General features: G+C 61.1%; 64 protein-coding genes. 52 read left to right on the plus strand and 12 right to left on the minus strand.

Annotated features, from left to right (window positions below):
* Together JNK74_15295 and JNK74_15300 are read left to right on the plus strand one after the other, a co-directional pair.
* Nucleotides 1–125, plus strand: a 125-nt coding sequence (locus tag JNK74_15295) for a copper-binding protein (protein MBL7647550.1), incomplete at its 5' end; no start/stop codon positions are given.
* 176 nt (nucleotides 126–301) lie between these two features.
* Nucleotides 302–2,707: a hypothetical protein gene (locus JNK74_15300; GenBank protein MBL7647551.1), complete on the plus strand. Its 2,406-nt coding sequence runs from the start codon at nucleotides 302–304 to the stop codon at nucleotides 2,705–2,707.
* A gap of 43 nt (nucleotides 2,708–2,750) precedes the next feature.
* Here the strand turns inward: JNK74_15300 and JNK74_15305 are convergent, their stop codons facing one another.
* A complete protein-coding gene (locus tag JNK74_15305; protein ID MBL7647552.1) occupies nucleotides 2,751–4,286 on the minus strand; it encodes an undecaprenyl/decaprenyl-phosphate alpha-N-acetylglucosaminyl 1-phosphate transferase in 1,536 nt (511 codons plus the stop codon).
* A gap of 320 nt (nucleotides 4,287–4,606) precedes the next feature.
* On the opposite strand from JNK74_15305, the gene JNK74_15310 reads away from it, so the two are divergent.
* The 17 genes from JNK74_15310 (at nucleotide 4,607) to JNK74_15390 (ending at nucleotide 26,785) form a co-directional block, all read left to right on the plus strand.
* Complete coding sequence (locus JNK74_15310) at nucleotides 4,607–6,460, plus strand: hypothetical protein (GenBank protein MBL7647553.1); 1,854 nt, start codon at nucleotides 4,607–4,609, stop codon at nucleotides 6,458–6,460.
* 221 nt (nucleotides 6,461–6,681) lie between these two features.
* Complete coding sequence (locus JNK74_15315) at nucleotides 6,682–7,401, plus strand: hypothetical protein (GenBank protein MBL7647554.1); 720 nt, start codon at nucleotides 6,682–6,684, stop codon at nucleotides 7,399–7,401.
* A gap of 103 nt (nucleotides 7,402–7,504) precedes the next feature.
* The gene (locus JNK74_15320) at nucleotides 7,505–8,827 is read left to right on the plus strand and encodes a nucleotide sugar dehydrogenase (protein MBL7647555.1); all 1,323 of its coding nucleotides are present in this window, start codon (nucleotides 7,505–7,507) and stop codon (nucleotides 8,825–8,827) included.
* A 41-nt stretch (nucleotides 8,828–8,868) separates the two neighbouring features.
* The gene (locus JNK74_15325; GenBank protein ID MBL7647556.1) at nucleotides 8,869–10,101 is read left to right on the plus strand and encodes a glycosyltransferase family 4 protein; all 1,233 of its coding nucleotides are present in this window, start codon (nucleotides 8,869–8,871) and stop codon (nucleotides 10,099–10,101) included.
* Nucleotides 10,098–11,609 carry a lipopolysaccharide biosynthesis protein gene (locus JNK74_15330; GenBank protein MBL7647557.1) on the plus strand — a complete coding sequence of 504 codons (1,512 nt, stop codon included), beginning with the start codon at nucleotides 10,098–10,100 and terminating at the stop codon, nucleotides 11,607–11,609. The genes JNK74_15325 and JNK74_15330 overlap by 4 nt, the downstream gene beginning before the upstream one ends.
* Before the next feature lie 79 nt (nucleotides 11,610–11,688).
* Entirely contained in the window at nucleotides 11,689–12,252 is a 564-nt protein-coding gene (locus JNK74_15335; protein ID MBL7647558.1) for an acyltransferase, read from the plus strand.
* Nucleotides 12,245–13,498: a hypothetical protein gene (locus JNK74_15340; protein MBL7647559.1), complete on the plus strand. Its 1,254-nt coding sequence runs from the start codon at nucleotides 12,245–12,247 to the stop codon at nucleotides 13,496–13,498. Before JNK74_15335 ends, JNK74_15340 begins: the two co-directional genes overlap by 8 nt.
* A 105-nt stretch (nucleotides 13,499–13,603) precedes the next feature.
* A complete protein-coding gene (locus JNK74_15345; GenBank protein MBL7647560.1) occupies nucleotides 13,604–15,046 on the plus strand; it encodes a hypothetical protein in 1,443 nt (480 codons plus the stop codon).
* Nucleotides 15,047–15,068: 22 nt separating this feature from the next.
* Complete coding sequence (locus tag JNK74_15350; protein MBL7647561.1) at nucleotides 15,069–16,274, plus strand: glycosyltransferase family 4 protein; 1,206 nt, start codon at nucleotides 15,069–15,071, stop codon at nucleotides 16,272–16,274.
* A gap of 3 nt (nucleotides 16,275–16,277) precedes the next feature.
* Entirely contained in the window at nucleotides 16,278–17,354 is a 1,077-nt protein-coding gene (locus tag JNK74_15355; protein MBL7647562.1) for a glycosyltransferase family 4 protein, read from the plus strand.
* 62 nt (nucleotides 17,355–17,416) lie between these two features.
* A complete protein-coding gene (locus JNK74_15360) occupies nucleotides 17,417–18,655 on the plus strand; it encodes a glycosyltransferase family 4 protein (GenBank protein MBL7647563.1) in 1,239 nt (412 codons plus the stop codon).
* Nucleotides 18,652–19,245, plus strand: a complete 594-nt coding sequence (locus JNK74_15365; protein ID MBL7647564.1) for a GNAT family N-acetyltransferase — start codon at nucleotides 18,652–18,654, stop codon at nucleotides 19,243–19,245. Before JNK74_15360 ends, JNK74_15365 begins: the two co-directional genes overlap by 4 nt.
* Before the next feature lie 150 nt (nucleotides 19,246–19,395).
* Nucleotides 19,396–20,574: a DegT/DnrJ/EryC1/StrS family aminotransferase gene (locus JNK74_15370; protein MBL7647565.1), complete on the plus strand. Its 1,179-nt coding sequence runs from the start codon at nucleotides 19,396–19,398 to the stop codon at nucleotides 20,572–20,574.
* A gap of 3 nt (nucleotides 20,575–20,577) precedes the next feature.
* A complete protein-coding gene (locus JNK74_15375) occupies nucleotides 20,578–21,792 on the plus strand; it encodes a polysaccharide biosynthesis protein (protein MBL7647566.1) in 1,215 nt (404 codons plus the stop codon).
* A 12-nt stretch (nucleotides 21,793–21,804) separates the two neighbouring features.
* Complete coding sequence (locus JNK74_15380; protein ID MBL7647567.1) at nucleotides 21,805–22,464, plus strand: sugar transferase; 660 nt, start codon at nucleotides 21,805–21,807, stop codon at nucleotides 22,462–22,464.
* A gap of 38 nt (nucleotides 22,465–22,502) precedes the next feature.
* Nucleotides 22,503–25,601 (plus strand): O-antigen ligase family protein, encoded by a 3,099-nt coding sequence (locus JNK74_15385; protein MBL7647568.1) that lies wholly within the window; start codon nucleotides 22,503–22,505, stop codon nucleotides 25,599–25,601.
* An 11-nt stretch (nucleotides 25,602–25,612) separates the two neighbouring features.
* Nucleotides 25,613–26,785, plus strand: coding sequence for an NAD(P)/FAD-dependent oxidoreductase (locus tag JNK74_15390; GenBank protein ID MBL7647569.1), 1,173 nt, complete (start codon nucleotides 25,613–25,615; stop codon nucleotides 26,783–26,785).
* Nucleotides 26,786–26,787: 2 nt separating this feature from the next.
* Here JNK74_15390 and JNK74_15395 read toward each other — a convergent pair whose 3' ends face one another.
* On the minus strand, nucleotides 26,788–28,749 hold the full coding sequence (locus JNK74_15395; protein ID MBL7647570.1) for a hypothetical protein: 1,962 nt from the start codon (nucleotides 28,747–28,749) through the stop codon (nucleotides 26,788–26,790).
* A gap of 303 nt (nucleotides 28,750–29,052) precedes the next feature.
* Here JNK74_15395 and JNK74_15400 point away from each other — a divergent pair, with 303 nt between their 5' ends.
* Nucleotides 29,053–35,940, plus strand: a complete 6,888-nt coding sequence (locus JNK74_15400; GenBank protein ID MBL7647571.1) for a VCBS repeat-containing protein — start codon at nucleotides 29,053–29,055, stop codon at nucleotides 35,938–35,940.
* Between the two features lie 177 nt (nucleotides 35,941–36,117).
* Here JNK74_15400 and JNK74_15405 read toward each other — a convergent pair whose 3' ends face one another.
* Nucleotides 36,118–36,486, minus strand: coding sequence for a hypothetical protein (locus tag JNK74_15405; GenBank protein MBL7647572.1), 369 nt, complete (start codon nucleotides 36,484–36,486; stop codon nucleotides 36,118–36,120).
* A 372-nt stretch (nucleotides 36,487–36,858) separates the two neighbouring features.
* On the opposite strand from JNK74_15405, the gene JNK74_15410 reads away from it, so the two are divergent.
* On the plus strand, nucleotides 36,859–37,587 hold the full coding sequence (locus JNK74_15410; GenBank protein ID MBL7647573.1) for a hypothetical protein: 729 nt from the start codon (nucleotides 36,859–36,861) through the stop codon (nucleotides 37,585–37,587).
* 310 nt (nucleotides 37,588–37,897) lie between these two features.
* On the opposite strand, the gene JNK74_15415 is transcribed toward JNK74_15410, so the two are convergent.
* Both JNK74_15415 and JNK74_15420 read right to left on the minus strand, forming a co-directional pair.
* Entirely contained in the window at nucleotides 37,898–41,476 is a 3,579-nt protein-coding gene (locus JNK74_15415; protein ID MBL7647574.1) for a CHAT domain-containing protein, read from the minus strand.
* 492 nt (nucleotides 41,477–41,968) lie between these two features.
* Complete coding sequence (locus JNK74_15420) at nucleotides 41,969–42,709, minus strand: hypothetical protein (protein MBL7647575.1); 741 nt, start codon at nucleotides 42,707–42,709, stop codon at nucleotides 41,969–41,971.
* A 228-nt stretch (nucleotides 42,710–42,937) separates the two neighbouring features.
* Between JNK74_15420 and JNK74_15425 the strand changes: the two genes are divergently transcribed.
* The 14 genes from JNK74_15425 to JNK74_15490 all read left to right on the plus strand — a co-directional run bounded on the left by JNK74_15425 (nucleotide 42,938) and on the right by JNK74_15490 (nucleotide 58,112).
* Complete coding sequence (locus tag JNK74_15425) at nucleotides 42,938–44,515, plus strand: arylsulfatase (GenBank protein MBL7647576.1); 1,578 nt, start codon at nucleotides 42,938–42,940, stop codon at nucleotides 44,513–44,515.
* A 707-nt stretch (nucleotides 44,516–45,222) separates the two neighbouring features.
* Entirely contained in the window at nucleotides 45,223–46,314 is a 1,092-nt protein-coding gene (locus JNK74_15430) for a sulfatase-like hydrolase/transferase (protein MBL7647577.1), read from the plus strand.
* A 98-nt stretch (nucleotides 46,315–46,412) separates the two neighbouring features.
* Nucleotides 46,413–46,856, plus strand: a complete 444-nt coding sequence (locus JNK74_15435) for a hypothetical protein (protein ID MBL7647578.1) — start codon at nucleotides 46,413–46,415, stop codon at nucleotides 46,854–46,856.
* Nucleotides 46,857–47,030: 174 nt separating this feature from the next.
* The gene (locus tag JNK74_15440) at nucleotides 47,031–48,002 is read left to right on the plus strand and encodes a DUF1559 domain-containing protein (protein ID MBL7647579.1); all 972 of its coding nucleotides are present in this window, start codon (nucleotides 47,031–47,033) and stop codon (nucleotides 48,000–48,002) included.
* A 146-nt stretch (nucleotides 48,003–48,148) separates the two neighbouring features.
* The gene (locus tag JNK74_15445) at nucleotides 48,149–49,117 is read left to right on the plus strand and encodes a DUF1559 domain-containing protein (GenBank protein ID MBL7647580.1); all 969 of its coding nucleotides are present in this window, start codon (nucleotides 48,149–48,151) and stop codon (nucleotides 49,115–49,117) included.
* 760 nt (nucleotides 49,118–49,877) lie between these two features.
* Nucleotides 49,878–50,546 carry a DJ-1/PfpI family protein gene (locus tag JNK74_15450; protein ID MBL7647581.1) on the plus strand — a complete coding sequence of 223 codons (669 nt, stop codon included), beginning with the start codon at nucleotides 49,878–49,880 and terminating at the stop codon, nucleotides 50,544–50,546.
* A gap of 241 nt (nucleotides 50,547–50,787) precedes the next feature.
* The gene (locus JNK74_15455; protein MBL7647582.1) at nucleotides 50,788–50,964 is read left to right on the plus strand and encodes a YHS domain-containing protein; all 177 of its coding nucleotides are present in this window, start codon (nucleotides 50,788–50,790) and stop codon (nucleotides 50,962–50,964) included.
* Between the two features lie 147 nt (nucleotides 50,965–51,111).
* Nucleotides 51,112–52,026 (plus strand): polysaccharide deacetylase family protein, encoded by a 915-nt coding sequence (locus JNK74_15460; protein MBL7647583.1) that lies wholly within the window; start codon nucleotides 51,112–51,114, stop codon nucleotides 52,024–52,026.
* 49 nt (nucleotides 52,027–52,075) lie between these two features.
* Complete coding sequence (locus JNK74_15465; protein MBL7647584.1) at nucleotides 52,076–54,376, plus strand: PSD1 domain-containing protein; 2,301 nt, start codon at nucleotides 52,076–52,078, stop codon at nucleotides 54,374–54,376.
* Between the two features lie 45 nt (nucleotides 54,377–54,421).
* Nucleotides 54,422–55,858 carry a DUF1501 domain-containing protein gene (locus JNK74_15470; GenBank protein MBL7647585.1) on the plus strand — a complete coding sequence of 479 codons (1,437 nt, stop codon included), beginning with the start codon at nucleotides 54,422–54,424 and terminating at the stop codon, nucleotides 55,856–55,858.
* Between the two features lie 85 nt (nucleotides 55,859–55,943).
* A complete protein-coding gene (locus JNK74_15475; protein ID MBL7647586.1) occupies nucleotides 55,944–56,639 on the plus strand; it encodes an SGNH/GDSL hydrolase family protein in 696 nt (231 codons plus the stop codon).
* Nucleotides 56,636–57,142: a hypothetical protein gene (locus JNK74_15480; GenBank protein MBL7647587.1), complete on the plus strand. Its 507-nt coding sequence runs from the start codon at nucleotides 56,636–56,638 to the stop codon at nucleotides 57,140–57,142. Before JNK74_15475 ends, JNK74_15480 begins: the two co-directional genes overlap by 4 nt.
* Before the next feature lie 129 nt (nucleotides 57,143–57,271).
* The gene (locus tag JNK74_15485; GenBank protein ID MBL7647588.1) at nucleotides 57,272–57,718 is read left to right on the plus strand and encodes a hypothetical protein; all 447 of its coding nucleotides are present in this window, start codon (nucleotides 57,272–57,274) and stop codon (nucleotides 57,716–57,718) included.
* The gene (locus tag JNK74_15490; GenBank protein ID MBL7647589.1) at nucleotides 57,663–58,112 is read left to right on the plus strand and encodes a hypothetical protein; all 450 of its coding nucleotides are present in this window, start codon (nucleotides 57,663–57,665) and stop codon (nucleotides 58,110–58,112) included. Before JNK74_15485 ends, JNK74_15490 begins: the two co-directional genes overlap by 56 nt.
* 18 nt (nucleotides 58,113–58,130) lie before the next feature.
* Here JNK74_15490 and JNK74_15495 read toward each other — a convergent pair whose 3' ends face one another.
* Together JNK74_15495 and JNK74_15500 are read right to left on the minus strand one after the other, a co-directional pair.
* Nucleotides 58,131–59,519, minus strand: a complete 1,389-nt coding sequence (locus JNK74_15495) for a hypothetical protein (protein ID MBL7647590.1) — start codon at nucleotides 59,517–59,519, stop codon at nucleotides 58,131–58,133.
* A gap of 353 nt (nucleotides 59,520–59,872) precedes the next feature.
* Nucleotides 59,873–62,509 (minus strand): hypothetical protein, encoded by a 2,637-nt coding sequence (locus JNK74_15500; GenBank protein MBL7647591.1) that lies wholly within the window; start codon nucleotides 62,507–62,509, stop codon nucleotides 59,873–59,875.
* Between the two features lie 119 nt (nucleotides 62,510–62,628).
* Between JNK74_15500 and JNK74_15505 the strand changes: the two genes are divergently transcribed.
* From JNK74_15505 to JNK74_15570, 14 genes are all read left to right on the plus strand, one after another.
* Entirely contained in the window at nucleotides 62,629–65,403 is a 2,775-nt protein-coding gene (locus JNK74_15505; protein ID MBL7647592.1) for a PQQ-like beta-propeller repeat protein, read from the plus strand.
* A gap of 131 nt (nucleotides 65,404–65,534) precedes the next feature.
* Nucleotides 65,535–65,888: a hypothetical protein gene (locus tag JNK74_15510; protein ID MBL7647593.1), complete on the plus strand. Its 354-nt coding sequence runs from the start codon at nucleotides 65,535–65,537 to the stop codon at nucleotides 65,886–65,888.
* A 65-nt stretch (nucleotides 65,889–65,953) separates the two neighbouring features.
* Nucleotides 65,954–66,316, plus strand: coding sequence for a hypothetical protein (locus tag JNK74_15515; GenBank protein MBL7647594.1), 363 nt, complete (start codon nucleotides 65,954–65,956; stop codon nucleotides 66,314–66,316).
* 52 nt (nucleotides 66,317–66,368) lie between these two features.
* Nucleotides 66,369–67,121, plus strand: a complete 753-nt coding sequence (locus tag JNK74_15520) for a thioredoxin family protein (protein ID MBL7647595.1) — start codon at nucleotides 66,369–66,371, stop codon at nucleotides 67,119–67,121.
* Nucleotides 67,122–67,223: 102 nt separating this feature from the next.
* On the plus strand, nucleotides 67,224–67,697 hold the full coding sequence (locus JNK74_15525; protein MBL7647596.1) for an AraC family transcriptional regulator: 474 nt from the start codon (nucleotides 67,224–67,226) through the stop codon (nucleotides 67,695–67,697).
* A gap of 173 nt (nucleotides 67,698–67,870) precedes the next feature.
* Nucleotides 67,871–69,076 (plus strand): beta-lactamase family protein, encoded by a 1,206-nt coding sequence (locus JNK74_15530; protein MBL7647597.1) that lies wholly within the window; start codon nucleotides 67,871–67,873, stop codon nucleotides 69,074–69,076.
* A gap of 306 nt (nucleotides 69,077–69,382) precedes the next feature.
* Nucleotides 69,383–69,724: a metalloregulator ArsR/SmtB family transcription factor gene (locus JNK74_15535; protein ID MBL7647598.1), complete on the plus strand. Its 342-nt coding sequence runs from the start codon at nucleotides 69,383–69,385 to the stop codon at nucleotides 69,722–69,724.
* Between the two features lie 55 nt (nucleotides 69,725–69,779).
* The gene (locus JNK74_15540) at nucleotides 69,780–70,328 is read left to right on the plus strand and encodes an SRPBCC family protein (GenBank protein MBL7647599.1); all 549 of its coding nucleotides are present in this window, start codon (nucleotides 69,780–69,782) and stop codon (nucleotides 70,326–70,328) included.
* Nucleotides 70,329–70,340: 12 nt separating this feature from the next.
* Nucleotides 70,341–70,829 (plus strand): SRPBCC domain-containing protein, encoded by a 489-nt coding sequence (locus tag JNK74_15545; GenBank protein ID MBL7647600.1) that lies wholly within the window; start codon nucleotides 70,341–70,343, stop codon nucleotides 70,827–70,829.
* A gap of 50 nt (nucleotides 70,830–70,879) precedes the next feature.
* Nucleotides 70,880–71,281 carry a DoxX family protein gene (locus tag JNK74_15550; GenBank protein MBL7647601.1) on the plus strand — a complete coding sequence of 134 codons (402 nt, stop codon included), beginning with the start codon at nucleotides 70,880–70,882 and terminating at the stop codon, nucleotides 71,279–71,281.
* Between the two features lie 49 nt (nucleotides 71,282–71,330).
* Nucleotides 71,331–71,831: an SRPBCC domain-containing protein gene (locus JNK74_15555; protein MBL7647602.1), complete on the plus strand. Its 501-nt coding sequence runs from the start codon at nucleotides 71,331–71,333 to the stop codon at nucleotides 71,829–71,831.
* Nucleotides 71,832–71,908: 77 nt separating this feature from the next.
* Nucleotides 71,909–72,334: a VOC family protein gene (locus JNK74_15560; protein MBL7647603.1), complete on the plus strand. Its 426-nt coding sequence runs from the start codon at nucleotides 71,909–71,911 to the stop codon at nucleotides 72,332–72,334.
* A gap of 264 nt (nucleotides 72,335–72,598) precedes the next feature.
* Nucleotides 72,599–73,150 (plus strand): SRPBCC family protein, encoded by a 552-nt coding sequence (locus JNK74_15565; protein ID MBL7647604.1) that lies wholly within the window; start codon nucleotides 72,599–72,601, stop codon nucleotides 73,148–73,150.
* 229 nt (nucleotides 73,151–73,379) lie between these two features.
* A complete protein-coding gene (locus tag JNK74_15570) occupies nucleotides 73,380–73,907 on the plus strand; it encodes a YdcF family protein (protein MBL7647605.1) in 528 nt (175 codons plus the stop codon).
* A gap of 121 nt (nucleotides 73,908–74,028) precedes the next feature.
* Here JNK74_15570 and JNK74_15575 read toward each other — a convergent pair whose 3' ends face one another.
* Both JNK74_15575 and JNK74_15580 read right to left on the minus strand, forming a co-directional pair.
* Nucleotides 74,029–74,625, minus strand: coding sequence for a hypothetical protein (locus tag JNK74_15575; protein MBL7647606.1), 597 nt, complete (start codon nucleotides 74,623–74,625; stop codon nucleotides 74,029–74,031).
* A 330-nt stretch (nucleotides 74,626–74,955) separates the two neighbouring features.
* On the minus strand, nucleotides 74,956–77,259 hold the full coding sequence (locus JNK74_15580) for a phasin family protein (GenBank protein MBL7647607.1): 2,304 nt from the start codon (nucleotides 77,257–77,259) through the stop codon (nucleotides 74,956–74,958).
* Nucleotides 77,260–77,507: 248 nt separating this feature from the next.
* Here JNK74_15580 and JNK74_15585 point away from each other — a divergent pair, with 248 nt between their 5' ends.
* From JNK74_15585 to JNK74_15595, 3 genes are all read left to right on the plus strand, one after another.
* Nucleotides 77,508–80,945, plus strand: a complete 3,438-nt coding sequence (locus JNK74_15585; GenBank protein MBL7647608.1) for a PSD1 domain-containing protein — start codon at nucleotides 77,508–77,510, stop codon at nucleotides 80,943–80,945.
* Between the two features lie 53 nt (nucleotides 80,946–80,998).
* The gene (locus JNK74_15590) at nucleotides 80,999–81,814 is read left to right on the plus strand and encodes a DUF3800 domain-containing protein (GenBank protein MBL7647609.1); all 816 of its coding nucleotides are present in this window, start codon (nucleotides 80,999–81,001) and stop codon (nucleotides 81,812–81,814) included.
* 209 nt (nucleotides 81,815–82,023) lie between these two features.
* A complete protein-coding gene (locus JNK74_15595) occupies nucleotides 82,024–83,472 on the plus strand; it encodes a DUF1501 domain-containing protein (protein MBL7647610.1) in 1,449 nt (482 codons plus the stop codon).
* 156 nt (nucleotides 83,473–83,628) lie between these two features.
* Here JNK74_15595 and JNK74_15600 read toward each other — a convergent pair whose 3' ends face one another.
* The 3 genes from JNK74_15600 to JNK74_15610 all read right to left on the minus strand — a co-directional run bounded on the left by JNK74_15600 (nucleotide 83,629) and on the right by JNK74_15610 (nucleotide 92,665).
* Nucleotides 83,629–84,039: a DUF2237 domain-containing protein gene (locus JNK74_15600; protein ID MBL7647611.1), complete on the minus strand. Its 411-nt coding sequence runs from the start codon at nucleotides 84,037–84,039 to the stop codon at nucleotides 83,629–83,631.
* 130 nt (nucleotides 84,040–84,169) lie between these two features.
* The gene (locus JNK74_15605; protein MBL7647612.1) at nucleotides 84,170–89,881 is read right to left on the minus strand and encodes a c-type cytochrome; all 5,712 of its coding nucleotides are present in this window, start codon (nucleotides 89,879–89,881) and stop codon (nucleotides 84,170–84,172) included.
* A 105-nt stretch (nucleotides 89,882–89,986) separates the two neighbouring features.
* The gene (locus JNK74_15610; protein MBL7647613.1) at nucleotides 89,987–92,665 is read right to left on the minus strand and encodes a hypothetical protein; all 2,679 of its coding nucleotides are present in this window, start codon (nucleotides 92,663–92,665) and stop codon (nucleotides 89,987–89,989) included.
* Nucleotides 92,666–92,937: the final 272 nt, after the last annotated feature.

The raw sequence follows: 92,937 nt of genomic DNA on the forward strand, positions 1-92,937 counted from the left end.
ATGACAACGGTGGCGACACGAACGGCTCCGATGACACGGGCTCTGATGACAACGGTGGCGACACGAGCGGCTCCGATGACACGGGCTTTGATGACAACGGTGGCGACGACAACAGCAACAACTAAGAAGACAGCTAATCTTCGGTAAGCGCATCGCACTGCGTACCGTAGTCCCGGCGAGCCCTCTTGACCCCTGGAGGGCTCGCGCCTTTTTTGTTGCCCCTTTGTCCGCCATTTGCTTAAATAGAGCGTTGCTGTGTATTCCACGCGTAGTGAGCGCCCCGCGGGCAAAGGGAGTATCCATGTACATTCGATTTTCGTGCCTCCAAGCGATTCTGGTTGTTACCCTCCTCATCGGTGTACCGGCGGCTCGGGCCGCCGAACCCCTTGACCTTTATCATGCCGTTGTCGTCACGCCTCCGGGGCTCACGGTGCCGGAGCGCCATGCCGTCGAGATGCTCGTGGACGAAGTGGCGGCCCGATCGCTGGCCCGTTGGACAGTCCAGGAGGTCTGGCCGGCCGAAGACGTGCCCGTGGTCGCTGTTGGTCCCCAGTCCGTCGCCGCGGAATTCGGCGGTGATTGGGCCACCGGGCTCGGGGTCGCCACACCCGATAAGCCTGAAGGTTTCCGGCTGAAGAGCGTGGAGGGGCGGGGCGCTGCGACCGTATTTGTGCTCGGGAACGATGCCCGCGGCGTGCTGTTTGGTTGCGGTCGACTCCTCCGCGAACTGCGAATGACGCGCGAGGCGGTGGTGCTGGATGGCCCCATTGATTTGGAAACCGCCCCCGCCGTAGCGATGCGGGGTCACCAGATGGGATTTCGGCCCAAGGTGAATTCCTACGATGGCTGGACGGTGCCCATGTGGGAGCAATATTTTCGCGACCTGATTGTTTTCGGTACCAACGCCGTTGAAGTCATGCCGCCCCGCACAGACGATGCGGATGAGAGTCCCCATTTCCCCCTGACCAAGATCGATATGATGGCGGAAGTATCCCAATTGGCAAAGGACTACGGCATCGAGTTCTGGATTTGGTACCCGGCCATGGACGAGGACTACACAAAGCCGGAGACGGTGGATCTCGCCCTCAAGGAATGGGGCGAAGTCTTTGCCCGCCTGCCCTATATCACCACGATTTTTGTTCCGGGGGGCGACCCGGGGCACACACCGCCTTCCGTGCTATTCAGTCTGCTCGAAAAGCAGACGGTCAACCTGAAAAAGTTCCATCCCGACGCGACCATGTGGATGTCACCCCAGAGCTTCGACGCCGAGGGTACGGAAGCGTTTTACGGCCTGATGGAAGCCGGACCGCGGTGGCTCAGTGGTATCGTGTACGGACCCCAGAATTTTCATGATCTTGCCACGCTTCGCCAGCGGGTGCCTGCCGACTATCCCATCCGGCACTACCCGGACATCACCCATAGTATCGCGAGCCAGTATTCGGTGCCCCACTGGGACCCGGTCTACGGGCTTACGGAGAATCGCGAAGTTATCAACCCGCGCCCGACCCAGTTCGCCTCGGTGTTTCGTTTGACGAACGATCTCACCTCGGGATTTATCACCTATTCCGAAGGGTGCAATGATGACGCAAACAAGATCCTGTGGAGTGGGCTGGGGTGGAATCCGGACGAGGACGTGCTCGAAATTTTGCGGGACTATGCGCGTTACTTCATCGGGCCCGAACTGGAAGAGCCCTTTGCTCAGGGCCTGATGTCCCTCGAACGGAACTGGATAGGGCCACTCCTTACAAATTCGAGCGTGGAGACCACCTGGAAGCAGTTTGAGGAAATGCTCCGCGAGGCCAGTCCTCAGGTGAAGTTGAAGTGGCGATTCCAGCAGGCCATCTACCGGGCGAACTACGATGCTTATAACCGGCTGCGGCTGATTCACGAGACCGCACTCGAACGCCAGGCCATGGACGTCCTTCGCCAGGCGGATCGGCTGGGCGCCGAACTTGCCATGGACGAGGCGTCGGCGATCCTCGATCGGGCGCTGACCGAGCCCGTGGCCCAGGATGTGCGCGCGCGCGTGTTTGAGATGGCGGAGGCGCTGTATCAGAGCGTACGCATGCAGCTCAGTGTCCCCCGCTACCAGGCGATTGCCGTGCGGCGCGGCGCGAACCTCGATCTTATCGACTATCCGCTGAACAGCCGGGTATGGCTGAATGCCCGGTTTGATTCCATTCGAGCCATTGAGAGCGAGGGCGGGAAGCGCGATGCCCTTGCCGATATCGTGAATTGGGACAATCCCGGGCCCGGCGGCTACTACGACGACCTCGGCCAGCCGGGCGCCCAGCCCCACCTCGCGCCGGGCGTCGGCTGGGAAGGCGATCCGGAGCGGCGCGCCTCAGCCCACGATGCGATGCAGTCGGCCCCGGATTGGCGGATGAGCTGGGCGACCTATGCGGAAACCCTGCGGGATCACCCCCTGCGTATGGAGTACACGGGCCTGGATCCGTCGGCGGAGTACGTGGTGAAGGCGACCTACACGGGAGACAATCTTAAGGCGCAATTGCGCCTGACGGCCGACGGGACCCACACGATCCATGACTACATGGCCAAGCCCATGCCGATCGCGCCCGTACAGTTCGATGTGCCGGTGGCGGCCACGGCGGATGGCGCGCTCGTACTGGAGTGGAACCTTACCCCGGGTGCGGGTGGCGCGGGCCGGGGCTGTCAGGTGGCGGAGGTGTGGCTGATGCGGAAATAACTTCGACCGAAGAGATAAGCGCAACGAAGGTTCTTCGTTGCGCTTATTCCGACTCCGCCAGAATATGCTCGGTATCGGGCACCTTTCTGGGGGCCGGTCTGACCGCCCGATCAAGCATGAGCTGGTCGAAGATACCAGCCAGGCACGCATTCACATCCTGGCGGCGATTCTCGTCGGGCGTGTGCTCGTAGGAGAAGAAGATGAATATGTTCTGGTCGTCGGACGATTTGACGCGGAGGCGTTCAGGGGCCGGTTCACCGTCGGCATGGGCCGCGTCCGTCGAAGACATGATTACGGCGCCGCTGTCCAACTGAAGCTCGAGATGGGCAAGCCCGAGTTCGTGCCGGCACAAAGTTAACAACACCTCAATTTTGGCCGCTCGCCCGCTGCTGTTGAGGCAAAGGTTGGCATAGTGCGCGAGCGCGTGGTAGGCGCGATTGCGCTTGCGGCGCTCGATGATGCGGCGGAAGGTGGTGGGCCGGAGGTAGCCCGCGAGCCAGGCGATGGAGACGAGTGTGCTCCCGAAGAGGACGTAGGGCGTGAACGCCCAGGGGGAATTTTCGGGGACAACGGCGGCGAGGACGGCGGCGGTGGCGAGGAGCACGGCGACGCCATAGAGGGTAAGCACGACTCGCGGCTGGGAGTAGCCCTTGCTTAAGAGGCGGTGGTGGGTGTGGTGGTTATCGCCCATGAAGACGGGCACGCCCCGGAGGTAGCGGCGCACGATGGAGATGAGGGTTTCAAAGATCGGGAAGCTGAGGGCCAGCATGGGTGTGAAGAGGATAACGGCGGCTTCGTATTTCTGGGACCCGACGAGGGACATGGCCGCGAGCATGTAGCCGAGGAACATGCTGCCGGTGTCGCCCAGAAAGATGCGCGCCGGGGGGAAATTATAGAACAAGAAGCCGAGGAGACCGCCGGCCATGGCCGCTCCAGCGAAGGTTACGAAGGCGTTTTGCTGGATCAGGCCCAGAACAACGAGGGCGGAAACGCCGACGAACGCAATGCCGGAGGCGAGTCCGTCCACGCCATCGATGAGATTGAAGGCGTTAATCAGTCCCACGACCCAGAACACGGTGAAGACGGAGCCGACGAAAACGCCGAGATCGATGGTGCCGACGAAGGGAAGACCCAGGGTGGTGATGCTGAATCCGCCGAGACAGAGAAAGGTCGCCACGGCAATCTGGCCGAGGAGCTTGTAGCGCGCCTTCATCCCCTTGGTGTCGTCCACGATGCCCAGAACGATGATGCCCATGCCGCCCAGGGCCAACATGAGGAAATCGGAGCGGCTTTGGGAAAAGGACATGAACAGGCCCCAGTGATCGGGGAAACGATCCTGAACCACGGGCCAATAGCGGAGAATCAGGCTTCCGGACAGCGACGAGCCGAATCCGAGGCCGATGAGGGGTATGGCAATGCCGAGCCCGCCGAGGAGGGGCATCTGGCCCTGAAAAACCTTGCGGTAGCCCCCGCGATCAACGGCTCCGATCCACTGGGCGAAGCGCATGACGCCGGGTACCAGCATCACGGTACTGATCAAACACCCCGCAAAAAGCGCGCCGATGATCTGTGTCAACATTGTAGAACTCAAGAATATTGCCCTTCTTGCACAGATGAACGTCACCCGGCGGCACTTCGCCATGCCACGAAGAGTATAAACGGCGGGTGCTTAAGGGTTCAATCGGATGGTCGGCTTGGAAGTGGCGCGACGGAACGTGATAGAATTTCGCGGTTTCCACTATCCGTATTGGCCTCAAGGCTTTGCCCCGCCCACCAGGCGGATGCTGTGGCCGTCAACGGGGGCTACGAACCAGCATCCACCACCGGGATTCGACCGCATCATTGGCTCCGGCCCATGCGGGCCAATATTTTGTCCAGCGGGAGGAGCGGGAAAGAAGCATGAAAGATAAGCACCATACCGAGGTGAGCACCGACGAACTCGACTTGCTGGAACTGCTTCGCGAAGTCTATCGCCGCAAGTGGATTATTATCGCGGTGGCCGTGCTGGCCGGGAGCCTTTCGGCCCTGATCGGCTATACTCAGCCGGATGTATACGAGGCATCGGCCGCGCTGATGATCCGCGAGCCTGAATCGGCCATCGATCAAGACCTGTCGGAAGAGGGGGCGCGGGAAGACACCCCCATACTCTCCGTGGAAACCCTTCAATTGCTCACCGACTCCACGTCGACCATGCGCGAGTTGTTCGACGCCCTCTGGGACCAGAAGAAGCTGCAAAAGTGGCAGGGCGGCACCCCTGATCGGGACATCGTGTTTCGCGGGTTTCAAAATTCCCTGTTTACGGAGGTTAAGCGCCAGCAGACCCGCCGAAGCGGCACTTCCGTGGAACTGCTTCCCATTCTCGTGCTTCGCGCACGGGCCGAGAATCCCAACGACGCCCAGGTCATTGCCAACGAGTGGGCAAAGATTGTGGAAGCGAAGAGCAAGCAGTTGTACACCCAGGGTGTCACGGCCGTAGACGATTTCATCGGAGACATGTATAAGCAGAGCAACGAAACGCTGGCCCGCTTGGAAGATGAGCTGGCGAAGAAGACGCTCGAGGCGAACGTGGCCCTGAAAACTGCGCAGCGGGAAACGCTCGCCCTCAAGATTTCCGAAATGGAGGGGGTTGTGCTGGACCTCGATATCGAGATCGCCGTGAACGCGATTGAGATACGGGAAGGGCGCCGTCGCATCCTCGAACAGGAGCATGCCGGGGAGTGGATCGGCACGGTGGCGGAGTCTTCTTCCATCCAGAACCAGCCCTATCCCTTTCCAACGGACAATCTCTCCGATCGCGCCAAGCGGGTGCTGGCGCTCGTTAGCCAGAAGGTGGCGCAGACGACCGCGCTAAGGGACTACCGGCTGGAGCAGAATCTTCTCGGCAAGGAGGCGAAACTGGCCCATTACCAGCTTGATATCGTGCGAATACTTGCCGATAAGGCCAAGGCGGAAGACGATTTGCCTTCGGTGCAGGATTCCCTGGCGGCGCTGCAGAAGGAACTTGAAGGGTTGCCGGAGACTATGGTGCTCGATAAGGCGATCACCGACGATGCCCTCTGGGATGCGGCGGTCAACAATCCCGACTCTGAGATTAGCTCCCTGGGATCGCTGAAGTCTGAAATGGTCAATCCGGTCTACATGTCCACCCGTGAACTGGCGATTTCCACCGCGTCCAAAATCGAAACGATTCGGAGCAGCGTGTCGCAGTTGACAAGAACGGCCGAAAATGTCACCGCTCAGATCGAGGCGCTGGACGCCGAAATTGGGGCGATAAAGCAGGAAGTCACCCGCCGGGAAAATGCCCTGAAGGATACGGATACCAATCTGACATTGCTTCGCGAGGACTATCTCGCGGAAATAAAGCGAGTGGAAGAATTTGAGGCCGACAATCTGCGCAAAGTGGAAGAAAAGAAAACTCGCGAGGAACGGTTGGCGGCCTTTGAGGCGGATGCCACCACTTTGGAGTCCGAGTTGGCGCTGGCAAAGCTCGACTTGGATGCGCTGTCCCGCGAAGTTGAGAAGACCAAAAATGTTCGCACCGCTATCGCCGCGAAAGCCGAAACCGCCGCGCTGCTTCAGGTCACGGCCGAGAACGCCTCCCGCACTGGAACGACTATCCTTTACGAAGCAGAGGCCGACCTAAACAGTCTGGCCATGGGCGGAAGCAAAATCGTGCTCGGGACCACGTTGATGGCCGTGGTGTTGGCTTGTGTGGCCGTGGCGGGAATTGCGGTATTGCGCCCCAAGTCTTGAACAGGCTAGTTGCCTCCTGATTATTTCTCGGGCGCTGCGGTCCCCGAATTGTCCGCGTGGGCGCGGATCATGTATGCTTGCGGGCAGACTTCACGCGGCGCAGGCGTCCCTTTTGACCCAGCGAGCTTTTTGATACAGTTCGCAGCAATCACAGGATCTACATCATGATATCGAAGCATTTTTTTCCCTTCCGCAGCCTGATTTTATGCCCCGGTGCCCTCATGTGCGCTGCCATCGTTCTTGCGGGATGTGGTGCCAAGACGGGCGAGCCCACCCCGGCTACCCCGGAGGTCAAAACATCGGCCTCCGTCGCCGAAAAGCCCGCTGCGGATTTCTCCGCGACGCTGGCAAAAGTTGCCGCCTCAGAGGACATGTTTTCGTGGTATGCCGTACGCCAGGAGTATCTTGCCGGCACCGAGCGAAGCCCCGAAGTGGATGGCGCGCTTTCCGCGAAAGAGACCGAGCTGTTGGCCAAGGTTCCGGTCCGCCCGATCAACGACGCTCTTGATCTGGTGGCCTTCAACTGGAAACTCGACGGTACCGCATCGGCGGAGGGCCAAAAGGAGAACTTTTCCTTCAAATGGCTCTTCAAGAAGAAGCAGGCTATTCAGTTTCCTGCGGGAGAAGACGTGCAGTTGATACTGCGCGGCTGGCCGGACAAGGCGCACCAACACTACTTGGAGGGGGTGGGCCAGGCCGACAACAAGTACTTCGAGCTCAGCTATGGACTGAAACCCAAGCTTGCCGAGTGGAACGTTGGGGATTACCAGTTAGTGGAGCAGAAAACTTACACCAAGCTGCCGAATGTTCCCTACCGAGTGCACACCTTTTTTTCCCAGCTGAAGAAGAATGACGAAGGGAAGTGGGGCTACGTGGGCCCCTTCGGGCAGCGCCCCGACTTGGGTTGGTTTGCCGATCTGGGCGCCACTCCGGCGCCATAAGCAGATATAACGTTCGATAAGACAGATAATCGCTAATTCCCCGGTGGTTGAGCACAACGTCCACCATGGTATGCGTCCCGAACCCGCAAGGAATGATTGACTGATGTACCAGGAACTCCTGAGCAAGATAAACGACCAGACCGCGCGCATAGGGGTGATTGGTCTTGGCTATGTGGGGCTTCCCCTGATCCGCGCCTTTATCCGGGCGGAGTTCAACGTCATTGGCTACGACGTGGACCAGAGCAAAGTGGACGCCCTGCAGGCTGGGAAAAGTTATATCAATCATATCCCTTCCGAGTGGCTTCAGGAATGGTCGAAGTCAGGCAAGTTCACGGCGACATCCGATATGTCTCGACTGGGCGAGGCGGATGTGCTCGTCATTTGCGTGCCCACGCCACTGGGGAAGAGCCGGGAGCCCGACCTGTCGTACGTGGAGTCGACAACGACCTCCATTGCCCGGACCTTACGCGCGGGCCAACTCGTGATCCTCGAAAGCACGACCTATCCCGGCACCACCCGGGACGTCATGCTGCCGATTCTGGCAGCATGCGGGTTGAAGGTGGGCCAGGATTTCTTCCTTGCGTACAGTCCAGAGCGCGAGGATCCAGGCAATCCCGATTTCCGCGCAGATGGCATTCCCAAGCTAGTGGGCGGTCTGGACGATGCTTCGGCCGATTTGGCGGTGGCGTTGTACAGTCAGGCGATTGTGAAGATCATCCGCGTGTCTTCCTGTGAGGTCGCGGAGGCGGCAAAGATTGTGGAGAATACCTACCGCGCCGTAAACATCGCCATGGTAAATGAGCTCAAGGTCGTGTTTAACCGCCTCGGCATCGATGTGTGGGAAGTTATTGATGCGGCGAAGACGAAGCCCTTCGGATTTCAGGCCTTCTATCCCGGGCCGGGCCTGGGCGGTCACTGTATTCCAATCGATCCGTTCTATCTCACTTGGATAGCCCGGCGGGCGGGTCTCACCACGCGCTTCATCGAACTGGCTGGTGAAATCAACACGAGTATGCCGAACTACGTGGTGAACCGCCTTGCCGATGCGCTTAACGATTGCGGCAAGCCGATCCGCGGCAGCAAGATTTGCGTACTCGGTGCGGCCTACAAAAAAGACGTGGATGATGCGCGAGAAAGCCCATCTTTCGATTTGATGAATCGTCTGATCCGAAAGGGTGCGTCGGTCACGTACAACGACCCACACATCCCGGTACTTCAAGCGACCCGTCACTGGCCTAATTTACCTGGAATGGTAAGCCAGGAGTTGACGCCGGAGTTTCTGGCCTCACAGGACTGCATGCTGATCGTCACCGATCACAGCTTCTACGACTTCCGGTTCATTCTGGAACATTCCCAGCTTGTCGTCGATACGCGCAACGCGCTAAGAACAATACCCGATCCCCAGGGTAAAGTGCGCAAGGCCTGATGGTCCCCTGTGCCCCGCGCCGGTACCTTGAACGGAGACTCATGAGAATCTTGCTTGCAAACACTGCGGCGTATCCGGTGATCGGTGGCGTGGAAAACTCGCTCCGATTTATCGGTCGTGAGTTGTTGCAGGCGGGACACGAGGTCCGGATCTTTTGCCTCCAGATGGCCCCGTCGGAGCCATTGCGGATGGAGTACGAGGGAATCGTTATTGTACGTCAGCCCTACCAGCCTTCACGCTGGCCCCATGCCCGGCTTCGTGGCACAGTCGCCGCCGCACGTGAAGGAAGCCGCCCTATAATAGACGACTTCAAACCGGACGCCGTCTGGTCGCGATCGGCACCGATGGGCCAAGGAATACGCGATGGTGGATACCGAGGTCCTCTCCTCCAGATTTTCCCAACCAATTCTAGAATGAATTGCCGGGGGCAGTACCTGCAGACGCGCGGTCTGCCGTGGAAACGGCGCCTTCTGTTGATGGCGTTGTGGCCTTTGGCCTATTTTCCGTCCGCGCGCCTTGAGCGCTCCCTTGCACGGCAGAGCACGGCCGTGGCATTCAGCGAGAACATGCGAAAGCAACTGGTTGGCGGATTTCCCCGCGGGGCACGGAAATGCCATGTTGTCGCACCGGGAGTCGACTCGGAACTGTACTCGCCCGAGCATGGCGCCCGTTACTACCCGAGGCTGGCACGAGATTTTCAACTCTTCCCAGGCGACCCGACTGTACTCTACGTGGGGCGACTTTCGATCTCGAAGCATATACCCATGTTGGTAGATGCGATGACTCTGTTGAAGGTTCCCGCCCGACTTGTGTTGGTGGGCGCGGGACCTGACGAGGCAAACTTGCGTGCCTATGCGGAGCGCAAGGGTCTTTCGAGCCGCGTGTTGTTTGCAGGTTCGCAGGGGGAGATGCTTCCCGGCTTCTATGCGATCAGCCGTGTTTCAGTATTGCCCACAACAACGGAATCTTTTGGCCAGGTCTATCTGGAGTCTCTTGCATGCGGTACGCCCGCTGTGGGATTCGCGGGCGATGGCGACCGGGTGCTCACCGCGACCAGCGAGATACTTCGGGACGGGGAAACCGGTGGCGTGGCCACCCGAGTATCGGCGGCTGCGCTCGCAGAAAAAATCGACGCGATCCTGGCGCTGGACGATGTCACCTACGAAACCATGTCCGTGCGCGCACGCGCGGTTGCACGGGCCGACTATTCCTGGCGGAGTTTCGTAGATCGTGCACTTGCGATCTCCGTATCACCCGATGGAATCTTAATGTGAGCACACCCATGCATGCCCGCGAGACATCCCGGCCGGACATCAAGCGCATTGCCACGCGGGGGGCCCTCTGGGTCACTTTAACCTCGGCAGCGGCTCTTCCCTTGGGATACTATCGGAGTTGGATTTTAGGTCGATTTGGCGATGACGGTACGGTCGTGGGTAACTACGCCATCATACTGCTCTTCATCCAAATTGTGGTCACTTTTGTGTTGTTTGGCGGACCAAGCGTCGTCACAAACTTTCTTCCCAAGATCGAGCGCAAGCAAGACAAATTCGCGTTTATACTCGCCTATGGGCTGATTTCAATTACGCTTTCAGGCGTCTTCATCGCGACAATCAACACGTTTCCAACCCTCGTTACGGCACTAATCCAGAAACCGGTCGATGAGGCGACGCTGCGCCTGCTTTCTCTCATAGCCCCCGTGGTTGTTCTGGCTCAGATGGCCATATACTCTCTGGCGGGCTTGATGGAATTCCGTATGTCCTCTTTGCTCGGTCAAGTTCAACTTTTTGCTATCTGCCTCTTTTCCACCCTGGCCTCGCTATTCTTTTCACAGGGTATGGTAGCCCACTCAATTCCTATGCTGGCGGCTGTGGCGGGCGCGGCAAACTTATTCGTTTTCGCTGCTGGCGGCTGGTACCTGCTCCGGCAATTGCCACGATCTGGCCTGCGCTGTTTTCTGCCACCCAACTTCTGGCGCTTCTCATCCTTTGTCCATTGTAATTCCATTGCCACCTTCGCTTACCAAAGTATCGATCAACTGCTGATACTCGGGGCGCTTGGCACCTCCGAACTTGGGACCTATTTTATCCTGCTCCAGTGCGCGCAACTCATCACGTTTGTTCCGCAGCGTATCGGACAGGTTATGCTGGCATCGTTTTCTCACATGGTGGGAGGCGGAGATAGTGACGAGCTCTGTCGCGCCTACAGTAAGCTGTGCCGTGCAATCCTGGTCATGAGCACGCCGATTACCCTTTTTCTCATACTTTTCAGCTACCCCATAGCGTCGATGTTCGGGGGCTGGTGCGGAGAGCGTCACCTCTACCTACTTGCCCTCGCCACCGCGATCCATGCGGGCGCGCTGGGCAGTGTCAACAGTATGTTAATCATGGCCAAAGAGCGGACAGGCCTGTTTTTGGCCAATAGTCTTTTGCTTATCGGTGTTCAGCTTGCCGTGACGTTGTGGCTCTTGAGCCGCTGGGGGGCTTATGCCGTGATCGCGGGGAAAGCTGCGGCTATTGTATCGGGGCAGACAGGCCTCTTCTCTATTGTCCGTTGGCGACTTGATACCGTACGGCTATCGCCGCCCGCGGAATTCTGGGTCGGAATGGCGGTGGTGTTCGCCTGCGCGCTTTTGGCGACGATGAGGGCTCCCCTCCCGTTGCCGTTGGCCGCTCTGGTCTTTCTGCTTTCCAGTTTTACATTTCTGGCCACCATCGGGTTTCGGCCATCCGAAATCAGGGCGATTCTGCGGAAGCGCAAAAGCCCCGCTGGACGGGCGGTATGAGATTATGTGGCGCTGACGGGGAAAGACGGTTCACGTAACTGGAAAAAGGCACGGCGCGCGTGCCGTGGATTGTTGATTTATGACACTTCTTCGGACTCCAAAATCAATTTACGGCGCCCTTCGGGCAATTGTATCCGCAATGCCGATGCGACTGCTCGAACTATTGGGACAGCTTTTTCCCGAGAACGCCTGGGGCTGCCGCATCCGGGGTACTTTTTATAGACCATTCTTGAAGTCATGTGGCCGGAACTTTCAAGTGGGACTTATGGCCAAATTGGAGCATCCCTCAGGCATTGAGGTGGGCCACGACGTATATATCGGACATGGATCGTGGATCAGCGGCCTTCGTGGCGGCGTACACCTCCATGATGAAGTGATGCTCGGGCCCTTTGTACGCATGGTTTCATCGAACCACACCTTCTCTGATGGTAGCGCGCGATTTGCCCCTGGCGAGGGTGGAGCGATATCAATCGGCAGGGGTACATGGATTGCCGGCGGAGCGACCGTGGTTGCCGGGGTTACCGTGGGCCCGTCTTGTCTGCTGGCGGCGGGATGCGTAGTGACCCGGGATGTGGCGGAGGGAAATTGTGTGGGCGGCATTCCTGCCAAGATCATTGGCATGACTGGCGAGGAGCATGCTTGAAATGATCGGTAGTGTCAAGAGAATGGCGCGGCTTCTGGTGCTGAACACTGCGTTGCGTCCACCGCGTGTGCGCCACTGTAGCCAGACCATCTACGAGGTGCTGCTCGGTTGCTGTCGCATGTGGGAATCTACCGGAGATCAGCGCTGGAAAGAGCGCGCGGATCGGGTGCTCCAACTGCTTCTGGCGATCCAGCAGCCCGATGGCGGCTTTGATATCGGATACGACTTCAATTTCGGGCGTTTACATAAGCGCGGTGACTCTACTTCGCCCGAGCTGGTGGGCCTGGTGGCTCTGTGCGAATACGGACGGCTTTTTGGGACAGCTCTGGTGGCCGGTGCTGCGAAACGGGCGGCGGAATGGATCCGTACGCATGCGCAGTTGCAGGGTGCCGACGAGGTCGCGATACCGTATAGCCCGTATACCATTAACGAGACCATGGTTTACAACGGAACATCTTTTGCCTGCGGCGCACTTGGTGTATATCTGGGCGTGTTCGATGGGGACGACGAACTCATCGGCATCTATCGCGGCATGCTACGGTATCTCGATCGCGTCATGAGCCGTGCCGAGGATATGCCCGGGCGCTTCTGGTACTACTGCGATCAATCGCGAAACGACTGGGACGAGCACCGGAGAGTCAAGATCGACTACTATCACCAGATGCAACAGGTTGAGATGCATTCACTGGCGCAGCAGTTGACCCCGGACTTGGTTCAGGAGCGAATCATCCGTGACGCTGCGGATCATGTGGCGGCGCTGCATGAACGCCATCCAATTATTCCGTATACAAACGATCCGCGCTACTTCAAGGATCAGGTCCACTTGTGGGGGCTTTCCTCGGTTATACCAGGAATGTTGGAGGCCGGCGTTGTGTTGCGCGAGTTTCGTCCGGGATACGAGAGGGTGGCGAAGGAAGTGTTCGAGTGGATTCGTGCGAATGCCTGGAACGGATTTTCGTTTGAAGCCGTTCTAAACAAAGACGGTTCGCGAGTGGAGCCCCGATATTACATGGTGCGCTCGGACGCTTGGGTATTTAACGCCTGCGCATCCGCCGCAAAGCATCTGGGGGCCGGGGCGTGGAATGATATGGCGGAGAAGTGTTTTGCCACAATGGAGGCGGCGAACTTTTCCGGCATGGAGAGTCACGCTTCATGTTTCCGCCGCCGGGTCTTTGCTGGAATCTTGGTGGGGCTGAAGCGTGCCGTCGACCGAAAGCCAGCACCAGATTCCAATCTGAAGCAATGAAGTTAGCGTGAATCGCCAAGGGAACCAATGGCAGCAGAAGTGATGGAGAAAAGCGTGCAGACCTCTGAAGGGGGCTCTGCCGAACCTTTGGAACCGGGATCTGGCGTGCCGATTCGGCGACAGTCCAGCTCGGCGGTGATTCCGATTTCCGCCATGCTCGCGCTGACTGGCGGCGTCCTGCAGGGCTACGCCAATGGAACAACCCACGCGGTTATCGCGTCCATGATCTTCCTGGTGCTGGGCTACCTCGCCGTCCGGCTGATCTTTCCCCACGGAAAGGCCGAGCATCGGGCGTATCTGCTGACCTACGGCATCGGCGTCTTTGTGGGGGGACTGGCGCAATGCTATTCCACGGCGGCATTTGGAGAGGTCCAGAGCTTCGTCGACGCGAATACGTTCTTCAGCGTCCTGTTTGATAGACCGCCCTACTACACGTGGGACGATCTTGAGAATCTCTGGCTAGACGGAAAACCCGCGGGCGGAGGGGCACCCCTGGCGGTGTTGCTATGGCAGTGGGGTTACCACATACGCTTGCTTATGGGACTGGATTTTGGCATCTATTTCGGCGTCATGATGAATGCCGTAGTAATGGGGGGGGCGGCGGCCATCACGGTACGGACAGCTCGGGAGCTTTTCGGCGACGACGCCTGGCGGCTGCGGCGCGTGGGGACGCTTTTTGCCCTTTGCGGCTTGTTTATACTGTTTGGCGCGATCCTTATTCGGGATTGTTTCACAACGTTCGTCAATTCGTTGGTGCTGTGGGGCATCGTACGCTGGCTGGTGAATCCGACCTCTTCCAGTGCGATGCGGGCGGGCCTGCTTACGGCGGTGTCTGCGGCGGCGATGATGTATCTTCGCTCCCGGACCGTTGTCATGTTCGGGGTTTTCTGGATGCTGGGTGCCGCGTGCTGGTTTCTAAAGCAACGTTTCGATTTCAGGCGCGGTCTGGCACTGGTGTCCGCGGTCCTTGTGTTGCTGTACGGGTCCACGTATATCCTGAGCTATTTCCAGGTGTCTATCGAGTTGCAGAGCAAGCATATGGATCAATACGTGGGCGTCATGGAAAGAGACGCTCAGGAGGATTCGCTGGGCATGCGCCTGGTCGTGAATCAGCCCCTTCCCGTCCGGCTGATCGCGGGCACGGGCTATCTCATGATTTTTCCGGTTCCGCTATGGGCGGGCATCAAGAGCGGGAGCGGCGAGTACCACCTGATCAAGGCCTACCACGCCTTCTACCAACTTTTTACGCTCCCGCTGGTCCTGGCGGGCTTTATCGCGGTCTATAGAAAGTGGGCCCGGGGCGGGGCACATTCCATGGCGATGGTTTTTCTGACGCTGTATCTGGCTGTCAACGTGCTGGCCGTGGTGGCCACATCGTTGGAGCAGCGCCATGTTGCGCAGTTCATGCCTGCATTTATGATTCTGGCGGCCGTTCCGGACACCCGGATACGCGCGGAGTGGAACAGAGTGTGCGGAATAGCCTTTGGGTGGTACGTACTTCTGGTGGTGATCCACCTGGCCTGGGCAATCGCGGTTTTTGGCCGTTAACTATATTGGGAGTCCTCATTGGATGAAGGTGCTTGTATTGACGACGCAGTTCCACCAGCTCAACGGCGCGGAGCGGCTGGGCGTAGAACTCGCGGAGGCGTTGAACGCCGAAGCGGGATGGAAGGCGGAACTGGGAACCCTATACCGCAACGACCAACCGGGAGCGCCAGAGGCCGAAGCCGGGCTCAGCGTCCGGGGCATTCAGGATTTTTACTATCTGGGCCTCAATGTTCGTCCCGGTCCCTGGGCGCTTATCCTGGCGGTGATCCGGCTCCGGTCTCACTTGCGCCGCAGAGCATTTGATATCGTGGAGACGTCTCAAATCACGCCGACAATCCTGGCGAGCTGGGCGTCCTGGGGCCTCAAGACCGCGCATGTCGCGGGCATCCATGACGTATTCAGCCGCGAGCGCTATGATACCCGGAAGCACAAGTTCTGGCGCTTTTCGATTCGCGGAAAACGTTGCGCGCGTTTCTACGCCATTTCAAGCTATGTGGCCCGGCATTGGATCGCCTATTCGAATACGCCCCCGGAAAAGACGACCTTGGTGCCAAACGCCATACCGGACGACTGCTTTGAGGCCCTGCCTGATCGGGAGGGCGTCCGGCGGGAATTGGGGATGCCGCCGAATGCGAGAATTGCCTTGTTCGTCGGGCGCATGCTGAAGCGCAAGGGAATTGACACCGTACTGGAAGGGGTTGGTCCCTTGCTTGAAGAGGAGAATTTGCACTTGGCCTATGTCGGCGAGTGGGGATATGCGCCCGAGCATTTTTTTAGTGGAGAAGCGATGCTTCAGCAATCAATGCTGGATGAAATTAAGGCGCGGGGCTGGGGAGCGCGGGTTCACTTTCTCGGTCGCCGGGGAGATGTGCCGCGCCTGATGGCTTCCAGCGACGTGCTGGTCCACCCGGCGCGCATAGAAGGATTTGGTTTGGTGCTGGCGGAAGCCATGGCCGCCGGCCTGCCGGTGGTGGCCAGCCACGTGGAGGGAATCCCCGAGGTACTGGAGGGAACCGATTCCATCCTGGTGCCTCCGGACGACGCGGCCGCTGTTCGAGATGGGGTGCTGGCTACGCTCACCCGGACGCCCGAGGCGGCCCAACGGGCCATCGCCAAGGGCCGCGAGCGGGCGGAGGGATTCCGGCTTCACAACCGACTTCGAGCGTTGAAGCTGCTCTTCGAGTCCGCCGCCGATGCCGACGGCAAGCCAGCCGGAACCAAGGAATAAAACATGGAAGTGAAAACGGCTCCGGCACGCATACTCATTGTTGGTCCTATGCCGCCACCACCGTCGGGCACCACCACGCTGCTGGAATATTTAGTGGATATCCTCCAATCGGATCCTTCAGTCGAGCTTCATGTCGTTAACACCCTTGGTGTTCGGGGCAAGGGACTCCGCGGCGCCATGCGATTCTTGAGAATGATTCGAAGCATCCACGGGTTCGCACGGCGAAGCGATATCGTCACGCTTCATTGCAGTACCACGGGACTGCATGTGATGGGGCCAGCGATGTACCTGATCGCCCGTATGACAGGCAAGCCGCTTATTGTCCGGAAGTTTGCCGGGGATGATGTTCAGACGACCTTGCGGGGTGCAGGCCGCTGGCTTGCGGAGTACGTACTGCGGCACACGGACTTGTACCTCGCGGAATCAAAGCTGCTGGTGGATGCGGCGCGCGCGCGGGGAATTTCCCGGGTGGAGTGGTATCCCAACAGCCGCCCGATTCCCGCCGCGGCGGAGGAGCCCGATCCCGATGAGGGTAGTTGCAGCCGATACGTGTACATAGGCAGAGTCAATGAGAGCAAAGGCATGCAGGTGCTGGCGGAGGCGTCTTCCCGCCTGCCCGAGGGCATCAGCATCGATGTATACGGGCCCTGGGCCGACGACTTTCCGCGGAATGTTTTTGATGGATGTCCGAAGATAAAATACCATGGCGCGTTGCAGCCGGAAGAGATCGTCCCGACTTTCCGCATGTATGACGCGAGTTTGCTACCGACCCACTACCGGGGCGAAGGCTATCCCGGCGCCATCCTGGAATCATTTCTGGCGGGGCTGCCCGTTATCGTGACGCGCTGGCGCGCGATTCCGGAAATTGTTGATGAGAACGTGGGCCTGTTTGTGGAGCCGAAGGACGCTGCAGGACTGGCGGACGCCATGATTCGCCTGCACGACGACCCCGCGCATTTTCGCCGTTTGCGCTCCAACACGCGGGCCCAGGCGGAGTATTTTGCTGCGGATCGCTGGGCGGGCTATTTTCTTGATCGATGCCGGGCGCTTGCCGTGGGCAGCGAAAGTCGGCTGCGCTAACGGCGGTTTCCAACAGGCCCACCGGTCCGGCAGGCGGCCCGGGAAATGGAAAAGTGGATACCATGAAGATCGTATATTTGCATCAGTACTTCAACACGCCGGAAATGAGCGGCGGCACGCGTTCCTACGAAATGGCCCGGCGGCTTGTTGCCCGCGGCCACGAGGTTCATCTGATCACATCGCGCCGAGAGGGCTCCACTTCAGCCGGAGGCTGGGAGGTGACGGATGAATCAGGAATAACGGTGCATTGGCTATTCGTGCCCTATTCCAATGCGACGCCCTATGCCGAGAGAATCGTGGCTTTTTTTCGATTCGCGGCGGCCTCCGCGCGGCGCGCCGCCTCGGTGGGCGGCGACGTTATCTTTGCGAGCAGCACGCCGCTCACCATAGCGTTGCCGGGAGCCTACGCGGCCTGGCGCGGCAAGATTCCCATGGTATTCGAAGTGCGGGATCTATGGCCGGAACTGCCCATTGCCGCCGGTGCAATCAAGAGCAGGCCCGCCATCTTTCTGGCGCGATGCCTCGAACGCTTTGCCTACCGCAACTCCGCCGCCATTGTCGCCCTTTCTCCCGGCATGAAGGAGGGCGTGGTGCGCGCGGGATACCCCGCTGAGAAGGTGGAAGTTATTCCCAATAGCGCGGATCTGGAACTGTTCCGCGTGCCTCCCTCGGAAGGCGAGGCTTTTCGCAGTCGGCATGATTGGCTGGGAGATCGTCCGCTGGTGGTCTATGTCGGCACCATGGGTCGTGTAAACGGCGTGGATTATCTGGCCAGGATAGCGGCGGCGGCGAAAGGATTGAACCCGGAGGTGCGATTTCTGGTGGTGGGTGATGGCGCGGAGAGCGAGCGCGTTGCGTCGGTTGCCCGTGATCTCGGGGTGCTCGGCGATAATTTTCACATGGTTCCGCCGCTCCACAAACGTGAGATTCCCGCCGTCCTCTCCGCTGCAAATCTGGCGACCTCCCTCGTGGTGCCCCTGCCGGAGATGCGTTGGAATTCCGCAAACAAATATTTCGATGCGTTGGCGTCGGGTACGCCGATCAGCATTAATCATTCCGGCTGGCTGGCTGATTTGATCCGTGAACATGGTGTGGGTCTGGTTGTGGACGAGGACGACCCGGCGTCTGCGGCGCAGGGTATTGTGACGGCGGTGAGTGACCAGAAGTGGCTTGAGAAAGCGAGCCTCGCGGCGGGAAAGCTGGCGGAGGAAAAGTTCTCCCGTGACCGGCTGGCCGAGGCTCTGGAGCGGGTGCTTCGGATTGCGGTTGATGGCGATGGGCCCGAAGGCTCGGAGCGATGATCGAACCAGGGGAACGAGCAGACGCCGGGGCGGTGGCCCGTCTGCATTTTGCGCATATTGACCAAGGCTTTCTGCGAAGCCTGGGTGTTGATTTCCTGATTGTTCTGTACGAGTACATCTCGGAACACGAATTGCTGTTTGTCGCGCGGGAACAGGGCGAAGTAAAGGGCTTCATATCGGCAAGTACCGGCACTTCCTCTATGATGAAGCGATTTGTGATCAAGAAGTTCCTGCGCGTGACGCCGACGCTGGCCAAGTTGCTCTTTTCCCCTAACCTCATCCCCAAGGTGCTGGAGACCCTCTTTTCGCCAGGCAAGACCGAAGCCAGCGTGAGCAGCCTTGGTCGAGTGCCGGAGCTCTTGTCGATTGTAATCGCGCCTGAGTTCCGCGGAAGCCCAATCTCGCAGGAGTTGCTGGCGGCGCTGGAGGCCACCCTTCGCGCTTTGGGGCACACGCAGTACAAGGTGGTGGCGGGCGCCTCGCTGGCGGCGGCCAACGCCTACTATCGGAAGCATGGCTTCGTGTTGGCGGGCACGGTGACTATTCACCGGGGGGAGACGTCGAAGGTTTACCTGAAAACCCTGTCCTGAATTACGTTATGTGGGGTGTCCGGCGCGCTGATTCACGGGTTCGGGCGCTTTTTCGCTATACTACGGGGCCGCGCGCGGTTTTTCGTGTTGCCATCGAGCCCTTTCCGCGTCGTAAGACATCGCGGTGCCTGTAGACTGGAGAATGAAGTTATGAGTCTGACGTATACCGATTGGCCGAGTTTTTCCGAGGAGGAGATTGAGGCGGTCGGCGGCGTGCTTCGATCGGGCAAGGTCAACTACTGGACCGGCACGGAGACGCGCGAGTTTGAGAAAGAGTTCGCCGCGTTTGCGGGCAGTAAGCATGCGGTGGCGCTGGCCAACGGCACGCTTGCGCTGGAGCTCGCGCTGCGGGTTTTGGGTGTGAAAGCGGGCGACGAGGTTGTCGTGACGCCCCGCACGTTCATTGCCTCGGCGAGTGCCGCCGTGATTCAGGGCATGATCCCCGTCTTTGCGGATGTGGATCGCGATAGCGGGAATATCACCGCCGAGTCTATCGCGCAGGTGCTAACGCCGCGCACCAAGGCCATCGTGCTGGTGCATATTGCGGGCTGGCCCTGCGACATGGACCCGATCCTCGCGCTGGCGTGCGAGCGCGGTATCAAGGTGATTGAAGATTGCGCGCAATGCCATGGCGCGATGTACAAGGGCCGTCCCTGCGGGTCGCTGGGGGATATCGCGGCGTGGTCCTTCTGCCAGGACAAGATTATGACGACGGGCGGCGAAGGCGGCATGATCACGTTAAATGACGACGCGATGTGGGAGGAGGCGTGGACCTACAAGGACCACGGCAAGAGCTACGACGCGATCTATCGCCGGCCCGCGCCCGAGGGCTACCGCTGGCTTCACGAAGATTTTGGAACGAACTGGCGGCTCACGGAAATGCAGTCGGTGCTGGGCCGGATCCAGTTGAAGCGAATGCCCGAGTGGAAGGCGTTGCGCGCGCGCAATGCGGGGATCCTCGCGCAGCGATTCGGTGCGAACCCGTTCCTTCGCGTGCCGCTGCCAGGCGCGGATTTTGATCACGCGTACTACAAATTTCACGTCTTCATTCGGCCCGAGCAGCTCAAGTCGGGCTGGACCCGCGACCGCATCCTCTCCGAGTGCGACGCGCGGGGCATACCCTGCCGCAATGGCGTTTGTGGGGAGATTTACATGGAAAAGGCTTTTGAGAAGGCCGGTCTCCGCCCCAAGGAACGCCTACCGGTGGCGCGGGAACTGGGCGAGACCTCGCTCATGTTCATGGTCCACCCCACCCTCTCTGAAGCACACATGCACGATATGGCGGATCGCATGTCGGCGGTATTCGCCGAAGCGACGGCGGGAGTCTGAGTCATGCCCGCACTGGCAACCCTGCAAGAATACGAACAACTGGCGACGGGCCGCGCGGCGTCGTGCTTCAGTGAAGCGGTTGACGCACACCGCGACGCCCTTCGCGAGGCGATAGCCGGCAAGCGCGTGGCGATCATCGGCGCCGCGGGTTCCATCGGTTTTTCCGTCGTGAAGTGCTTTCTGGAATTTCAGCCGGGCGCACTCTCTCTCATTGATCTTAGCGAGAACAATCTGGTGGAGGTGGTGCGGGAGCTTCGGTCGTCCGCGAACCTTGCGATCCCCGAGGATTTCGCCGCGTTACCGATCGGGTTGGGCAGCGCCGAATGTATCCGCTACTTCGCGGAGATGAAGCCCTTCGATTACATCCTTAACCTTTCGGCCATCAAGCATGTCCGCTCGGAAAAAGACATCTATTGCCTCATGCGGATGATCGACACCAACGTGACCTTCCCGTCGCAGTTTCTGGAGGCCCTGCCTTATTCGTTTACGAAGTTCTTCTCGGTTTCTTCCGATAAGGCGACGAACCCGGCGAACTTGATGGGTGCCAGCAAGCGGGTGATGGAGAAGGTGCTCCTGTACCATTCGGACCGGCAGCCCTTTTCGTCGGCGCGCTTTGCGAACGTCGCCTTCTCCGACGGCAGTTTGCCCCACGGCTTTCTGCGTCGCCTCGAAAAGCGCCAGCCGCTCTCCGCGCCCAACGACGTGAAGCGCTACTTCATCTCCCACGAAGAGGCGGGTCAGATCTGCCTGCTTTCGTGTGTACTCGGACATAACCGCGAGATCCTGTTTCCGCGGATGGAGGAGGGACTGGACGAGAAGACCTTCTCCGAAATCGCGGAGGCCTTCCTGGAACGGAGTGGTCTTGAGCCCGTGCACTGTGACAGCGAGGACGAGGCGCGCAGTCGGGCGTCGGAGCTCATCCCGCAGGGAAAGTGGCCGTGTTACTACTTCCAAAGCGAGACGACGGGTGAGAAGGCCTATGAAGAATTCTACACCGAGCAGGATGAAGTGCGCTTTGATCGCTTCGCCAATATCGGCTCGATCACGCTGGAAAACGATCCGGCGGATCGTGTGCGGGTGGAGAACTTCATGGATTTTGCACGCGGTGCGAGCCAGCGACCGGGCATCCTTAAGGCGGACTACGTGCGGGCCTTTCTGGAGGCCGTTCCCGAGCTGGAGCACGAAGAAAAGGCGAAGAGCCTCGATCAGCGAATGTAAGAAGGAAGTCTCATGTACTTTTTTATAAAGCGATGTTTAGACCTGGCCGTGGGTATCGGGGTTCTATTGCTCCTGTCGCCCATATTGCTCGGCATTATCCTCGTGCTTCGTTTCACGGGGGAAGGGGAAGTTTTTTTTCTTCAGGAGCGCATCGGCTACAAGGAGCGACCCTTCAAGATCTGGAAGTTCGCGACGATGCTGAAAAGCAGCCCGAATTCGGGCACGGTGACCGCCGCGCACGATCCGCGGGTGCTCCCTTTCGGTCGCTTTCTTCGCTGGAGCAAGCTGAACGAGCTGGCGCAGATCCTGAACATTATCGCGGGGTCCATGTCTCTCGTGGGTCCGCGCCCCCTCACGCTGGAGTGCTTTGACTGCTACCCCGACGAAGTGAAGCGCCTGGTCTATCAGAGCAAGCCGGGCCTTACCGGGATCGGCTCGGTGGTCTTCCGCAAGGAAGACGACATCACCGCGCGCTCCGGAAAGCCGCTGATGCAGAGTTATCGCGAGGATGTGATGCCGATCAAGGGCGCGCTCGAGGCATGGTATCTGCAAAATCGCTCGCTGTGGGTCGATCTCAAGATTATTCTGCTTACGGCACTGGCCATTCTCTTACCCGGCAACCGCCTGCACGAGCGCTGGTTCAAGGGGCTGCCCCCCATGCCTCAGATCTAACTTGTCGCCCCGCGACCTGAAGGGCAAGCCTGCCGCAGATGGATACGAACGAAACGCTTGGGGTGACCCCTGAGGCCCGCAGCGGCCTAATCGCATTCCGCGCCTGCATAGTTATCGTCGCGGCATGTACCCTCGCCGTGCTGGCGGGCGCGACGTCGTGGATGGTGGGGCCGATTCTCCTGGTCTGTGGCTTGCTCCTGATTGCGCGCAATACCCAGGCCGCCCTCTGCTTCATTGCCTTTTCCATCATGCCCTTCGGCGTCGTGCAACAGGAAGTGGCTGGAATCACCTTCAACTTGCCTGAAGTGCTCATCCTGCTGCTGGCGGCAAAAGTGGCGGCGCTCATGCTGGTGCGTCGCGACGGCTTCGGCCCGCGCGTGCCCCTTGTACCGCTCGGGCTTTTCGCATTCTCCCTCGTGGCCGCCGTGGGCACGGGCGTGCTCCGGCAAAACGGTTTGGTGGCGGTGCTGCAGGACTTTCGGCAGTTCAGCGAGTTCGTCGTGTTGTTCTGGCTGGTGCTCCAGACGGTTCGAACCCACGATCAGGCCCGGTCCATCGCGCTCTGCTTTGTGCTGGGCGCCGCGTTTATCGCGTGCCACGGGATCCTGCAGCAGTTCACCTTTGCCGGTATCACGGAGAAGCAAATCGCCAGCGACACAATACTGCACAACGGAGTGCGCAGCGGATCCTTCTACGGCGCCACGGCCCTGGGCGGCATGATGGTGCTGGCCTGCGGCCCGGCCCTCGGTGTGCTCCTTTCTTCGCGCAGGCGCGCGGTTCAGGCACTGATCACGGCGTGCATCCTACTTTGCCTCTTCGCCGTAGTGTTCACGAAGACGCGGGGCTCCTGGCTCGGGCTGGCCGTGGCCATCGGTTATCTGGCCGTGTCGGTTCGTCCACCCCGGCGGGTGGTCCTCGGCGCGGGGATTGTAGGGCTGATTTTCGCAGTGCTCCTGGGCCCCATGATCGCCAGTCGCATCGCCACGCTCGCGGATCCGGCCCATGATCAGTCGCTGATGGACCGGGCCCAGTACTACACTGCGGCCTGGCACATCGGCCGTGCGCACCCGGTGCTGGGCCTCGGCTGGGGCTGCTACTACGATATTTCGGAAATCCTCAAAAACGAGGGCTATATTCGCGTGCCCCGGCCCGATGCGGACGCCCTGGCCGCACTGGCGGAAGAAGAGGGGCCGGTGGAAGTGACGGTCCACAGCGCCTACCTCCAGTTGTTTGTGAAGACGGGGCTGCTCGGCGTGCTGGGCTTTTTCGGGGTGGTGCTGGCCTGGCTGGAGCGGGCCTGGCGTTCGCGCCACGCGCGGCGGGACGAGGATCCCGGCTGGGCGCTCTATGCCGGCGTGACGGCGGGCCTGGCGGGCTACCTCTTTCACAGCACCTTCGAGAATTTCTTCCAGTGGCCGGTGATGGCCCAGTCCTTCTGGCTGCTTATGGGCTTGTCCTTTGTGCTGGCGCCGGTGGAAGGCCGGGCCGCGCGCTATCGTGTTCCGGCTTTCGCCCTGGTCCTCGGCTTCGTCGTGTTCGCCCTGTTCATGTTTGTCTGCATTCGACTGGAGCGCCTGCACACCGACAACTTCGAGCAGAACGTGGCCCGGGCGCTGGCCGATGGCGACATGGAGAAGGCCCTGGGCATTGCCAGTCGGGCGGTGGATGTGGAGATTGACAAGCCCCTGCCCAAAGCCATCTACGGGCGCGTGCTGCTCCAGGCAGGCCAGGTGGAGGAGGGGCTTTCCCAATTGCGTCAGGCCGCGGGCGAAGTTCACAAAAAGGGCACGCCACCCAGCCAGCAAACGGGACCGGCCTGTTACTTTGCGCCGGCGCGACTCGCCCTGGGGCGCCAGGCGCTTGCGCAGGGTGACCTCGCGGGCGCCCTGGCTCAATTTGAATTGGCGGGGGCAGACGCCGATCTACGGGCGGAATCCTTTAGCGAGTTTCACGACATTCTCTATGAGGCGTGGTCGCGCCGGGGCCGCTGGGATCGCGCCGTGGATTTTGGACTGCCCGATGAGGCCGCCCAGGCCACCATGCCGGCCTGGAGCCTCGTGCAAATCGGTCAGGCCCTTGCCGACCGCGCGCGCTGGGACGACTTAGAACGGGTCACCGATGCCCTCGCCGCCCGTGGCGAGTTCGCAAACGAGTTGGCCACCCTTCGTGGCCGAGGACAACTGGCGGCTGGCGATTCTGCCGGGGCCGCCGTAACCTTTGCACAGGCAACGGGACGGGAAGATGCCGCGTACTTGCGCGGCGTGGCGCTGGAAGCGGCGGGGCAGGCTGTCGAGGCGGTGGGGGCCTATCGCGCCGTGGCGCAGGACAAAGCCCTCCGGGGCATGGCCCTCGCGCGGGCCGCGGCCCTGCTCAGTGAACCTGCAACGCGGCAGGCCGCGCTTGCGGACCTTGCCCTCGAAATTAACCAGCTCCTGCCGGTGAACTCGGCCAAAGGGTCGGAAGCGGGCGCCCTTCAACTGCGCGCCATCGGCCGAGGTGGCGATACCACGATTCAGGGCGGGCGCTTTCCCCTGCTGCTACTCTGGGAAGACGCTTCGACCACCGCCGACGGTTCCGGGATCAGCGTGGCCCCCGGTGCGGGCGGCGAGGCCACCGTGCGACTCGCGGGCGGGAAGCAGCTCCTGCAATTGCAGTGGGTAGAGAATCAGGTCAACTGGGAGAGTGTGGAACGCGCCTATCCGGGCGATACCGTGCTGCCCGGCTGGATCGACGCGGGGCGGGAGTGGTTCCACCTCCGCAACACGCCGGGCTTCGTCGTGGAGCGCGCGGAAGATGGGGATGGCCTGTTGACCCTTCCCGCGCTCTCATGGATCTTCAGCGCGGCGCAGCCCGTGCAACCGGGGAGCGCCTGGCTCGTGCTGGGCCGCCTCCGCGATCCCGGTGGCAACGCGAACTTCGGCTGGCAGGTGGTTAATGGAGAGAACGATGTGATCGACATGTCGGCACCACACGGCGCCGCGCAGGCGGACGGCTGGTCTCCGCGGGCAGACTTCGTGACAGCGGGCGAGGGGGCCGCAGGAGTGCGCCTGGTTTTCGAGACGAACTGGCCCCTTCGGGCTCCGGCCACACTGGACGACGCGGCGTTGGTGGCGATCACGGTGCCAGTGTGGCCGTGAGCGAGCCAGCGATGCACTACGACGCCATTATCCTTGGCGCGGGCGCGGCCGGACTTATGTGCGCCATCGAGGCGGGGATGCGGGGCCGTCGCGTGTTGCTCATCGAGCACAACGACGCGGTAGGGAAGAAGATCCGCATTTCCGGCGGCGGCCGCTGTAATTTCACCAACGTCAATGCGGAACCGGCGCGCTACGTTTCGGCCAATCCGCGCTTCTGCCATTCGGCGCTCTCGCGTTATACCCCGAAGGATTTCATCGCCTTTGTGGAGCGCCATGGTATCGCCTGGCATGAGAAGAAGCTCGGTCAATTGTTCTGCGACGGCTCCGCCCAGCAAATCATCGACGCCCTGGTGACCGACTGCGCGGCGGCGGGTGTGGAAATACGTCTCGGTTGCACGGTGAACGCGGTGCGAAAGGGCGAAGACTATGTGGCGGAAACGGATCAGGGCGAGTGCAGCGCGCCGGCCCTGGTGGTGGCCACGGGTGGCCTTTCCATCGCGAAGCTCGGCGCGACCGATCTGGCCTACCGCATCGCGCGACAGTTTGACGTGCCCCTGGTGCCTTGTGCGCCGGGTCTCGTGCCCTTGACGCTGGCGGAGTCCGATCTGGGTGCGCTCGCGCCGCTCTCGGGCGTGTCCTTCGATGCGCGGGTGACCTGCGGCAAGACGGGCTTCGACGAAGCGGTCCTCATTACCCATCGCGGACTCAGCGGTCCGGCTATACTGCAGATATCGTCCTTCTGGGAGGCGGGCGCCGCCATCCAGTTGGATCTCTTTCCCGGCGTACGGTTGGAGGAGCTGTTGCTGGAGACCAAGCGGCGCGCGCCGGCCACTCAGCCCGGCGCGTTCCTGCGCGAAAGGTTGACCGCCCGTTTTGCAAAGCTGCTCTGCGAGCGCCACGGCTGGAATCGGCCCCTGGGCGAAATGCCGGACAAGGGCCTTCGCGCCATGGCAGCCACCCTGCAGCAATGGCGCATCATTCCCAGCGGCACCGAAGGCTACGCCAAGGCCGAAGTGACCCGGGGCGGCGTGGACACGCGCGCCCTCTCGCCCAAGTCCATGGAAGTGCGCGAGGTGCCGGGGCTGTACTTCATCGGCGAAGCCATGGACGTGACCGGCTGGCTCGGCGGCTACAATTTTCAATGGGCCTGGGCTTCCGGGGCCGCCGCCGGTCGGGACGTGTAGCTTCAGTTCCCCAGTCGAAGACGGTAGATCGTCGTGGCGCTGCTGAGCACCCAGAGGCCCGGTTCCGATTCCGTGAGCATGTTCGCATCCGGCGCCGTGGCCACGGGTTCCAGGGTATTCGCCGCGCTGTCCCACCGATACAGCGTTCCGCCGCGCACGAAGTAGGAAAGACCATCGCTGCCGAGGCGCAGGTGTGTGGGCACGGCGCCGTTGCCCAGTTCCGCGGGCCACGTCCCCTGATACAGCACCTCGCACGTTTTCGTGTCGATGCAGGCCACATTGGCCCCCTGTGTTGCCAGCAGAACACCCTCACGCGTGATCCCATGGAGGGTGACCATGTCCGCGCCGGGCCACGGCGTGATAGTCTTTCCCACTTCGCGCTTCTCCGGATCGAAGGCATAGATCAAAGCACTCTCCTGCGTCGGCGGCGCACTCTGCATCTGGCCCCATCGGTCCGTGCCGCCCCAGAGGAGTTTATGCTCGGCGTCCCACGCGAGTGTGGGCAGATTCTGGTCCTTGATCAGGTGATGGTACACGTCGAACTTGCCCGATGCGGGATCGTGGACAATCAGCGCGCCCCCGAGCTGGTTGTAGTCGCTGTCGGAGGAAATGTAGACCAGCTTGCCATCGGTCACGGCGGCCCTGGGCCGGGTCTGCTTGTACTCCGGACCGAACTGGGCGAGTTCCTTCGGGTTCTCACCGTAGACGATGGGCAGGGCCGGATCGAATCGCGAGATGACGGTCTGCACATAGATGCCGAGGTAAGCGATACCATCGAGCCCCACGGCGCACATGGCCTCGCCGGGCACGCGGGCGATCTTGCCCAGCTCCGCACGCACCTCGCCGCTGCGGGGATTCACCGTGAACAGATTCTGCTGGCTGTAATTCGCCCCCACAATGCACTCGGGCGTAATGGTCTCCACGAACATGATTGAGTTGCCGCCTGGCGCAAGGTTGTCGAGTTGGCCCTGCTGCAATTCGCCCGTGGCCAGGTCATAGCGGAACATGGCGCCATAGTAACTCACGCCCGTGACCGCGCCCGGCTGTGCCTTGAGCCACCACAGCGACTCGGCTTTCGACTTCATTTCGCCCGCGACTTTCACTTCGGCATCGTGGGACAATTCCATCAGTCGACTGGACACGCGGCTCACGGTAAACCAGCGCCCGTCGACTTCCACCGGTGTTTCAAAGCTGTCTTCGGGATCGGTCTGGGGCGGCAGGGCCGGAGCCGCCACCTGAGGCGTTGCCACGGTTGCCGGGTCGAAAGGCGCGAACTGGCGCGTCTCGGGATCGAAAACCATCCGCACGTCCGCCGGTCCATTCGCTCGGAAGGCGATGCGGCCATCGGGCAGCGCGCTGGTCTCGCCCACATACTTGGTCTCGGGCACGGGTTGCTTCCAGAGTTCCCACTTCGCCGTGGCGGGGTCGTACTCGCCAAACCACGCGCCGGGATAGGTGCCGAAATAGATGCGGCCGTTCTTCCCGCCGATGGCGTCCCACGCGTACTGGCCCTCGGGAACCTCGCAGGCCAGTTCGGTGAACTCGCGCTTCGCCACGTCGAAGCGGTAGGCGTTGCCCGTGCCATAGGACATGACGTAGATATTGCCGTCCGCGCCCAGGGCCGCGCCGTGGCTGCCAATGTCGTTGTTGGGCAGGGCAAAGCGCTCGACGGACATCGTGCGGCAATCGATAAGAAAGAGCCAGTTGGCGGGCGCGCTGAAGCTGAAAGAGAAAAGTGCCATCGTATGGCCGTCGGGCAGATGAATTGGGCGACGGGTGTAGCCCAGCAAGGTCCGCACCTCGGGCGAGCCGATGACCTCCGCCTTCGGCAGCGCGGAAACGTCGCGCGCGAGCAGCGTTGGTACGCGGCGGATCGGGTGGTCGGGTGCAAAGCCGTTGTCGGCGGGTTGGGCGATGGAGCTGGCCAGGGCCAGGGAGACGAGAAGGGGGCTGAGAAGCGGCATGGGCGGATCCTTTTCCGGAGATAGCAACGGCGGCTTGCAGCATCGACGTTTCAGGACTTGAAAGTCAACCGTAATATCCAGATTGGAACTGCGAACCCCGCAAATCGATTAAGAGTCCATAGGTCGAAGGCGGTAGCCTCACGTGTGCGAAATCCCGCCTCTTCGTGGTGAGACCGCGAAATATCCCGCGAAACCCGTAGACAATATGGCGGACGCGGGCTATACTGACACTCTAATCCGCTGTGGTGCGGGCGCGGCCGCAGCGGTACGAGAAGAGTCTTTCCGTCGTGCAGTGAGTTTGGCGTGCCCATTCTTCGTGAGGGTAGCATCGTGCGATTGCTCTTGGCGTTAGTGTCGTTGTGTTGCCTCGCCGCACTCATTCCATCCACGGGATGCGTTCCCATCGATCCCCCGGTGAAGGTGCCCGACATTGTCGGGCTCACGCGGGCCGAGGCGGAGGCCGAAATCATTGCCGCCGGTCTGGACATCGGCACGGTTTCCGAGGCTTTCAGCGACACGGTGGCCGCCGGCCTCATCATCTCCCAGGATCCCGCCGCGGACACCGAAGCTGTTCCCGGTTCTACGGTTTCCTTTGTGCTGTCACGAGGGCCGGAGGAGCCCGCTGGCCCCGTGCCGGCGCCGCCCACGACGCCCGTGGTCAACGCCCTTCCGGAGCTTACCGGTGAAGCTACGATTCAGATAACGGGAAACGCCCAGCCCGGTGTGCTGGTGGAGGTCAACGGCGGAGGGGGCTTTGCCACGGCTACGGCGGACAATGCAGGCGCCTATTCCGTGTCCGTCCCTCTCTATGCAAACCGGCCGAACCGACTTTTTGTCAGCGCCGTCGACGACCTCCTTCTTCGCAGCGCGCCCGCGCCGGTGGTGGTCATTCAAGATGCTTCACCACCCGCGCTCTTCATCGATTTTCCCGAAGACGGCGCGGAGGTTTACACCGACTCGATTGACGTGTCGGGCCGCGCCGGCGATTTGCTCGCCGGATTCGAGGGGCTCCAGGTGCTCGTCAATGGCGCGGCTGCGGAGACCGATCCGGGTCTTGGCACCAATGGCACCTTCCTCCGCATGGCCGTACCGCTGGCCGTGGGAGAGAACGTCATCGAGGCGACGGCCACGGACGAGGCGGGCAACGTCGTGCTGGCCCAGGTGACCGTGACGAGATTACCCCTGGCCGGCCCGCGAATCACCCTTGTTTCCGGTAATGGCCAACTGGGCGGAGCCAATACCACGCTGCCCGAGCCCGTGGTGGTGGAAGTGACCGATGGCGCGAACCTTCCCATTGCCGACAGCCACCTCACCGCCCGCGTGACGCGGAGCGACGGGCAGCTCTCGCTCAGCCCCGACATCCCGAATCCCGACGGTATTCGCCTGCAGATCATGACGGACGCCCAGGGGCGGGCAACGATGTACTGGACCCTGGGCACGGACGCGGGCCGGGGCAACAACCGCCTTGAAATCGTCTCGGAAGATACGGATAACAGCGTATTCTATTGCGCATCGGCACTGCCTGGCGCGCCGACCCAGATTAACATCATGGAGGGCAACAATCAGAAGGTGGAGATAAACAGTACCGCGCCCGTGCCCCTGACCGTGTGGGTGAGCGATGGCGACAATGGGGTGGAGGGCGTCCCGGTAACCTTTTCATTTACCAGCGCGGATGGCTATTTCAACGACACCGAAGGGCTCCAGGAGATCACCGTGATGACTTCGGCGTCGGGTCATGCCGAAGTGCGCTACACGCTCGGCGGGGCCGACACGCACAACCTGATCACCGCCGATTTTGAAGGAAACACGACCGCCCCGGCGACCTTTGATATTCTTGGACTGGCGCGGGGCGATGGAACGCCCACCAGCTTCGCCGGGCGCGTGCTGGACAACGCGGGCGGCCCCATCGGCGGCGCGACCGTCGAGCTTTCGGTGGACAGCGATTTCGTAAGTACCCGAAGCGCGGCCGACGGCAGTTTCACTTTCACCGACCTGCCCAGCGGCCTGGCCCACCTGCGCGTGGACGGCGCCACCGCCACGACACTGAACGGCGAGCCGATTCCAGTCGGTTCTTTTCCGTCGCTCAATTATGATCCCTACATCGTGCCCGATACCGCAAACTCTCTGAGCATGCCCGTGCTGTTGCCCGCCATCAATCCGGCCAACGCGCGCATGTACGACGGAACCCAGGATGTGGAGTTGACCGTAGAGGGACTGGAGGGTGTGAAGTTCACCATCGCCGCGGGTTCCATGACCCTCGCGGACGGCACGCGGCCTTCACCGGAGAACCCGGTCGCCGTCTCCGTGGATCAGGTGCATTTCGACGATCTTCCCATGCCGATGCCGAACGGCGCGGCGCCCAACATGACCCTGACATTTCAGCCGCCCCGGGCAACCTACGATCCACCGGTTCGCGTTGAGTACCCGAACACCGCCGGTCTCGCGCCGGGCCAGGTCTCTTACTTTCTCAGCTTCGATCACGATCTGGGCCAGTACGCAATCGTAGCCTCGGGGGCCGTCTCGGAAGATGGCTCCACCATCGTTACCGACAAGGGGTCCGGCCTCCCGAAGGGCGGGTGGCAGGCCACGTGTCCGCCCTACACCGTTCGGGGCAAAGCCCGCGATCGATGCGGCATCGTTGCCGTGCTCATCTTCGCCGGCGGCACCGATCTTCAGGACGACCTCTACGCGCTACTCGGGAGGGATTTCAGCGCGGGTGTGCAGCCGATCAAGTCGGGCGTGGACGCCGTGGATCCCGAAAAGGTCCGCTCTTTCATCGCCCGCGCCCAGTCCTTTGGGCCCTTGCAAGTGCAAATCGGCAGAATGTGGCTCGATCAATTGAAGCGGGATCAACCACCGGACTGTCCGGAGCCCAAGGTCGTTATCGTGGGCTACAGCCTTGGCGGGGACTCGGTCCGATTGTCCGGTGATATAGACGCGGAGCGGCGCTTTGCCTTCGATCCCATCGCGCGCTCGCTGGTCTTTCCGCCCACTTGCCTGGCCTACCAGCGCGGGGAATCCTTCCCGGCGCCCTCCAACACCGAGACCGTACTCGCCGGCGAACTCTCCGAGGCCGCAATTGCCAACTGCATGGCGATCGGATGCAACCTGGACTTGGGGGCCTGCCTGCGCGGGTATCGGATGACCGGCGGGGCCATCAGCACCATCCCCGCCGCGGATCATGGCACCATTGTGGGGCTCGCCACGCCCCGCGTCATCACGGCGGTGCAGGAACTGGTCAACCAATTGTCGAAATCCGAAGCGGAGCCGAAAGGCGAGGCGCCGGTACTCCAACTCAACGAAACCTTCACGCTCATGCTCAACGGCCAGAGCTTTCAGCCCGATCAGAGCGGCTTTTTCTTCTTCGACAATGTTTCGGTTACCGACTCATTCGGCCCCGATGGCCCTGGTTCCCCGCGTGACCAGGTGGGCGATGATTTCGTCCAGATTACCGGCTCGGGAGTGATCGGCGGAGAAACCTGGTATGTCTACAGCGATCCCTTCCAGGTGCGCAGTGGCGGCGTGGAGGTCATCGACAGCCTGATCTTCCGTCAGACTCCACCCGTGCTGCCGGTATCCATACGCGCCACTCCCGAAAGCCCGGTGCTTACCGAAGCCGGCGCGACGACCCGGATGGGGGTGATCGCAACGCTGGCCGATGGCAGCACCGTGGACGTATCCGCGCGAAATGACTTCACCACCTACCGGACGAGCAACCCCCGTATCGCGACGGTTTCGAATGAAGGCGTGGTCACCGCCGTGCGCGAAGGCACCGTATTCATCACGGCCAACAACCGGGGTGCAACTTCGGTCGCCCGCGTGTCGGTGGTCGCCGGTGACGCCCTCACCACGGTGGTGGGCGCTGTGGAGGACAGCGGCGGCGCGCCCGTGGAAGACAGTGACATCCGCATCGTGAATCTTGCCGGGAGTGGCGAGACGGATTCGAGCGGCGCCTTCAGCATTCCGCTGGTGGCCGCGAATCAGGGCAATATCGTCACCATCGCACAGCGTCTCGGTAGCGGGCCCGCCCTGATCGCGGTCAGTCCGCCCGCGGTTCCCGTTGCGGGCGGCACGACGAATGTGGGCACGCTGGTGGCCGAAACCCTCTGTGAACGCTTTCCCGGCGATTGCGACGACATCGATCTCGACGGTGTTCGCGACGCCATCGAAGCCGCGCTGGGTCTGGCTGCGGGCGACAACGACGCCGACAACGACGGTATCCTCGATGGTGATGAAGATCTGGACGGGGACGGCCTGTCCGTGACGGTGGAAGATGCCGTCGGCACCGACCCCGCGTCCAGCGACACGGATCAGGACGGATTGGCCGATGGCGAGGAGTTGCGGCGGGGATCGTCGCCGATAGACCAGGACTCGGACGGAGACGGCCTGCTGGATGGAGAAGATGACGATCCCGCTGTGGCGGACGCCACACCGCCCACGGTGATTCTGAGCAGTCCCGGGGATGGAAGCGAATTGATTGAGGGCGAATCGATCACCTTGAGAGCCACTGCGGAGGACAATGGTCGCGTGGCCTCGGTGACCTTCGTCGCGCAGGGTCTAGAAGCGGGGACGGACACGGCGGTGCCCTTTGCCCTTGACTATCAGGTGCCGCTCGATATCAATCTGCTCACCTTGGAAGCCATCGCCACGGACACGAATGAAAACACCGGGACTACGGGTCCTCTGGAGTTCACCGTCCTGCCCGATCCGGGGTCGACGGTGATCGGCCTCGTAACCGACGAGGCTGAGGTGCCCCTGGAAGGCGCGGAGGTCACTGTCGTACCCGGATTCACGGCGACGACGGGCGTCGACGGACGCTTCTCAATTGCCGGCGTTCCAACGGTATCCGGCGACTACACGGTGCGTGCACGATTCGCCCCGGAAGGTGGACGGAGTCTGAAGGGCACTTCAGCGCCGGTGGCTCCGGTGCGGGGCGGCACGACGGACGCAGGCACGATCATCGTTCGGGACGCGCCGCTCTTTGAAGGCCGCAAGTATCCCATCGCCGACATACCGACGGACGCGGCGGCGGGCGATGTGACTGGTGATGGTGCCCCGGACATCGCAGTAACAATCGGATCGAGCCTCAACCGGGTCCGGCTCTTTCGGGGCAACGGTGATGGTTCACTGCAATCCTCGGTGCTGATCGACGAGTTTACGCTGAGACCGGAAGGCGTGGCGATGGCGCGCATTGACGACGGAGACAGTCTCGACCTTGTTGTGGCGCAGCGCGCCCCGGGGAACGCCCTACCCGGGCAGGTGTCGGTCTACCTCAACGACGGCGTCGGCGGCTTCGGCGCGGCGATAAACTCGCCCACAACCATTGGCAATCAGGCCCCGGAATTCTCCGTGGCCGATTTGAACGGCGACACCGCACTCGATCTGATCATTGCCACCGGAACGAATTCCACCAGTAATGTGGAAGTCCTGCTGGGTGATGGGTCTGGCGCCTTTGCGGCGGGCGCGCTCTATCCCGCGGGCGTGATGGTGACGGACGTCGCCATCGGCGACTTCGACGGTGACGAGGCGCCGGACATCGCCGCCGCAGACCAGAACGGCTCGCAGGTGTACGTGTTGTTTAACAATGCCGATGGCTCCGGTACATTCCAGGACGGCGTGGTGGCAATCCCCCGTCCCGACGGTGAGGCGTTTCCAGGGGCCGTGGCGGTGGCCGACCTCAACGGCGATGGCGATTTCGACCTCGCAGCCGGCTTCGGTCAGTCCAACGTCAATTCGGCCTCCGCTGTGGTGGCCCTCGGCAATGGCGACGGTACGTTCCGCGATGCCGTTGTCTACGCTGTGTCGGAATTTGGCAGCGCGACGCCCGCCAAAGTCTCCGCAGCCGATATGAACGGCGATGATGTCCCGGATCTGGTGGCGGCCAATCGAAACTCCTCCGAAATCACGATCTTGCCCGGTGTCGGGGATGGAAGCTTCCTCGCGCCGCTGGCGGTACCGACGGGTAATACCCCCGAGACCGCCGTGATCGCGGACATGGACAAAGACGGCGACCCCGACGTGGTCTCGGCGAACTGGAGCATGGACGTGTTCGTGCTGTTCAATGACGGCAGTGCCGGCCTCACCCCGCCGCCGCCCGCCACGAACACCGAAGGCAACGAACCGGTGTCCGTCGTGGTGGCGGACTTTGACGGCGACGCCATTGAGGACGCCGCCGTGGCCCACCGGATCAGCAATGACCTAGCCATACTCAAAGGCAATGAAAATGGGACCTTTGCCCCACCCGTCCCGATTGAGGTCGGCGAGACGCCCACCAATATCTCGCTGGGCCATTTTAATGCCGATGGATTTGTGGATCTCGTGGTGCCGAGCCAGAGTGGCAATTCCATTTCTCTGCTTCTCGGCAAGGGCGATGGCACCTTCGAAACACCGGCGACCATCGACCTGACCATAGGGAACCTGCCGAGTTACGGTGCGGTGGGACGCTTCAACGGAGATGCCTTTGACGATGTCGCAGTGGCCGTGGAAACCGCGCAGAAAGTTGCGATCCTCCTGGGCAACGGGGACGGAACATTCCAGACACCCCAGGTCATCGATACCAACCGCAGCCCCCAGTTCATTACCGCCGCAGACATCAATGCCGACACGTTCCAGGATCTGCTCGTGGGGGTAAATGATTTCCCCGGAGGCGTGGTGGTCCATATGGGCAATGGCGACGGAACCTTTGATTCGCCATCCCTGATTTTCGCGCTGGATTCCAGCCTCTACGTACAAAATATCGAGGTGGCCGACATGGACCAGGATTCCGTCCAGGATGTCGTCATTATGACGGGTTACTCCGACCCCGTGGACTCAAAAGGCACGAGTCAATTCTTAGGTGGATTCTTTCTGCTTTACGGCCTGGACGGAGGGGGCTTTGAATCCGCCGTGTATCAGCCCGGCAACGGATCCGATCCCGGTCAGGGCAGCGCCGCCGATATTGATGGCGATGGCGTCCTCGATCTCATTTCCGCGAGCGGGACAACCCTCGACGTATCCGTGCTCCTCGGCAATGGAGACCGCACATTCCTGCCCGAGCAGCGCTACAACATGAACCGTCCGGGCCGCTTCAACTTCGGTAGCGGCGGCGGTGCCCGCTTTCAGATCTACGACGCCAACGAAGACGGATTAAAGGACATCGTGGCCGTGTACGGACTGGTCAGTGAAATTCAATCGCTGCTCCAACTGCCCTGAGCCGGGAAGAATCGCAACCAGGCTCTCGGTCGGCTGAAGGCACGTTGGGAAATCACCGCGATGGTGTAGAAGACCCGTAAACAAAAGTGCGAGGCGGGTGACGGAGATCCCCGCAGCTCGGGTGCGATTCGAGCGCGTATTCCGTCATCCGCCCCGCGTGGTGGGAACAACCCGCCTTCAGTCAGCGGGCGATGCCTTGATTTCGAGGGTGGTCAGGGCGATGGCGCCATCTTCCCCCGCACCAATTCGGATTACGTGGTGGGTCTCGCCCCGGGCCGTGGTGGCGTTGAGTCGGATAAGGTAGCGGCCGGGGGTGTCCGGCGTGAACCGCACGCGACGGTCATTGGCGCCGTGCAGGGGTGCTTCGCTGCCGTCCGGCGCGGCGATCAATTCCCAGTTGAAGCGGCCCGACGCTTCGACCGCGACCAGGCCGATGGCGGCGGCGGCGTCGAGTTGCACGGTCTTGCGAGTGGCAAGCTTAGGCATGGCGGCTACTCCGGGGCGAATGAGGATCGTGTCCAGGTACCAGACGGTATTCGTATTCATCGTATCGGGGTATCTCTTGGTTTCAGTGACAGCGTGTGCTTGGGCTGTCTCCGGCTGGTTTTTGTGTAGTAGATGGTCTTGTTTAATAAGCAAGAGTCTTGCCAATAGACCTGATATTGAGAATCCGGTGTAAGCTGTTTATTTCCAATAGGCAATCGCGCCACAGCACCAGAGAGCGTGGAGTAATAGTGGGCTGAAGTCTCCGAATTGAGACGGGTTTTGTCTCGAAATAGAGACCGTAAGCGCGGAGAACGTGGGGAGTATGGTGATGCCGGGTGCGGGCTGGGGCGTCTGAAGCCCGTTTCTTGACGCGCCACGCCCTCGTAGATTAGCGTGATGCCAACCGATGCAAGCAACAGGAGCGTCACCACCATGGACATGGAAGAAGTAAACCGAGTAATCCGCAACGCCTTTCCGGATGGACGGGTGACCGGCGGTTATTACTACGACGGAGATTCCTACTACGACGGAATTGGCGACGAGGTCCGTGCCGCGCTGATGGGTGTTGACCCGGCGGTCCATGTGCACCATCGTCCGCCCCAGGAGATGGTGGTGTGGGATGAGGAAGGTGAGCCGGACGACGAAAATCTCTGGCCGGACGATCCGCGGAGCTACGACATAGTATTCCTCAGTCCCGATGGCAAAGTCTTTGAGTTCGACGGCACCTTCGAGGAGGACGGGTGGGACGAGGAGAAGGAAGACTTTGTGCCCGTGACCGTTCCCATGACGGGCCGCGTGGGCTATATCGTCGGCATTTCCATGATCGCGCCCTTCGCCGCCGTGCAGCGCGGCTTTCTCTACGTCTCCGAAGACGGGCCATCCTCCCCCGACATCGTGTTTGGCCGCGAACGAGACGAAGTAGAAGACGAAGGCTCGCCCTTCGACGATCCCGAGTTTCTCACGCCCGAAGCCGCCGCGACGCTGAAGGCTTTCGAGGAAAAAATACACGCTGTGCTGGCCTCCTTCAGAATCCATGTGCTGACCGAAGCCGAGCTGAACGAGCCGATCCCCGGCCTCGCGCCCGACGCGGAAATAGAGCGCGTCACAAAAGCGGAATACGCGACGGTGGGGGACGCGCTGTTCTTCACGGTGTACGAGTGAGGCGCATGGGCTATGGAAAAACGCCTCCACGCCCGCGCCAACGCCAACCACTGGGCCGCGAGCATCTGTGTCCTCGGCGGACTCTTTCCGGCCATTGGAGCGGCGTGGTTACCGATCACAACCACCCTCCGAAAGTTTTAACTGAAAAAGTCCTACACCGGGTCCCTCTAATATTAAGAACGTCACGGAGAAGATTTTCCTCCGGGGTGCGTAGAGGCCATTTTGATGTAGGTTCGCCGAGTCAAGAAGCTTCGCGTCAGGGGATACTTTCAACAGGTTACTTTCCACATACGCTTCAACCTGAAGAAATTTAGTCAATTGACAAGTCGGTCCCACGCATCTTACTTGCCTCTACTTCGCAAATTGCTATCAGCTCCTTCGTTCTCTCCGCCATTTCGACTGCACGCGGGCCGTAATCCTCGAAATCGCGCAAAGCAGCCTTGGCATAGATCAAAGATTCCGAAAATCTTCCGGCACTACCAAAGTCTAGCGCAATGTTGAATCGAGCCGATGCAGTATCGAATTGGACTCCACGTAATTCTTCATAGCGGAGACACTTGAGATGGTGCTCCAGAGCCATGTTGAATTGGCCAGCGCGTCTATAAAGGTTTCCGAGCTGTCCGTGGGTGAGTCCAAACATGTTGATGTCGTCACTAGGTATCGTTCGTAGTACTTGTTCGTAATAGCCTAGTGCCTTCTCAAAGTGCTCGACTAGTTCCGCTTCTGGACGGCTTGAGAGAAGGCCCTCTTCAAAACGACTCGAGGAAACTTTTCCCAATTCTGCCATGCATCTGGCCTTCCCCAATAGATCCTGGCTATGATGCATGGCGAGACTTGCTAGGTAATATTTTTCGGCACTGTTCAAGTCCTTCAGAGATGAAACTTCTGTGTAGGCGCGCCCCAGATTGTATGCGATGATTGCGGCGCTAGGTGCATCTCCAATTAGCTTTGATAGTCTCATTCCCTCATCGTAGAACTCGATACACTGGGACTTACCTTGAGCACGTTGTGTGTGGCCAGCCTGTTGCAGCGCTACGGAGAGAGAGCGAATGAGATGTCGGTCATTGTTGTTAAGCTTCTTTTGCTTTTTCGAAAGAGAGTTCTTCGCGCGATCTCTCGTCCAATTGATCCAAAGCACCTCCAGCCGCTCCGCCTCCATCCAATCTCTTGATTCCTCAGCCAGCGAGATTCTATACCCAGCGACAAATAACCATTCGGCATCTCTTCCGGGCAACGGCCCGCCGGTATTGGAATCTATAAAATATTGGGTGATCTCCCCGACCAAATACCTCCATTTTTTCGATTGTCCAGTGTACTGACAAAGAGTCCACAGACCCTGCATAGTGCCCACGAGTGGACTCCACCACTCATTCGCACGTGCGAGCTCTCGTGCATGAAGGAAATTGGCCTCCTCGGCGGCAAGAAGTTCAAGTACTATTCGATTGCCATTTCCGAACTGGTTGTGATAAGAATGGCCCATTGTTCCTATCGCCATCGTGAAAGATCTCTTGGTGGCTAACGGATCAGAATATTGCGAATTGTATAGAGGCTTTAAGTACCACGGGAATGCAGGATGAATTGAGTATCTGCCATTCCCCAAGGGGGCGAGCACACCACAATTGGCAACACGATCTAGAAGTTCCTTGCAGTATTCTTCCGTTACCCCTTTTATTGAGTCTATACAAAATGCAGAGTCGACACGGCCCATGTCCACAAGTACTCTAACAAAAACGCAACCTTGGAATATGTGAAGTAAAGCGATTTGCTTTCTCTCTAAGTCCGTAAACGAGTACCTGAAACTGTAGTCAAGCGAACGGCCAAGCGACGTTGAGAGGCCCTCGAACTCCTCATCTGTGAAATCGGCTTCGCCCGCACGAAGTTGCGCAACTAACAATTCAATATCTGATCTCTGCACTAAATTGTCGGCCAAGACCTGATTCACCAGAACAGTGATTGTAAGAGGATTTCCATCCGAAAAATCGAGAAGTGGTCGCCAGTCGTTAACATCGGCGATCTGGTGTCCTCGTCTCTCTGACAACGCTTTGGTAAGTTGAATTCGCTCCCTCATCGGCATCTTGGGGAGGGCAATGCGTTGCGGCAGGTTACCCAGGAGCAACCATTCCTTCCGGCGCGATGTGAGTAGAAGCTTTACAGATGTTTCATTCGCCTCCCGTAGAAAATCGGCAATCTCCTTCCGCTCATTTAAGGTCCAGGGCGTGTCGGATTCATCAGGAAATCCAGTAATAGGCTGGATGTTGTCCCAAATCCATAGAATCGGGACTCGTTCAAGAAATCGAAGAACAATTCGGCTCATGTCTCGAACGTCGCTAACCGCGTCCCAATTGACCTTGCTTTTCTCCAATTCCGTCCGAAATACCTCGCCAAAATGGTCCAACACACTACGCAGTGTAATATGGGTATCAAAGGAGCTGAACAAAACTCTCCCCGCTTTAATGCCACCGGTTCTGGAATACCATCGGGCGAATTCAGCGGCTACGGCAGTCTTTCCGCTTCCCACGTACGCGTGAAGTAACACGATGGATTCCGTGTCAAATGCACGATCAAGGGCCAAGAGAGTCTCATCACGCCCGAGAAACCCCGCATCAGGCGGATTGGGTAGTTGGGGATCGAAACATGCAGTTGCATCTAAGTCGTTTGAAACATGCAAGTCCGTGTCAGCACCATTCGATTTCGGGAGCATGTAAACTGGAACCCGCTCATAAACGATCGGGACGGACCAATCCTGCAGAGGGGTGGGTGAGAATGCGATAGCGCGCATCGGATCTGAATGCAGCTTTCCTCTTCCACGAGACACCGCTTCACCCAGCCCAGAGCCCTGTATAAGGGCACTATAGAGGTCAGTCATAAAGTGAGCTGCAGTTACAACGTAGACGTTATAGCGCATGGCTACGACACCAGTGACTCCTTGATCCACTGCCTCCTGCGCAAGTGAGCCGAAGGCAAGTACGCTTCCCTGTGTGTCGCTCCCGTCGCCAACGGAGTCGTTAGGTAACTCCCTTGGTTGCGCGTGCGCTGATCTGCATGCGTTCAGGACTAGAATCGAAACATTTGAATCCGCCAATAGTCGACCAAGAGACGTTCCGTCTATCAATTCCCTATTATCCAACCGCTCTGGTTTCTCAAAGCATATGTAACCTCGCGCGCGGTGGGGTAGTCCGCACGCATCGGCGGGATGCATACCAGCGGACTGCTCTGAGTCATCCAAGAAAATTCCGTGCCCATCGAAATGAACAATGCGATAGGGAAAGCCGTTCTGCTTGGCCTGTCGTACCGTAAGTTCGAGCTGACGAAACGTAGGAGGACGTAGCACGTCGAACTGTAAACGCGGAGAGTAACTCTCTCCGAGCCCCTTCATAATTTGAATGGCGACCGAACGGAAGGGGACATCGTTCTCGCGTTTCGGACGGCAAATGACAAGTAAGACGCGAAATCGTTCATCTCTAGCTTCCGCTCCCGTATCCTGCGTGCCAGCAATAGATTCTGGGCGGGAGCGAACGAACGCTAAGGCTGTCAGCGCGACGTACTCGCCTCTCTTCGGGTCACGAATGAGTTCCCAAGGAATCGACATTGCCTCTTCATCTGATTCAACAATTTGGACGCGCGTGGCATTGATTGTGTTCTGAACCTCCATCCAGAGTTCGCGCGAAAAATCATCGAATCCAAAAATTGCATTGAATAACATTTCGCCGATAGCTTCTATACGTGCTTCAATGCGCTCTGCTACTCTGGGAGCGGGATCCTGTGGATATTCAAGAAACTCCTCAAGATACCATCGAATATCCTCGCGATCCTGAGTAGTCAACGCGAAGTTGAACCGGGATGTGACCTCACGTTTTGCTGCGCCATCTACTTCAAACTCGATCTCCACCAGTCTCCCAGGACTGGCTTCATTCCCCTTGAAATGCGTTATTCTTAGCGATTGCACTGGGAATCCCCCCACTCGAGGTTGAGTACAATGTCCAAAACCATTTACCGATGTCAGCATCGCATGCTATCACATCCGCTCATGGTGGCTGCTCCGAAGCTGGCATCTATTTCACCCGAATATCCATGTCGCCATTCCATTCGGTAATGCAGACTGAAACGACTAAGCACGGTAAAAATCGATCTACGACGAAGCTGCGAACGAGAAGCGCGTCGGTGGGGTCGTGGATGCTGTGGACGCAAATCGCAGGAATTCATATGCGATGACTTTGAAAACGACTATGGTATCGCTGCTGATCGAGTGCGCCCCGTTCGCAGCGCAGGCCGCGCACGGTACCGCATTCGCCCCAATTACGAGCCAATCCTTTTACGTCAATTGTTCATCGCAGACGATGGACAAGCACCAGCCCAAGCTTTGATTCATGGATCGGCGCGGTTAACACCAACCCACGGCATTCCATCGGGCCACCAGTCCGACGAGTTCGCCTTCTTTTGCGGCGGAGGAAAGAAACAGGGCCAGCTCGGTGTCGATGTAGAACGAACTGAGGTTGTACAGCAGATCCAGCTTTCCATCGCGATCCAAGTCGCCTGCCCAGAGCAGCTCAGGTCCCTCGAGAGCCCTCAAGACGGGAAGAGATGCGATAACTTGAGTCGTGGTCTCCTTTTCCACTCGGCGGTTCAATCGAAGTTTATAGTCCACGCCGTCTATGGACCCGAAGCGTGGGTGGTGCTTGCGCGCCTCTCGACCTTCCGCAGAAATGGACAGGATTTCCTTCGGCGCTCCGACCCACGGCAACGTAATGGAGTTTCCAGGGGCGATGTAGCCCCAGTTCTTCTCAGGTTTCAGCGACTTCAGCGGTCCGGCGACCGAGGACATGAGACCGCGAATCAGAGGAATATCCTCAACCTTTCCGGGAACCGTAATCAGGGTCGCAGTCTTGCGCGTGTCTCCGTCCGCGAGGGGATCGACGACCGCCTCCACGCGCACCCGCACGGGCTGGAAGGTATAGCCTTCGCCCTCCGGGAAAATGCCCCACCAGTCCCCGCCGCCTCGCACCGGGTCGGCCGCATTGTGAAGTCCGGAAAGGGCGAGGTGGACACCGTCCCCCGCCCCGGCACCACACGCCGCGACTATACTCAGGATCCCGACCAATATTCTATCGCGAAACTCCGCCATGACTGTGCCTCCCTATTGCTTCATACCCCGACCGAGGCGGCCCGGGAAGGCCCCATTGCCGCGCTTGCGATCCGTACTCCATCATGCAGTAAAATCCGGCATCTGTCCAGAAGGTTCCCGGATACTTCCACCCGCTGCTCCCGACCTTGCGACCTGTCCCCCTGAAGCGCCGGAAACGGAGCCGCGACCAAACGTTGATGGCGTCCGTTCAACAAGGAGTATTGCCCGATGTCCTTCCGATCCCTCACCGTGCTTGCGGCCCTGATTCTGGCGGGCCTTTCCGTCCAGGGCGAGTCCCGTCCCAACATCGTGGTCATCCTGGCGGATGATCTCGGCTTTTCCGATCTGGGTTGCTACGGCAGCGAAATCGCCACGCCGCGCCTGGATTCTCTGGCGCAGGGCGGGCTGCGCTTCACCCAGTTCTATAACACAGCCAAATGCCATTCCTCCCGCGTGTCCCTGATGACGGGGCTCTACTGCGATCAGGCCGGGGCGGAGTCCCTGAGCCGGGGCGCGACGATGGCGGAAGTGCTACAGGCGGCGGGCTACGCCACGGGCATGGTGGGGAAGTGGCACCTGGACAAGCAGCCGACGGATTTCGGCTTTCAGCGTTACTGGGGGCACCTCTCCGGCGCGACGGACTATTTCGCGGGCGACAAGACCTTTCGGCTCAATGGGGAAGTGTGGCCCGTGCCCGAGACCGTGAAGGGACGGCCCTTCTACACGACCCACGCGGTGGCGGACTTTGCGAATGACTTTGTGGACGAGATGGCGGCGGACGGCAAGCCCTTTTTCCTTTATGCCGCGTTCAACGCGCCCCACTATCCGCTTCAGGCCCCCGAGGATAAGGTGAAAGCCCAGGACGGGCGCTACGATGCGGGCTGGGATGTCCTGCGCGTGAAGCGGCACGAGCGCCAGGTAGCCTCGGGCCTCCTTCCCGCGAAGTTGGCGCTGAGCCCGCGCCCGGATCATATCCCGGCGTGGGACTCATTGAGCGACGCTGATCGCCAGTGGGAGGCGGACCGCATGGAGGTCTTCGCGGCGATGGTGGGCGAACTGGACGCGAGCGTGGGCCGGATCGTGGACCATCTCCAGGAGAAGGGGCTGCTGGAGAACACGCTGATCCTCTTCATGGCGGACAATGGCGCATGCCCCTTCGAGCGGACCACGGGGCGCTTCATGAAGCCGTGGGAGCCGGGATCACACTGGACCTACGACGCGAGCTGGGCGCACCTGGGCAACACGCCTTTCCGGCTCTACAAGCAGAACCAGCACGAAGGCGGCATTGCGTCCCCCCTCATCGCCCACTGGCCCGCAGGTCTGAAGATGGCGCCGGGCGGCACGACGGATCAGCCGGGCCACCTGATCGATGTGATGGCGACCGTGTTGGAATTGGGTGGCGCGAACTACCCGACGCAAGTTGGGACACGCATCATCGACCCGCTTCAGGGCCAATCCCTCGCGCCCATCTTTCGCGGCGAGACACGCACGCCCCACGAGGCGCTCTATTTCCACTTCGGCAACGACCGCGCCCTGCGCATGGGGCCGTGGAAACTGGTGTCGGCGAAACTGGGCAAGTGGGAACTCTACAACCTCGATGAGGACCGAACGGAACTGCACGATCTCGCGGCGGAGGAACCGGAGCGGGTGGAATCTATGAAGGCGGCCTGGTTTAAGACGGCGAGAGAGGTGGACCGACTAAATGACGACAAACTCAAACCCGCCGGAGATACAATCACCCCGCTGATGTTCCGAAAGGACACCAGCTCGGGCGCGGCGGAAAAAGGTGGCGGCGGCGCGGAGTAGGGGGGACTTCCCACAGATGAACGCGGATGGACATCGGGAAGAAGAATAGCCAGCGTGTGTCGAGGTAAGGCAAAGGATTCGCCAGAATGTGCCTATCGATTCCTTGGCGATCAACGAAGAAAGAATGCTGATCACGGAATACACAGAGGCACGAAGAATGAAATCCGATGGCGTAGAGCAAGAGCGTCCTTCTCGAAACCAGCCGTACCGTGATGCGCTCCGTTCCTTCGTATCTCTGTGTTTGGAATAATTGTGTGCGGCCTGGGGCTGCTCCAAGTGAATCTGTGTTTAACCGTGGGAAGCCATTCCTTTGAATTGCCCGCAGCACAACGGAGAATAGATGCCGTGAAACGAATTCCCATTATAGCCGCGGTCCTGATCAATGCACTGGGAATGCTGTTTCCTTTCGCTTCTATCGCCGTACCCGCGCGGCCCAACATCCTCTTTATTATGACGGACGATCAGGGCCCCTGGGCCTGGGGCGGGGGCGGGGGCGGGCACCCCGATGCGCGCACGCCCAATCTGGATCGGCTCAGGGCCGAAGGCGCGCATCTGGCGAACTACATTGTCACCACGCCCGTGTGCAGTCCCGCACGGGCGAGCATGCTTACCAGCCGCTACGGGACGGAGCTTGGCATCACCGATTATCTTGCGGAGAGCGATCCACCGGTTAAGGGACTCGATCCCGCGTTGCCCGCCTGGCCCAGGTGCTCCGCGACGCGGGCTACCGCACGGCCCACATCGGCAAGTGGCATGTGGGCGCGCGGGATGAGTCGCACCCGCGGGTCTTCGGCTACGACTACTTCGCGGGCTGGCGCCACGGCGCCATGGTGTCAAAAGACCCCGTAGTGGAATTTCCCGACGGCGAGCGCAAGGTTGAGGGCTTCAGTTCCGATATCGTCACCGACATCGCGCTGGACTTCATGGCGAGAGAGGACAACAGGCCCTTCCTGATATCCCTCCACTTCTGGGCGCCCCACGCCAACGCGAACAAGAATGAAGACGGCGATCGCACGTGGATGCCCCTGCATGACGAGGATTGGAACTTGTTCAAGGACCTCAAGCCTACGCTGCCCGAGCCGCGTCACCCCGATCTCGATGTGCCGCGTGCGGAGCGCATGACCCGGGAGTATCTGGCCAGTGTACATAGCGTGGATAGAAATCTGGGTCGAATTCTGGGGGCGCTCGATAAGCAGGGGCTTGCCGACAACACGCTCATCGTGTTTACTTCCGACCACGGTTACAACCTGGCTCACCACGGGATCTGGCACAAGGGCAATGGCTGGTGGCTGTTAAAAGACAAGCAGAGCACACGGACCAATTTGTGGGATACCTCCGTGCGCGCACCGGCCATTCTGCGCTGGCCTGCGGGCATTGCTCCGGGCACGACGGTGACACGCACGACCTCAAACCTCGACTGGTTTCCAAGCCTGTTGTCCCTGGCGGGCGTGAGTATGCCCGAAGGTAGTCTCCTGCGCGGACAGGACTTTGCGCCGCTCCTGAAGGGGGAGTTCCCCCCTTGGCGCGATGATTTTTTCATCCAGTATGACCAGCGCGAGAACAACGAGGGCGCGGGCAACCTGCGGGGATATCGCACCCCGGACTGGAAACTCATCCGCGACTTTCGCAACACCGGCAGGGACGAACTCTACCACCTCGCGACGGATCCAGGGGAATTGAACAACCTGATTGGCTCCCAGGATCCGGAAGTGAGGTCGGCGCTGGCTTCGCTGCAGATCTCGCTCGAAGCCTCCATGGCCGCCATCGGTGACGGGGCGGGTCTGGCGTCAGGGGAGTAGGGCAGGGCACGGCATTTCTGCCGGATTTTGCTTTTTTCGCGGGGGGTGTGTAAAATTCCCCACTGAGTCCCGTCCCCTTTTTCGTCCAGGTCACTGTGATGCGCCACTATTTTTCCGCCACACCCGCAAGTCTACAGCGTCGCTCGCGCACGTTCTGGGTTGCTTCGTGGCTGCTGGTGGTGCTCTATCTGGTGGCATCCGGTCGCGCTTTTATCCCCGGGATCTGCGCCACCCAGCGGGCGCTCGATGCCCAGTGCGCCGCGGCGTCGAGTGGAACGAGCATGCATGCGATCCGCGCCTGTTGCGCGATGCCACCCGCGAAGGATGGAGAATCCGACGCCCCGGTCGCACCCGGAGATTCCGGCTGCGCCCTCTGCAAGCTCGTCAGCAGCGTGGCGCCGCTGGCGGCTACGGTACACGTCCCGGTTCCGCCGGAGCCGAAGTTCACCCCGCCCCAGACGCGATCCGCGCAACTCGACAGTGCGTTGGTCGATAGTATCTTCCAAACCCGGGCGCCCCCCCTTTCCACACACTTCGCTTAAGATCACCCCAGTTTCTAAACGCTAGAAGTGTGTCGAAACGCGGCACTCGCATGTCTGTACCCGCATCAGGCGGGAGATGGCCCCGGACACCACCCCGTTCCTTGGACGCCACGTTCATTGCACGAGTCCGGCCCTGCGATAGCCGCCTTTCCAAGTCTTGAAAGGACGATCCCCATGCCCAAGAAGGGTTTTACACTCATTGAACTTCTCGTAGTCATCGCCATTATCGGTATTCTCGCCGCGATACTGCTGCCCGCCCTGGCTCGCGCCCGGGAAGCCGCGCGCCGGGCAAGCTGCCAGAATAATCTGAAGCAGTTTGGCCTCACCGTGAAAATGTACGCCAATGAGAGCAAGGGCCAGACCTTCCCGCGCCTGGCGCCCTATGCCAATTCCAGCGGCGTTTCCATCTTTGCCGCACCCGACGCCGCCCAGATCTACCCGGAATACTTGACCGACTTGAATATCGGCAAGTGCCCCTCCGATTCCGGCGCCGACGCCGAGGGCATGATGGTGGGCAGCCGCTTGCCGGTGGGCGCGGTGGAAGATCACATCGAGGCGGCCGTTGCCAACAATGACGAGGCCAGCGCGGACTATTTCCGTTCCGCGGCACTCGGTCGTTCCTATTTTTACTGTGGTTTCGCCATGACCAACGTGAACGAGTTCTATGGCATGTTCAACAGCACCGGAACGTCCGCGGCCTCGGGTCCCGTAATTCCGGCGGGAACCCTGTTGGGGCTGGATGTGGTCAACGCGGCCATCACGCCCAAAGACTGGGACAACGATCTCACGGTTTCGACCAAGATCGTCTGGATGCCCCTGCTCGGAACGGGCTTCGCCAATTCCAACCGGGCCACGCGGATTCGTGAGGGCGTCGAGCGCTTTGCGATTACCGACATCAACAATCCCGGTGCAAGCGCGATGGCCCAGAGCACCATCACCGTCATGTTCGACACCTACGGGAATCCGGCCGACAACAGCGTTGTCGTGGGCGGACTGGCGTACAACCACGTGCCAGGCGGGTGCAATGTGCTCTACATGGACGGCCACGTCGAGTTCGTGCGTTATAACACGGAATTCCCCGTGGTGGACGATGACGAGAACACCTATCTCTACCCGAAAATGATCGGACACTACGGCCTCCAGTAGGCATCGTTTCTTCCTGATTATCAGCGCCGTGCGTGGGCGCGCCTTTGTGGGCGCGCCCCGAACGCGGTCGCCTGCCAACCCACACCCACATTGCGGGAACGCCGGCGCAGGATAGAACTGTGCCGCCCCGTTGGAGATTCCTTGTCATGAAACAGAATCGTGGATTTACCTTGATTGAACTGCTGGTGGTTATTGCCATTATCGGTATTCTCGCCGCCATCCTGCTGCCCGCGCTGGCGCGCGCCCGAGAGGCGGCCCGCCGCGCGAGCTGCCAGAACAATCTGAAGCAGCTAGGCCTGGCCATGAAAATGTACGCCAACGAAAGTGCGGGAAATCATTTTCCGCCGATGGAGTTCAACATCGACAACGTCGTGGATTGCGACGACGTGAATTATCCCGCAATCATGCCCTTTCCTTATTTCTACTCCTCGATGCGGATGGAGCGCATCTATCCCGAGTATCTGAACGATCCCAAGACGCTGATTTGTCCCTCCAGCTCAACCGCCAGTGTCGACCAGTTCAAGAGCAAGGTCACCGGTCAGGATACCTTCTTCCGTAAGTGCAGCGACACCAAGCAGGGTGTCCATGTTCTGGACGACAGCTATCACTACTACGGCTACGTGCTCGACAAACTGGAGAACCTGCCCGACAACGTGACGGATGCTTCCGCGCTGCTCTTCCTGCCGCCACCGGCGATAGCACCCAAGCAGTTGATGGCCCTCGTCTCCGATATATCCTTCGGTCTTATCGGCGGCCCCAGCTATGACGAAGAATACGCCATGTCGGATAAGGACTGGGTCCTCTCCGCTACCGGACTGCTGATGTCCAGTTGCACCGGCCCCTGCGGTACCGCGTCGACGAATACGCTCTCAAAGTTGCGCGAAGGCGTTGAGCGTTTCCTCATCACGGACATCAACAACCCCGGCGGCTCCGCAAAGGCCCAGAGTGAGATTTTCGTGTTGTGGGACAAGGTCTCCGCCAAGCCCAAGGCCTTCAATCACGTTCCCGGCGGATCCAACGTGCTCTATATGGACGGTCACGTTTCGTTCATCAAACTCAACGACAAAGCGCCGGTCAACGGACCCACTTCCGTGTTTACGGGCGCCTTTGACTGATTCCGGCCGGCGCGGCGGATCCGGGATCCGCCGCGCCGCCGCAACGCGTGGAAACGCGGGAGCTTTCAGCATGATCACGAGAAAATGTATCCACACGGCGTGCGCGGCCCTGGCGCTGCTGACGACCGCTCTGGCGTCGGCCGCCCCGGTCATGGTCGACTTTGCCGCCGCCCTCAAGGGGGTCAATTTCGATCCCGTCACGGTCGATGGCAACAAAGACAAATCCTCAGCGGGCAATGGCATGCTGGATGCCGCCGAAATGGCGCTGGTGTCCGCCGTGCTCGCCGACGACAAGATCGACTTCGGCGACAAGGGTGGTGCGAGCCACGCCGCCGTTCGGGCCGCTTATGACCAGTGCCTGGCTTCCGCCACGAAGGACCTCACCCTGTTGCAGAAGGCCTATCCCACCGCGCCCACCATGGTGGTGGGCTACGTCCTGATTGGGACCCAGGGTTCCTTTGATGCGATTGCGTCCATGTGCGCCGCCTTCGCCAGCCCCCTCAAGGGCGACTACAGCCTCGCCTTGAAACTCGGCGGCGCGCTGGGTCCCGATGGCGACGCCGACGGCGACGGCGCCACCAACCGCGAGGAGTACGGCGCGACTATCGCCGGCGGAACGGCGGCCTATGTGGCCGCGGCGCTGGATCCCGGGGTGCTGCCCGCGGCGGATGCTCCCCACGAGATCTTCTGGTGTCCCATGCGGGGCAATCCCTGCGCGCTGAGAGACTATGCAGGCGCGGGCTCCTGCGACGATTGCGGCATGGCCCTGATAACGAAGTCGGCCTATGAGCAGCAAGCCAAAGAGCGCGAGAAGAACCAGAAGACCGTCGGGATACTGCTCTACGAGGGTTTTGAGGTACTGGACGTCTACGGCCCCATCGAGATGTGGGGTTATGTGAAAGAATTCAAGGTGGTTACCGTCGCGCGAAAGGCCGGTCCCGTCCGCTCCACCCAGGGTGTCGAAACCGTCGCCCAATATGGCTTCGATGACTGTCCGCCACTACAGATCCTCATGGTGCCCGGTGGACTCGGCACCTTGATCGCCCTGGACGACAACGAACTGCTGGATTTCCTGCGCGCCCGACACACCGAATCCGAAATCACGACTTCCGTGTGCTCGGGCTCGGTCCTTCTGGCCCGCGCCGGCATACTCGACGGCCACAAGGCCACCTCGAACAAATTGTTCTTCGACCGCGCGGTGGCCCAGAGCAGCAAAGTCGATTGGATACGCGAAGCCCGCTGGGTGGATGACGGCAAGGTGATCACGTCCTCCGGCGTGTCCGCGGGCATGGACATGGCCCTGCACCTCGTGCGCCGTCTCTACGGAGAGGCTCGCGCCCAGCAGATCGCATTGGGTGCGGAGTATATCTGGAACGAGGACGCTTCCAACGATCCCTTCGCGCGAAGCGCGCACCCCGTACCCCATTAGTCGCCATACGGTCCATCCGGACCGCCTCATATCTCATGAAAAGGAGTACATCATGAACAGAAGAACCACACTTGCCGCGCTCGTTGTCGTATGCCTCGCGAGTGGCTGCAACACCGAGAACCAGGCAAAAGAGACACCCGTGCCCCCAGCGGCCAAGACCGCGCCCGCCCCGGAGGCTCCCGCGGCTCCCGAAGCTCCCGAAGCTCCCGAATCGCCCGCGATCGATATCAGCACCCTGGCCATGAAGCTGGACCCCGTCTGCAAGATGAGCCTGGAGGAGTATCCCGCCGCTTCCACCGCCGAGCATGGGGGCAAGACCTACGGCTTTTGTTCCGATTTCTGCAAGCGCAAATTTGTCGAGTCCCCGGAGGCTATCCTGGCGCGATTTGCCGAACCGGCTGGCGACGTGAAGCCCTGATCCCCTCAAATCGACGAAAATGAGTCTGCCGTCGCACCCGGCTTCATTTGCGTTGACTGGTGTGCGGACTTCTGCCACCATACGAGGCGGGCCGCCCGATCGCACCCGGGCGGCCCGTCTCTGGATCAACCGAAGGAGCCCCGCATCATGAGACCGTATCTGCTCATTCTCGTCACCCTGTTTGTTGCGGTTCCCGCCCTCGCGGAACCCACCTATGGCGAACGGCTCGGGTGGAAGGCCGAGGATCGCGTCGTCATCATCCATTGCGACGATGTGGGCATGTCCTACGCCAACAACGAAGGCGCGCGCGAGGCCCTGGCCTATGGCCTCGTGACCTCCGTCAGCGTGATGATGCCCTGCCCCTGGGTGCCCGGCTGGCTCGCGTACACCAAAGAACACCCCGATGTGGATTCCGGTCTGCACCTCACGCTGACCTCGGAGTACGATCACTATCGCTGGACGCCCCTGGCGGGTAAGAACCAGGTCCCTGGATTAACGGACATCATGGGTTGCCTGCACGACGGCGTGAAGGATGTGGAGGAGAAGGCCACGCCGGATGAGTTTGAGCTGGAAATCCGCGCCCAGATCGATCGCGCCAGAACCATGGGCCTGCCGGTGACCCACATGGACTCCCATATGGGTACCTGCTTCCGTCCCAAATTCGTGGATCGCTACGTGAAAGTGGCCATCGAAGAGCAAATCCCGATTCTGATGGCGCCGCGCGCGGGCGAATTCGCGGAGAAGACCTGGGAGGGCGGCCTGCCGGTCCTCGACCACATCCACACCGACAGCTACAACTGGAAGACCACCGATATTGACGAGAAAGTGGGGCTCTACGTGGATGCCATCCGCAACCTGAAGCCCGGCATTACCTACATGATCATCCACTGCACCAAGCCCGATGGCATGATCGGCATCATCAACGGCAACCGGGATTTCCTCTACGGCGACTACCAGGCCATGATCGACCCGCGCACAAAGAAGGCCATCGAGGAAGAGGGGATCATTCTGACCACCTGGAAAGAGCTGAAAGCGCGACGGGATAAAGTGGGCAAGGAGTAGGGCAGACACCCGGTTTTCGCCCGCGCAGCACATACAGTATCATGGAGCAATGGTCCCACACTGGCAGCAGAAAGTCGCACGAGCTCTCGTCGCCGTCGCGCTGATGGCGGCGAGCACCGCTCTGCATGCCGAAGTCCCCGGTTACAATCGCGATATACGTCCGATTCTCGCGGAAAACTGCTTTGCCTGTCACGGGCCCGATGCGAAGCAGCGTAAAGCGGAACTGAGGCTGGATCAGCGGGATGCCGCGCTTACCGTGCTGGCGCCGGGCGACCCGGACTCAAGTGAAGTCCTCCGGCGCATCGCCACCGAAAATCTTGACGATCGAATGCCCCCCGCCGAGACGCACAAGACTCTGAGTCCGGACCAGCAGGCTATCCTGCGCACTTGGATACAGGGTGGCGCGCCCTATGAGCCGCACTGGTCCTTCATTCCCCCCGAGCGCCCGGAATTCCCGGAGGTGGCGAATACGATCTGGCTGCGCAATGGTGTCGATGCGTTCATTTTGAGCCGCCTGGAGCGGGAAGGGCTCGCGCCAACCACCCGCGCGGATCGGGCAACCCTGATTCGCCGCGTGACCCTCGACCTCACCGGTCTGCCGCCCACGCCCGAGGAGGTGGCCGACTTCGAGAACGACTACGCGACGAACGCCTACGAGAAGGTCGTCGATCGCCTCATGGCTTCTCCGCGTTACGGCGAGCACATGGCGCTGGAATGGCTGGAGGCCGCGCGTTATGCCGACACCGACGGCTACCAGAACGATCGGCTGCGCTATCACCACGTCTGGCGCGACTGGGTGATCGAGGCGATGAACCAGAATCTGCCCTGGGACGAATTCGTCGTGCAGCAACTTGCGGGCGATTTGCTGCCCAATGCGACCCTGCGCCAGCAGATCGCCACGGGATTCAACCGCAACCATCGGATCAATTCAGAGAATGGTTCCATCCCCGAAGAGTGGCATGTGGAAAATGTGGTGGATCGTGTGGACACCTTGGGCACGGTATTCCTCGGGCTTACGGTGAGTTGCGCGCGCTGCCACGACCACAAGTACGATCCCATATCCCAGCGCGAGTACTACGAACTCTTTGCCCAGTTCAACAATGTGCCCGAGTGGGGCGTGGGGCCGAACAACGGCAACAGTCCGCCCTGGATCACCGTGCCAAAATCGTGGCCCGCGCTGGCACCCGAAGAGGATCGCCTGATTCCGCCCGCCCCCCTCGGTTTCATAGACCCCAAAGCGCCCATGCTTCGTCCCCTGCCGGGCGGTGAAAATACCGTAATGGTCATGGCGGAGCTGCCCGAGCCACGTCCCACCTACTTGCTGCAACGGGGTCTCTACAACGCCCCCGACACCAGCGAGGTGCTCGCGCCCGCCGCACCTCGGGCGCTCCTCGGCGAGGGTATGGCGCCGCCCGGGAATCGTCTCGAACTGGCCCGATGGCTCGTTCATCCGGATAATCCCCTGACAGCGCGTGTCGCGGTCAACCGCCAGTGGCAGCATTTTTTCGGCGCCGGCCTGGTCAAGTCCTCGGAGAACTTCGGGCTCCAGGGCGAATTTCCCAGTCACCCGGAATTGCTCGACTGGCTGGCCACGGAATTCATCGCACTGGACTGGAATGTCAAAGCCTTCCAGAAGCTGCTCGTCATGAGCGCGACCTACTGTCAGTCGTCGCGGGTGACCCCGGAACGTGCGGCGCGCGATCCGGAGAACAGACTCCTCTCCCGTGCGCCGCGGATAAGGCTTACAGGGTTTCAGTTGCGGGATCAGGCCCTCTTCGCAAGCGGTTTGCTGGCCGAGCAGATCGGTGGACCCTCGGTGAAGCCCTACATGCCGCCCGGCTTGTGGGAATCCATCAGCAATGCCACCTACGATCAGGGCTGCGGCCTGGACCTCTACCGCCGCAGCCTCTACACGTACTGGCGCCGAACCACACCGCCGCCGATGATGACGGGTTTCAACGGGGCCAACCGCGAGGTGTGCGCCGTGCGGAACGAGTACGCCAACACCCCGTTGCACGCCTTGACCCTGATGAATAACGTGGTTTTTGTGGAGTCCGCCCGGATACTCGCCCAGCGCATGCTCGATTCCGGAAGCGACCGATCATGGCAGATCGCCGAGGGCTTCCGGCGCGTCCTTTCCCGCGAGCCGGAGGCGGCGGAGTTGAACGATCTCCTCCACGCCTTCGAGAGCTTCCAGGAGGCCTTCGCGCGAAACCCCGAAGCAGCAAGGGAATTGCTCAACACCGGCGAGCGCCCCAGCCTTCCACGCTACGACCGCGTGGAGCTGGCCAGCATGACCATGGCCGCATCGGTTATACTGAATCTGGATGAAACGATAATGAGAAATTGAAGCTGGCAGGTGTAAGCGCCTGCAACAGCGTCACGGCAAGCAATCATGATTCACATCAGCCAGAACAGCCTTCCCGATCCCCGCATCAACCGGCGCGCCTTCTTCGGCAGGTCGGCTGCGGGCCTTGGCGCCATGGCGCTGTCCGCCCTGCTTGCCCGCGAAGGCGCCGCCAGCCTCGCTCCTGCGCCCCATTTCGCACCCCGTGCCCGCCGCATCATCTACCTCTTCCAATCCGGCGGTCCCGCCCAGATGGACCTGTATGACTACAAGCCGGGCCTGGCCGCGCGTCGGGGCGAGGATGTGCCCACGTCGATTTACCCCGCCGAGCGCAAGACGACCATGTCCTCCGGCCAGGCGAAATTTCCCGTGGCGCCCAGCATCTACAAGTTTGCCCAGCACGGCCAGTCGGGCCTGTGGCTCAGCGAGTTGCTGCCGCACACGGCGAAGATCGCGGACGAAATCTGCCTCGTGAAATCGATGTACACCGAGGCCATCAACCACGACCCGGCCATTACTTTTTTGCAAACCGGTTCACAGATTGCGGGGCGGCCGAGCATCGGCGCGTGGATGGCCTATGGACTGGGTTCGGAGAATGACAACCTGCCCGCTTTCGTGGCCATGAATTCCAAAGGGCTGGATCGGTCGGACCAGCCCCTCTATGATCGGCTTTGGGGGAGTGGCTTTCTCCCGGCAAAGTATCAGGGCGTGAAATTTCGTAACCAGGGCGATCCCGTTTTGGACATTTTCAATCCACCCGGTGTGGATTCGATCATGCGACGCCGGATGCTGGATACCGTCGCCCGTATGAATGAGCGCCGCCTGGACCAACTGGGCGATGCCGACATCCAGACGCGCATCACCCAGTATGAAATGGCCTACCGGATGCAGTCTTCCGTGCCCGAACTCACGGACCTCTCCAGCGAGCCCGAATCCACGTTTTTGCTCTACGGCGACGATGCGCGGCGACCGGGCACCTATGCCTATAATTGTTTGCTGGCAAGACGGCTGGCCGAGCGCGGCGTGCGCTTTGTGCAGCTTTTTCACCAGGGCTGGGACCAGCATGGCGGGCTGCCGAAGCGGCTTCCGGAACAATGCAGAGACACGGATCGCGCGAGTGCGGCCCTCGTGCTCGATCTCAAGCAGCGGGGCATGCTGGACGATACCTTGGTGGTGTGGGGCGGCGAATTTGGCCGTACCGTATACTGCCAGGGCGAGCTGACCGACAAGACCTACGGCCGCGATCACCACCCCTCGTGCTTCAGCATGTGGATGGCCGGTGGCGGCGTGCGCCCCGGCCTGACCTACGGTGAAACCGATGACTATAGTGTCAACGTGGTGGAGAATGGCGTGCATGTGCACGACCTTCACGCCACCATCCTCCACTTGATGGGCATCGACCACGAGCGGCTGGTCTACCGCTATCAAGGCCGCGATTTTCGCCTGACCGACGTGCACGGCCGGGTGGTGCGCGATATTATATGAGATGTCCCCGTAACAGAAGGGCTGCAGGCCCGAAACCGATAGGGCTACTTAAATGACTCGAATAGCATTACAGGTATTCCTGGGCTTGATCGCGATCCTGCCCGCCTTCGCCCAGGAATCCTCCGACGAGCGGGCCGCATGGGAGACCCAGGTGGGCGCGGCGCAGAAGGACAACCCCGCCTTCGCCTTTGTGGAAGACGACCCCACCCTGCCGCGGGTACTGATCATCGGTGATTCCATCTCCATCGGCTATACCCCCTCCGTCCGCACACTTCTGCAGGGCAAAGCCAATGTCCATCGCATTCCTCACAATGGGGGCGATACGAATCGTGGTCTCGAACGTATTGAGGCCTGGCTCGGAGACAAGAAGTGGGACGTGATCCATTTCAACTGGGGACTCCACGACATCAAGCGCACAAAGGGGACCGAGCTCGACGCCACCAAAGAGAAGGCGGTAACGCCGGAAGCCTATGAAGCCAACCTGCGCACGCTGGTCCAGCGCCTGCAGAAAGCAACCACGAAGCTGATCTGGGCCGCCACCACGCCCGTGCCGGAAGGCGCCAAAGGTCGCATTCCGGGTGACGAGGTCGAATATAACAGGATTGCGTCCCGAGTGATGGGTGAATTCAAAATACCGATCAACGATCTGTACGGCTACGTCCGTCCTCAGCTCGCCACGATGCAGAAGCCTGCCGACGTGCATTACCTTCCAGAAGGCTACGCCTTTCTCGGCGCCCGCGTTGCCCAGCAGATTGAAGCCAGCCTGGAGGCATCACCGTGAACGAGCACGCCGGTAGGACCAAACACCACAAGCACCATCACAGGCATCATCACAAGCACAGCCGCAAGCACGGCCACAAGACGGACTGGCGCGAGTTGTTTTCCCGTTACTTCTTCGGGCTCAGTGTTTTTTTCAGTGTGCTTGCGCTTGGCCTGAGTATCCTTGTTGGCTGGGGCGTCTACCAGTCCCACTTGTACCAGAGCGTGTACGGCCCGGAACTCGAAAAGGAACTTGGGTTCACCACGGGCTCCCCCTGGGTTAAGGCCGGCGGAGAGGACGTCGAAGTTTTCGTCATCCAGCCCGTGGCCGGTGGCTACATGGGCAAGATTGGCTTTCAGGATGGTGATATTATTACGTCCCATTCCTTTACGGAGTTTTACAAAATGCTGTATACGCAGCGTGGTGAGTTGGTGTCGGTGGATCTGGTTGATGGCGGCGACGGACGGCCCATCGAAGAGCGAAAAGCTAGGACGCTGCGCTTCCACATTCCGGTCAAGCGTTAGGACTGGTCGCGCGGGGAATGACCGGCGAAAAAGGAGGGCGACATGAGGAACGGGGCTTTATCTCCAGCGGAGAATCGCGCGGTCTTGAGGGCGGTAGAAAGTCGGGCACAGCGACTTGGGCGGTGCCGGGTGACGCTGGATGTCGAGCTGTCCGGGGCGATTCGTGGTCTGCCTCTGGCGCGCCGGGCGCCCGAACGATGCCGTATCGTCTTCCAGCGCGCCAGCGAAGCCCTCTGGCAGGTCACCGCCCACGACGATCAAGGGACAGTCTATTGCGACGCGACCAGCGATGGCCGCTGGATTGAGGTGGACGGAAAATGCTGGCACCCATGCTACAACGAGTTCTTCTATGACGAAGGCGACGCGGATTCCGAGGTCGAGCCGTCGCTGAAAGAAACCTGGGAGGCGCGCGTCGAAACTCAGGGAGCGTCTCTGGGCGCTCACCATCGCAACCAGTCACGTATGGCTGGATACCGGATTCTTGACGGACCGTTATGCGCCCACCTGGGAGTTCAGCCGTATGTCCGAAGGGGAGGCGGTGGTGGGGCGCGTGCGAATGGACTACCAACCATCTGAGTTTCGATTCAGCTTTTTTGAGTTGCTTCGGTGGCGCATGGCGCGCCTCTTCCGGCCCGGGGTCGAGATCGAGGAGTACTACAATTGCAGGTCGTTTCCCACATCGCAGATTGACGTCGTTCTAAACGAACGGTGCGGGTTTGCCCCGGAACGATTCCATTTGGGCGACGTCCAGGAGTTGCCCCCCCTTCCGCTAAACGGCGAGGAGTGGGAGGATCCCATACCCGTCGGGGACGGTCTATTCATGCCCCGAATTCACAAGGTGTTGCAATCACCGTCGGGCGACGAAGTACTCCAGCGCTCCACGCTGATTCCGGAGAAAAGTGCCTTTGGCGTAAACATTCCTCTGAATATTCGGCCCCTGGATCTCACCCTGGAACGCGTGGAACCGTAGGAAGCGCAATCCCCTGACTCAGGCCAGCAGTGACCGCATGCCCTCGGTTAACACCGGGTCCACCTCCGGGTCACAGAAGGCCACAGAAACCTCGTAGCCCCCGTTGGAGTATTCTTCCTTCACGGGGATATACCAGGGGCCGCCGTCGCCGTAAGCCGCCGTGGCCACGAAGCGTCCGGGCGCAAGTTCCTGGGCGCGGAGCTGGTATTCGATGAAGGATTCTGCGGGAAGGTGAAGGAGAGAGACGCCGTCGATGGCCAGGGCGCTGAGGACGATGGGCGTTTTCTTTTCCGCGCGGCGGAGCCAGGTCAACGTGTAGGAGGGGCGATTCCGATTGGCCACGGCGTTGTCTTTGTTCGCAATCTGGGCCTCCAAGTCGGCGATGGTGTATTGAGGGTGGGGCTTGGGCAGCACGTCCACCGTGCGCCATGCGATCGTGCCGATGGGCGCGGGTTTCAACTCCGCTTCGGCTTTCACCATGCCCTCGTAGATTCGCTGCGCCAGAATGGGCCGAACCGGTGGCGAACCGTCATTGTATTTGCCGGCGGAAATGTTGCCCGCGCAGCCCGTGAAGTAAATGTGGGTGCAGCCGGGCTCTTCCGCCTGACGCTGCTTGCGCGCGAGGCCCACAAAGTCGCTGGTGACCCGGCCGTCGCCGTAGTAGCTCATCGGGTGGGTGGCGTAATAGTGACACGCCGCGATCTTTTCATCGCCATCGTAAAAGGCAACGGTCTTGAGCCATGGATCGATCAGCCCCTCCGGCAGCGATATCAGCGCTTCATCTTTGCAACTGCTGCCACGCATGGCCAGTACATGCCCCTGTGCATCGCGGGAGACACGTCGATTCGACGCCACCCGATCCACCTTGGCCTGACCATGGGCAATGTGGGTGAGGGGACGCGCCTTGGGGAGCGCCTCGGCAATCGCGGCCTTGCCCCGTGCCAGGCATTCACCGTAAAACGCGAGATCGACAATGTGGGGCAGATCACCCTGCGCCTGCACCACCTGCTCCGACTCGAGACAAGCAAAAGGCGCGTTGTGCTGGTGCACGCACTGTACCGCCACGCGCTCGGGCGTGGTGCCCGCCGCCTCTGCCAGGGCCGCGCGCCATTGAATGTGGGCGTCGTTAAGCAGGCCGGTCCAATCCACCGCGCAAAGCACGATGGGCGCGCCCGCGCCGGTAATCACCACGCCGATGGCTTCCAGCGCGTCATCCACGGCCTCGACCGGCTTGATCCAGCCGCCGCAGAGGGAGTGGCCCATGGGGGGCGTCACGTCGAAGCGAAACGACGCCAGGCGCAGCGAGGAACCAGAATGCTCTTCGGCCCGGAGCGAGTCCGGCAGGAGGGACCAGGCCGTGGCGCCGGCAAGTGATTCAAACAGAAAGCGGCGGCGGGTGCGATTCATGTGGCGTACTCCGGTGTGTGTGAAAGGCTGCAGATACTCAGGTGATCATTAGAGCAAAGCGCGGTGGGGAGTTCAACTGCCCCTTGGGGCCGAACTCGCGCCTCGGGACTTCTTCGAGCGCAGGAAGCTATGAGTCCTTTCAGACCTCGGTTGGCAGCAGCAGTGTTGCCGACGCGCGTACCTGTCCCGGTGGAAGGGTGTGGGGACTCTGGATATAGCTTGCGCGGCGATTCCAGCATCCTCTCGGACATGCCGCCACCCTGGCGTGAGCTTTGCCAGAGGGGGAATCGGGAGATGACTTGGAGATCCGTTGCGCGAGTCGGGTGCTCTTGCGGAGGTACGTCGCCTGGCGGTCACGCCGGGCGCGTGTCATCCTCGCCGGGTTTTTCATCTTCGGGCGTAGTGTCCGCAGGCAATTCTTCCTCATCAAACATGGGCGTTCCATCAAGGTCCGCCTCATCGTCATCGCCGACTGCTTCGATGGTCTTCTCGTCCGGCGTCTCTGGAGCCACTTCGGCTTCCTCTGTGGCTTCGGCAGCCTCCATCACTTCATCCGCTGCGTCTGCCTCCTCACCCTCCGCTTCTATCTCCGGCGCAGCGTCAACCCCATCCTCCGTCAGTGGAGCCTCCGGCGACGCTTCCGTGTCTTCTGCCACCTCGTCCGTGACGCCCTCAGCCTCGTCCGCCAGCACCGGCGATTCCTCGGTGGGCGCTTCCATGTCGGTCGCTTCCACAATCTCTTCGTCCGCCGGTTCAACGGATTCCACCGTGGGTTCTTCGGCCAAATCGTCCCCGACTGCACTCAAAGGCTCAGAAATTCCGGCGGTTTCCAGAGCCTCGTCCTCGTCGGGCTCAATTGCCGCCACCAGGAAGGGCACCCACGTCTGGATGAAGTGATAGTGATACAGGATGACTGCCGTCAGGAAGAAGAGCAGCAGGTAGTAAAGGTTAAAGATCGCCTCGTTCCAGTTTGTCAGCGGTCCGGTCACCACGTGGGCGAGTGTATTCTGTACTACGAGCGCGAGCGCCATGAAAGCCCAGGCGTGGGGTACGGGGTCACCCTCCTTCGGGGCCATGAAGCGTCGTATCAGGGCCAGGCCGACAATCACCACCAATGCCAGCAGCATGGCGGGGCCGATGTAGCGCCAGTAGAGGTCGCCCCACATATCCTCGTGGCCATCCAGATGGTTGTTGGCCCAGCCGCGGGTACCGTTCTTGATGGAAAGGCCCAGGCCGAAGAGCAGCCCGAGTTGCACGGCGAATCGCTCCAGGCCGCCATCACCCTCGCGTGGACTGAAGTAACTGAGGGCGCACCAGACCACGCCGAAGAGGACCAGGCAGGCCAGGCCAAGGGACCCGATCCAGGCGGGCGGCGTCTCCTGAGCGATCCAGAGCCAGCCTTTCCACGCCGGCATTTCCCCGCGAAGGAAGCTGCAAGCGATGATTGTCAGGGAAAGATAGACGGCGAGCCAGTCCAGGTTGGGGTAGCGTTGGAAGAAGGGCGCCAGACTCTCCCTCTCTTCAGGCCGCACGGTGACCGACTTCCACAGCGCCGTGAGGAAGTAAAGGGCGCCGTAGAGGCCAGTTGCCCCGACGAAAAGGTAGTCAAAGCGAGCCCACCATGGCGTGGCGGCGTCGGGCGCGCCAAATGGCTCCAGCGGGCCCATCATGAACCAGGCGACGAGGGCCATGAGCCCAAAGTGGACGGCCCAGACGCCGAGCTTTGGAATGGCGGACTCGCTCGATTCCGCCGTGCCCAGCAGGGTGGCGCGCAGGCGCCAGAAGTAGAGTCCCAGGCCATAGAGGAGCACGGCGCAGAAGGGCAGGTGCGCCGCCCACTCCGCGCTGAAGAGGCCGCGCGCATTGGCCACGACGTACCAGAGGAGGATTACCATCATGAATATCATGGAGCCCACGCCGAAGATCGGGAATCCGGTGCGCGCCGGTGTCTTTGCGCAGGCGCAGGGCGCCGTCCGTCGGTTCACTAGATAGTAGGCAAGCCCGAGAGCAATGCCGATGCTGATGCCGCCGGAAGTCTCCCACCCGCGCCAGAGGTTCTCCATGTTCGGCCAGAGCGCCTTCGCCCAGTGCCAGTTTTGAAGCAGCGACCAACCGAGGCCGTTCACCAGCCCGACGGTCCCGATCAGGGTCACGTTCTTCCAGTCTCGGCGGCCCAGTTCAAAAAGCAGGCAACCGAGATAGAAACCGAGATGTCGGAGGGCAGCGCCGTTGTCGTTAATGACACGTTGCAGATTCGGATTGGCCGTCGCGTCCGCGTAGCGGTCCTTCATGGTGTCGTAAAGCGGCAGGAACCATTGCGGATAGGTCTCAAAAAGCCACGAGGCGAAGTAGGCGCCGCCGAAAGCGCAGAATAGGCGCACGGACCATTGCCACGCGGCCAGGGGCTTCTCCGCACCCGTCCAGGCCAGCAGGCAGGCGCCAATTCCGGCCCAGGGCATGCCCGCGATGAATAGCCACACAAAGCCATAAATCGGGGCAATGGGCACACTCTGGTAAGGGTCGGTGCTGGTTTGAAGCTCGCCCGCGAAAAAATTGGACCACTGCGCCCAGCCGCGCGCGCCGGAGAGGCCGATGCCCACCGCCAACGCCAGAATGACCCAACCCGAGGCATAGCGCCGTGCGGTCGGCCCGGCGGGATTGCGTGCGATGAACCACCACGCCGCACCCCACAGAACGCCCGCGAAAATGCAGCCCTTGGCCGAGCCATAGCCCGACGAACCCCGCACCGCCCAGGACATGGCGCCGAGGGCCGCGAAGAGCAAAATGGGCAGGAAGAAATCGTGCACCAGGTCGTCGTGTCGCCGCAAAAAGCAGAACGCCCCCAGCGCCAGGCCGATGGCCAGCAGCACCGCGAGGAAGCTTTGCGTTCCCGTCAGTCCGCCCGCCCAGAGCGCGGCGGCCAGAGCGGGTAGAAACAAGGTTGATGGAAGGAGGACTTTTTTGGCGTATTGTTGTGTGGTAGTGTTCATGCGGCGCACTATAGGCGGAGGCCATGGAGCGAGTCAAGCGGGCCGATGGGCTTCCCGGTCCTCCTTTGGGTGAGGACGCGGTCGCAATCGGTCGAAGGAATCGAAGGGAGACAGATGCCATGAGGTCAACGCTCAATTTCTTTGGCGTCACACTGCTGGTGATGGCAACACTTCCGGCCGCCGCCGCACCCGGCGAGTGGCCCTTCTATCGCCACGATCCCCAGCTCACCGGCATCTATCCGGGCCCCGGTCCTTTCAGTGCGCCCCCCAGGGAAGTCTGGTCCATCGATCTGGGCGCGAAGGAGAAGAAGCAGGAACGTGTGCGCGTGGCCGATGTGGACGGCGATGGCCTGGCCGAGATTCTGCTGACCCGTGACCAGAGCATCGTGTGCCTGGGGCGCGACGGGTCACAGCGCTGGGAAGCGGCCAACCTGCCGAACGCCAAGATCACCGATGTGCGCGATTTGGCGGGCGACGGCACCCGAGGCATTCTGGCGTGGTCCGACACCGGCCTGGAGACTACCCGGTGGGTATTGGCGGGGGCCACGGGCCAGGCGGTGAAGCTGTATTCCATGAGCGATGTATTCGGCGCCGAAGAGCGGCTGGGGGCCATCCTTCCCGGCGTCCCCGGTATCCAGCTTTGCGCGTGGTGGAGCGGGGATCATCCGAGTGTTCAGTTCGGGGGCAACATGCGCGGTCAGGGCATTCTCCTGACTTTTGAAAATGGTGTGATCCAGCCAAACCCCCGCTTCGACCAGCGGCTGGAGGGCATGCTGTTCAAACCCAAACATTTCTTCACGGACTATGACGAGGACGGTCACGCCGAAATGGTGATGGTGTCCCACCAGCAGGCCTGGTTCTTCGATCTGGAGAATAATGCGCTGAAGCTCAAGATCGAGTGGCCCATGATCCGAACCTACAACGCCACCCTGGCCATGCTGCCCGTCGAGCGCGACGCGGCCCCGTCCCTGCTCTCGATTAATCCCCATATCCCCGGCGTCGAGCGGGTGGACGTGGCGGGTGGCGCGGCGAACGTGGTTTGGCGCTACATCGCCGGCGGCGTGGAAGATCAATACCAGACCCAGGTGAAGATCGCGCCCGGCGCCCCTGATCCCTTTCTCGATCTCGGGGGCGACGGACGGCGCTACGTCCTCGCGGCCATCACCAACGAACACAGCGACGGCAAGACCTGGCTCGTAGTGCTTGACGGGACCGACGGCGCGAAGCGCTTTGAGGAATCGGGTCTGGAGGTCCTGGGGCTGGACGATCTCGATGGTGATGGTCGCCCTGAAATTCTGCTGGAGCAGGGGGACGCCTTGCGGATTGCCCATTGGCAGAACGACGCCTTCGTAGACCTCTGGCGCGGCGACGGGGTGGAGCCCCTGCTCGCGCCTCTGCCCGACGCGGGCGATCTTGGCCGGAGCGAGGGTGGCAATCGCACCGTGTGGCGGCTCGCGCCCGACAGCGGCGCGTTCCTGCTGCGTTTTTCCGATGGCGTCTTTGCCTGTGTCCTGGGCGCGGGTGGGGTGGAGCGGGGCGAAGCCGTATCGGTCCATCCGGCCCTGAACAACGTGCCCGAGCCAAATCCGCCGGCGGAGGTGGTGAAAAAGGAGGAAGACGCCGTTGTGGTGATGAAGGGTGATGTGGAAACCTATCGCTACACCATCGCCCGGGCGCCCAGCTACCTCGCGCCGCCGGCTATCGTGGCCGATCTCGGCGGTCAACGGCGAATCCTTGTACGCGACGCGTCCGACAGGCTCCTGTCTTTCGATGCGACCGGCGCGGACCAGCGCGTACTCGCCGAGCGTGTCTTTGGGGAGTGGTCCGTGTGCGACATGGACGGCGACGGGAGCAACGAAGTGGTGGCGGGTTTGCTGGGCGAACAGGAGAAGCCCGAGTGTGTGTTTCTCGACGGGAGCGGTCACGTGCACCGTCGCTTCGGTCTGATAGAGAATGCCACCGCTCTCAAGGTGGGCCCCTCCGGTTCCCTGGGACCGGCGCGGGGCCGGTGGCTCGCAATCTATTACGAGCGCGGCGTGGGCAACCGCAACGGCGTCGTGGCTTATGATGGCAAGACGGGTGAACAACTCTGGTTACGGGACAACTTTCGCACGGAACACGGTGCCTACGCCGAGGGCGCCAAGGTCAAGTTTGTGCTCCACATTCCCACGGCGGTGCTGGATTATGACGGCGACGGGGCGGACGATCTCCTCGCGGCCTCTGAGAACTTCTATGGCATCGTGGATGTGGTTCGCAACCGCGACCTGACGCCCCTTCAGATTTTCTCGGACTATATCCCCGGGCACTGGCAGGCCTACGCGTCTCCTATTGCCGCCGATTTTCTCGGACTGGGCAAGCCCCAGGTTTTCCACCACAAGGCCTTCGCCAACGCCATCCTAACGGATTTGGAGGGGCTGCCCATCTGGCACTGGGGCCTCAGCCGGAGCACCACCGCCTCCGCCTGGCCCGGTATTACCGATTTCGACGGCGACGGCAAGCTCGAAATTGTCCAGAGCCGCGTGGACGGGAAGCTCCGCGCTTTCAATGCCGCGCCCACCGATGGGAAATGCCACAATTGTCCCCCGGACGCGCCCCTGACGGAGATGAACCACGGTGGCCACGTGCGCTGGGAACAGGCTTTTCCCGCGCCGCTAAGCGACCTGGCCTCGGGCGATATCGATGGTGACGGCCGGGGTGAGGTGCTCTTTGGCGCGGGGGATGGCAAGTTGTACCTCCTGGGCGAGTCCAACGGCGCGCCCGTCGTGGAGTGGACCTGCAATCCGGGCCGGGCTGTCGGTGCGCCCATTCTGGCGGATCTCCAGGCGGACGGCGTGCCGGAAATCCTCGTGCCCGTGGAGGACGGCACCATCCGCTGTTTCGTGCCGGGGATTTAGGTCCGTAGCGCACCTGACTTTGTACCGTCCGATCCGGAATGTCCTTTCCCGTCCTCCTGATTCGTCGTTGGGGCAGACGAAGCCGCGCCGTCCAACCTGGGTACGCCGCGAAACGAAAAGGAGGCTTTCTGATGAAATCACTCGTGCTGGTCCCGCCTGCCCGCTCGCCGGGGTGGCGCGGAATGACACTGGCGGCCTGGGCTGTGCCGGGCGCGCTACTCGCCGTGCTGCCCAAGTGTCCGGCCTGCCTTGCCGCATATATCGCGCTCTGGACCGGCATCGGCCTGGCCGTTCCCGTGGTTTCGGCCCTGCGATGGGCGCTGACGCTGGTGTGTGCCGCTTCCCTGATCTTTCTGGTGTATCGTGCCGCGCGGCGAAGGTGTTGCACTCAGCCCCCCGAATGCTTGCGGAAGAACTTCCCGATTGCCGGGACGACAGGGATTACAGATTCGGCGGGAAAGTCCGCAGCTTGCCATCACGCCTGAGTGTTCTAATGTTCCCGTAATTCGTGCCGCTACTGACTTCCCCGCAATTCCGAAAGATTCCGCGAATGATCACCGAAGCCACGCCACAGGACTACCTGTTGTTTTTTCGCAGCACCGTCTGGGACCGCGGCATGTCGCGGGACGAGATCGACCGGATCATGAGTCAGCTCTCCTCCTGGTTCGACAACCTCGACGCGAAGGGCATGACCGACGGAGGCATGCGCCTGAGTGTTGAGGGTCGTATCGTACGGCACCATAAAGGTCGCTTCGTGTCCGATGGGCCGTTCATGGAGTCCAAGGAGGCGATTGCGGGTTATGTGCATCTGCGCGCCCACGGCATGGAAGAGGCCGTGGCGATTGCCCAGAGCTGGCCGGGGCTGGCGCACGGATTGACGATTGAAGTGCGGCCCGTGGTGCCCGCCACGTGATGAAATGCTGGAAGACTACACGTAAACCAACGATGAATAAAGGAGAATGATCATGATCGCAACACAAGAACCCCTGACCGGACATCCCGTCGTTGCTCGCGTTGAATGGCTGGCGGCGCGCAAGGCCCTGATGGCCAAAGAGAAGGAAGTGACCCGGCTGTACGATCAGGTCTGCGCCGCCCGCCGCGAACTACCCTGGATCAAGGTGGAGGAAAACTACGTGTTTGAGGGGCCCGATGGCGATGTGACCCTCGCGGAACTCTTTGATGGGCGTAGCCAACTGGTGATTTATCACTTCATGTTCGGTCCCGGCTGGGAGGAGGGCTGCAAGAGTTGTTCCTTTATCTCCGACAACATCGACGCGGTAAACCTTCACTTGCCCCATCACGATGTGACCTTGATGGCGGTGTCCCGCGCGCCCTTCGCGGAGTTTCAGGCCTTCAAGAAACGCATGGGCTGGAAATTCAACTGGGTGTCCTCCGCTCGAAACGACTTCAACTTCGACTACGGCGTTTCCTTCACGGAGGAAAGCATGGCGAAGGGCCACACGACCTACAACTACGAGCCCTTCGACGGAACTTACCCGGAGTTGCCGGGCATCAGTGTCTTCTACAAGGATGCGTCGGGCGATGTCTATCACACCTACTCGACCTACGCGCGTGGCGGCGATATTTTGATTGCGGCGCACAACTGGCTCGACATGACACCCAGAGGCCGCAATGAGGTGGAAATCATGGACTGGGTACGCCATCATGACCGGTATGAGGCGGTCGCGACTAAAACAGGCTGTTGCGGGTGCGGATGAAGGATAGAGTCTGGAGTCTGGAGTACACTCTCGATTCCTAATGCCCCATACGACCCATACGACCCATAAGACCCATACGACCCATAACAAGGAGCCCCCACGATGGAACCCATCGCCCTTGATCCCCCGCGCCTGGCGGATCTGCCGCCCCGTCTTGTCGTCGGACTTTGCGAGCGCTACACCATGGGCAACACCGGCGAGATCCCGTCCCAGTGGGAGCGCTTCAGCCGCTACGTGGGAAAGATCCCCGGTGGCATCGATGGCCCGGCCTATGGCGTTTGTTTCAACTTCGACAACAACGAGTTCGATTACCTCTGCGGCATCGAGGCAAGCGATGCGGAAGGGCTGCCCCGCGAGTTCAGCCATGTCCGGATTCCCGCGCACCGCTATGCGATCTTCACGGTCCAGGAGAACATTTCCACCATACAGCGCGCGCTCCACACTATCTGGAGTGAATGGCTGCCGCGCTCGGGCCACAAGGCCGCGAACGCACCGGCGGTCGAGTGCTATCGGGAGAGCTTCGACCCCCTCACGGGCGATGGCGGCTTCGAGATCTGGCTGGCGATTGAATCTTGAGGACGGAAGCGCGCGGAGGTTCGCAGGGCAGCCTTTGGTCGCATTCAAAATCTTTCCCACAGATCCACACCGATCGGCACAGATAAGACAAGCACAGTTCCTCACCTTGCGAGATCTGTGGGAAAACCCTCCGCTACCGGCGGTGAAAGTTCGGAAATTCTCGGAGAAGACAAATGACTGAAAGTTTCAATTCAGCCAAAATGGACGCATGGCGTACGACTCTTTCGCGCCACGTCGAATCGGGAGGCATCCCCGGTCTCGTCGCGCTGGCCAGTCGCCGTGGCGAGGTCCACATGCACGAGGCGGGCACGTTGGCCGCGGGCGACGCCAAGCCCATGCGGCGCGACGCGATCTTCCGTATCGCTTCCATGACCAAACCCGTGGCCGCCGTGGCGGCCATGATTCTGGTGGACGAGGGCGTGCTGAAACTGGACGGTCCCGTGGACCCCTGGCTGCCGGAACTCGCGAACCGCCGCGTGCTGAGGCGGATCGACGGTCCGCTGGACGACACCGTCCCTGCGGCGCGCGCCATTACGGTGCGCGATCTGCTGACGCTGCGCATGGGCTTCGGATACATCTTCGCGAACACAAAGGGCTGGCCGATTCAGGAGGCCATCAATGCGCTGGGCATCCTGCAGGGACCGCCCCACCCACAGTCGTTGCCCGATTCCGATACGTGGATGCGTGGTCTCGGCGCGTTGCCGCTGATGTGCCAACCCGGTGAACAATTCATGTATGACCTCGGCCTGGATGTGCTGGGTGTGCTCATTTCGCGCGCGGCGGGCCAGCCCTTGGCGTTGTTCATGCGGGGGCGAATCTTCGACCCACTGGGTATGAAGGACACAGGATTCCACGTGCCGCCGGATAAGTTGCATCGCCTGGCAACGTCCTACGGGGCGAATCCCGAGACGGGCGCATTGGAAATCTTCGATGGCGCGCCAAACAGCGAATGGGCCACACCACCCGCCTTTCCCGCCGCCGCCAGCGGGTTGGTGTCCACGGCGGACGACTATCACGCGTTCTGCACGATGATGCTTCATCGCGGTCGCTTCGGAGAGGAGCGGATCCTTTCGGAAGTGACCGTGTCGCTCATGACGTCGGACCAGCTCACCCCCGCGCAGCGGGCGGCGAATCCCTTCTTTTTCAATGAGCATACCAGTTGGGGCCTCGGGATGGAGGTGGGTATTTCCCGAGGTGCGATCTTCGAGCATCCGGGCCGATTCGGCTGGGACGGTGGCCTGGGTACTTCGGCCCGTACCGATCCGAAAAATGGCGTCATCGGCATTCTGCTCACGCAGCGGAACATGGATTCGCCCGAGCCGCCCAAGGTGTTTACCGATTTCTGGACGGGACTCTATGGGGCGATTCAGGGCTTGTAGGGAAAGCGCCAGTGTTCGCTTGAAAATTGCAGGGACAACAGGGACTACAGGTGGTGAACCAGTTCAGCCGTCGCTGTTGTTCCTGTCGTTCCTGCAAACACGAGAAGGGTCCTAAACAGTCGTCTCAAAAGAATCCGGCCCCCCTGTCCTTTTCCCCGATCCCCGTTCGTCGTAGTGGTAGATAAGGGAAATGAGTCTCACGGGCACTGGAAATTTCCGGTGCGGGCCGGACCGAAATAGGTTATCTTGACAAAGTGCTCCATTTGTTGTATTTTGCCATTTAGTTACTTAACCGGATGGTGAATTATGTCTGCCGATCAATTGAGCTTAACCTTTGCCGCCCTGGCCGACCCCACGCGACGCGCTATCCTGTCGCGCCTGGCCACGGGCGAGATGTCCGTTACCGAATTGGCGAAGCCCTTCAAGATAAGCCTGCCGGGGATTTCCAAGCACCTGAAGGTGCTGGAGCGGGCCGGGCTGATTAAGCGCGGGCGCGACGCCCAGTGGCGGCCTTGTCGCCTGGAGGCGAAGCCATTGGAAGAAGCCTCGGCTTGGGTGGACCAATACCGTGCCTTCTGGGAGGGCAGTTTTGACCGACTGGATGATTATTTGAAAGAAATGCGGGCGGAAAGTGACCGTCCGGCGTAAGTGAGGCGGCGGGACAGTCTTGAAGCGGCTGTCCCCAACACGGGAGTTCAAAAGCATGCTGAAGAAATTGATGATTGCGCTGGGGCTGTTCGCGGCTCTGATCGGGATCCTGGCGGTAACCGTGGCCATGCAGCCGTCGGAGTTCAGCATCGAGCGGAGCACGACTATCGCGGCGCCGCCGCCGACGGTTTTTGCGCTGGTGAACGATTTTCACCAGTGGGAGAAGTGGAGCCCCTGGGCCAAGTTGGATCCCGCGATGAAGACCACATTCGAGGGGCCGGAATCGGGTGCGGGCGCCATCTACACCTGGGTTGGCAACAGCGACGTGGGCGAGGGGAAGATGACCATCCTGGAAAGCCGCGCGCCAGAACAGGTCGGTATTCAACTGGAATTCATCAAGCCCATGGCGGCCACCAACACTGCGGAATTCAGCTTCAAGCCCGAGGGCAACGGTACCGCCGTCACCTGGAGCATGGCGGGAAAGAACAACTTCGTGGGCAAGGCTTTTTGCCTGTTTATCGACATGGACGCCATGGTCGGCGGCGATTTTGAGAAGGGCCTCGCGGCCATGAAAGCCGCCGCGGAAGCCGCGCCGGTCAACTGAGGAGCAGGTGTGATGCCAAGCGCAACGCAAACAGAAAGCATTATCATCGAGCGTCTCTTCAAAGCGCCCCGCGAACAGGTGTGGCGCTGCTGGAGCGAGCCGGAAAACCTGATGAAGTGGTGGGGGCCCAAGACCTTCACTTCACCCGCCGCCACCATCGATTTTCGCACGGGCGGCAAGTATCACTTCTGCATGCGGATGCCCGACGGCAAAGAAATGTGGAGCACGGGTAGTTACACGGAAATCGTCCCGATGGAGCGCATTGTATTCACGGACTCCTTCGCGGACCCGGAGGGCAACGTGGTTTCCGGCGCCTACTATGGCATGGGTGATATCTATCCTGCGATCTTGAATGTAACGTTGACGTTTGAAGAAGCGGGGGATGGAACCCGCTTCAAACTTCACCATGAAGGCATCCCCGCGAGCGAGATAAGCGCATGCACCCAGGGATGGGTCGAAATGATCGACAAGTTGGAAGCGGCGCTGGCGGGACTGCGCTGAGCGTTCTCAAATAAGCAAGTACTGACAATAAACCTGGAAAGGAAAACACCATGGAACCCGAAAGCACGCCGCCCTCTCAATCGAAAGTCGTCCTGTGGGTCAGCTACATCATGAGCGCCATACCCGTGCTGATGCTGCTCATGAGCGCGGGCATGAAGATCTCAAAGGCCAAGGCGGTGACGGATGGCTTTGCGGCGATGGGCTTTCCCGCAGGCGTGATCATGCCCATCGGTATTGTGGAACTGATCTGCACCGTCCTCTACCTCATCCCGCAGACGGCCGTGCTGGGCGCGATCCTGCTCACGGGATATCTGGGTGGTGCCATCGTGACCCACGTGCGCGCGGAGGAAGGCTTCATCGGCCCGCTGGTCTTTGGCGTATTACTGTGGGGCGGGCTCTTCCTGCGCGACGCGCGAATCCGCGATCTGATCCCCCTGCGCAAACCGAAATGAGTGGCGAAAAGGCGCCGTAGAGCGCCCGCGCCATGGAAAGGAAACACCCATGAGAACCACCGTTCTGCCCGAAATCGATCTGACCGACAAGATGGTCCATCTTTCGCGCTTGTACTACGCGCCGCGCGAGACCGTGTTCGCCGCGTGGAGTTCCGCAGACGCCTTGAAGCGCTGGTACGCGCCCCACGGATGCACGGTGGAATTACGCCATTTTGACTTTCAGCCCGGCGGTACTTTTCTGCTCTGCATCCGCAATCCGGACTATCCCGACTGCTGGTGCACCGGCACGTACCACGAAATCGATGCGCCAAAGCGGATCGCCTTCTCCATGGCGCTCTGCGACGAAGAGGGCCGGCTTCTCGATTCCGACGATGCGGGCAAAGACGCCGACTGGCCCGCCGAGACGATCGTCATCGTGGAGTTCGCCGAGGAGGACGGGCAGACGATGCTCTCGCTCCACCAGAATGCGCTCGAATCCGTTGCCGTGCGTACGGGCGCCCATGCGGGCTGGCTCCAGATGCTTGAGCGTCTGGCCGACGTGGTCCGGTAGCGCAAGAAACCTGGAGTCGATGGCCGCCCGAGGCGGCCTGAATACAACCAACACCAACTGGAATGAGGAAGCAAACCATGGATATCCAACCCTACCTGTTTTTCGAAGGCCGCTGTGAAGAAGCCATCGCGTTCTACACCAGTGCCCTCGGCGCAAAGCTCGAAATGCTGATGCGGTTCAGCGAGTGCCCCGATCCCCTGCCGCCCGACATGCTCGCGCCGGGTATGGAGAACAAGGTCATGCATGCATCCTTGCGCGTGGGGGATGGCATCATCATGCTGTCCGATGGCAACTGCAAGGGCGATGACGCGCCATTCAAAGGCTTCTGCCTCTCCTATACCGTGCCCGATGCAAAAGCCGCCGAGCGCGTCTTCAATGCGCTGTGCGAGGGCGGCCAGGTGACCATGCCCCTCGGCGAGACTTTCTGGTCGCCCTGCTTCGGCATGGTCCAGGACAAGTTCGGCATGGGCTGGATGGTGACAACACCGGAAATGAAGGGCTGACGGCGGATCACAGGGACGGCAGTGATGGCAGGGACAGCGGAAACCTGTGCGTGTGTGAAGGTATCGGAAAGCGGGAGCACGGACTTTCCAGTCCGTGATGTTTCGTGCGACTTCGTCGCACGATACGCGGGTAAGAAAACCCGCGCTCCCGTTTGATGTGGCATATGAAGAAATACGCTCAGGCACTGAGATCACCCTGTTCCTGCCGTCCCTGAGACGAAAATGCGCTACTGAAACCACCCGAAGAAACTGTGAGGTAATCCCATGTACATTTTGTTGGGCATTGTGGCCCTGCTCCTGTTTCTGGTTATAAGTGTCGTCATAGCGGCCTCCATGCGGCCCACGGACATAGGCTACCAGCGCAGCATTATCACCACGGCCAGCGCCGATACGGTATTTGCGATCTTCAGCGATCTTGGTCGCTGGGATGAGTGGTCGCCCTACAACAAGCGCGATCTCGACATGAAGATGGAGCTGAGTGCCCCCTCCAACGGTATCGGCGCGCACTATGCCTGGGAAGGGAACAAAGACGTCGGGGCGGGCCGCATGACCATCACCGCCATTAACCCCGGACGGTCCATCGACATGAGCCTCCAATTCGATCGCCCCTTCAAGTGCGACAACCACGTGGAATGGCGCGTGGACGACGAAGGCGAGCATCGCCGCATTACCTGGAGCATGGATGGCAAGAGCGACGCCCTGATGCCCCGGATTGTGGGCCTCTTTATCGACATGGACAAGATGGTCGGCGGTGACTGGGAAGTGGGCCTGGAAACGCTGAAAGGTATCGCCGAGCGGGAAGAGGCTGCGCAGTAGGGACATGCCGCCGCTCCGGCGCGCGCTTCGCCCGTCGGGGTTTTGCTGGATGGCGTGGTACTGCGTGGGTCGGGGACACCTGCGGCGGTACGTCCCCGCGTTCCCCTTCGATTGCTGGAACTTTCGCGCAGTAGGGGGCATTCACTTCCCGAAACCATTTCGGCAATTGGAGGGAGTCCTGTCCGTGCGCAAAAAGTTTCGAATGCTTTCCCGTGTTTTGGCTTTATTGATGCTGCCGCTCCTCGTCGCCATTTCGGCCCTCGTCCTGGATGGCTTTACCGACGACCTCTTCAAGGCCGACGCCGCGCTCGTCCTCGGGAACTCGGTATTCCCCGACGGAACGCTTTCCCCCCGACTCCGGGGGCGCGTGGAGCGCGGAATGGAGCTATACAAATCGGGGCTCGTTCCCAAGATCGTGGTGAGCGGCGGGCTGGGCAAAGAGGGGCACTACGAGGGCACAGTTATGGCTGCCTGGCTGATGGCGCAGGGAGTGCCCGAGCAGGATATCGTTATTGACAATGAGGGGATCAATACGGCGGCCTCCGCGAAGAATTTCGCCGCAATCTGCGACGCACATGGCTTTGAATCGGTGATCGTCGTAAGCCAGTTCTTCCACATCAGCCGTTGCCGCCTGGCCTTGAAGCAGGCGGGGATAGCGCGCGTCGGCACGGCCCATTCGCGGGTGTATTCGACGCGGGATGTGTACTCGACGCTGCGCGATGTGGTGGCGTATGGGAAGTACCTGTTCGCGGACTGATGGGAACGGGGCATGCCATGCCCCCTTTTCGGCTTCACAGCGGTTGCGTGGTTCCGGGCATCACAAAGCCCAATATGGGTTCAGGCCGTTTTCGCTCTGATTCCCAGGCTGTGCCCAGAAGCTACGGTGCAACAGAGCCGTCGAACTCCTCGGAATACACGACCTTGTCGCCACCCAGCGACAGCACGTAGCGCATTCGCGTATGAAAGCTTCCGCTGTAAATCGGGACCACAAATTCCCAGTAGTGTTGGGGTTCAAGATTCACACCGAAGTAACTGAAGTTGCAGAAACCATTGAAGTAGCTCTCCAAGGCGCGCCACCGCCCTTCGCTGTCCATGACCTCCGGAATCGCATACAGCACAAAATCGATGGTGGGGATTACCCTGGTCTCGCCCGTGTTGTTGTAGAGGCGTACCTTTCTGCCCATGTATTGGTCGTTCCAAGGTAGCGGTGGACCGGGCACGAGATAGATGCCCACATCACGCTGCAGCGGCACCATGGTCGCGTCGATCGGTTTCGACGCCTGAAGCACGGAGTCCAGGATGTCATTTCGATAGGGGTCCTTGTGCGGACGTAGGTGGAAAACTGGATCAATGAGCCGCTCGACACGTGGCGGCTCCGGCGGTGGTGCGATCCAATTCCACGGAGCGAGAAACGCGAACGCCGTGACGGCGGTTGACGCGAACAGCAGGTGCTTGACGGCTTGCCGGATTTTCATACTCGGTGCTCCGAAGGGGGAACCATGGCCCGGTGACATCCGCAGCAATGGCTACGGTCCATCTCTACTACGTCGCGTGGAACGGAAGGTTCACTTTCAGGTGGTTGAAATGAGTGAAGTAGTTTGACCCTGGAGACGATGGATTGAGGCAACCAGATTGAATTCAAGGTCAATGACGGAGTCGGCATTCAGGTCACCTCGAAGTCGCTACCCCCATCCACCGGGACAGGCACGCGCGTTGACAACTCTGCTTCAACGTGCAATCACCTTCAAGATAAAACGCAACACGCGCTCGCACAAGTGGCGAGCGCGTGTCCGTCCCCTTCGGTCTTAAATTTTCTCCAGCAACCACCGACAATTCACCACCTTCTCCACCAAATCCAGCGGCAAGTAAAAATACTGGCAGGAAGGCTCGAATCCAATCCTTGAATCTTCCTTCACCAGCTCGTAGAGCTCCTTCGCCAATACCAACTCCGATTCCACCGCCTGGCGCATCTGTTGCCGCAATTCCTCCGTCGCTTCCGGCGTGCGGGTGGCGGTGGGATCGACGAGGGCGTCGCGGGCGGCCGTGAAGCGGCTTTGGTTGGCCACGGCCTGGAAGTGGTTCGCGGCGGCTTTCGCATAGCGCAGGTCGGTCGCGACGGCTTCTTTCATGTGGTCCGGCGCGGTTGCGGCGGCCTTCGTCAAAGCCTCGATGCCCGGCTTCCAGCCCTGGGCGACTTTCTCGAACTGGTCCGCGAAGATATCGGCGGGGTAGGGTCCGCGCCAGCCGTCGAGGTTGTCGTAGGGAATGCCCCACATGGTGGCGCTGTAGCCCGTCTTCTCCGCGTAGAGCGGGTTGGCCGAGCCCCATTGCACGGGGCAGGTGTAGACCACGCTAATATGGAAGGGGTATTCGCGGAAGGCTTCGCTCATGCCGGTCCAGGCCTGCCGCGCGAGAGGCGCGCCCTCGGCGCCGTAGCGTTCCGTCGCGATCTCGTTCAGCACGGCGTCAATACTTGGTGCGGGTTTGCGGCTGAGGCGCTGGGCCAACTCGATGTTGGGCGAGGGGTGGCCGCCCATGGTCCAGCCGATGAACATGGCGTCCAGGTTGGCCTTGGTCAGCAGGTTGTTGCAGTGCTCCGCCACGAGATCCATCACGGGCAGGTAGGGGACCGTGGCAATCTCGCAGGTGTTGTTAAATTGAATCTCTGTACCCGTTTTCAGGCCCATTTTCTGGGCCAGTTGCCAGTGGGGCACGGCGCGCGGACCGGGTCCCACAGCGGAGATGGAGTACTCGCCCACGGTGGATTCAATACCGCCGCGCGAAATAGGCAGATGCCATTCACTGACCGACATGAGCCAGATGTTGTCCGGCAGTTGCTCGATGATTTCCACCGAGTCGCCATGGCCACGCCAGCCCCAGTCGGAGATGAGCACGTTGGCCTTCGGATCGCCCCGATGGACGCCCTCTTCCTGAATGGCGACGACTTCCGAGAGTATATCCGTGTCGGTGCGCTCCTTGCATCGCGGGCAACCGCTCTGGCCACCGTGCGACGCGCAATTGGTCAAGTTTTCCGATGCGGAGATGGAGTAGATGCCGCCGAGGCCGGGCACCTCACGGAAAATGTGAGCCAGGGAAGCGCCCATCCACTGGCGCACTTCGGGCACCGAGGTACAGAGGGCCGTGAGCTCACCGCTCTTTGTGCCCGCCAGTTCCGGGTGCTTCTCGAAGAAGGCATGGGGCATGCCGCGCGGTTCATTGATGTAGAGGTAGAGCTTTACGCCGAACTTGTCCGCGCGCTCCACCATCTTGCGGAGGTTGGCGAGGCGCACCTCGTGGCCCTCGCCAAACTCGGGGAAGGTGGCGCCGCCGGGGGCCAGATCGCGCAGCACGGCATGGAGCCAGACGCCGTTGATGCCCGACTGGGACAGGCGCTGCAGAAAGCCATCGGGATAAGGGTCCAGTTCTGGATGGATGAGCGGGTCACCAAAGACCGCCACATAGGAATGGACGATACGCTGAAAGGGCACCTCGCCCTCGGGAGACGCGGGTGGCGGGGTGAAGTTGGCCACGGGCTCGCTCAGGTAGCGCGCAAAATCGAAGCGCGGCTCGCCGGGCTCGTTGATCTTCGCGCCAAAGTCCCCCTCCACCACGGCGCGAATCTCCGCCGCACGCGCTTTCACAGCATCGCTCGGCGCGACATAGCGCAGCGGATCCGCGACGGGCTTCAACTGGCCAAGCTTGTGCCAGAGAAAGTCCTCCTCCCGCAGCATCACATGGAGCCGCTCCGGCGTGAAATCGAGGAGCTGGAGCAACTGCTCATAGGACAGGAGGTGCCAGTTGCGACGGATGATGGTCACATAGCCGCGTTCCATCATCGCGCGGGGCACATCAGGCTTTGCGGGCAGACCCATGGACGTGGCGATTTCGGTGACCTGCGCTTCGGTCGCACCTAGGACTTCCGCTATCTTCGCGGGCACCACGGCGTTCCAGTTGCGCCACACGAATTCATGAACCCGATCCGGAAAATAACCGGCCGACAGCGCGGCGGGGGCGCCACCGTGGGGCAGCATGGAAACATCGGCGGCGGGTGCGCCCGCGGCAAACAGGGACACGAGAACCAGCGCGGCGCGCCAGAGTCGAGATGACATGGGATGCGTTCTCCAGACGTGGGGCAGTGGGTGATTAAAGTCTGGGCCTATCTTACCTGAATTCCCCTCGGGAATCGCGCGGATTCGGCGCAAGCATTCCCCGTGCGGTATGGGTGCAGGGCAATGTTGCAGTAAACGGACTGGGGGGTGGAGAAGAGGCATTTTCTCAAGGAGGACGCGCAGGTCATGGATGGAGTAAGATTGATGGCGATTCAGTCTCTCAATGCAGCACCCGTGGAGTCCAGACCTTGTTCGATCCAACCCGAGTCGTTCCGGTTATCGCCGTCTGTGCCCTCGTGAGCGGCTTTTCCGCCGCGGCGACGGAACCCCTGTCCTACAACCGCGATATTCTTCCCATCCTCTCCAACAACTGCTTCGCATGTCACGGGCCCGACGCCCCGGCGCGCCAGGCGGGTCTGCGGCTGGATCAGGAAAGTGCCGCGAAACAGGCGCTGCCCTCCGGGACCATTGCCATCGTGCCGGGTGACACCTCGACGAGCGTCCTGCTCCAACGAATCAATTCGGCCGAACCCGACGACTTGATGCCACCACCGGACTCCGCCAAGTCTCTGACGGCCGCACAGAAGGAGACGCTCGCGCGCTGGATCAGCGAGGGCGCAGCGTGGCAGGCCCACTGGGCCTTTATCCCGCCTGCGGAAGTCGCGCCGCCCACGGTGACCAATGCCGCGTGGCCCCGCAACCCGATCGACAATTTTATCCTGGCGCGCCTCGAAGCCGAAGGCGTCGGCCCCGCGCCCGAAGCCGACCGGAACACCCTGATCCGGCGCGTGACGCTCGATCTGACCGGACTCCCCCCGACACCTGATGAAGTCGCGGCATTTGTTCATGACGCCGCTCCCGACGCCTACGAAAAGGTGGTGGAGCGGCTTCTGGCTTCACCGCGCCATGGCGAGCACCGTGCGCGCCAATGGCTGGATATTGCGCGCTACGCCGACACCAACGGCTACGCCGCCGACATTGCCCGCACCATGTGGCGCTATCGCGACTGGGTGATCGGCGCCTTCAACGCAAACATGCCTTTCGACCAGTTCACCATTGAGCAGCTCGCGGGCGATCTCCTTCCCGAGCCCACACTGGAGCAGCGCATCGCCACGGGCTTCAACCGCAATCACCCCATCATGATGGAGGGCGGCGCAATCTTTGAAGAGTTCCGCGTGCAGAATGTGGTGGATCGCGTCGACACCACGGCTACAACCTGGCTCGGCCTCACCATGAAGTGCGCCCAGTGTCACGACCACAAATACGATCCCATCTCCCAGAAAGAGTTCTACGAGTTCTACGCCTACTTCAACAATGTCGCCGAAGAGGAATCAAAACTCTTCGGCACCGAGCTCGATGGCAACTCGCTGCCGCGCATCAAGGCCCCGCTGCCCGCGCAGCAGGCCGAGACGGCCCGCCTGGAAGCTGCATTGACGGCCATCCGCGAACGCAAGCTTCACGACGATCCCGCGTTGGAATCGGCCCAGGCGCAGTGGGAGATGGCTGAGCGGAGCGCGATAAACGCGCGCTGGATTGAATTGGAATCCCCGGTCCTATCCGAAGACACCGCCGCGCCCGGCCTTGTTTTTGTCAGTGATACGAATCTGCGGGACATCACCGCGCTGCGCCTGGACGTAGCTCCCGGTGCGGATGTTGGCCTCGCCGAAGTCGAGCTGCATATCGCGCCCACGGCGGGCGAAGCGCCCGAAGCACGCATTCCCATTGCCGAAAGCACGGCCACATGTGATGGCGTGAAATCAGCCCATGATGGCAATGCGGAGTCCATCTTTGTCGCCACCGGACCCGATGCCACAAGTGCCGTCTTCGTTCCTGCTTCTCCCTTCAGTTTTGCGGAGCGTACGCGCATCCGGGTGGTGCTCCGCGGCGTGGCTCTGGCCGCCGCGCGCGACCGAATCGATCTCCGTATCTCCAGCGACCCCGCCTTCCTTCCGGCGACCGTCGGTGGCTGGCTCGTGAACGGACCCTATATCGCGGCCTCGGGTGATGAGGCGCTGGCCTCCAGCGACGTTGATCCAGATCAGATTGATCTGGGCGCGACGTATGATGACGGGCGCGCCAAGTGGATCGCCTTCCCCGGCGGCCTGGCCGATGGCGTCGCCCACAACTTGAGCGGAAAAACCTGCGCCACCTGGTTTCATCGGACGGTCACCGCACCGTCCCCGCGTACCATGAATCTGTCGCTGGACAACCGCAATGCGGTACGCCTCTGGGTCAACGGCCGCCTTGTCCTGGATAAAGAAGCCCAGCGCGGCGAAGTGGGTGCGCACCCGGCCCCCGTTACCATCGAGTTGAAGTCGGGGGACAATAGTATCCTCGTGAAGACGGTGGATTACTACGATTTCAACGCCCACACCTTCTTCTTCGCACGCCGAGGCGAGACCATCGGTCCCATGCCGCTGGATGTGGAGCAAGCGCTGCTGCGTGATCCCGCCGAGCGATCCGATGGCGAGAAGGGGGCCGTGCGCGCCTTCTATCGCAGTCGCCACTGGGATCAGTGGCCCGCGCTCCACGCGGAAGAGCTGGATCGCGCCTGGGAATTGGCCCAGCTCGATAAACAAATTCCCACCACGATGGTCATGGAGGAACTCCCGGAGCCACGCCCCGCAAACATTCTCCTGCGGGGGCTCTATGATCAGCCCGGCGACCCGGTTTCGCCCGCCGTGCCGGCCGCGCTTCATGGGTGGCCCGAAGGCCAGCCACGGAACCGCCTCGGTCTCGCCAATTGGCTCATGGATCCCGCGAACCCACTGACCGCGCGGGTGGCCGTGAACCGCGACTGGCAGCGATTTTTCGGCGCGGGTCTCGTGCGCACCGCCGATGATTTCGGTGCGCAGGGTGAATGGCCAAGCCATCCCGAGTTGCTGGACTGGCTCGCCAGAGATTTCATCGCGTCCGGCTGGGACATGAAGGCCCTGCAGCGGCGCATCGTCACCTCGGCTACCTATCGTCAGAACTCGCGCGTGCGGCCCGAACTTGCGGAGCGCGATCCGGAGAATCGCCTGCTGGCGCGCGGTCCGCGCTACCGCCTGGATGCCGAGCAGATCCGGGATAACGCCCTGGCCGCCAGCGGACTGCTGGTGGAGGCGCTCGGTGGACCCAGCGTATTGCCTTATCAACCACCGGGCCTCTGGCGCGACGTGGCCTATGGCGGCGGAGGCCTGCGCTACACCGCCCAGGAGTTTATCCAGGATCACGGCGACAAGTTGTATCGCCGCAGCCTGTACACCTTCTGGAAGCGTGCCGCCGCGCCGCCGGGCATGCTCCTCTTCGACGCGCCCAACCGCGAAGTCTGCACCGCTCGCCGCAGCCGCAGCAACACGCCTCTCCAGGCCCTGGCGCTGATGAACGACACGCAATACGTCGAAGCCGCCCGCGCCATGGCCGAGCGCATCGTGAAAGAGTCTGGTCCGGATGCTACCGCGCGCATCGACTATGCCTGCACACTCCTGCTGGCACGTCCCGCACGCGACGCCGAGAAGACCGCGCTCCTGGCCCAGTTCGAAGCGCAACTTGACGATTATCGACATGATCCGGAAGCTGCGAGGGAATTATTGGACACCGGAGAATCGGATTACGACATCGCGCTGGATGCGGCCGAGCTCGCGGCCTGGACCCTGGTGGCGAATGCCCTGATGAATACCGACGCGGCGGTGACGCAGTTTTGAGACTGGTTTTTAGCCACAGATGACTGCAGAGAAAGCGAAGAGAACTACTCACGGTGGGCCATATTCTTCACGCTCTTCCGCGGCAAGAAGAATTTGCTTTTGGTTTTGGCGCAGAGGTCAGGATGATACCGAGAACTGATTGCGATACCATCTACATCGACGATTCGGGATTCGGAAGCACGCATTACGTCTTCACTGGAATCTACATCCCAAGAGGCAGTGCGAATGCAGCGAACAAAATGATGCTCGATTGGCGGGCTTCGCTTGATGAAAGGTACGGAATCTCGCCGGAATACGAACTTCACGCAACCAACTTTGTAAACAACCGAGGCAGACCGGCTGGTGAAGCAAGGCTTATCTTCAGGTCAACGCGTGTCAAGATCTACCTTGAGTGCCTGAACCTTATAGCGGGGGTTCCTGATGTCAAAATATTCAACACACTGTCTGATCGCAAGGCCCAGATGACTGCGTTTGGAAGATTATTGAACCGGCTTCAGGTCGCCGCTCGAAAGCGGGAAAGCACAGTTCAAGTCTGTTGTGATGGCGGTAAGGAAATGGAAATGAATCGGCTTATGCGAGATCTTCGCTTTTCAAATCTAGTTCCGAGTCGGTATGGGCAATGGGAAGATGGCCGACATTTCCAAGACGTTCGATTGGATCGCGTGCATGAAGCTATAGTCTTCCTGGATTCACGGGAGAGCCACTTTATTCAAGCTGCCGATTTTTGCGCGTACGCCATGCTTCGCTGGAAGGCAGAGGAATTGCCGAACAGAACGCGGAGCAATCTCCACGAGGCGTATAAGCTTATCGAGCCAGTCTTTGAACGGAAGGCATTCCGCGCCGATCCACATGGCATCATTCGGGCATGAAAAAGGGCACTTGGCGTTACACCAAGTGCCCTTGGGCAAGACCTAATCGCCATACGGCTTTCGGACCTGCAACTGAATTATACAATCATCACGGTGACCCGTCAATCCAAGATCCGCGGTCATGCCTGAGTCAGTATTCCGCCGTGAGGTTGTCGCCCTGTCGTGAGATTGATTTGTTATAATTCTAACAGTAGTCACGGAAAATACCCATGCACCCGCAACAAGAACACGAACAACTTCTTACCCGGCGCCAGTTCTTCGGGCGCTCCAGCGCCGGTATTGGCATCGCCGCCCTCGGTGCGCTCCTCGGCGCCGCGCCGCAGGTTGGTGCTGCGCCCAGAGGCGCCATGCCGCTCTTCCACCATGCGCCGAAGGCCAAGCGCATCATCTACCTCTTCCAGTCCGGCGGCCCGTCCCAGATGGAGCTCTTCGACTACAAGCCCACGCTGGAGCGCTTCCACGGCCAGGATTTGCCCGCGTCCATCCGCATGGGCCAGCGGATCACCACCATGACCTCCGGCCAGAGCACCCTGCCCGTGGCCGCCTCAAAATTCACCTTCCAGCAACACGGAAAGAGCGGATTGTGGCTCAGCGAACTGCTGCCCAACCTCGGCAAGGTGGCGGATGATCTCTGCGTCATCCGATCAATGAACACCGAAGCGATCAACCACGATCCCGGCATGACCATGATGCAGACCGGAAGCCAACTGCCCGGACGGCCTTCGTTCGGCGCTTGGATGAGCTATGGCCTCGGCAGCGAAAATCAGAACCTGCCCGGATTCGTCGTCCTCGTCTCCTTTGGCAGTTCGCGCCGTCCCGCCCAGCCCCTACGGCAAAATTTGTGGGGCGCCAGCTTCCTGCCCAGCGAGCATCAGGGCGTCACGCTCCGGCCCAGCGGCGACCCGGTGCTCTATCTGGCAAACCCCCCCGGCGTCAGCGACGCCGCCCGCAGGCGCATGCTGGACACGGTATCCGCGCTGAACCAGTCGCAGTTGGAAGAGTTCGCCGACCCGGAGATCAACGCGCGAATCGCTCAGTACGAAATGGCCTATCGCATGCAATTCTCCGTACCGGAGTTGACCGATATCTCCGGCGAGTCGCCGTCCGTGCTCGAGAGTTACGGGCCCGACGTTCACAAACGCGGGACCTATGCGGCGAATTGTCTCCTCGCGCGGCGCATGGCCGAACGGGGTGTCCGCTTTATCCAGCTTTACCATCGCGGCTGGGATCAACATGGCAGCCTCCCCACGGACCTCGCTCTCCAGTGTGGCGATGTGGATCAACCGACCGCGGCGCTCATCCAGGACTTGAAACAGCGCGGGCTGCTGGAAGACACGCTGGTCGTGTGGGGCGGTGAATTCGGTCGCACGTCCTATTGCCAGGGCGGGATTTCGCGGGACAACTATGGCCGCGATCACCATGGCCGCTGCTTTTCCGTCATGGTCGCGGGCGGCGGCGTGAAGGGTGGGATTACCTGGGGCGAGACCGACGACTACGGTTACAACATCGCGCGGGACCCGGTGCACGTCCATGACCTGCACGCCACCCTGCTGCATCAACTCGGCGTGGATCACGAGCGCCTGACCTTCCGCAGCCAGGGCCGGGATTACCGCCTGACCGACGTACACGGAAAAGTGGTCGAGGGGATTCTGGCGTAGGGCGGATTGAACCTGTGGGATTCATGGACGAAGTGGACATTGTGGACTGAGTGGACAATGTGGACTGATTTAAATTCGTGATCGGTGAGTTGGCTTGTCCACCAAGTCCTCACAGTCCACTTCGTCCAGACCGACTCCAGACTCCCGCCTCCAGACTCAGTAAACCGAATGCTCCCGCAGATCCGCCAGGTTCACGAACTCCAGCGCGGAGATGTGGGTCGCTTCCAGTACCACGGGAGGGGCCATGCCCGCATCGAGGGCTTCCTTCCAGCGCATGGCGCAGAGGCACCACTGGTCCCCCGGCTGCACGCCCGCGAAGCGCATCTCGGGACGCGGCGTACTCAGGTCGTTCCCCCGCGATTTTGAAAACTCCAGAAACTCTTCCGTCGCGCGGATGCAGATGATGTGCAGGCCGATATCATCCGCGCCCGTGTTGCAGCATCCATCCCGATAAAAACCGGTCAGGGGATCGCGCGAACACTCCTGCAGGTCGGTACCCAGTACATTCTTCGCTCCAGCCACGATACAGCCTCCAACTTCCAAGTTTCCGTCATACGCCCAACCCATGGGGCAAGGGGTAGCATAGCACAAGCGCGGAATCCGGTGGCGGGGGGCTGTCTGACGGATACGACGGATAGGACCGATTTGATCAATCCGTCGTATCAGTCCTATCGGTCCTATCGCTGTCAACGGCCACCTAATAGGTGCTCTTCAAAAACGCGATCAAATCCGCCACATCCTGCTGTTTCAGCGTGGCCTCCCAGCCGTCGGGCATGAAAGACATGCTGGTGCTCTCCATGTTGTAGATGTCGCTCCGCAGCAGCACCCGTGAGATCCCGCCCGCGATTTTCAGGGTGATGCTTGTCGCGTTTTCCGAGGCGATAATCCCGAAGAGTTGCTCGCCGTCATTCAACTCGCAGTTGTACGCGTGAAAGCCCGGCTGAATGTCCAGATTCGGATCGAGAATGTTCGCCAGGATCTTCTCCGGCGGATGCTGGGAGACGGTCCGGAGATCGGGGCCCATGTCGATGCCCTCCTCACCGATGCGGTGGCAGGGCGAGCAGGATTCCTTATAGAGCGCATGGCCACGGGCGATGTCGGGGGTCAGCGTGAGTGCGGGGCTGTAGGCTTCAATGACCTTCGCGCGGTCTGGCGAAGAGCCCGCACCGAGCCGGGCCGCGGCCGCCTCGCGCACCGCGCCGTCGGGATGGCGCAGCAGGCGGGAACGGCGGATGGGGTCGATGTCGTTCGTGGCGATGGATCCGGCGGCCACGGCGTCGAGAAGCTGCATGGCCCAGGACGCGCGGGAAAGAATTCGGTCTACGGCCCGCGCCTTGCCGTCCCGATCAAAGCCCGGCCAGGCCGCCAGCACGAGGGCGGGCACCTGGTCATCACCGGTAGCGGCGAGGGCATCCAGCGCCTCCGCCACTTCCTCCGCCGACCCGCCGCCCGTCATGTGTCCGACGAGGAAATTGATGGCCTCCGGGCGTCGGCCCTCGACACGTGCCAGCAAGGCGGCACTCGCAATGCGCGATGCGGGCGCCGCCGTAATATCCGCCAGCAGTGCGCCCGCCGATTGGACCAGTGCGTCATAGGCCATCGCGAGCTCCGCCTGGGGTCCTGAAGTGTTGCCCGACGTCAGGGCGCTGATCGAGGATTCCTGGCGCGCGAGCGCGTCGAGCAGGTCTACGCAGGACTCCAGCGCGAGGGCATCCGACGTCTCCCGCGCACGGGTAAAGGCGGAAGCGAGCAGCACGGCCACCGCCGATTGGTTGCCCGCGCCCAGCGCGATACCCGCGAGCGCGGGACGCAAGGCGTAGATCGCGGGATCATCGATTTTCGCCAACTCGGCAATCAGCAATTCCTGATGGGGCAGCGCGGAACTGAGTGCCGCCACCGTGACGAAGGGATCGGCATGATCCCGAACGAGAATCGACGCCAGTGCCGAAGCCGCCTCGGGGGAAGCCGGAACCTCGCCGAGGGTGAAGGCGGCCTGCAAGCGCACTTTAGGGTCATCATCGCCGGCCAGCGCGGCCACCTGTGTCGCGAGCGCCGGGGTCATGCGCGATTCCGCCAGGCGCAGGGCATTCTCGCGCAGGCCCGGATGTGTATCGCGCAACGCATCGGCCACGAGACCCTCGCCGAGCGCGCCGAGCCCGTCCAGCGTGCACAGCGCATGCAAGCGCGCGCGGGGATCCTCCGACTGCGTCATTTCTTCCAGCGCGGGCACCGCCGACAGGTCGCCGCGCCACAGAATCAACTGCTGGGCCGCGTCGCGCACCCAGCCATTGGAAGAGGCCAACTGCGCCACAAGCCCGTCGCCGTCCAGCTCCGCAAGCGCGGGAACCGCCTCGGGCGCCTCTTCCGTTCTACGCACGCGATAGATCCGGCCCTTGTCGTCGCCTTCACGGTAGAACGGTAGCAACTCGGCCTTGCCCTCTTCCGGTAGCCAGTCGGGGTGTTCGATCATGTAGCGGTACATGTCCGCGATCCACAGCGCGCCATCGGGCCCCGTCCGCACCATCACCGGCCGACACCAGCGGTCGTCGCTCGCAAAGAAATCCGGCTGGCCCTCCTCGCCCGCGCGGCGACCCGCGAAGGACGGGCCCTCGGGCACAAGCACCATGCGCTGCACAAGATTGTGGAAGGGCTCGCAGGTGAAGCCGTTCATCTCGTCCTGCGGGAAGAGCGCCCCATCGCGGTAGATCATCCCGCTGCAGGCGGAGGTATATCGACCCGATTCCTGGAAACTGTGAAAGCGCTTTTCCAGTGCGCTTGCCGGGAACACGGGCGGATTGATTGCGCCGAGCACCTGCACGCGCCCGTCCGGCGTGGCCAGGTAGGGGTTGCGCTTCAAATAGTGATCCTGAAGCACGTAGTGCCAGAGGGGTCGGGAATTCTGTGTGCCAAACCAGTGGCCCCAGTCGTCGCGATTGCGCCCGAACTGGGTGGGGCCGCTCTGGGGTTCCACCTCGCCCGTGTCGGGCCGGAAGCGGAAGTCGCGGCTGCCCACGGCTACTTCCGAGCCGTTGCGCGAGGACTTAATCTTCGTTTCCAGGCCGTACTCGCCGTGGTGCCCGCCCGCCGCTACATAGACCCAGTTGTCCAGGCCCCAGCGGAGGCCGTTGGCGCGCAACTGCTGGTTGCCCGTGGTCAGGCCCGTGAGGAGCACCTCGCGCTCATCGGCCACATGGTCGCCGTTGGTGTCGCGCAGGAAAATCACATCAGGCGCGGCCGTCACGATGACGCCATCGCGCCAGGTCAGAATGCCATTGGGAAAACTGAGTCCCTCCGCGAAGAGGGTGGACTTCTCATAGGTCCCATCTTTGTCGGCGTCTTCCAGCATCCGGACCCGTCCGCCCGCCGATCCGTTGCCATCGAGCCCGAGGGGGTAGTCGGACATCTCCACCACCCATAGGCGGCCCTGCGTGTCCCAGTCAAAGGCCACGGGATCGATCAGCAGGGGCTCCGCCGCCACGAGGTCCACCGTGAAACCCTCGGGCACGCGGATGCTCTTCAGGCCCTCTTCCGGCGATCGCGGCAGCGACGCGAGGCCTGGTCGTTGCGCGGTGGTATCCACACGCGCCGCCGTGTAAAGTTGCGCCGCTTCTTCCGCCGTCAGCGCGCGATCGTAGAATGCGAAGGCCGCGAGTCCGCCGTTGAGCGGGGCGAACTGATCACTCCGCGCGCCGAGATAGAAATCCGGCGAGGCGGACGCCGTGACCGGCAGCTCGCCGTCGATCTCGGGCTCGGGATTGCCATTGAGGTAGACCGTGGCCTGTTCCCCTTTGCGCACCAGAACAAGATGATTCCACGAGCCCGGCGCGATGACCGATTTTCCAAAGAGGGTCTGAGCGGATGTATTGCCATTGTAAAGATTGAGTTTGCCGACGGTGTCGGGATGGTGGTTCCCCGAGATGCCCAGATGCTCGCCGTTCGCGTTCGGATCGCCCATGGGGCCTCGGCTGAACAGATAGGCTGTGATGGGGTTCGCGTCGTTCGGGGTCTGATTCTTGAACCACAGCGAAACGGAATATACATTCGCGATCCCCGGCGCCGCGCCCCGGATGCGACCACCCTTGTAAACCGGCACGGCCAGACTCGCGCCCTTGTCCAGCAGGATGTTCTCCCGGCGGCCATCCAGCGGTGCGGCGATCACGGGCTTCATCGCCGCGATCGTTGCCCCGTAGTCGTTGGAGAACACGGGAATCCCCAGTTTTTCCTGGAACTCGGCGATCCGCCGCTCGGCCTCGGCTTTCTCCTCCGCGTTGTACTTCGCGACGTTGGAGATTTCCCACAGGCTCGCGATCTCCGCCGCTGGGAGGGCGCGGGGGTAAACCGCGATTTCATCCAGTTTTCCTTCGAGTCTGTCTCCGAAAAACACACCGCCCGCTTCCACGCTGGTTTTCGTGACAACTTCGGGCTCCGTCGCTCCATCCAAATGCACGCGCAATTGATCACCCTCGCGGACGATGGCAGCGAAGTGCCAGTGATTTGCCGGATACCGCCCTGCCCCGCTGACGGTACCGCCCTCCGCGTTAACCGACAAGGTCAATTCATGGAATGGATTGGTCGTGTATGTCACCTCCGCATGAGGGAGTCTGGCCAGTTTTCCGCTGCGGTCGCTTGCGCCGCTCTCTTCGCCAAGCCAGAACCAGGCGAGCGCTGTATAGTCACCACGGTCAAGTGGGTTACAGTCGGTCAAGCCACCGAAGGAGAGATGCACGGCCCTATTGATCTGGCCTGGTCCGGAAAAGGCCGAATCCGTCAGCGCTTCCCTCGCGCCGATGCCCGAGCCGCTCGCCACGCCCGGAAGGTATCGGGCGAATCCGCCCAACAGTTTTGCCTCCGGCCCACCGGGAACCGAGTTCAGCAGTCCCTTTCCCGCCATTTCCTCCATCCGCCAGTACGAAGTCGGTGCGCCCTTCATAATCGCCTCGGCATAGGGCCCCATGGCCGCTTCGACAGCCCGGCGCGGTTTGCCCGTCGCTTCCTCCATCGCGCCGAGCAGTGTCTCCACGATTCTCGGCTCTGCCTCCACTTCCAGGCCCGCCGTGCGCGCGGGCCAGGTGGTGTAGCCGCCGAGGGTGTGTTGTTCCGGCGGGGGGATGTAGCCCTCCGCGCCGTTGGCCAGTTCGATGTTGAAGTGAGCATTCAGGGGCGACTGGGCCTTGAGTTTCAGACCCGTCAGCGCGAAAACTTCATTGGGCAGCGTCGTGATGCCCAGATCGCCGATCTGAATCGCCTGAAGCACGAGCTCCGCCGTCGGGCGCTCGTGAAGATAAATCGCCTCGTGGGCGTAGACCTCGGGCTGGGTCGCCGGAAGTCGATCGCCCATAAGCTGGACCTGTTCCCGCGCCCAGGCGAGGCGCTTTTCATCGGGCACGCGAAAATTCAGGGTGATCTTCTTTTCCGAAACCGCCAGGGGGGCCGCATCGCGCCATTCGATCTGGTGCCAGGCCTTGATGGCGTAGCCCGCGACTTCGGCGGCGTAGTCCTGAATCGTCGGCGGTGCGGGGGGTGAACCATAGTCCATCCACATGAGGTCGCCGCTCGTGCCCTGGGAGATCATGGCCACAAACTCGCCCTCGCCGGAGGACTGTCCCAGCAGCGCGGCCATTTGTCGGCAGAAGTGCCCATAGTAGTCTGCGGAAACCGGCGTCGAACCGAAGTAGTGCTGGGAATAGTTCGCCAGCACCGCGATGGGTTTTCCGTCCGGTGTTTTCACCGCCAGCACGCTTAACCCGGGATCCACGGGACCCGACGGCCCGATGATGTCGGGGCTTTCATATCCGGGGTGCATGTTGGCCCGCACATTGGTTTCGCCGAAGGGATCGGGCAACAATTTGTCCGCGCGGCGTATCCAGCGGCGGTTGTGGGTGTGTTCCCAGTCGTCGATGGACGACCAGCCAATCTGCGCGGGCTGGAGGTTGTTCAGCGCGGCGGTCATGGCCTCCACCAGCTTGCCGGGGAGCCAGGCGGTGTAGGCCGGATCGGGCCGGCTGCCCAGGCAGCCCATGGATGCGGGCGCGGTGTGGGTGTGGGTCGCGGAAACCATCATACGGTCCATGGGGAGTCCCGTGGTCGCCGACACCTGGGCCTTTGCGCCGTCGATGAGATCCCGCGTCATCATGCAGGTGTCCACGATGCAGAAGACCAGCTTCGACGCGCCGTCGTCCAGCGCCAGGGCCCGGGCGTGGATCGGATCGGTGGCCGCTGTCGCTGTGCCTTCCACGAAGTTGCCGTTCACCCGCACCGGGTACTGCTGGGGTGTGATGTCCACCGCCGCCGCACCCGCGCGGAAGACCGCCTGGGCCAGCGCGGGTTCAACCGCAGCGGCTGCAAGTATCGACGTGATCAGAAGGTTCCGGGAAAAAAATCGGGGACAAACGAAAGGGGGCAATGCCATGTTGGGATCCGTTCCTGTTGAACTACCAGCCAGAATGCGGACACCAGTAAAGCACACGGGGAATATGGCGTCAAGGTGCGGATGCGGGAGGCGTCCGCGATTGCATCAGTAACTCCACGGCTCGCTGTTCACCCGCGAGGTGACCAGGCCGCTGCTTCGGAACGTCTCCAGCAATTGCGTCCATTCTTCCGTACTCCCCAGTACGTAATAGGTGAAGTAAGTCGTGGTGCCGTGGTCAAACTGAATCCAGGGCTGGAGCTCCGTGTAGTAATAGGGCGTTGGCGTGTTGTCCGGATGGTTGTTCCAGAGATGCAGATAGACGGCATCGTTTACCGGATAGCCGATGACCAGCGAGGTGTGGGCCTCGGGATCGCTCCCCGCCGCCCAGCCCTCTCTGGGGAAGCAGGCCCGGCCATAGTAGCGCGCCAGTTCGGGGCGCGTTTCCACCAGCGAGTCTTCAGGGAAGTAATAGTGGTCCTCGGGGCCGGTGGAGGGGCCGAGTTCGAAGAGGGGATTGATCCCGAAGGTGGCGATGGACGGCGTCATATCCTGAAATTCATAGGCCGCTTCCAGCACCGGTCCGCCCGCGTAGAGCGTGTAGACCTTGCCGATCTTGCTGCCGTGCATGTTCGCCCATACCCGCACCCGCGCGCGGTTTCCGGAGGCCTGCACGATTTCGTGATGATACTGAATGTGGCCGCCGATGTAGGGATAGCCGATAAATTCTTCCAAACCGCCGAAGGGATAAAAGGCGCGGGTATCGCCCGGCGTCCCATGGAGCGGCGGGGTCTTGGGCCAGAGTTTGAAGAAGATATTCTCGCCCGTTTCCTTGAGGATGTACTCGATGACGCGCCCGCCCTCCTTCAACACCGCCACGCGCACGGCATCATTCTCCATGATGACTTCGGGGATGCCATCCCCGTCCAGATCTTCCTCGCGCACGTTCACCTCGCCGGGGGCCTCGCGCAGGGCAAGTTGACCAGTCGTCGTGACGCCCAGCGCGCTTGCCTCGACGATATAGTCGCCCGCGGGCAGGGTAAAAGTCACCGATTCTCGCGTTTCCTGCCACGGCATCGCCGCGACCTGCCGCTCCGTGCGGTGGACTTCTTCGCCCGAGTCTTTTCTCTTCACCACAAAGGTGAGATCGATGCTGGTCGCCTTGGAGCTGTTCCACAAAGAGATGGGGTAGGTGATGGGGCCTGGCACGTCGTAGCGCAAAGTATGGAAGCTAACCACGCGCGGGATCTTGATGGAAGCAAGCGCGTGGAACGGCATCGGGGTTTCGCCAGCGATGTTTACCGTGCCTCGAATCCCCACCAAGTTGTTTCGGCCGCTGGCGCTGGGTTCGAAGGTGAAGGGCTCGCTCAGCACCCGCGTCGTTTGACCCGGAATCATGTTCATGACCTTTTCGTCCGGCTCGCTTCCGGCAGCATACTCCAGCCCCGCGCCGGGCATCAGCGTGAGGGTGCCTGTCAACGGCTCTGCGGTGCGGTTCGTAACAGAGACCGTCAATGCGCCATTCTTGAATTTTGCGTCGACACCCACCGGGCCCTGGATCCGCTCGCTCAGCACGGTGCCCTCCAGCAACAAAAACTGAATCGCCGTGCGCAACGCCTTTGGCCCCACGACCACGCCCTCGGGATAGATCGCCACGGCCCGCTTGCCTTCAATCGCAGCGAGGAGCGACTGCTGCGTCAGTTCGGCGCCCTTTTCCAGAAAGGCCACCATGGTGGTCGGGGCTTCGCGATAGAGGTCGCCCACCGGCGCGATAAAAGGCGCGTCCAGCGCCTCAATGCGCGCCTGGTCGCCGGGGCCGCTCAGGAGGAAGCCCTGAAAGTTTGCGGCATTCGGACCGTCCGCCGAGCCCAGACTGGCGAAATAATGCCCGCCCTTTTCCTTCGCCCATGCCAGGCACTGCTCCACGGTATTGTCCTGCACATCGGGATAGCGCTCCAGGCCGTACATGGCGCCCCCGGTCACGTTCTGGCCCGACACGAACACGAAGGGATCCTGCACTTCCGCCAGCGCGCGGTTCACCGGCCCCGCGAGCATCCAGTCGTTATAGCCGTTCACCATGATCCAGCCACAGCCCATGGACCGCGCGAGGGAAATAAGATCAAAGGGGTTGTGACCCGCACCCGGCGTGATCATGAGGTGGTTGGTGGTGACGCCCGCCAGTCCGCGGTGGAAGTCGTATTGCTTCAAGACGGCCAGGGTGTCCAGCACCAGGATCTTCAGCCGCGCGAGTTCCTCCGCCGAGTGGCTCGCCAGCACGAACACCCGGCCGGACGAATCCTCCAGCCTAAAAGCGCGATCGCGGCGAAACTGCATTTCTTCCGGCAGCGTTGCAATCAGCTCGGCGCCCAGGGCGTCCTGGTCGGTGAGTGTGATCAGGAGGTCGCCCTCCGGGGCTGCTGAGAAGACTTCCGCCGCCGGACGATCCAGCAGGGTGAACTCCCGCTCCACCAACGCCTTCATGAACCCCGGCTGCACCCAGAGTTCCTCCAGCATGAACTGGCGGCCCAGTTCTTCCTCCAGCGCCCACAGCGCGGCTTCGGGCGTCTGGCGCGACTGGAGAAAGAGTCCCCGGGCGCTGTTCCAGGCCCAGGCATCGCGGCTCCAGTAATTCTTGTAGCCGTCGAAGCTGAAGTCTCTGGTTTCAAGCCGCTTCGCCTCGGCGACACCGGCGGGCGTCGTCAGGGAAGCAAGATCGCGGGCCGGGGCCGGGAAATGGAAAAGCAGGGAGAAGCTCCCCGCGATCAGAAGCATTTTCGACACTGACATCGGGCAAGTCCTTCCTGCGTGTGACGTTCGACGGGAGGATGGTATACCAATTTCGTGTCGAATTAAAGGAGGGCACCCCCGGTCCTGAGTGATCCCCAGTTTTCGATTCTTTGCAATTGTTTGTGTAGCAGATAGTTAGCTGTTGACGTAGCGCCAAATTTGATCAAAAATGGACTGAGCAGTTTCGATCTAGCGCCAAAACCTCAAGAGGAGATTCCAGCAATGCTCAGTCCAGTTGATATTCTGCCATGGCTTGAAGCGAATGTAAACGG

This window comes from Candidatus Hydrogenedentota bacterium (genome assembly GCA_016791475.1).
In the GTDB taxonomy this organism is placed as follows: domain Bacteria; phylum Hydrogenedentota; class Hydrogenedentia; order Hydrogenedentales; family JAEUWI01; genus JAEUWI01.

Coding starts and splice junctions, on each gene's coding strand:
- JNK74_15355 (MBL7647562.1), top strand. CDS start 16,278: ATGGAAGTGAAAACGGCTCCGGCACGCATACTCATTGTTGGTCCTATG.
- JNK74_15340 (MBL7647559.1), top strand. CDS start 12,245: ATGCTTGAAATGATCGGTAGTGTCAAGAGAATGGCGCGGCTTCTGGTG.
- JNK74_15555 (MBL7647602.1), top strand. CDS start 71,331: ATGAGAACCACCGTTCTGCCCGAAATCGATCTGACCGACAAGATGGTC.
- JNK74_15440 (MBL7647579.1), top strand. CDS start 47,031: ATGCCCAAGAAGGGTTTTACACTCATTGAACTTCTCGTAGTCATCGCC.
- JNK74_15435 (MBL7647578.1), top strand. CDS start 46,413: ATGCGCCACTATTTTTCCGCCACACCCGCAAGTCTACAGCGTCGCTCG.
- JNK74_15385 (MBL7647568.1), top strand. CDS start 22,503: ATGGATACGAACGAAACGCTTGGGGTGACCCCTGAGGCCCGCAGCGGC.
- JNK74_15560 (MBL7647603.1), top strand. CDS start 71,909: ATGGATATCCAACCCTACCTGTTTTTCGAAGGCCGCTGTGAAGAAGCC.
- JNK74_15350 (MBL7647561.1), top strand. CDS start 15,069: ATGAAGGTGCTTGTATTGACGACGCAGTTCCACCAGCTCAACGGCGCG.
- JNK74_15315 (MBL7647554.1), top strand. CDS start 6,682: ATGTGCGCTGCCATCGTTCTTGCGGGATGTGGTGCCAAGACGGGCGAG.
- JNK74_15575 (MBL7647606.1), bottom strand. CDS start 74,625: ATGAAAATCCGGCAAGCCGTCAAGCACCTGCTGTTCGCGTCAACCGCC.
- JNK74_15505 (MBL7647592.1), top strand. CDS start 62,629: ATGAGGTCAACGCTCAATTTCTTTGGCGTCACACTGCTGGTGATGGCA.
- JNK74_15490 (MBL7647589.1), top strand. CDS start 57,663: ATGTCCGAAGGGGAGGCGGTGGTGGGGCGCGTGCGAATGGACTACCAA.
- JNK74_15425 (MBL7647576.1), top strand. CDS start 42,938: ATGTCCTTCCGATCCCTCACCGTGCTTGCGGCCCTGATTCTGGCGGGC.
- JNK74_15605 (MBL7647612.1), bottom strand. CDS start 89,881: ATGGCATTGCCCCCTTTCGTTTGTCCCCGATTTTTTTCCCGGAACCTT.
- JNK74_15510 (MBL7647593.1), top strand. CDS start 65,535: ATGAAATCACTCGTGCTGGTCCCGCCTGCCCGCTCGCCGGGGTGGCGC.
- JNK74_15410 (MBL7647573.1), top strand. CDS start 36,859: ATGGACATGGAAGAAGTAAACCGAGTAATCCGCAACGCCTTTCCGGAT.
- JNK74_15470 (MBL7647585.1), top strand. CDS start 54,422: ATGATTCACATCAGCCAGAACAGCCTTCCCGATCCCCGCATCAACCGG.
- JNK74_15390 (MBL7647569.1), top strand. CDS start 25,613: ATGCACTACGACGCCATTATCCTTGGCGCGGGCGCGGCCGGACTTATG.
- JNK74_15550 (MBL7647601.1), top strand. CDS start 70,880: ATGGAACCCGAAAGCACGCCGCCCTCTCAATCGAAAGTCGTCCTGTGG.
- JNK74_15530 (MBL7647597.1), top strand. CDS start 67,871: ATGACTGAAAGTTTCAATTCAGCCAAAATGGACGCATGGCGTACGACT.
- JNK74_15380 (MBL7647567.1), top strand. CDS start 21,805: ATGTACTTTTTTATAAAGCGATGTTTAGACCTGGCCGTGGGTATCGGG.
- JNK74_15525 (MBL7647596.1), top strand. CDS start 67,224: ATGGAACCCATCGCCCTTGATCCCCCGCGCCTGGCGGATCTGCCGCCC.
- JNK74_15460 (MBL7647583.1), top strand. CDS start 51,112: ATGAGACCGTATCTGCTCATTCTCGTCACCCTGTTTGTTGCGGTTCCC.
- JNK74_15465 (MBL7647584.1), top strand. CDS start 52,076: ATGGTCCCACACTGGCAGCAGAAAGTCGCACGAGCTCTCGTCGCCGTC.
- JNK74_15335 (MBL7647558.1), top strand. CDS start 11,689: ATGACACTTCTTCGGACTCCAAAATCAATTTACGGCGCCCTTCGGGCA.
- JNK74_15455 (MBL7647582.1), top strand. CDS start 50,788: ATGAAGCTGGACCCCGTCTGCAAGATGAGCCTGGAGGAGTATCCCGCC.
- JNK74_15325 (MBL7647556.1), top strand. CDS start 8,869: ATGAGAATCTTGCTTGCAAACACTGCGGCGTATCCGGTGATCGGTGGC.
- JNK74_15375 (MBL7647566.1), top strand. CDS start 20,578: ATGCCCGCACTGGCAACCCTGCAAGAATACGAACAACTGGCGACGGGC.
- JNK74_15420 (MBL7647575.1), bottom strand. CDS start 42,709: ATGGCGGAGTTTCGCGATAGAATATTGGTCGGGATCCTGAGTATAGTC.
- JNK74_15310 (MBL7647553.1), top strand. CDS start 4,607: ATGAAAGATAAGCACCATACCGAGGTGAGCACCGACGAACTCGACTTG.
- JNK74_15450 (MBL7647581.1), top strand. CDS start 49,878: ATGGCCCTGATAACGAAGTCGGCCTATGAGCAGCAAGCCAAAGAGCGC.
- JNK74_15600 (MBL7647611.1), bottom strand. CDS start 84,039: ATGGGTTGGGCGTATGACGGAAACTTGGAAGTTGGAGGCTGTATCGTG.
- JNK74_15570 (MBL7647605.1), top strand. CDS start 73,380: ATGCTGCCGCTCCTCGTCGCCATTTCGGCCCTCGTCCTGGATGGCTTT.
- JNK74_15395 (MBL7647570.1), bottom strand. CDS start 28,749: ATGCCGCTTCTCAGCCCCCTTCTCGTCTCCCTGGCCCTGGCCAGCTCC.
- JNK74_15500 (MBL7647591.1), bottom strand. CDS start 62,509: ATGAACACTACCACACAACAATACGCCAAAAAAGTCCTCCTTCCATCA.
- JNK74_15305 (MBL7647552.1), bottom strand. CDS start 4,286: ATGTTGACACAGATCATCGGCGCGCTTTTTGCGGGGTGTTTGATCAGT.
- JNK74_15595 (MBL7647610.1), top strand. CDS start 82,024: ATGCACCCGCAACAAGAACACGAACAACTTCTTACCCGGCGCCAGTTC.
- JNK74_15445 (MBL7647580.1), top strand. CDS start 48,149: ATGAAACAGAATCGTGGATTTACCTTGATTGAACTGCTGGTGGTTATT.
- JNK74_15580 (MBL7647607.1), bottom strand. CDS start 77,259: ATGTCATCTCGACTCTGGCGCGCCGCGCTGGTTCTCGTGTCCCTGTTT.
- JNK74_15405 (MBL7647572.1), bottom strand. CDS start 36,486: ATGAATACGAATACCGTCTGGTACCTGGACACGATCCTCATTCGCCCC.
- JNK74_15545 (MBL7647600.1), top strand. CDS start 70,341: ATGCCAAGCGCAACGCAAACAGAAAGCATTATCATCGAGCGTCTCTTC.
- JNK74_15540 (MBL7647599.1), top strand. CDS start 69,780: ATGCTGAAGAAATTGATGATTGCGCTGGGGCTGTTCGCGGCTCTGATC.
- JNK74_15515 (MBL7647594.1), top strand. CDS start 65,954: ATGATCACCGAAGCCACGCCACAGGACTACCTGTTGTTTTTTCGCAGC.
- JNK74_15535 (MBL7647598.1), top strand. CDS start 69,383: ATGTCTGCCGATCAATTGAGCTTAACCTTTGCCGCCCTGGCCGACCCC.
- JNK74_15520 (MBL7647595.1), top strand. CDS start 66,369: ATGATCGCAACACAAGAACCCCTGACCGGACATCCCGTCGTTGCTCGC.
- JNK74_15320 (MBL7647555.1), top strand. CDS start 7,505: ATGTACCAGGAACTCCTGAGCAAGATAAACGACCAGACCGCGCGCATA.
- JNK74_15365 (MBL7647564.1), top strand. CDS start 18,652: ATGATCGAACCAGGGGAACGAGCAGACGCCGGGGCGGTGGCCCGTCTG.
- JNK74_15300 (MBL7647551.1), top strand. CDS start 302: ATGTACATTCGATTTTCGTGCCTCCAAGCGATTCTGGTTGTTACCCTC.
- JNK74_15495 (MBL7647590.1), bottom strand. CDS start 59,519: ATGAATCGCACCCGCCGCCGCTTTCTGTTTGAATCACTTGCCGGCGCC.
- JNK74_15360 (MBL7647563.1), top strand. CDS start 17,417: ATGAAGATCGTATATTTGCATCAGTACTTCAACACGCCGGAAATGAGC.
- JNK74_15370 (MBL7647565.1), top strand. CDS start 19,396: ATGAGTCTGACGTATACCGATTGGCCGAGTTTTTCCGAGGAGGAGATT.
- JNK74_15610 (MBL7647613.1), bottom strand. CDS start 92,665: ATGTCAGTGTCGAAAATGCTTCTGATCGCGGGGAGCTTCTCCCTGCTT.
- JNK74_15565 (MBL7647604.1), top strand. CDS start 72,599: ATGTACATTTTGTTGGGCATTGTGGCCCTGCTCCTGTTTCTGGTTATA.